General features: G+C 62.5%; 90 protein-coding genes, 1 tRNA gene and 1 pseudogene (1 of these 92 cut by a window edge). 54 read left to right on the plus strand and 38 right to left on the minus strand.

Translation table 11 applies throughout. From position 1 onward, the window contains the following. Positions 1-624, plus strand: the 3' end of a protein-coding gene (locus tag FJW07_RS21510) for a hypothetical protein (protein WP_140858702.1). Its footprint begins 1,464 nt before the window's first position; 624 of the gene's 2,088 nt are visible here — the last part of the coding sequence; its start codon lies beyond the left edge, outside the window; the stop codon is at positions 622-624. Between the two features lie 50 nt (positions 625-674). Here the strand turns inward: FJW07_RS21510 and clpS are convergent, their stop codons facing one another. The 4 genes from clpS to FJW07_RS21530 all read right to left on the minus strand — a co-directional run bounded on the left by clpS (position 675) and on the right by FJW07_RS21530 (position 2,196). Then, complete coding sequence (gene clpS / locus FJW07_RS21515; RefSeq protein WP_140858703.1) at positions 675-980, minus strand: ATP-dependent Clp protease adapter ClpS; 306 nt, start codon at positions 978-980, stop codon at positions 675-677. Positions 981-1,108: 128 nt separating this feature from the next. Continuing rightward, a complete protein-coding gene (locus FJW07_RS21520; protein WP_140645737.1) occupies positions 1,109-1,453 on the minus strand; it encodes a hypothetical protein in 345 nt (114 codons plus the stop codon). Between the two features lie 151 nt (positions 1,454-1,604). Then, entirely contained in the window at positions 1,605-1,856 is a 252-nt protein-coding gene (locus tag FJW07_RS21525) for a hypothetical protein (RefSeq protein ID WP_140645736.1), read from the minus strand. A 37-nt stretch (positions 1,857-1,893) separates the two neighbouring features. Continuing rightward, positions 1,894-2,196 carry a hypothetical protein gene (locus FJW07_RS21530; RefSeq protein WP_140645735.1) on the minus strand — a complete coding sequence of 101 codons (303 nt, stop codon included), beginning with the start codon at positions 2,194-2,196 and terminating at the stop codon, positions 1,894-1,896. Positions 2,197-2,433: 237 nt separating this feature from the next. On the opposite strand from FJW07_RS21530, the gene FJW07_RS21535 reads away from it, so the two are divergent. The 3 genes from FJW07_RS21535 to FJW07_RS21545 all read left to right on the plus strand — a co-directional run bounded on the left by FJW07_RS21535 (position 2,434) and on the right by FJW07_RS21545 (position 5,027). Then, complete coding sequence (locus tag FJW07_RS21535) at positions 2,434-3,150, plus strand: response regulator transcription factor (RefSeq protein ID WP_140645734.1); 717 nt, start codon at positions 2,434-2,436, stop codon at positions 3,148-3,150. Then, a complete protein-coding gene (locus FJW07_RS21540) occupies positions 3,147-4,556 on the plus strand; it encodes an ATP-binding protein (protein WP_140858704.1) in 1,410 nt (469 codons plus the stop codon). Before FJW07_RS21535 ends, FJW07_RS21540 begins: the two co-directional genes overlap by 4 nt. Before the next feature lie 96 nt (positions 4,557-4,652). Then, a complete protein-coding gene (locus FJW07_RS21545) occupies positions 4,653-5,027 on the plus strand; it encodes a YciI family protein (protein WP_140858705.1) in 375 nt (124 codons plus the stop codon). Positions 5,028-5,047: 20 nt separating this feature from the next. Here FJW07_RS21545 and FJW07_RS21550 read toward each other — a convergent pair whose 3' ends face one another. Both FJW07_RS21550 and FJW07_RS21555 read right to left on the minus strand, forming a co-directional pair. Next, on the minus strand, positions 5,048-6,526 hold the full coding sequence (locus tag FJW07_RS21550) for an aspartate aminotransferase family protein (RefSeq protein ID WP_140858706.1): 1,479 nt from the start codon (positions 6,524-6,526) through the stop codon (positions 5,048-5,050). 81 nt (positions 6,527-6,607) lie between these two features. Continuing rightward, positions 6,608-7,693 carry a pyridoxal-phosphate dependent enzyme gene (locus FJW07_RS21555; RefSeq protein WP_140653316.1) on the minus strand — a complete coding sequence of 362 codons (1,086 nt, stop codon included), beginning with the start codon at positions 7,691-7,693 and terminating at the stop codon, positions 6,608-6,610. 170 nt (positions 7,694-7,863) lie between these two features. On the opposite strand from FJW07_RS21555, the gene FJW07_RS21560 reads away from it, so the two are divergent. Next, positions 7,864-9,933, plus strand: a complete 2,070-nt coding sequence (locus FJW07_RS21560) for a transcriptional regulator (RefSeq protein WP_246680837.1) — start codon at positions 7,864-7,866, stop codon at positions 9,931-9,933. Between the two features lie 117 nt (positions 9,934-10,050). Here FJW07_RS21560 and FJW07_RS21565 read toward each other — a convergent pair whose 3' ends face one another. The 5 genes from FJW07_RS21565 to FJW07_RS21585 all read right to left on the minus strand — a co-directional run bounded on the left by FJW07_RS21565 (position 10,051) and on the right by FJW07_RS21585 (position 16,586). Further along, a complete protein-coding gene (locus FJW07_RS21565; RefSeq protein ID WP_140703965.1) occupies positions 10,051-11,088 on the minus strand; it encodes an MBL fold metallo-hydrolase in 1,038 nt (345 codons plus the stop codon). Between the two features lie 182 nt (positions 11,089-11,270). Continuing rightward, entirely contained in the window at positions 11,271-13,304 is a 2,034-nt protein-coding gene (locus FJW07_RS21570; RefSeq protein WP_140858707.1) for an autotransporter outer membrane beta-barrel domain-containing protein, read from the minus strand. A 111-nt stretch (positions 13,305-13,415) separates the two neighbouring features. Beyond that, positions 13,416-14,597, minus strand: coding sequence for a choline ABC transporter ATP-binding protein (gene choV / locus FJW07_RS21575; protein ID WP_140858708.1), 1,182 nt, complete (start codon positions 14,595-14,597; stop codon positions 13,416-13,418). Next, a complete protein-coding gene (gene choW, locus FJW07_RS21580; protein WP_140645726.1) occupies positions 14,594-15,448 on the minus strand; it encodes a choline ABC transporter permease subunit in 855 nt (284 codons plus the stop codon). Before choW ends, choV begins: the two co-directional genes overlap by 4 nt. Before the next feature lie 202 nt (positions 15,449-15,650). Further along, a complete protein-coding gene (locus FJW07_RS21585; protein WP_140645725.1) occupies positions 15,651-16,586 on the minus strand; it encodes a choline ABC transporter substrate-binding protein in 936 nt (311 codons plus the stop codon). Here FJW07_RS21585 and FJW07_RS21590 point away from each other — a divergent pair. The 8 genes from FJW07_RS21590 (at position 16,585) to FJW07_RS21625 (ending at position 26,530) form a co-directional block, all read left to right on the plus strand. Then, positions 16,585-16,827, plus strand: coding sequence for a hypothetical protein (locus FJW07_RS21590; protein ID WP_140645724.1), 243 nt, complete (start codon positions 16,585-16,587; stop codon positions 16,825-16,827). The two genes, FJW07_RS21585 and FJW07_RS21590, sit on opposite strands and share 2 nt — an antisense overlap. An 8-nt stretch (positions 16,828-16,835) precedes the next feature. Then, positions 16,836-17,447 (plus strand): thymidine kinase, encoded by a 612-nt coding sequence (locus tag FJW07_RS21595; protein WP_140858709.1) that lies wholly within the window; start codon positions 16,836-16,838, stop codon positions 17,445-17,447. A gap of 328 nt (positions 17,448-17,775) precedes the next feature. Continuing rightward, positions 17,776-18,864, plus strand: coding sequence for a hypothetical protein (locus tag FJW07_RS21600; protein WP_140858710.1), 1,089 nt, complete (start codon positions 17,776-17,778; stop codon positions 18,862-18,864). Between the two features lie 34 nt (positions 18,865-18,898). Further along, complete coding sequence (locus tag FJW07_RS21605; protein ID WP_140858711.1) at positions 18,899-20,044, plus strand: hypothetical protein; 1,146 nt, start codon at positions 18,899-18,901, stop codon at positions 20,042-20,044. A 23-nt stretch (positions 20,045-20,067) separates the two neighbouring features. Continuing rightward, on the plus strand, positions 20,068-21,978 hold the full coding sequence (locus tag FJW07_RS21610; protein ID WP_140858712.1) for an ATP-binding protein: 1,911 nt from the start codon (positions 20,068-20,070) through the stop codon (positions 21,976-21,978). Continuing rightward, the gene (locus FJW07_RS21615) at positions 21,971-23,305 is read left to right on the plus strand and encodes a DUF6638 family protein (RefSeq protein ID WP_140858713.1); all 1,335 of its coding nucleotides are present in this window, start codon (positions 21,971-21,973) and stop codon (positions 23,303-23,305) included. The genes FJW07_RS21610 and FJW07_RS21615 overlap by 8 nt, the downstream gene beginning before the upstream one ends. 102 nt (positions 23,306-23,407) lie before the next feature. Continuing rightward, positions 23,408-24,532 carry a DUF2333 family protein gene (locus FJW07_RS21620; RefSeq protein WP_140653296.1) on the plus strand — a complete coding sequence of 375 codons (1,125 nt, stop codon included), beginning with the start codon at positions 23,408-23,410 and terminating at the stop codon, positions 24,530-24,532. Positions 24,533-24,850: 318 nt separating this feature from the next. Further along, entirely contained in the window at positions 24,851-26,530 is a 1,680-nt protein-coding gene (locus FJW07_RS21625; protein ID WP_140858714.1) for a formate--tetrahydrofolate ligase, read from the plus strand. A gap of 67 nt (positions 26,531-26,597) precedes the next feature. Here FJW07_RS21625 and FJW07_RS21630 read toward each other — a convergent pair whose 3' ends face one another. From FJW07_RS21630 to FJW07_RS21640, 3 genes are all read right to left on the minus strand, one after another. Continuing rightward, positions 26,598-27,911, minus strand: coding sequence for a hypothetical protein (locus tag FJW07_RS21630; protein WP_140703980.1), 1,314 nt, complete (start codon positions 27,909-27,911; stop codon positions 26,598-26,600). Between the two features lie 15 nt (positions 27,912-27,926). Beyond that, a complete protein-coding gene (locus FJW07_RS21635) occupies positions 27,927-28,118 on the minus strand; it encodes a hypothetical protein (protein ID WP_181175265.1) in 192 nt (63 codons plus the stop codon). A 184-nt stretch (positions 28,119-28,302) separates the two neighbouring features. Next, positions 28,303-28,944, minus strand: a complete 642-nt coding sequence (locus FJW07_RS21640; protein WP_140858715.1) for a cysteine hydrolase family protein — start codon at positions 28,942-28,944, stop codon at positions 28,303-28,305. A 124-nt stretch (positions 28,945-29,068) separates the two neighbouring features. Here FJW07_RS21640 and FJW07_RS21645 point away from each other — a divergent pair, with 124 nt between their 5' ends. Next, complete coding sequence (locus FJW07_RS21645; RefSeq protein ID WP_140858716.1) at positions 29,069-30,058, plus strand: helix-turn-helix domain-containing protein; 990 nt, start codon at positions 29,069-29,071, stop codon at positions 30,056-30,058. A 57-nt stretch (positions 30,059-30,115) separates the two neighbouring features. Here the strand turns inward: FJW07_RS21645 and FJW07_RS21650 are convergent, their stop codons facing one another. Both FJW07_RS21650 and FJW07_RS21655 read right to left on the minus strand, forming a co-directional pair. Next, positions 30,116-30,676 (minus strand): cytochrome b/b6 domain-containing protein, encoded by a 561-nt coding sequence (locus FJW07_RS21650; protein WP_140858717.1) that lies wholly within the window; start codon positions 30,674-30,676, stop codon positions 30,116-30,118. A 5-nt stretch (positions 30,677-30,681) separates the two neighbouring features. Next, positions 30,682-30,948 (minus strand): PepSY domain-containing protein, encoded by a 267-nt coding sequence (locus tag FJW07_RS21655; RefSeq protein WP_140653284.1) that lies wholly within the window; start codon positions 30,946-30,948, stop codon positions 30,682-30,684. 188 nt (positions 30,949-31,136) lie between these two features. Here FJW07_RS21655 and FJW07_RS21660 point away from each other — a divergent pair, with 188 nt between their 5' ends. After that, positions 31,137-31,796 carry a response regulator transcription factor gene (locus FJW07_RS21660; RefSeq protein WP_140858718.1) on the plus strand — a complete coding sequence of 220 codons (660 nt, stop codon included), beginning with the start codon at positions 31,137-31,139 and terminating at the stop codon, positions 31,794-31,796. Positions 31,797-31,852: 56 nt separating this feature from the next. Next, a complete protein-coding gene (locus tag FJW07_RS21665; protein ID WP_246680840.1) occupies positions 31,853-33,172 on the plus strand; it encodes an ATP-binding protein in 1,320 nt (439 codons plus the stop codon). Between the two features lie 34 nt (positions 33,173-33,206). Here FJW07_RS21665 and FJW07_RS21670 read toward each other — a convergent pair whose 3' ends face one another. Then, positions 33,207-33,764, minus strand: coding sequence for a sugar O-acetyltransferase (locus FJW07_RS21670; RefSeq protein WP_140653278.1), 558 nt, complete (start codon positions 33,762-33,764; stop codon positions 33,207-33,209). Positions 33,765-33,909: 145 nt separating this feature from the next. Here FJW07_RS21670 and FJW07_RS21675 point away from each other — a divergent pair, with 145 nt between their 5' ends. The 6 genes from FJW07_RS21675 to FJW07_RS21700 all read left to right on the plus strand — a co-directional run bounded on the left by FJW07_RS21675 (position 33,910) and on the right by FJW07_RS21700 (position 41,922). Continuing rightward, a complete protein-coding gene (locus FJW07_RS21675) occupies positions 33,910-34,371 on the plus strand; it encodes a DUF4126 domain-containing protein (protein WP_140858720.1) in 462 nt (153 codons plus the stop codon). Beyond that, positions 34,368-35,744 (plus strand): FAD-containing oxidoreductase, encoded by a 1,377-nt coding sequence (locus FJW07_RS21680; RefSeq protein WP_140858721.1) that lies wholly within the window; start codon positions 34,368-34,370, stop codon positions 35,742-35,744. The genes FJW07_RS21675 and FJW07_RS21680 overlap by 4 nt, the downstream gene beginning before the upstream one ends. 185 nt (positions 35,745-35,929) lie before the next feature. Then, positions 35,930-37,102: an MFS transporter gene (locus FJW07_RS21685; RefSeq protein WP_140858722.1), complete on the plus strand. Its 1,173-nt coding sequence runs from the start codon at positions 35,930-35,932 to the stop codon at positions 37,100-37,102. Positions 37,103-37,239: 137 nt separating this feature from the next. Further along, positions 37,240-38,295 (plus strand): succinylglutamate desuccinylase/aspartoacylase family protein, encoded by a 1,056-nt coding sequence (locus FJW07_RS21690; protein ID WP_140858723.1) that lies wholly within the window; start codon positions 37,240-37,242, stop codon positions 38,293-38,295. Between the two features lie 484 nt (positions 38,296-38,779). Further along, positions 38,780-40,969: an anthranilate synthase gene (locus FJW07_RS21695; RefSeq protein ID WP_140858724.1), complete on the plus strand. Its 2,190-nt coding sequence runs from the start codon at positions 38,780-38,782 to the stop codon at positions 40,967-40,969. A 5-nt stretch (positions 40,970-40,974) separates the two neighbouring features. Continuing rightward, positions 40,975-41,922, plus strand: coding sequence for a cation diffusion facilitator family transporter (locus tag FJW07_RS21700; RefSeq protein WP_140858725.1), 948 nt, complete (start codon positions 40,975-40,977; stop codon positions 41,920-41,922). A 151-nt stretch (positions 41,923-42,073) separates the two neighbouring features. Here FJW07_RS21700 and FJW07_RS21705 read toward each other — a convergent pair whose 3' ends face one another. Continuing rightward, positions 42,074-43,174, minus strand: coding sequence for a hypothetical protein (locus FJW07_RS21705; protein WP_140858726.1), 1,101 nt, complete (start codon positions 43,172-43,174; stop codon positions 42,074-42,076). 99 nt (positions 43,175-43,273) lie between these two features. Between FJW07_RS21705 and FJW07_RS21710 the strand changes: the two genes are divergently transcribed. The 5 genes from FJW07_RS21710 to FJW07_RS21735 all read left to right on the plus strand — a co-directional run bounded on the left by FJW07_RS21710 (position 43,274) and on the right by FJW07_RS21735 (position 46,320). Then, positions 43,274-43,708: a DsrE family protein gene (locus FJW07_RS21710; protein WP_140858727.1), complete on the plus strand. Its 435-nt coding sequence runs from the start codon at positions 43,274-43,276 to the stop codon at positions 43,706-43,708. 66 nt (positions 43,709-43,774) lie between these two features. Then, positions 43,775-44,548, plus strand: a complete 774-nt coding sequence (locus FJW07_RS21715) for an SDR family oxidoreductase (RefSeq protein ID WP_181166803.1) — start codon at positions 43,775-43,777, stop codon at positions 44,546-44,548. Between the two features lie 52 nt (positions 44,549-44,600). Beyond that, entirely contained in the window at positions 44,601-44,912 is a 312-nt protein-coding gene (locus tag FJW07_RS21720) for a putative quinol monooxygenase (RefSeq protein ID WP_140645698.1), read from the plus strand. Positions 44,913-44,958: 46 nt separating this feature from the next. Next, on the plus strand, positions 44,959-45,189 hold the full coding sequence (locus tag FJW07_RS21725; protein ID WP_140858752.1) for a type II toxin-antitoxin system prevent-host-death family antitoxin: 231 nt from the start codon (positions 44,959-44,961) through the stop codon (positions 45,187-45,189). A gap of 378 nt (positions 45,190-45,567) precedes the next feature. Next, positions 45,568-46,320 (plus strand): SDR family NAD(P)-dependent oxidoreductase, encoded by a 753-nt coding sequence (locus tag FJW07_RS21735; RefSeq protein ID WP_140858753.1) that lies wholly within the window; start codon positions 45,568-45,570, stop codon positions 46,318-46,320. On the opposite strand, the gene FJW07_RS21740 is transcribed toward FJW07_RS21735, so the two are convergent. Next, positions 46,321-47,226 (minus strand): LysR family transcriptional regulator, encoded by a 906-nt coding sequence (locus FJW07_RS21740; RefSeq protein ID WP_140704011.1) that lies wholly within the window; start codon positions 47,224-47,226, stop codon positions 46,321-46,323. A 159-nt stretch (positions 47,227-47,385) separates the two neighbouring features. Between FJW07_RS21740 and FJW07_RS21745 the strand changes: the two genes are divergently transcribed. Continuing rightward, complete coding sequence (locus FJW07_RS21745) at positions 47,386-48,921, plus strand: MFS transporter (protein ID WP_140858729.1); 1,536 nt, start codon at positions 47,386-47,388, stop codon at positions 48,919-48,921. 63 nt (positions 48,922-48,984) lie between these two features. On the opposite strand, the gene FJW07_RS21750 is transcribed toward FJW07_RS21745, so the two are convergent. Genes FJW07_RS21750 through FJW07_RS21760 form a run of 3 tightly spaced genes read right to left on the minus strand, consistent with a single transcriptional unit; the run spans position 48,985 to position 51,246 of the window. Beyond that, positions 48,985-49,299: a nuclear transport factor 2 family protein gene (locus FJW07_RS21750; RefSeq protein WP_140858730.1), complete on the minus strand. Its 315-nt coding sequence runs from the start codon at positions 49,297-49,299 to the stop codon at positions 48,985-48,987. Further along, positions 49,299-50,075 (minus strand): alpha/beta hydrolase-fold protein, encoded by a 777-nt coding sequence (locus tag FJW07_RS21755; protein ID WP_140858731.1) that lies wholly within the window; start codon positions 50,073-50,075, stop codon positions 49,299-49,301. Before FJW07_RS21755 ends, FJW07_RS21750 begins: the two co-directional genes overlap by 1 nt. 4 nt (positions 50,076-50,079) lie before the next feature. Further along, a complete protein-coding gene (locus tag FJW07_RS21760; protein WP_140858732.1) occupies positions 50,080-51,246 on the minus strand; it encodes an ATP-grasp domain-containing protein in 1,167 nt (388 codons plus the stop codon). Between the two features lie 430 nt (positions 51,247-51,676). Here FJW07_RS21760 and leuA point away from each other — a divergent pair, with 430 nt between their 5' ends. The 4 genes from leuA to FJW07_RS21785 all read left to right on the plus strand — a co-directional run bounded on the left by leuA (position 51,677) and on the right by FJW07_RS21785 (position 57,217). Next, positions 51,677-53,416, plus strand: a complete 1,740-nt coding sequence (gene leuA / locus FJW07_RS21770; RefSeq protein WP_140858733.1) for a 2-isopropylmalate synthase — start codon at positions 51,677-51,679, stop codon at positions 53,414-53,416. A gap of 227 nt (positions 53,417-53,643) precedes the next feature. After that, positions 53,644-55,431 carry a hypothetical protein gene (locus tag FJW07_RS21775; protein WP_140858754.1) on the plus strand — a complete coding sequence of 596 codons (1,788 nt, stop codon included), beginning with the start codon at positions 53,644-53,646 and terminating at the stop codon, positions 55,429-55,431. Between the two features lie 202 nt (positions 55,432-55,633). After that, positions 55,634-56,437 (plus strand): alpha/beta fold hydrolase, encoded by an 804-nt coding sequence (locus FJW07_RS21780; protein ID WP_140858734.1) that lies wholly within the window; start codon positions 55,634-55,636, stop codon positions 56,435-56,437. Between the two features lie 159 nt (positions 56,438-56,596). Continuing rightward, positions 56,597-57,217, plus strand: coding sequence for a hypothetical protein (locus FJW07_RS21785; RefSeq protein WP_140653252.1), 621 nt, complete (start codon positions 56,597-56,599; stop codon positions 57,215-57,217). On the opposite strand, the gene FJW07_RS21790 is transcribed toward FJW07_RS21785, so the two are convergent. Continuing rightward, positions 57,207-58,142: a metallophosphoesterase gene (locus FJW07_RS21790; RefSeq protein ID WP_140645687.1), complete on the minus strand. Its 936-nt coding sequence runs from the start codon at positions 58,140-58,142 to the stop codon at positions 57,207-57,209. The two genes, FJW07_RS21785 and FJW07_RS21790, sit on opposite strands and share 11 nt — an antisense overlap. Positions 58,143-58,312: 170 nt before the next feature. Here FJW07_RS21790 and FJW07_RS21795 point away from each other — a divergent pair, with 170 nt between their 5' ends. Further along, on the plus strand, positions 58,313-58,816 hold the full coding sequence (locus tag FJW07_RS21795) for an NUDIX domain-containing protein (protein WP_140782410.1): 504 nt from the start codon (positions 58,313-58,315) through the stop codon (positions 58,814-58,816). Then, positions 58,785-59,369 carry an ABZJ_00895 family protein gene (locus FJW07_RS21800; protein WP_140782411.1) on the plus strand — a complete coding sequence of 195 codons (585 nt, stop codon included), beginning with the start codon at positions 58,785-58,787 and terminating at the stop codon, positions 59,367-59,369. The genes FJW07_RS21795 and FJW07_RS21800 overlap by 32 nt, the downstream gene beginning before the upstream one ends. Before the next feature lie 21 nt (positions 59,370-59,390). Here FJW07_RS21800 and FJW07_RS21805 read toward each other — a convergent pair whose 3' ends face one another. Beyond that, positions 59,391-60,377 carry a glutathione S-transferase family protein gene (locus FJW07_RS21805; protein WP_140782412.1) on the minus strand — a complete coding sequence of 329 codons (987 nt, stop codon included), beginning with the start codon at positions 60,375-60,377 and terminating at the stop codon, positions 59,391-59,393. Positions 60,378-60,684: 307 nt separating this feature from the next. On the opposite strand from FJW07_RS21805, the gene FJW07_RS21810 reads away from it, so the two are divergent. The 6 genes from FJW07_RS21810 (at position 60,685) to FJW07_RS21835 (ending at position 65,440) form a co-directional block, all read left to right on the plus strand. Continuing rightward, positions 60,685-61,290 (plus strand): N-acetyltransferase, encoded by a 606-nt coding sequence (locus FJW07_RS21810; protein ID WP_140858735.1) that lies wholly within the window; start codon positions 60,685-60,687, stop codon positions 61,288-61,290. 27 nt (positions 61,291-61,317) lie between these two features. Then, entirely contained in the window at positions 61,318-62,079 is a 762-nt protein-coding gene (locus FJW07_RS21815; protein WP_140782413.1) for a 3-hydroxyacyl-CoA dehydrogenase, read from the plus strand. 6 nt (positions 62,080-62,085) lie between these two features. After that, positions 62,086-63,273 carry a CaiB/BaiF CoA-transferase family protein gene (locus tag FJW07_RS21820; protein WP_140858736.1) on the plus strand — a complete coding sequence of 396 codons (1,188 nt, stop codon included), beginning with the start codon at positions 62,086-62,088 and terminating at the stop codon, positions 63,271-63,273. A gap of 37 nt (positions 63,274-63,310) precedes the next feature. Beyond that, positions 63,311-64,081, plus strand: a complete 771-nt coding sequence (locus tag FJW07_RS21825) for a HugZ family protein (protein ID WP_140782415.1) — start codon at positions 63,311-63,313, stop codon at positions 64,079-64,081. Positions 64,082-64,239: 158 nt separating this feature from the next. Beyond that, entirely contained in the window at positions 64,240-64,578 is a 339-nt protein-coding gene (locus tag FJW07_RS21830) for a metalloregulator ArsR/SmtB family transcription factor (protein WP_140645679.1), read from the plus strand. A gap of 55 nt (positions 64,579-64,633) precedes the next feature. Then, a complete protein-coding gene (locus FJW07_RS21835) occupies positions 64,634-65,440 on the plus strand; it encodes an RNA methyltransferase (RefSeq protein ID WP_140858737.1) in 807 nt (268 codons plus the stop codon). Between the two features lie 24 nt (positions 65,441-65,464). Here the strand turns inward: FJW07_RS21835 and FJW07_RS21840 are convergent, their stop codons facing one another. Beyond that, a complete protein-coding gene (locus FJW07_RS21840) occupies positions 65,465-66,604 on the minus strand; it encodes a hypothetical protein (RefSeq protein ID WP_140653238.1) in 1,140 nt (379 codons plus the stop codon). A 134-nt stretch (positions 66,605-66,738) separates the two neighbouring features. After that, complete coding sequence (locus tag FJW07_RS21845) at positions 66,739-67,275, minus strand: EipA family protein (RefSeq protein ID WP_226892233.1); 537 nt, start codon at positions 67,273-67,275, stop codon at positions 66,739-66,741. A gap of 382 nt (positions 67,276-67,657) precedes the next feature. Between FJW07_RS21845 and FJW07_RS21850 the strand changes: the two genes are divergently transcribed. Next, positions 67,658-68,287, plus strand: a complete 630-nt coding sequence (locus FJW07_RS21850; protein ID WP_140645675.1) for a histidine phosphotransferase family protein — start codon at positions 67,658-67,660, stop codon at positions 68,285-68,287. 223 nt (positions 68,288-68,510) lie between these two features. Further along, positions 68,511-68,879 (plus strand): response regulator, encoded by a 369-nt coding sequence (locus tag FJW07_RS21855; protein ID WP_140858755.1) that lies wholly within the window; start codon positions 68,511-68,513, stop codon positions 68,877-68,879. Positions 68,880-68,942: 63 nt separating this feature from the next. On the opposite strand, the gene ctrA is transcribed toward FJW07_RS21855, so the two are convergent. Continuing rightward, on the minus strand, positions 68,943-69,638 hold the full coding sequence (gene ctrA / locus FJW07_RS21860) for a cell cycle two-component system response regulator CtrA (protein ID WP_006203583.1): 696 nt from the start codon (positions 69,636-69,638) through the stop codon (positions 68,943-68,945). 448 nt (positions 69,639-70,086) lie between these two features. Here ctrA and FJW07_RS21865 point away from each other — a divergent pair, with 448 nt between their 5' ends. Beyond that, positions 70,087-70,464, plus strand: coding sequence for a flagellar export protein FliJ (locus FJW07_RS21865; protein ID WP_140645772.1), 378 nt, complete (start codon positions 70,087-70,089; stop codon positions 70,462-70,464). An 84-nt stretch (positions 70,465-70,548) separates the two neighbouring features. On the opposite strand, the gene FJW07_RS21870 is transcribed toward FJW07_RS21865, so the two are convergent. After that, positions 70,549-70,950, minus strand: coding sequence for a helix-turn-helix domain-containing protein (locus FJW07_RS21870; RefSeq protein WP_140858738.1), 402 nt, complete (start codon positions 70,948-70,950; stop codon positions 70,549-70,551). A 90-nt stretch (positions 70,951-71,040) separates the two neighbouring features. Here FJW07_RS21870 and FJW07_RS21875 point away from each other — a divergent pair, with 90 nt between their 5' ends. Beyond that, positions 71,041-71,967 (plus strand): NADP-dependent oxidoreductase, encoded by a 927-nt coding sequence (locus FJW07_RS21875; RefSeq protein ID WP_140858739.1) that lies wholly within the window; start codon positions 71,041-71,043, stop codon positions 71,965-71,967. 68 nt (positions 71,968-72,035) lie between these two features. Here the strand turns inward: FJW07_RS21875 and FJW07_RS21880 are convergent, their stop codons facing one another. Further along, the gene (locus FJW07_RS21880) at positions 72,036-72,311 is read right to left on the minus strand and encodes a DUF1153 domain-containing protein (RefSeq protein ID WP_006203587.1); all 276 of its coding nucleotides are present in this window, start codon (positions 72,309-72,311) and stop codon (positions 72,036-72,038) included. 254 nt (positions 72,312-72,565) lie between these two features. Here FJW07_RS21880 and mnmA point away from each other — a divergent pair, with 254 nt between their 5' ends. After that, a complete protein-coding gene (gene mnmA / locus FJW07_RS21885; RefSeq protein ID WP_140782419.1) occupies positions 72,566-73,756 on the plus strand; it encodes a tRNA 2-thiouridine(34) synthase MnmA in 1,191 nt (396 codons plus the stop codon). Between the two features lie 35 nt (positions 73,757-73,791). Here mnmA and FJW07_RS21890 read toward each other — a convergent pair whose 3' ends face one another. Then, complete coding sequence (locus FJW07_RS21890) at positions 73,792-74,757, minus strand: Gfo/Idh/MocA family oxidoreductase (RefSeq protein WP_140645671.1); 966 nt, start codon at positions 74,755-74,757, stop codon at positions 73,792-73,794. Positions 74,758-75,009: 252 nt separating this feature from the next. Here FJW07_RS21890 and FJW07_RS21895 point away from each other — a divergent pair. The 3 genes from FJW07_RS21895 to FJW07_RS21905 all read left to right on the plus strand — a co-directional run bounded on the left by FJW07_RS21895 (position 75,010) and on the right by FJW07_RS21905 (position 78,863). Then, a tRNA-Met gene (locus FJW07_RS21895) sits at positions 75,010-75,086 on the plus strand. A gap of 102 nt (positions 75,087-75,188) precedes the next feature. After that, positions 75,189-77,078, plus strand: a complete 1,890-nt coding sequence (locus FJW07_RS21900; protein WP_181182694.1) for a site-specific integrase — start codon at positions 75,189-75,191, stop codon at positions 77,076-77,078. Positions 77,079-78,182: 1,104 nt separating this feature from the next. Then, a complete protein-coding gene (locus tag FJW07_RS21905; RefSeq protein WP_140858741.1) occupies positions 78,183-78,863 on the plus strand; it encodes a recombinase family protein in 681 nt (226 codons plus the stop codon). 5 nt (positions 78,864-78,868) lie between these two features. On the opposite strand, the gene FJW07_RS21910 is transcribed toward FJW07_RS21905, so the two are convergent. Next, positions 78,869-79,114 carry a helix-turn-helix transcriptional regulator gene (locus FJW07_RS21910; RefSeq protein ID WP_140858742.1) on the minus strand — a complete coding sequence of 82 codons (246 nt, stop codon included), beginning with the start codon at positions 79,112-79,114 and terminating at the stop codon, positions 78,869-78,871. A 130-nt stretch (positions 79,115-79,244) separates the two neighbouring features. Between FJW07_RS21910 and FJW07_RS21915 the strand changes: the two genes are divergently transcribed. After that, positions 79,245-80,201 (plus strand): PH domain-containing protein, encoded by a 957-nt coding sequence (locus tag FJW07_RS21915; protein ID WP_140858743.1) that lies wholly within the window; start codon positions 79,245-79,247, stop codon positions 80,199-80,201. A 77-nt stretch (positions 80,202-80,278) separates the two neighbouring features. On the opposite strand, the gene FJW07_RS21920 is transcribed toward FJW07_RS21915, so the two are convergent. The 6 genes and pseudogenes from FJW07_RS21920 to FJW07_RS21950 all read right to left on the minus strand — a co-directional run bounded on the left by FJW07_RS21920 (position 80,279) and on the right by FJW07_RS21950 (position 86,429). Further along, positions 80,279-81,895, minus strand: a complete 1,617-nt coding sequence (locus FJW07_RS21920) for a recombinase family protein (protein ID WP_140858744.1) — start codon at positions 81,893-81,895, stop codon at positions 80,279-80,281. A gap of 395 nt (positions 81,896-82,290) precedes the next feature. Continuing rightward, the gene (locus FJW07_RS21925; protein ID WP_140858745.1) at positions 82,291-82,620 is read right to left on the minus strand and encodes a hypothetical protein; all 330 of its coding nucleotides are present in this window, start codon (positions 82,618-82,620) and stop codon (positions 82,291-82,293) included. A gap of 216 nt (positions 82,621-82,836) precedes the next feature. Then, positions 82,837-83,160: pseudogene (locus tag FJW07_RS21930) on the minus strand (DUF736 domain-containing protein); the annotation flags it as partial. A gap of 1,070 nt (positions 83,161-84,230) precedes the next feature. Continuing rightward, complete coding sequence (locus FJW07_RS21935; protein ID WP_246680838.1) at positions 84,231-84,698, minus strand: GNAT family N-acetyltransferase; 468 nt, start codon at positions 84,696-84,698, stop codon at positions 84,231-84,233. Positions 84,699-85,162: 464 nt separating this feature from the next. Further along, the gene (locus FJW07_RS31795; RefSeq protein WP_181181649.1) at positions 85,163-85,351 is read right to left on the minus strand and encodes a hypothetical protein; all 189 of its coding nucleotides are present in this window, start codon (positions 85,349-85,351) and stop codon (positions 85,163-85,165) included. Positions 85,352-86,120: 769 nt separating this feature from the next. Next, complete coding sequence (locus FJW07_RS21950; protein WP_140645664.1) at positions 86,121-86,429, minus strand: ATP-binding cassette domain-containing protein; 309 nt, start codon at positions 86,427-86,429, stop codon at positions 86,121-86,123. Positions 86,430-86,572: 143 nt separating this feature from the next. Here FJW07_RS21950 and FJW07_RS32390 point away from each other — a divergent pair, with 143 nt between their 5' ends. The 5 genes from FJW07_RS32390 to FJW07_RS21975 all read left to right on the plus strand — a co-directional run bounded on the left by FJW07_RS32390 (position 86,573) and on the right by FJW07_RS21975 (position 91,313). Beyond that, positions 86,573-86,758 (plus strand): hypothetical protein, encoded by a 186-nt coding sequence (locus tag FJW07_RS32390; protein ID WP_348639917.1) that lies wholly within the window; start codon positions 86,573-86,575, stop codon positions 86,756-86,758. 93 nt (positions 86,759-86,851) lie between these two features. Further along, the gene (locus FJW07_RS21960; RefSeq protein ID WP_140858747.1) at positions 86,852-88,558 is read left to right on the plus strand and encodes a DNA polymerase/3'-5' exonuclease PolX; all 1,707 of its coding nucleotides are present in this window, start codon (positions 86,852-86,854) and stop codon (positions 88,556-88,558) included. 702 nt (positions 88,559-89,260) lie between these two features. Further along, a complete protein-coding gene (locus tag FJW07_RS21965; RefSeq protein WP_140711037.1) occupies positions 89,261-90,115 on the plus strand; it encodes a PRC-barrel domain-containing protein in 855 nt (284 codons plus the stop codon). A 64-nt stretch (positions 90,116-90,179) separates the two neighbouring features. Then, positions 90,180-90,668 carry a hypothetical protein gene (locus tag FJW07_RS21970; RefSeq protein ID WP_181182695.1) on the plus strand — a complete coding sequence of 163 codons (489 nt, stop codon included), beginning with the start codon at positions 90,180-90,182 and terminating at the stop codon, positions 90,666-90,668. Positions 90,669-90,848: 180 nt separating this feature from the next. Further along, positions 90,849-91,313, plus strand: coding sequence for a hypothetical protein (locus tag FJW07_RS21975; protein ID WP_140645662.1), 465 nt, complete (start codon positions 90,849-90,851; stop codon positions 91,311-91,313). A gap of 489 nt (positions 91,314-91,802) precedes the next feature. Here FJW07_RS21975 and FJW07_RS21980 read toward each other — a convergent pair whose 3' ends face one another. Continuing rightward, the gene (locus FJW07_RS21980) at positions 91,803-92,414 is read right to left on the minus strand and encodes a hypothetical protein (RefSeq protein WP_140645661.1); all 612 of its coding nucleotides are present in this window, start codon (positions 92,412-92,414) and stop codon (positions 91,803-91,805) included. Positions 92,415-93,312 lie beyond the last annotated feature (898 nt).

Raw genomic sequence — 93,312 nt, forward strand, 5'->3', positions numbered from 1 at the left:
CGCGGCTTCGAGGGCGGTGGACCGCATGTCCAGCTTTATCGCCGCATCGCCCACTGGCTGATGAAGGAGCCGGAACTGGAAGAGGAGCGGCTGACCGCCGACGGCCGCGGCATGATGCTTGAAATCCGCCGCCAGACGATGAGCGACGACCCGGGTCCCGCCCAGGTCATCACGCCGTCCGGCAAGGCGGTGACGGTCAAGCTCGAGAAAGCCGAGCCCGGCATCTTCACCGGCAGCCTGCAGACCGGCGAGATCGGCCTCTACCAGATCGGCAATGGCGACCTTACCGCGCTTGCCCATGTCGGCCCGATCAACGCGCCGGAATTTTCCGACGTGATCTCGACCGAGGACAGGCTGAAGGCGCCTGCCGAGGCGACCGGCGGCAGCGTCCGGCGGCTGGCTCCGTCGTCGACGCTCGGCAATCTCGCCGGCGGCGTGACGCTGCCGTCGATCATCCCTGTCCGCTCTTCCGCGGCCGCTTCGGGCGACGACTGGATCGGCCTGCGCACCACCGACGACAGCACGCTCAAGGCCGTGTCGCGCGTGCCTCTGTTCGGCGGCTTCCTCGGCCTCGGCCTGCTGCTGCTCGCCATCGGCTCGATGTGGTATCGCGAAGGGCGGTGACACCACTTTCTTCCTTCTCCCCTTGCGGGAGAAGGGAAAACTCCTCCGCCCTACTCTTCGGGCTCGGTCGTGAACAGCAGCGGATAGCCCTTGGCCTTTCCGGCGTCGGTCGCCCGCGTCGCCTTGGTCTCGGCGATATCCTTGGTGAACACCGCGACGACGCAGACACCGCGCGTATGCGCGGTCATCATGACGCGGTGCGCCTGGTCCTCGCTGAGTTTGAACTCGCCCTTGAGCACTGTCACCACGAACTCGCGCGGCGTGAAATCGTCATTGACGAGGATGACCTTGTAGAGTTTGGGCCGCTCGGTCTTCGGCTGCGGCTTGACGCGGGGCTTGATGACGGTTTCTGGCATCGGATCCGGCGGCGAGGAACTGAGTTCTCGCTCTCATTTTGTCACGCTGAAAAACACCCGTCCAACCCTCCGCGTGGATAGCGACGGATTGGACGTTCGATATTATGTGGGGAAGCGCCGCCGATGGGTCAACGGTCCTGGCGTCCGACCGGACGGCGCAACGGGGTGCCCGATCTGCCTGAACCGACGTCGCCATCCATGCCCGAGCCGCGCTCCATGAAGGCAAAGAATATCCAGCCGGCCAGGCCGATCAGCGTTATGCCGGTCAGCACGAGCAGCATCCAGGACTGTGCCGGGGTGATGTAGTCGAAGCTCGAGGAGATCAGTGGAGCGAAAAGCTCGGGTTCGGTCCTGCCGCTGGCGGGATCCGGCACGGGGCTTGCGGTAAAGATGATCAACGATCGTGCCGCCCCGGTGGCGATCAGGCCGCCGAGCGTCAGCGAGCGCATCAGGGACGAAAACCGCTTCCTCATGCGGATTGTCCTACAGCACCGGCATTGCGATCGGGTTAAGGATCGGAAGCGGCGCGGCGAAATCTGCCGATGCCAGCCTTCGGTCGCCGGAAGACCGCTCCAGCCGGAATCGGCCGGAGCGGTCTTGAAGGATCAGGACTGAAAGCCTGGATTAAGACTTCTTCGCCGGAGCCTTCTTGGCCTTCTTGACCGGGCACTTGTGCGTCTTGGTCACCTTGCAGGCCTTCTTGGCAGCGACTTTCTTCATCGGCTTCGCAGCGGTGCTGTCGGCCGGAGCAGCCGTGGTGGTCGCGGTCGAGGCAGCCGGGGCGGCGGTCGTCGTGGCGGCGGCGTTACCGAGAGCCGGCATCGCGAAAGCGAGAGCAACACCGAGGCCGAGGGCGGAGAGGATGGACTTCTTCATGGCTTCATTTCCTTTTTCTTGCAGGTCTGGATGAGCGTCACTGAGCAGGATCGATCGGTGTCACTCCAAGCAGCTTCAAAGCGTTTGCGAGCATCCGGATTCCCTGCGCCTGTTTCTTGTTGGCGCAGAACCGGTTTCCCTTTCTTTGCAGTGCTTTCGCCGCGGTGACCTGCGTTGCCGCGGCATGGGTTTCGAGGGCTTCGTCAACCTGACGGCTCAGATTGGTGCAACGCTCGGTCCGGGTGAGCGGCGCGACCTTAGCGGTGGAGGCGCCGGCCGCTGCTGTGATGAGCGATATGCTGAGCAAAGCACCCGTCACGCTGATCCAGAACCTCTGCATTGGTCTTGTCCGTTACTCCGGAAACTTGCGTCGCAGCCGATGACCTGACCGCCACGGCACCGGTTATGCTCTTGAAATTTTTCACCAGTTTTTCCCGACTGTAGAATTTTGTTTCTGGATTGTTTCTGGGGAATCCGGCCGGCGCTACGATCGAGGCCACTGGCCAAGATGTGGCCCGAATTCTATCGTGTGAGAGACCGGCGAAGGATGCACGGCCAACAGAATCATAGGTTTCGAGTGAAATCGGACGCACACATACTGATCGTCGACGACGACAAGGGCATACGCGACCTGCTGCAGGAGTTCTTCCAGAAGCGCGGGCTGCACACGACGGTGGCTGCCGACGGCATCGAAATGGAAGCGGTCCTGCGCCGCACGCCGGTAGACCTGATCGTTCTCGACGTGATGCTGCCCGGCAAAAGCGGGCTTGAGCTTTGCCGCGAGATCCGCGCCAACTACACCACGCCGATCATCATGCTGACCGCGGTCACCGAAACGACCGACCGCGTTGTGGGCCTTGAAATGGGCGCCGACGACTACGTGCCAAAGCCCTTCGACCCGCGCGAGCTTTTGGCCCGCATCCGCGCCGTGCTGAGACGCAACGGCAGCGCCGAGCCGCGTCGCCCCACGGCCAAGCAGATTTACCGCTTTGCCGGCTGGACCATGGATTGCGCGAGGCGCCGACTGACGGCGCCCGACGACGTCCGGGTGGAACTGACGATGGCGGAGTTCAACCTGCTGCAGACCTTCGTCAAGAGCGCGCAGCGCGTGCTTACCCGCGAACAGCTGATCGAGCTCTCCGGCGGCGACACCGGCTACAGCTTCGACCGCAGCGTCGACATTCTGGTGAGCCGCCTGCGCCGCAAGATGGAAGACGATCCGAAGACGCCGAAACTGATCCTGACCGTGCGCAGCGGCGGCTATCAGTTCCTGCCCGAGACGACGTCCGAATGAGACGCTTCCTGCCGCAGACCCTGCCAGTCTGGGTGCTGCTCATCGTCATTGCCGGCCTCATGCTCAGCCAGGTGACGACGCTCTACATCGTCGCGCGCGACCGAGCCGCCGCCAACGGCGTCGTCGATCTCTACCGGCTGAACGACCGCGCCTATTCGCTGGTGCAGCTGATGCATGACGCCACGCCCGAAGAGCGCAAGGCGACCGCGTCCGGCCTGTTCAACTCGACCTATGCGCTGACGGTTTCGGACACGCCCGCCGTCACCTCTTCGATCGCCGGCGACGACCAGCTTGCCGAGTTGGAGGACATCCTGGTCGGCCGCCTGTCGAAGTTCGGCATCACCGATGCGCGCGTGCGACGCGATCCGGCCACCCAGGAGGCCGATGTCCCGGACGGCCGGGCGGAGAACAAGGATGTTGGCCAGGTCGAGCGCGACCTGCTGGTCCTGGCCGCGGATTTCGCGCAAAGCGACAAGCTGACCGCCTCGCTGCGCTTTTCCGACGGCCAGTGGCTGAATTTCACCGAGCCGATCACGCCGGCGGGACCGATTCTCAGCCTCGACAGCCTGCCGCTCTATTCGCTGATCGCCGGTTTGATCGTGGTCATGTCGATATGGTCGCTGCGCCGGCTGACCGCGCCATACCGGATGATGGAAACGGCGGTGACCCGCATTGGCAACGACCTGAAAAGCCCGCCGATCGCCGAAAGCGGCAGCCGCGAGATCCGCGCCGCCGCAAAGGCGATCAACGCCATGCAGATGCGCCTGCGCGATTATGTCGAAGACCGCGAGCACCTCGCGGCGGCGCTGGCGCATGATCTGCGCACGCCGCTGACCCGGATGCGCCTGCGCCTCGAACTGTTGCGCAGGTCGCCCACGCGCGAGGCGCTGGCGCACGACCTTGCCGACATCGAAAGCATTGCGAGCTCGGTCATCGACTTCGCCAAATTCGAGGTGACCGAGGAAAAGGCCGAGCGGATCGATTTCTGGTCGCTGGTGGAATCGGTCGCGGACTCCTTCGACGGCGCATCCTTCGACGAAGACGTGGTCCCGTCGCGCGGCCTGATCTGCATCGCGCGGCCGGTGGCGCTGCGGCGCTGCATCACCAATCTCATCCAGAACGCGGTGACCTACGGCAAGAAGGCGCATCTCGGCGTGCGGCGATCGGGCGACACGATCACGCTTTCGATCCGCGACGAAGGCCCAGGCATCCCGCAGGAGAAGTTGGGCGCGGTGTTCGGCTCCTTCGTGCGGCTGGAGGAATCGCGCAACCGCACCACCGGCGGCCTCGGCCTCGGCCTCACCATCGCCCGCAACATCGCCCGCGGCGCCGGCGGCGAGGTCGATCTTTCCAACTACCCCGGCGGCGGCCTGCTGACGGAGCTGCGGCTGCCGGTGGCAGCTTGAGTCAGGAGCGGCGTCGGTCCGCCGTCCGCGCCTCTGGATCAGTCGAACCATCCTTGTGATAGTGTGGTCGGCCTGATCACGAGGGAAGACACGCCCATGTTCTACGCCGTCCTCGCCTATCACGTGGAAGACACTGTGCAGTCCTGGACGCCCGACGAGGACGCGGCGCTGATGAAGGACCTGCTGGAGGTCAACGACAAGCTGACTCGCGACGGCAAGCTTGGGCCTGCGGCAAGGCTTGGCCCGACGGCGGGGGCGGTAACTTTGCGCGGCCCGGCCGACGCCATGGTGATCGATGGCCCGTTCGCCGAGACCAAGGAGCAGTTGCTGGGCCTCTATGTGCTTAACTGCGCGAGCCTTGACGAGGCGATCGCCGCCGCGCGCGATCTCAAGCGCGTCAACCCAAGCGCCGTCTACGAGATCCGACCGATCGCGCTTTATCTGCCCGGCGCGCCGCTGACGGTAAGCTGAGACGGGTTCCCGAGCGTGCCTCAGGCCGGTGTCGCGGCCTCGACTTCCCGTCCCAGCCGGAGCATCTCCGCCACCAGCAGGTCGAGATCGCTGCGGCGGGTGCGGTGATTGGCGATCGCCACCCTCAGGCAATGCCGGCCCTGCACCGTGGTATCGGATAAGGCCGCGGTGCCCTCCTCCTGGAGTCTCAGCATGATCTCGGTGTTGAACACCTTGAGCCGTTCCTCGGATGCCCCATCCAGGCGATGGCGGAAGCAGACGATGTTGATGGTGGTCGGCGCCATCAGCTCCAGCGCCGGCTCCGCCTCGATCAACCCGGTGAGGTAGCGGGCCTGGGCGATGTTCTGGTCGATCAGCCGGCCGAACTTTTCGACGCCATGCTCCTTCAGCGCCATCCAGATTTTGAGCGCCCGGAAGCCGCGCGATGTCTGCAAGCCGTAATCGTGCAGCCACTCTCCAGACGCGAGGCCGCGCGGCGTCGATTCCAGATATTCCGGCGTGACGGCAAATGTGTTGCGGTGCGCGGATGCGTCCCGCACCAGCGCGCAGCCGGCTTCGAACGGCGCGTGCAGCCATTTGTGCGGATCGAGCGCGATGGAATCCGCCCGCTCGATGCCTGCGACCAGCGATCGGCTCTCGGGCGCGACCGCGATCAGCGCGCCGATGCACCCGTCGACATGGAACCAGAGGTCCTCTTCGCCCGCCACGCTCGCCAGCGCCTGAAGGTCGTCGACGGCGCCGGTGTTGACGGTGCCGGCGGTGCCGATCACGCAGGCCGGCTTGAATCCCGCCGCGCGGTCCTCCGCGATTGCCGCCTTGAGCGCGGCGATATCGATGCGCAACCCGGCGTCGGTCGGGATCCGCCGCAACGCCCGGTTGCCGAGGCCCAGCAGCTCCATGGCCTTACGGTGGCAGGAATGCACCTGGTCCGAAGCGTAGTAGCGCAGCGGCCTGGGGATGGCGCCGACGCCACGTTCGCGCACGTCGACGCCTGCCTTGACGTTGCGCGCCACGGTCAGGCCGATGATGTTGGCCATCGAGCCGCCGCTGACCAGTGTGCCGCTGGCCGAGGTCGGGAAGCCGACCATCTCCTTCATCCAGTTGACGACCTGGCTGTCCATCAGTCCGGCGGCATGGTTGCCGCCGCCGAGATTGGAACCCTGGATCGCCGCCAGGAAGTCGCCGAGCGCGCCGGTGAAGTTGCTGGACCCCATGTACCAGGACCAGAAACGCGGATGGACGTTACCCATCGGGTAAGGCATCAAATTGCGGGCGACGTCGTCATAGACGTCGGCCGCCGGCGCCGGCGAGCGCGGCAAGGGTGCGCCGAAGAATGCCCGCACCTCGGCCGGCATCCCGCGCCAGACCGGCCGGTCGCGGACATCCTTGAGATAGGCGATGGCATCGTCGAGGATCCGGTGCGACAGCGCTCCCACCTCGGCCCAATCCGGTGGATCGAGCGTTTCTTCCGCGTTCGTCGCTTCCTGAAATGTATCCATCTCGCCTCTCCCGCCGGCGCGGGTCGACCCGCGCGTAAAAGAATGACGCCGCCATGCGGGGCGGCGTCGCGGTCGGCGTTGTCAGGCTTCGAATTGACAGCTCGGCGTCGAGCGCGACAGCGCCGTTTCCTCGGCGTCCATGTCGGCCTCGATGCCGTCGAAAAGCGGCGTCGACATGTAACGCTCGCCTGTGTCGGGCAGCATGCACAGGATCACCGACCCGGCCGGCGCGGTGCCCGCGATCTGCCGCGCCACCGCAAACGTGGCGCCTCCGGAGATGCCGGTGAAAATGCCTTCCTGCTGCGCTAGCGCCTTCGCCCATTTGATGCCTTCGGGACCGGAGATCGGCACCACCTCGTCATAGTAGCGCTGGTCGATCGCCTCCTGCAGCACATTGGGAATGAAGTCCGGCGTCCAGCCCTGGATCGGATGCGGTTCGAAGGCCGGATGGCTGGCGGCCGGCGCGCCGCCGGCACCGCGCTCTTGGCGCTTGCCGCTGCCGATCAGCTGCGCATTCGCCGGTTCGGTCAGCACGATCTTGACCTCCGGCCGCTCTCGGCGCAGCACGCGGCCGACGCCGGCAACCGTGCCACCGGTGCCGTAGCCGGTGACCAGATAGTCGAGGCGCGACCCGGCGAAATCATTGATGATCTCGCGCGCCGTCGTCGCCTCGTGGATGGCAGCATTGGCCTCGGTCTCGAACTGGCGCGCCAGGAACCAGCCATTGGCTTCGGCGAGCTCGACCGCCTTCTTGTACATGCCGAAACCCTTCTGGGCACGCGGCGTCAGCACCACCTTGGCGCCAAGCATGCGCATCAGCTTGCGGCGCTCGATGGAGAAGCTGTCGGCCATCGTCACCACCAGCGGATAGCCCTTCTGCGCGCAGACCATGGCAAGGCCGATGCCGGTGTTGCCGCTCGTCGCTTCGATCACGGTCTGGCCAGGCTTGAGCTTGCCGCTGCGCTCGCCTTCCTCGATGATGTTGAGCGCCAGCCGGTCCTTCACCGAGGCCGCCGGGTTGAAGAACTCGGCCTTCACATAGATCGTCGCGTGACCCGGACCGAGATTGTTGATGCGGATGACCGGCGTGTCGCCGACCGTATCGAGAATGCTGTCGAACAAACGGCCGCGCCCGGACGTGGTTCTGATTTTCAATTGATGCAACATGGCTTTCTCCTCGATGTCCTCACGTGCCGGTTACAAACCGGCAGCTTTGGCGGCGCGGTTTCGACACCTGGCCGCGATAGGTTGCTTGATCTGCCGCAAAAGCGGCAACGGCGGCGTTCCGGCACGGAATGGGGCTGCCGGCTGCCTCCTGTCATCTTTGGTGATAGACTATGGACCAACTGGCCAGCGTTGGAGAAAGCGTGGAAACATACGTGGAATCCACCCGATCGAGCCTGAACGGCCCCGTTGGCCTGTCCGTAAGGCTGCTCGGGCAACTGACGATTGCACGCGATGGAGTGCCCGTTACCTTGCCCTCGTCGCGCAAGCTGCGCGCTCTGCTTGCCTATCTGGCGCTGGCGCCCCACCCTGTCAGCCGCAGCCGCCTTTGCGAACTTTTCTGGGACGTGCCCAACGATCCGCGCGGCGAGCTGCGCTGGTGCCTGAGCAAGCTGCGCGCCGCGCTTGACGACCCGGATCGGCGCCGGGTCGAAACCCATGGCGATACGGTGACGCTTCGCCTCGACGGTGTCCACGTGGACGCGCTGGATGCCGCCGCGGCGGTGGCCGAAGGTGTCGAGACGCTCGATCTCATGCGGTTAGAGGCGCTTTCGCAACATTTCGCCGGCGACTTTCTCGACGGTCTTGAGCTCGATCGCAGCCCGCATTTTGGCAGTTGGCTGACGGCGCAGCGCCGCCGTTTCAGCGCGTGCCATGTCGCCGTCCTGGAGCACATCATCGGTCTTGTCCCGCCCGGAGCCGACGAGGCCGGCGCCTATATCGACAAATGGCTGGAGCTCGCACCCTTCGATGGCCGTGCGCATGTGGCGCTGCTGGAAAATCTGGCCCGGCGCGGACAGATCGGCGCCGGCGAGGACCATCTTGCCACGGCGGCGGAACTGTTCCACTCGGAAGAGCTGGATTTCACGCCATTGCGCGAGGCGTGGCAGGAGATAAAAGCCCGGAACGCCGGCTCAATGCCATGCGCCCGCTCCGGGCCGGCTTTCCCGGTCTCGGAGCCGCCCGTCGCCGCTATCGAATCCGAGCCTGTTGCGACACGCCGGGCGTCGCTTGCGGTGATGCCGTTTGCGGAGAGCGCCGGCGCTGGCGACTTCCGCGGCGGGCTCGCCGACGGCCTCACGCATGACATCATCACGCGGCTTGCCAAGCTTCGCGATTTCTTCGTCATCGCCCGCGGCTCGGTCTTCGCGCTCGCCGAGAAGAATATCGCGCCGGAAGATGCCGGACGCAGGCTGAATGTCGACTATGTCACGACGGGCTCGGTGCGCAGCCTGCCGGGCCGTATCGTCGTTTCCATTGAGCTCGTCGAGGTGCGCACGGCGAGAATCGTCTGGGCCGAGACCTTCGAGCACAATCCCGACGACATCTTCATCGTTATCGAGGATATCGGCAACAGCATCGTCTCCTCGATCGCCGCCGAGATCGCGACGGTGGAGCGCAACCGCGCATTGCTGAAAGCGCCAAACTCGCTCAATGCCTGGGAGGCCTATCATCGTGGCCTCTGGCACATGTATCGCTTCACCCGCCAGGAAAACGAGCTGGCGCAGCATTTCTTCGGCGAGGCGTTGAAGCTCGATCCCACTTTCGCGCGCGCCTATGCCGGCATGTCCTTCACCCATTGGCAGAATGCCTTCCAGCGCTGGGGCGAGCGCGATCGCGAGACCGCGCTTGCCTTCGAAAGCGCCGGCCGGAGCCTTTTGGTCGACGACCGCAACCCTTCCGCCCATTGGGCCATGGGGCGGGCGCTGTGGCTGCGCGGCGAGCAGGACGGTTCATTGCTCGAGCTGGCGAGCGCCGTCGACCTCAGTCCCAATTTCGCGCTCGGCCACTATGCGCTGTCCTTCGTCCATTCGCAGTCGGGCGACCCGCAATCGGCGATCGGTTCGTCCGATCATTCGCGTCATCTCAGCCCCTTCGATCCGCTGCTGTTCGGCATGATGGGCGCCCGCGCCATGGCGCATGCGCGGCTCGGCGAATACAACGAGGCCGCGGAATGGGCGCTGAAGGCAGCCGCGAGGCCAAACGCTCATGTCATCATCCTGGCGATCGCCGCCCATTGCCTGGCGCTGGCCGGCCGGCGGGACGAGGCGCGGAATCACGCCGCCATGATCCGCAACACCTTTCCGAATTATCGCGCCGACGACTTCATCGCGACATTCCGTTTCGACCGGGATGGCGAGGCTCTCTTTCGGAATGGCGCGAAGCTGATCGGGCTGAATTGAATCCAATCGGGCCTGATGCATGTCGCGCAAAAGTGTGCAGCGGTTTTGCGATAACGACATGCATGAAAACAAAGGCTTAAAAGCGCGTCGCCTGAATCCGCTTCAGCGCGAGGCGCTTTAATGCATCAGCGGCCCGCTGGCCTTGCGCCAGGCGTCGATGCCGCCCTGGATGTGGCGGGCACTGGCGATACCGACATCCTGCGCTGCCTGCACCGCCATCGCCGAGCGCTCGCCAAAGGCGCAATAGAACAGGATCTGCTTGCTGGTAGACTTCGCCAGTTCATGCAGCATGCCACCGGCGGCGATGTTTTCCTGCAGCCGCGCATAGGGCAGATGGATCGCGCCGGGAATAACGCCGTGCCGCTCGCGTTCTGTCTGCTCGCGCAGGTCGATCAGCGCCACGTCGGGCCGCCCGATCATCGCCAGCGCCTGCTCCGCGCTCACCGCCCAGCCGCGGCTGGCGATATCGTCCTGGTGCAGCCCGACCCGCATGTTGGCTGGCACGGCCACATCCATCATTTTCGGGTTGGACAGGTTGAGATTGTTCATGATGTTCACATACTCGTCGACCGACTTGACCTGCAGGCGCGGATTGAAGGCCTTTTCCTCGCCGATCGTCGACACGGTCTCACCCTTGTAGTCATGTGCCGGGAAGATCATCGTCTCGTCGGGCAGTTTGAGCAGGCGGCCGAAGATCGATTCATATTGCTGGCGCGGATCGCCGTTCTGGAAGTCGGTGCGGCCGGTGCCGCGGATAAGCAGCGTGTCGCCGGTGAAGACCCGGTCCGGCAGGATGAAGCTGTAGGAATCGTCGGTGTGGCCGGGTGTGTAGATGACGTCGAGCGCCAGTCCCTCGATGCCGAGCTTGTCGCCGTCGGCAAGCCGCATCGACACCACGTCGGCCTTGGTCTGCTCGCCCATCACGGTCACGCAATGCGTCTTGTCGCGCAGCGCGCCGAGGCCGGTGATGTGGTCGGCATGAAGATGCGTGTCGACCGCCTTGACCAGCCTCAGGTCCAGCTCATTGACCAGTTGTAGATAGCGCTCGACCTTCTCCAGCACGGGATCGATGATCAGCGCTTCGCCGCCGCGCCGGCTGGCAAGCAGATAGGAGTAGGTGCCCGAGACGGAATCGAAGAGCTGACGGAAGATCATCGTCGCATACCCCGCTGCATTTACACCGCCGGGCATCGCCCGCGCGGTCATAGCAATATTCTACTGCACGGACTTCTGGAATCGGAATGGATTTCGAAAAATATATATGCCGGTAGACGGCCTTCCCTGCGGCGGCGGGATGCCAGCCTTCAAATGCGGTCCGGGCTGGTCGATCAGCTCCCTCAAAAAGCCTTGCTGAGACGGGCCTGGCCGCGGACGGTGAAGGCATTGTCGGTCCCGTAACCCGCCTCGAAGCCGGCATTGAGCGTCATGCCGGCGCCCACCTCCGCCGCGACGTCCGCGCCGGCAAAGCCGCGCAACACAAATCTTTTGCCGCCGGCGGGAAAAGAGATGTCCTGGCCGAGCAATGTCGCCGAAACGTCATCGCTGCTTTGCGCGATCGCGTCGATCCCCGCTCGAAGCGTGGTTTGCCAGGTCTGGCTTGGCATGCTGACGGGCGCCAAAGCCAGCGCGAGCTGGCCACGCGCCTCGAAGACGTTGACGTTGCGCCGCGCGACCGCGAGATCGACGTCCGAACCGGTCTCGGCGTAATCGTCGAAGAACAGCCCGGCGTAACGCAGCCGCACGCTGGGTATCAGCGTACCGGACGAAACCGGCAGCCGCGTGCCGAGCGTAACCGACGGGCTGAGGAAGACGCCGTTGAAATCCGCCCGCGCCGTCTCGATGCCGTCGAGCAGCAGATTGTTCGCGACACGGCGGCGGCTGCGCTCCTGGAGCACGCCGGCGACGAATGCCGCTTCGGCAAAATTGACGCCTCCGTCATAGCCGAGATAGCCGCCCGCGAACACGCCGCGATGGACGATCTCCTGCGCGTCGTCGTCGACCTCGGTCGATCCGGCGGCGCCTCCGATGAACAAGCCACCGAGGAACCCGTCGCCCGAGCGCGTTTCGGCGCCGGCGACCATGCCGCCAAGCGCCTCGCTGAACCCTGCCGATGCGCCGGAACCGCCCTGGGAGCGTAGCCCGCCGAATGTCGAGATCCAGGCGTCTGGACCTTTATGCGGCGCAGGCAAATCGTCGCTTGGAGCGGACATGCGCGCCTCGGCAACACCGGCTATGCCGTCGACAAGGTCCTCGACCAACGGCCCGCTGCTGGCAAACCCGGTGATGTCCACCACCGCCACGCTGGCGCCGCTCGTCACGAACGGCCTGCCACCGGTCAGCACGGTTTGCGGCAGGCCGCTTCCTGAAAACCTCATGACGGCATTCAGTGCAGGGCCGAAGGTGACGGTGTTGCCGCCGCCGGAAAAGACGATCGGCCCCTGAATGGCCGTCCCGCCCAAAAGATTCAGCACCGCGTCGGGCGCGCCGAAATAGATCGCCACGCTCTGGTCGCTGAAGACGCGGCCGGAATTGGTGACGACAGAGTTGCTGCCCTGGGTGGCGATGGCAACACCGCCCAAACCTTCCACGATGACCGAACCCGAATTGACGATCATGGCGTTGCCGAACAGGGTGCCTATGCCTGTCGAGGCTGTCCCGAAGACATCGACCGTGCCGCTGTTGGCAATTGCGATGTCATTGCCGCTGGCGCCGATGCCGACGGAAGCCAGCCCCGACACAACGATCGACCCGGAATTTTGCAGTTGAAGACCGTTGCTCTGCCAGATGATCCCGGCGGCGGCGGTCCCATGGGCCTCGATCGAGCCGCTGTTGTCTATCTCCAGGTCCGGCCCATCGCCGATTATGCCTGCGGCGGCCGTGCCTGAAACGCCGATAAAGCCACGGTTGTCCACCCGCCCGCCCGGGGCGTCGCTGATGATGCCGTATGTGGCGACCCCAAGCGCTTCGATCGAGCCGTTGTTCACGATGTGCGCATTTCCGCCCTCCGACAAGATGCCGATGGAGGCATCGCCTATCGCCAGGATGGCTCCGTTGTTGAGGATGGTCGCGCTGCTGCCTTGCGAATGCACATTGGCGGCGGCGCCGCCCAAGGTTGCAATCAACCCGTCATTGGTGAGCCGCTGGTTCGAGTTGAGCATCCGCACGGCATCGATGCCGGCGCCGAATGTCTCGATCGCCCCGTTCGGCTGCACGATGCCGGTATCGCCGGCAGCGGCCATCGTCTGCTGGCTGGCGACGACGCCATTGCCGATGACAAAACCTTGGGAAAACGCCGCGCCGCTTGCGAGCGAGATCCCGGCGAACATCGACAGCGCTATCGCGCCTGGAACCCCTGTGCGCGACGTCGGCATCACCCCCTCGGCGCATGGGCATACAACAGATAGATTCTGCGCTGGAAGGAACCGGAAAACAAGCCGCGGGCAGCGCGCCCGGACCGGAGACCCGGGCGCCTTCGAAGAAGCCTATCGCCGCAGCACCGCGCTCAGCACGTCGCGGATGCCGATCGCGCCGACGAAGCGCGAGCCTTCATCGAACAGCGCCACCGGCGCCGTCTGCGAGCGGTGCATGGCGAGCATCACCGTCTTCAGCGGCGTGCCGGGATTGGCCCAGAACACCTGGGCCCCCTCCTCCGGCTGACCCTCGACATCGGCGCAGGAGACCCATATCGCCGGCTTGCCGTCGCGTTCGGCCGCGGCCACCAGGCCGTGGTCGTCGATCTTGAAGCGCGTCGTCTTGCGCCGGTCGAGCCACACCCAGCCGTTCTCGCCCTGTTCGAGATCGCGGCGATCGCGCATCACATTCCATGCCGTCAGCACCGAGAGCGGATTCACATTGGCGATGAAGTCGCGGACATAGTCGTTGGCGGGCCTAAGCACGATGTCCTCCGGCGCGCCGGTCTGGACGATGCGGCCGCCTTCCATGATCGTGATGTGGCTGCCGATCTTCAGCGCCTCCTCGAGGTCGTGGCTGACGAAGATGATGGTCTTCTTCAGCTCGGCCTGCAGTTGCAGCAACTCATCCTGCAGCTTGGTGCGGATCAGCGGGTCGAGCGCCGAGAACGGCTCGTCCATCAACAGGATCGGCGCCTCGGTGGCGAAGGCGCGCGCAAGACCGACGCGCTGCTGCATGCCGCCCGAAAGCTCATGGGCATATTTCTTCGACCATTGGTCGAGATGGACCAGCTGCAGCTGCTTCTGCACGCGCGCCTTGCGTTCCGCCTCCGGCACGCCGGCAAGCTCGAGGCCGAAGCCGACATTTTCCTCGACCGTGCGCCATGGCAGCAGGCCGAACTGCTGGAACACCATGGCCACCTGCTTCTGGCGCAACCGCCGCAAGGTCGCCTCGTCGCATGTGACGACATCGACCGTGCGGTCGCCGTCCTTGACCAGCACCTGGCCTCGCGACACCACATTGAGCCGGTTGACGGCCCGCAGCAGCGTCGACTTGCCGGAGCCGGACAGGCCCATCAGCACCGAGATCTCGCCTTCATGCACGGTGAGGCTAGCGCCGGCACAACCCAGCACGTTACCGGTCTTTTCCAGGATCTCGGCGCGCGTAGCTCCCTTGTCGATCATCGCCAGCGAACCTGCCTGATCGGCGCCGAAGACGATGTCCACATTCTTGAAATCAACCGCGACGGTCATTTCTTGCCTCCAACGCCGATACGGGTCATGCGGTCGAGCACGATGGCGAGCACGACGATGGCGAGGCCCGCCTCAAGCCCGAGATCGATGCGGCGCGAGCCGAGCGCGCGGTTGATTTCGGTGCCGAGGCCGCCGGCGCCGATCAGGGCGGCGAACACCACCATCGACAGCGACAGCATGATCGATTGCGTCAGGCCCGCCATGATGGTCGGCAGCGCCGACGGCAGCTCCACCTTCCACAGAAGCTGGCGCTTGGTGGCGCCGAACGCCTCGCCCGCTTCGACGATCGCCTTGGGCACTGAAACCACGCCGAGATGCGTGAGGCGCACGGCTGTCGGGATGACGAAGATGATGGTGACGATGAGGCCGGGTGCGTTGCCGAGGCCGAACAGCGTCAGCACCGGGATCAGGTAGACGAAGGTCGGCAGCGTCTGCATCAGGTCGAGCACCGGCAGCATGACCCGGTAGACCTTCGGCTTGTGCGCGGCCCAGATGCCGAGCGGCACGCCGATCGCCATGGCCATGGCGGCGGCCGCAACTACCAGCACCAGCGTCTGCACCGTCTGCTTCCACAGGTTCTGGTTGATGATGAAGATCAGACCCAGGAAGACGCCGATGGCGAGCGGCCGCGAACGCTGCAGCAGCCAGGCGATAATCGCGATGACCAGCGCCAGAAGCACGGGCGGGACCACCAGCAGCAGATCCACTGCCCCGTCGAGGATGAAGTTCAGCCCGTTTGAAAACGCCCGGAAGATGGTGTCGAAATTGTCGGTCAGGAAGCCGAAGAAGGCCTTGCCCCACGGCCCGATGGGGATTTTGTAGTCGGTCAGGAATTTCGAAATCGGATCCATCTTTCCCCTCTCGGCTTTGCCGCGCTTGCCGCACGGTCAGCTTCTCGCAGCTTAACGCATGTCACCCAAAAGTGTGCAGCGGTTTTGGGAAAATGGCATGCGTAAAACAGAGACTTAAAGCGCGATGCGCTTTAAGAAAAAAGGGCAGCCTTTTCTACCTGGCTGCCCTCTTCCGGATCATCGTTCCGGATTCAAAGCCGGCTCAGCCTCCGAGCGCGGTCTTGACGGCAGCGGCCGCGTCGCCGCCGTCGAAAGTGGTGACGCCGGCAATCCAGGGCGCGACCGCGTCAGGATGCTTCTTCAGCCAGTCCGTCGCCACCGTCTGGGCGTCGCCGCCCTTCAGGATCGCGTCCATCATCTCGCCTTCCATGTCGAGATTGAACTTCAGGTTGGCGATGAACTTGCCGGCGTTCGGGCATTCGGTGGTGTAGCCCTTGCGCACATTGGTATAGACGGTGGCGGCGCCGAAGCCGCTATCGCCCATGCCGTCGAGATAGGTGATCTTCATGGCGCCCATCACCGGATGCGGCGTCCAGCCGAGGAAGGCGATCCACTCGTTGTTCTTCATCGACTGCTCGGCCTGAGTCAGCATGCCGGCTTCGGACGACTCGACCAGTTCGAAGCCTTCGAGGTTGTCCTTCGGGTTCTTGATCATGTCGAGGATGATGCGGTTGCCGTCATTGCCGGCCTCGATGCCGTAGATCTTGCCGTTGAACTTGTCCTTGAACTTGCCGAGATCGGTCAGTGTCTTGACGCCGGCATCCGCGACATAGGTCGGCACGACGATGCCGTAGCCTGCACCGGTCAAGTTGGTGCTGATCGTCTCGACCGACCCGTCGGCGGTGTAGTCCTTGATGTCGTTGGTCATCGACGGCATCCAGTTGCCGAGGAAGACGTCGAGGTCCTTGTTCTTCAGCGAAGCCATGGTCACCGGCACCGAGAGCTGGATCACCTGCGGCTCATAACCGAGCGCGGTGAGCAGCACCGAGGCCAGCCCCGTCGTGGCCTGGATGTCGGTCCAGCCGACATCGGAGAGCCGAACCGCCTTGCAGCTCGCAGGATCGCCGGCATAAGCGGCGGTCGTGGACAGAAGCGCCGCGAGGCCGAGGCCTGCGACGAAAGATTTCATACGCGACATGAACTTTCTCCCATTGCAATTCTTGAGGCAAAGCGAAGTCACGGTTCTTGCGCCCGCCTTGTTTCGTCAGCCAAACACCATTTTGATGTTGTTTCAAGCGGTTCAACATCACGATGAACGGCGCGCGCTGGTCATTAAGCGACATGACACCCTTTTGAGCGACATGGAGTTTTTGAACGGCAGGGAGTTTTTGGTGGACGGAGCCGGTGCCCTCTCCCCGCGCGGCGGCAAGTCGGCTTAAAAGCACCTATGGCCAAGCTTTATTTCCACTACGCGACGATGAACGCCGGCAAGACGACCATGCTTTTGCAGGCATCCTACAACTATCGCGAACGCGGCATGTCGACGATGCTGTTGGTCGCCGGCCATTACTGCAAGGGCGACACCGGATTGATCTCGTCGCGCATCGGCCTCGAATCCGAGGCCGAGATGTTCCGCGGCGGCGACGACCTCTATGCCAGGGTCGCCGAGCACCACCGGCATGCCCCGGTGCATTGCATCTTCGTCGATGAGGCGCAGTTCCTCGAGGAGGAGCAGGTCTGGCAGCTCGCCCGCATCGCCGACCGGCTGAATATTCCGGTCATGTGCTACGGCCTGCGCACCGATTTCCAGGGCAATCTCTTCTCCGGCTCGCGAGTGCTGCTCGCCATCGCCGACGACCTGCGCGAGGTGCGCACCATCTGCCGTTGCGGGCGCAAGGCGACGATGGTCGTGCGGCTGGGTCCCGAAGGCAAGGTGGCGAAACAGGGCGATCAGGTGGCGATCGGCAAGGATGTCTACGTCTCGCTCTGCCGCCGGCATTGGGAAGAGGAGATGGGCCGCGCCGCGCCCGACGACTTCATCGGCTTTGTGAGCGGCTGAGCCGGAAGGCTGCCTAGAGCCGGATGTCGTCCGAAAACCGCTTCAAGCCTTGACCGGCGCCGGCGAAACGGGCATCGCCGCTGCAAGATATTTGCCGGCGCTGTTTCATGGCCGTTCGCAAAAACAAGACCTTAAGGCATATCAGCCAAAGCTGTTCGATGATGGTGCGCGTTACTAGGCACCATGCGCATGCTTGCCTTGCCTTTCAAGGATCCAACCAATTCTTTTGTTTCGACGCTTCTCCTTGTCTTCCTTCTTTCAATCCCTTGAAGCCCCACATATATTCGCCGCCACGACACGGAAACGGATGCCGAAGCGGGAGGCCCCAATGGCGACATTGCAGAATTTCGATGCCGAAATTGCCAAGACCAAGCAGGTCGTGCAGGACATGCGCACCAAGATCGAGCAGTCCGGCACCGTGCTCGACACGCTCGCCCAGGCCGACAAGAAGATCGGCGACGCCAATTTCGACATCGAGAACGCCCGCATCGAGGACGTGCTCAAGCAACAGAAGGTCATGGAAGGCAACATCGCCGATCTGATCATCGGGCTGGAGGACGCCACCAATGTCTTCGGCGCCGAATTCGAAAGCATGAAGAACTACACCGGCTGGGAAAACTTCGTCGGTGTCTTTTCGGCGCAGCGCAAGCAGCGCATGCGCACCGACCGCGTCCGCAACATGTCGCTCGCCGGCAATCTGCAGGAGCTGCTGGCAAAGTCGGACACCATCGTCGGCATCCTGAAGGCGCAGAAGCAGGTCCTCGACCAGCGCTACAAGACCTCCGAAGCCAGCCTTTCGCAGGTTATCGAGCGCCGCAAGGTGACGATGACCAATCTTGAAGCGGTGCAGAAGCGCATCGAGGAATTGAACCCGATGCTGCTCGACATCGAAAACAAGATCGCCTCCTCCACGACCCAGAAGGAGCGCACCGAGCTTGAGGGCGAGCGCTCGAAAATGGCGACCGAATACAATGAAAAGCAGGCCAAGGAGCAGGAGCTGCTGGCCGAAAGCCAGACGCTGGAGCGCTACACCTCGATGTTCCAGACCTTCGTCGATTCACTCAACAACCAGATCGCCGCGCAGTCGACGCTGATCAACAAGCTGACCATCGACACCGAACAACGCATCGTCCTCTACAAGGCCTTGGAGGATTCGCTGAAGACCGCCGCCCAGCAGGACGTCGCCCACAAGATCAACACGCTGGGCAGCCAGGTCGATAACACCGCCGAGGAGACGATGGCCGGCATCGGCGCCGCCTCGCAGAAGCACATCGGCGACCTCTTGGAGATGCACGAGAAGAACATGGTCGCCAGCGCCGACATCCAGCGCCGCAAGAAGCTCGCCGACGATGCCTTCGCCCGCCGCTTCGACGATGTGATGAAGAAGCACAATTCGGCAAACTACGTGCAGTCGTAGGCGGCGCCGCTGACTTCATTTCCACGGCAGCCACATGACACCTGAAAACGACGCGGCGGCACGCTATTTCTCCGCCATCACGGCGGCGCTGAGCGGGCTGGAAGTATTCATGCGCGACGACCGCTCGCCGCTTTACCGGCACGGCATCGTCGCCAGGATCGTCGCGGAGTATATCGCGCGGCTGGACAAGTCCTTTGCCTGCTGGCGCAACCGGCTGGGCTTCATGGACACGTTCCGCATTTCGCGCGCCGACAGCGGCTATCCCGTTTTCCAGAACCTGCTCGAGCTGGAAAACGACCGCCAGCAGGCCGATGCCCGCCTGGCCAACATCCCGCAGGCTGGCGAACTGCGCGAGGAGATGGCCGACTTCATCCTGCGCCACAAGGAGTTTCCCGAGGCGCTGCAGAAATCGATGGCCGAGCGGCTCTATCTGGAGGACGTCAAGAGCGAGGCGACCTTCGGTCCGTTTACCCTGGCGCAGACGGCCAAGGTCTCGGTCAACCCGAAGACCATGCGGCCTTATTATCTCGTCCACTGGGCGACGTTCGACGGCAGCGCCAACCTGCCGCTGGTCTATATGGTGACGGTGGAGGATTCTTCCGAAAACATGGTGCGCCAGCTGGTCGACAGCAACGGCAAGCTCAACGAGAAGGTCGATATCCCGCTTCCCGTCGACGGCCTGCTCAACCCGGAGCTTGCGCACCGCTTCGACGATTTCACCGAGAAGAACTCGGCCTATACGCTCTCGCCGGCGACGATCGCGGTCAATCTCGACAAGGATTTCGAGCCGCTGCATCCCAAGCAGCTGCGGCGCGTGGTGCTGGGACCCTTCTACTCGGCCGGCATCACCGACAACAATTCGACAGTGACCGAGGTGCTGGCCAAGGTGCGCAAGCCGGAAAACGCCTGGCTGCTTACCTGGACCATCCAGGAGGTCTTCTCCAAGGCCGAGAAACCCGGCCGCAAGGGCCTGTTCTCCAGCGAGAAGACAACGCAGGAATTCTTCATCAACACCGACGACCTCGAAGCGGCGCGCCAGGGCGTGTCGAGCTACGAGAACCACGCGCTGATTCCGCACGAGGCCTACCAGGCGCTCTACGCCGCGGGCGAAGCGCAAAAGATCTTTTCCGGCTACAAGGTCCATATCCTGTCCAACGGACAGGTCATCAGCGATGTATGACGTCAAACCGCGGAGCATCCTTCATGGACACCGGCCTGACAACGATCTCGGAAGCCGCAATCGAAAAGCACCGCGCGACCGCGCAGAGCTTCATCACCCGCATCGTCGTGCTGGAGGACCCCTCGCGCGAATCCGGCACCGCGCTTGCCGGCACCAACCGACGCTTCGTCTCGACCGTGTCGGTCGGTTCGGTGCGCCGCACGCGCGAGGTCGAGCTGTCGAAGACGGTCGCGGCCATCCATCCCGACGACCAGTTGATGAGCATCCCGCAGCACACGCTGCTCTACCGCGCCCGCCGCGGCCTGGCGATTGCGCTCGCCATATCCGACGTCTTCGCCGAAGGCTCCGACCTCGAAAGCCTGCAGGCAAGGAACGTCCGCGCGCCACTCGAAGGCGACGAAGCCGCGAGGTTCAAAAAACTTCTGTCGGCGTCGGCTTACGTATCGGCCTTCAGCTTCGCTTCCTACCTGTTCCAGCTGATCGACAGCGACGGCGAGGCGCCGAACGACAGCCCCGAACCCGACTTCCTGTTCGACACCCCGCAGGACGCGGTGAAGTCGATCGTCGCCGGCCTCGACAAGGCGATCGCCGGCTCGAAGGACGATGCGGACCTGATGACGCGGGCGCGGGCCTTTTCCCGGGTCGCCATCGACGGGCTCTTGGCGCGCAAGAGCCGCTTCGACGGCATCGGCCCATTCGAGAACGCGCATATCCGCATCGATGTCGACGATTTCACCCTCGACGGCTTCGACGTCGCGCCCGGCAAGCGCGCCAAGCCGCTGGTGATGACCTTCAAGAAGCCGGAAGAGGTCGTCGGCAACCACATCGCCAAATACCAGTCGGTCAAACTTGCCAAGATGCTGATGGCCTATGATTTCGAGCGCGAGCTCAATCCCTTCGTCGAGCTTGGCGGCTTCCTCTTCACCTTCATCGGCGACGGCGCGCCGGGCACCGGCAAGACGACGCTGATCCAGATGATCGCCGGCCTCGTCAATGGCTACTGTCAGGTCGCAGGCTATCCTTTTGCTTACGAGAATTTCGGCGTCGACCAGATCTCGTCCTATCAGGGCAAGTCCGGCCAGAACTGCCGCCAGTTCATCAACAACGTGCTCAATCCGCGCGTCATCGGCTTCGGCACCATCGACGACATCGACCAGGTGGCGGCGCGCCGTTCCGACGACCGCGCCTCGGCCGGCCAGCAGGAGATCACCGGCGTGCTGATGGACGCCTTCGCCGGCGCCTCGACGGTCGTGCGCGGCAACTGCTCCTTCGGCATGTTTTCCAACTATCCGGAAAATGTCGACGATGCGCTGCGCCAGCGCGCCGGCGCCCGATGGCTGGTCGACGGCCCGCAGACCCGCGACGACTATATCGACATCTTCGTGCTGCTTGCCGGCAAGAACCACAAGATCCCGCTCGGCGAGCACGAGCTCTATGCCGCGCAGGAGATCCAGCGTGCGGTGAGCGAGGCCTATGAAGAGCATGAGAAGCCGCGGGAAGACGGGCTGATGAAGGTCTATGAGCGCTACATGAAGGAGAACGGCGCGCCCAAGACCATGGCCGATGTCGGCACCTACCTGCATATGATCAAGGACGCCGAGCCGCGCTTCACCGGCCGCGCGATCAAGAACGTCACCGATGCCATCAAGATGCGCGCCATGGATATCGAGCTGCCGGACGACTGGTTCGAGAAGCCGGAAGCCTTCATGCACAAGAGCTACGACGACAAGAAGGCGATGATCGAGGAACTGCGCGGACCATTCTCGATGGACATGGTCATGCAGGAGATCAACCGCTACGCCGATTCCGAGTTCCGTTATTCCGACAAGTCCGACGATGCCGCGGTGGAGAAGCTCCTGCGCGACGCAAGGCTGCGCGAGCGGGCGGCGCGCGAGATGGAGGAATTGAAGAAGAAGGGCTCGTGGAATGCGTAAGCCTTCGCCGGCGGCGGCTGCGCCGCCCGCCGCCAAAAAGCCCGATCTTCTGCGCGACAACGAGCTGATCTACGGCCGCTTGCTCACCATCGACGAGCCGCACCTCATCCAGCGCTACAACAAGGCGCTTGCCGCCTTCGGCCTCGAGCCCACCAAGCTCGCAAGCTTCCAGATCGACCGCACCGGCTTCTCGCCGGAGATCGCCGAGGAATGCGGCGACTATGACTATCTCGACCCCAACGAGGTCAACCGCCGCTTCATCATCCTGACGCCGTCGCAGATCGACCTGCCGGTGGTGCATACCGCCTTCTCCAACACCTCGCAGCTGATGTTCGAGTTCATGTCGAAGAACCAGCGCGCCATCGACGCGTTGACCATCAAGGACGTGATCTACGGCGAGATCGAGGACTCGGTTCCCAAGGTCAACGACATCGAGGACCTGCTGTCGATCAACCAGGTCGAGTTCAAGGTACTCTCGGCCGAGGACGTGCTCGGCAAGGCGGCCGAGCTCGGCAAGCTGGTCGACCGGCTGAAGCAGGAGCCCGACGCCTGGCGCGACAACGCCATGCTCCAGCGCATGGTCGATCTTGCCAAGGTCTGCGGCGACATCCGCGAGAACGCGCTGGTGCCGGACCAGGTTATCTTCCGTCACAACGCCTACTGGACCAGCCATTTCGGCGGGCTCTACGTCTTCGTCGACCCCGATATGACGACGGTGATCAGCGATCCAGCCGCCCCCGGCTTCCGCCGCTCGCGCCCCTGGCAGGTAAGCTATCTGTCGATCAACGACGCCGACAAGGTGTTCCGCTTCCTGGCCGCCACCGGCCGGCTCGACCTGCCGCGCGCCTCATGGATCGAGGCTTCCGGCTATCTCGAGCATCGCGCAGAAATGGTCGTGCGCGCACTGATCCGCGACGCCGAGCCCAACCGCAATCTGACCGATGTCGACAAGGTGTGGCTGCAGACCTGGATCCACGGCCATGCCGATCTGATCGCCCAGGACGGGAACTTTCCCTTCCTCAATGCCGCCAAGCGCGAAATCGCCCAGTTCGGCCATCTCAAGATCGAGGATGTGCCGCCGCGCCAGCGATTCCTGGTCGTGCGCGCCAAGCCCGACCATCCCGATGCCTGGCTGACCAACCAGTTGATCTCGGATTTCGTGCCGCAGGACTTCGTTTCGCGTTACGTCTTCAACAAGCCGGGTTTCTACAAGGACTATGACGGCTTCAGCGACGCCTGGAGAAGCCATGTTGTGGACGTTCTGAAAACCACATATTTGAAGGAAAAGGCGGCGTTCCGCGCGCGCCTTTACGGCCTGACTGACTAGAGCGAAATGAGCCGTCATTTCGTTCTAACTTGTTGTTTTGGCGCATGATGTTATCCAAAAAGTCTGCAACTTTTTGGCATCATGCTAGGGGGTGCCACAGCTATGCTCGACCCGATCGTGAACTTCTTCACCCAGATATTCCAGTGGATCGGCCGCGGCATCGGCTTCGTCATCGGCGTCATCCTGTGGCCATTCATGTGGGTCGGCCGCTGGTACGGGCAACGCGGCTGGATTCTGAAGGCCGTGGTCGGTCTTGCCCTCCTGGTGCTGATCGGCCTCTACGCCAATTTCTTCTACGCTACCCAGTGGTGGAACAATTTCAACCCGAACTATCCCGACACCTACACGTTCGAGAAGCGGAACGTGTCGGCGGGCGAGCAGGTTTCGGCCGGCAGCGGCACCGATACGGCCAAGACCTGCGGCAACTCCGCCATCGCCCAGGTTGCCGCCGATCTGACGGACTTCAACGTCAACCAGAATGCCTGGATCTCGTCGATGATCCTCTACAAGCTCGGCCTATTCGGCATCGATTGGGACAACACGCCCTGGATGGACAACAAGGCGTCCTTCCAGCGCGGCATCAACCAGGCGGTGCGGCGCACCGCGACCGAGCTTGCCGACAATCTCGGCCGCGTGCGCACGACCTCGCAGATCGACGCCGACCTGCAGGACGCGCGCGGCAATCTGCAGTTCGACGAATACACCTGGTATTTCGGCCTGAACCCGTTCGGCCCCAAGACGCCGACGCCGAGCTATTATCGCGACGCTGTGCGCAAGCTGCGCTCCTTCAACGCCCGTCTCGCCACCTGCCAGGCGACCTTCGACGCCCGCGCCGACAATCTGAAGCAATATATCGACCGCATCGCTTCGGACATCGGCTCGACCTCGGCCATCCTGAAGGAACGCGCCGAAAACCACAACAATGGCTGGTTCGATACCCGCGCCGACGACCGCTTCTGGTTCGCTTATGGCCAGCTCTACGCCTATTACGGCCTGATGAGGGGCGCCCAGGCCGACTTCGAGGATGTGATCAAGGAAAAGCACCTGCAGAATCTGTGGGACACGATGGACCAGCAATTCGTCTCGGCGCTGCGCATCCAGCCCTTCATCATCGCCAATGGCCGCGAGGATGGCTGGCTCCTGCCGACGCATCTGACGACGATGGGTTTCTACATCCTGCGGGTGCGCTCCAACATGGTCGAGATCAGCAACGTGCTGACGCAGTAGCAGCCTCTTCGGCCAAGACAGGGATGGTGGATTTGCGCCGTCGCTTCTGTCGCTTTTCGCGTATTCAGCGGCTGTTTTGAGACGGCGGAACGGCCTTCGCTCTGGCTTCTATACGCCGCAAACGACTGGGGTCGAAGACCCGAACAGGGTCGCACCGGGAACAGCAATATTCTTTCTTTACAGGAAACATAGTTGCATGAAAGTTGACGCCCAGGCAGCGACAGGGTTAGAAAACACCCTTGCGCCCGTGCGGCGTTCCAAACATGCACAATTGATCAAAACAGTCCCTTCCAACGCCCAATCCAGAGGAAAGCCGTCATGGCCGAAGTGAAGTCCGACATCGAGATCGCGCGCGCCGCCAAGAAAAAACAAATCCAGGAGATCGGCGCCAAGATCGGCATTCCGACCGAACACCTTCTGCCCTACGGCCACGACAAGGCAAAAATCTCGGCCGAGTTCATCAAGTCGGTCAAGGGCAACAAGGACGGCAAGCTGATCCTGGTCACCGCCATCAACCCGACGCCGGCCGGCGAAGGCAAGACCACCACCACCGTCGGCCTCGGCGACGGCCTGAACCGCATCGGCAAGAAGGCGATCATCTGCATCCGCGAAGCCTCGCTCGGCCCGAATTTCGGCGTCAAGGGCGGCGCCGCCGGCGGCGGCTACGCGCAGGTCGTGCCGATGGAGGACATGAACCTCCATTTCACCGGCGACTTCCACGCCATCACCACCGCGCACAATCTGCTCTCGGCGCTGATCGACAACCACATCTACTGGGGCAACGAACTCGGCATCGACACCCGCCGCGTCGCCTGGCGCCGCGTCATGGACATGAACGACCGGGCGCTGCGCGAGATCATCTGCTCGCTCGGCGGCGTCGCCAACGGCTATCCGCGCGAAGCCGGCTTCGACATCACTGTCGCCTCGGAAGTGATGGCGATCCTGTGCCTGGCCACCGACCTCAAGGACCTTGAGAAGCGCCTCGGCGACATCATCGTCGCCTACCGCCGCGACAAATCGCCGGTCTATGCCCGCGACCTCAAGGCCGACGGCGCCATGGCGGTGCTGTTGAAGGACGCCATGCAGCCCAACCTGGTGCAGACGCTGGAGAACAACCCGGCCTTCGTGCATGGCGGCCCGTTCGCCAACATCGCGCATGGCTGCAACTCCGTCGTCGCCACCACGACGGCGCTCAAGCTCGCCGACTATGTCGTCACCGAAGCCGGCTTCGGCGCGGACCTCGGCGCGGAAAAGTTCTTCGACATCAAATGCCGCAAGGCGGGCCTGAAGCCGTCCGCTGCGGTCATCGTCGCGACCGTGCGCGCCATGAAGATGAATGGCGGCGTCAAGAAGGAAGACCTCGGCAAGGAAGACATCGAGGCGGTCAAGAAGGGCTGCGCCAATCTCGGCCGTCACATCGAGAACATCCGCCAGTTCGGCGTGCCGGCTGTGGTTGCCATCAACCACTTCTATTCCGACACCGAGGCCGAGATCCAGGCGATGAAGGACTATGTCGCCTCGATGGGCGAAGAGGCGATCCTGTGCAAGCACTGGGCCAACGGTTCGGCCGGCATCGAAGACCTTGCTAACAAGGTGGTGGCGCTCGCCGAATCCGGCGCCTCCCAGTTCGCGCCGCTCTATCCCGACGCCATGCCGCTGTTCGAGAAGATCAACACCATCGTCCAGCGTATCTATCGCGGCTCGGAAGCGATCGCCGACAAGTCGGTGCGCGATCAGCTCAAGGCGTGGGAAGAAGCCGGCTACGGCAATCTGCCGGTCTGCATGGCCAAGACTCAGTATTCCTTCTCGACCGACCCGAACCTGCGCGGCGCGCCGACTGGCCACACCGTGCCGGTGCGCGAGGTCAGGCTCTCGGCCGGCGCCGGCTTCGTCGTCATCATCTGCGGCGAGGTCATGACCATGCCCGGCCTGCCCAAGGCGCCGTCTTCGGAAAAGATCTTCTTGAACGAGGCCGGCCAGATCGAGGGCCTGTTCTAAAACTTCGTTCGAATTGAACGACCAAGGGCGCCGCCTCATCGCGGCGCCCTTTTTGTTTCGCCGGCCTTCATGCCACCGTGGGCGAGCCGAACTTCTTGATGCCGGCGACCGACATCGAGACGAACTGGTCGAGGATGGCGAAGAAGATATCGAGGCTGAAGCCGAACAAGAAAGCGAAGGTGAACAGGCTGAATCCTATGCCGGTCACCTCGCCGCCGAGCTTGGTCCCCGGCGCCATGAACCAGGCGAGGATCATGCCGGCAAGCCCGCCGAGCGCGATGCGGTGAATGAGCCGGGACAGCGACGGATTGGGCAAAAGCGGGTTCAGGATCATGCGCATGTGGAACATGATGCCGCCAAGCGCGCCGTAAAGCGCGGGCAGGATCCACAGCGCATAGGGGCTGAGGACCTCGCTGAGCGTCTTGGCCTGCAGTGTCAGCGTCGAAATCGAATTCGGCGTGATGGTGATGACGCCTTCGCACTGCAGATCGCGCGTCGCCTCATCGAAATCGGCGTTCACATCTTCGGCCTGGCCGGCGATGCCGGTGGCGCTTACGGCTTGCGTGCCGCCTTCGGTATTGCCGTTGTTCTTGCAATCGAAATCCGACTGCTTGAGCGGCTGGCTGTTCCCGGCCCCGCTTTGCTGTTGCGCCAGCGCGATTTGCTGACCGCAGAACTGATCTATGGCCATCTGCCGGGGGTTGGAGAAATCGATTGGCGCGCCCGCCTTGGCCGACGAAGCCGAAAGCTTGCAATAGGCCCATTGCATGCCCCAGAGCGGGAATGGCGCTTCCTGTGTCATGAATCCCTGCGCCCGCACCAGCAGCGAGGAAAAACGTTGATCGAGCGAATGCAGGCTGTCGACGGAATTGTAGTAAGCATCCTTGAGAAGCGTCAGATCGGTCGCCGACGCCTGCTGGGCGGCGGCCGAGCTCAATTGCTTCTTCGTCGCCCAGACCTGCCGGATCGACTGTCCGAACCGGGCGCTGAAATCGTTGTTATCGATCTCCTGCAGTTCCGCATTGATCGAAACGCCCCTGTTGTAGACATAGGTCAGCTTGCCGATGATGATCATCATCGTCACCGACAGGGCGATCAGAAAATAGGTTGCCAGCGCGGTCCGCCGCGACATGTCGCCGGGCGACCAGCCGGTGCGGAGCGCGGCCAGCGTGGAAAACGGCACGGTGTTGGAGCAGTCGTTGAACACTGTCTGAAGCTTGACGACCTCGGGCTGGCTTGCGGTCGCGTCATTGAGCTTTTCCGCATCGCCGATGGCGGCGAAGAGGGCGCTGTCCTTGAACACGCCGTAGCGGCCGTAGCCGGCAACCAGCTTTGCGTCGGCGAGCAACCCTGAGACAAGAGGATCGTGGGACGTCGTCATCGCTTCCCCCGACGACTAGCCCAGATAGCCCGGCACGAAGCCATATTGCGACGGGCATCCGCAGGGATAGCCGGGCGGTCCGGGCGGCTGCGCCCAGCACCAGAAGAATTGGGTGAAGCAGATCGTCCCCGGCGCATGCGGCGGGACTTGCGCAAGAGCGGGCCATGGCAGCAGCGCCGCGCCGACGGCGAGGGCCAGGACGACCATGGTTCGTGCAACGCGCGCCTTCAATCCAGCCCCCAAAAAGCCAACCGCGCTTACTCACATGCGCGGTGACTTTCCGAAAATACCGGAGCGACGTCCGTGAAATGGCTCACGCTCTGCTGGATAGTTGGCGCGCCAAGAAGGCGCCGCATCCAGGCGGCGCCTTGCCGTTCGAAAGCGGTTCAAGCTAGGCGGCATTACGCTGCAAGGCACGCTGGTTCGATGCATAGATCGTGTCGCGCTCAGGCAGGGCGCCGGTCTTCAGGCAATCGATCCACTCGGCGGTCTTCAGCACCGCGGCGAAGCGCGACTGCAAGACGACGCTCACCACCCGGTGGATGTCCTCGGCCGATGCATAGCCGGCGCTGTTGGCATAGGGCACCGAGCCGCTGGCATCGGAAAGGAACTCGACGGCAAAGCCCATATGAACAGCGTGGATGATGGTCGACAGATCGCAATTGTGGGTCATGTAACCGACGACCGCGATCGTATCGATGGCGTTGGCGCGCAGCCAGGCTTCGAGATCCGTGCCGGTGAAGGCCGAAGGCAGCGTCTTTTCGACATAGTGGTCGCGGCCGCGCCTGGCGATCTCGGGATGCAGCTCGCCGCCATGGCTGCCCTTGGCGAAGATCGGCGAGGTCTCGGGCGCCATCTGCCTGACGACGACGATCTTGATGCCGGCCGCCGCGGCGGCATCCATGGCGCGCGCAACATTGGCGACCGTCTCGGTGAATGGCGGATGTTGGATGGCGAGATTGCCGCCATTGTAGTCGTTCTGAACATCGACGACGACAAGCGCGCGGCGTGGCTGGGTGGCTGGAGCTGACATGGCGGTTCCTTTCGATCGTGTTGATGGGTCAAAGCTAGTCGGCTGGTTCGGCTCCAGAAAGTGGCCCGATTGACATCATTCGAAAGAATTGGGACATTCGACTCTCAACGGAACGATATTTGTCATGAAGAACCCGATCATCGCCGCCGTCGCCTTCGACGGCATCAGCCCATTTCATCTCTCCGTGCCGTGCCTGGTGTTCGGCGCGGACCGCACCAAGCTCGGGCTGCCGCGCTTCGACTTCCGCGTCTGCGCGATGGAGGAGGGACCCATTCATACCGATGCCGGGCTGAGCATCCTGGTGCCGCATGGACTTTCGGCGCTCGACGAGGCCGACATCGTCATCATTCCGAGCTGGAAGGATCTCGAGGCTCCGCTGGCCGCGCCGTTCAAGGATGCGCTGCGACGCGCGCATCGGCGCGGCGCGCTGATCGTCGGCTTGTGCCTCGGCACCTTCGCCATTGCCGGCGCCGGATTGCTGGCCGGGCGCAAGGCGACCACCCATTGGGCTTATACCGACCGGTTGCAGGCGCTGCATCCCGATCTCGCGATCGACGCGGACGTGCTCTATGTCGACGACGGCGACATCATCACGTCGGCCGGCGTCGCCGCCGGGCTAGACTGTTGCCTGCACATCGTGCGCGCCCGCTATGGCGCGGAGGCCGCCCTTCGGCTTGCCCGCCATGTTGTGCTCTCCCCGCACCGCCAAGGCGGACAGGCACAGTTCATCGAGCGTCCGCTTGCGCCGACGCCGAACGCGGACCGGTTCACGCGCGCTCTCGACCAGGTGCGGGCAACGCTCGGCGAAACGCACTGTCTCGACAGCGTCGCCGATAGGGCTGGCCTCACGCGCCGCACCTTCACCCGCCGCTTCCAGAACTCGATCGGCACCAGTTTCGGCGACTGGCTCGCCGACCAGCGCGTGGCACTTGCGCAAAGGCTGCTGGAGCAGACGGACAAATCGATGGACATGGTGGCCTTCGAAGCGGGCTTCGGCAGCGCCACGTCGCTGCGCCAGCATTTCGCCGCACGGCTCGGAACCTCGCCGATGCGGTACAGGCGCGAGTTTTCGGGTCGGGTCGATCAGGACGAGCACATGAAGCACGCGTCTTGAGAACAGCAAAGGGCACCACGTCGACGCGGCGCCCCTTGCATTCCCCAGTCTCATTCTTCAGGCAACGTCTTGCGGCGATGGCGCGCGCTTCCGGCCGGTGACCATCGCCCGAACCAGGTTCTCGCCATGGCGCAGGCTTGCCAGAACCACGCCGCCGACATGAAGGCCGATCAGCACCAGGATACCATTGCCCAGAACCTTGTGCGTGTCCTCAACCCAGGCAACGCCCCACCAGGCGTCGGCGGTCTGCATCCATCCGGTCAGCGCAATTCCCGCGATGCAAATCACAAGCGCCAGCACCATGGCGCCGCCAGCAGGGTTGTGCCCGAGATATCGCCTCTCACGGCCATGCGCCACGTCGGCGAGATACGATCGCACCATGCGCGGTCCGCGCACGAATTGATCGAAGCGCGTATACCCGGACCCGGCCAGCCCCGCGATCAGGCGCGAGGCGATCAGGACTCCGGCGCAATAGCCGGCCAGTTCGTGCACCTTCATGATTTCCCCGGAAGAAAGCCACGCCACGGCAATGCACAGAACCAGCGACCAGTGGAAGAGGCGAACATAGGAGCTCCAGACCCTGACCGAGGTTTCCCGTGTCGAAACGGTGGCGTTCATGGCGATCAACCGTCGTCGGAATCGGCGCCGACCGACTCCAGCGTCTTGGGATTGAACACGCCTTCCAGCCTCTTGCCGCTGGCGTCGACCGCCTTGGCTTCATAGCAGCCGTTTTCGGTCTTGATGCTGCGGACCTTCCAGCCCTCTCCTTCCAGCTTCTTCTGCAATGCCTCGCGCGGCTGCCACTGGTCGGTCGGCACGTTGCATCGGTCTGCTGCGAAGGCCGGCGCGGCCAGGCCCAGCGCCAGCGCGGTCAGCACGATTGTTCTCATATCGGTTTCTCCATCGGTTGATTCCGATGCCGAAAAACCTGCGACCGAAAGCTGACAGCAGCCTGAACGCCGGCCGGTTCTTGCAAATGCCGCACTTGGAGAGCAGACGCGCCGATTGATGGGACTGGCGTTCAGGCTACTGTCAGTATCGTTCTGCATGGGACGGATGGTTAGGCTGCGGAGGCGGCGTGCGTGTTCTGTTGATCGAGGATGATCGCGTGCTGGGTGAAGCCGTGCGCGACCACGTGGCCGCCGATGGCCATGCCGTCGATTGGAGCGGCACACTTGAGGAAGCCCGTGAGCATTTGCGTGTCGTGACGTATCAGCTGATGCTGCTCGATCTGCATTTGCCGGACGGCAAGGGCCTGGAATTCCTCAAGGTTTTCCGCCGCGACGGCCACCGCACTCCGGTCATAATCCTCACTGCTCGCGATCAGCTCTCGGACAGGATAGACGGGTTGAATTCCGGTGCGGACGATTATCTGGTCAAGCCATTCGATCTGGGCGAATTGTCCGCCCGCCTGGCGGCGGTGGCGCGCCGCTATGTCGGGAACCCCAACCCGCTCATCCGGATCGGGCCGGTCGAGGTCGACACTGCCCATCGCCGCGTGCTGGTCGGCGGCAAGGAGATCCAGTTGACCGCCCGCGAATGGACCGTGCTGGAACAATTTCTCGGCCGGCCAGGCGTCACGGTCAGCAAGGGTCAGGTAGAGGACGCGCTTTACGCTTTTGGCGCCGAGGTGGAGAGCAATACCGTCGAGGTCTATGTGAGCCGCCTGCGCAGAAAACTCGGCCGCGACGTGATCTCGACCGTGAGGGGGCTTGGCTATCGCCTAGTGGCCCGATGAGCTGGCGATTCAGCCTTGTCGGACGGCTGGTCGCCTCGTTGATCATCGTAACCGTCATGTTTGGAGTTGTGGCAGCCGCCACCGGAACCTTCACGCTTCATCGCGAAATCAACGAGGCCATGGACAATTCGATGCAGGAGGCGGCCCGCAGGTTGCTGCCGCTCGTCATTGACGACCTCTTTGGACGCGAAACGCTTCAGCCTCCGCGCGAACTGGCGGAGGCCGTCTCGCAAGAAGATGGCCAACGGCTGATCTACCAGGTGCGGGACAGCCAGGGTCGGATAATGCTCCATTCCCACGGCGCGCCAGCCACTCCGCTGACGACCGGGCTCACGCGAGGCTTCTCGCAAGAGGCGGGATGGCGCGTCTACACCGAGCCGGCGGTAAGCGGCACCTTGTTCGTCCAGGTCGCCGAGAGCGACGAGCGCCGCAACGAAGAGACGTTGGAAGCCGCCGCCGGCTTCCTCGTGCCGATGATTGCCCTGACACCGCTCAGCGCGATACTTGCCTGGCTGACCCTGACACGGTTCATGCGCCCGATCGGAAAGCTGCGTGCCGACATCAGCGCCCGCGATGGCGACAATCTCGCCGCGATCGACACCGAGCATCTCCCCATCGAGCTCGCGGCAATCGCCAAGTCGGTCAACAGGCTGATGCGGCGGCTCCACATGGCAATGGAAGCCGAAAAGGAATTCACCGCCAACGCCGCCCACGAACTGCGCACTCCGATCGCCGGAGCGTTGGCCCAGGCCGAGCGGATGATCGCCGAGGCAACCGACGATGCGGGTATGAAGCGCCCGCGACAGATCAAGGCGGCGCTCGTCAGCCTGTCCAACCTTTCGGAGAAACTCATGCAACTGGCGCGCGCCGATGCCGGAATTGCCGCCGGAAAATCGGCTGATCTGGGCGCAGTGGTTGCGCTTGTGGTCGCGGATTTCGAACAGCATGCCGAGAACAAATCCCGGTTGAGCCTCGAAAGGCCGTCAAAAGGCACGGTGGAGGTGGCCATCGATCCCGACGCGCTGGCGATCGTGACGCGCAACCTGATCGAAAACGCCCTTCGACACGGCGCCCAGGGTCGAACGGTGGTGATACGGGTCGACGACAGCGCGGGGTTGAGCGTGATCAATGAAGGTCCCGTCGTGCCGGCGCCCGACAAGCTGCTGAGACGCTTCGAACGCGGAACGACGCCTTCTGGCGGCTCGGGTCTCGGCCTGGCGATCGTCGGCAAGATCCTACAGCAGATTGGCGCGGCACTGAGCCTGAATTCGCCGGCATCGGGCCGCGAAGACGGTTTCGAAGCGACGATCCGGTTTGCTTGCGCCACAGCAATTCCAGGAACCCTGCGCGACGGTTTTCCGTCAGGAAGCGCATAGAACAGCATACCGGAACGCTCGAACCGCAGTGCGCTCAGCGAGGCGCAACGCCTCGCGCCGGGTTGCCGACGACGGTGGTGTTCGCCGGCACGTCGCGCGTCACCACCGCACCCGCGCCAACGATGGCGCCCTCGCCTATGCTGACGCCGGCGAGGATGACCGCGCTGCCGCCGATCCAGGCATTGTCGCCGATCGTCACGGGCCTGGCGATCTCCAGTCCGGCCAGCCGGCCGGAGGCCTCGCGATGATGCTCGGCGCAGTAGATCTGCACATTGGGCCCAAGCAGCGATCCCTTGCCGATGCGCACCGGCGCGGTGTCCAGGATGGTGCAGGCGGCATTGAGGAAGACGCCATCGCCGAGGAACAGGTTGAAGCCATAGGCGCAATGGAACGGCGCCTCGATGCGAGCCCCCTCGCCCGCGCCGCCGAGCAGCGCCCGCAAGGCCGGAGCGATATTGCCGCGCCGCCGGGGCGGCAGGCCGTTGTGCTCGAACACCGCATCGCGCGCGGCAACGCGCAACGTCTCCAGCTCATCGTCGATGCAGGTGTACCATTCGCCCGCCGCCATCTTCATGCGTTCGCTTGTCGTCATGGTGGCACCTCCAGGTTTCGTCTGCTGCCAAAGCATAATCGCCAAAGCATAATCGATCGTCTGACAAAAGCCCCGTAGCCAAACGCTTGGCTTATGCTAGCCTGCCGTTGCGAGACTGTACGAGGGTCTCTTTGAGGGGGCGATCATGCTTTACATTCTTGCACTGCTGATAGGCGTCATTGCCGGCCTGCGCGCCATGACCGCGCCCGCCGCCGTCGCCTGGGGTTCCTATCTCGGCTGGCTCCCGGTCGCAGGCACCTGGGCGAGCTTCATGGGTCACTGGATTGCCGTCGGCATCTTCACCATCCTGGCAATCGTTGAGCTGGTCACCGATCAGCTGCCGTCGACACCGAGCCGGAAAGTGCCGCAGCAATTCGGCACCCGCATCGTGACCGGCGCCTTCTGCGGCGCAGTCATCGGCGCGACCGCCAGCGCCACCATCGGCGGCCTGGTCGCGGGCGCGATCGGCGCGGTGATCGGCACGCTGGGCGGCGCCGAAGCGCGCGGCCGGCTGGCCGCCGCCTTCGGCAAGGATCCGCCCGCCGCCTTCATCGAGGACGCGGTGGCGATCATCGGCGGGCTGCTCATCGTGGCGGCGGTCGCATGAGCGCAAAAAGCTTCGACGCCATCGTCATCGGCGCCGGCCAGGCCGGCCCGCCGCTTGTCGGCCGGCTCGAGGCCGCCGGCATGAAGGTCGCGCTGGTCGAGCGCAAGTTCATCGGCGGCACCTGCGTCAACACCGGCTGCATGCCGACCAAGACGATGGTGGCGAGCGCCTATGCCGCGCATCTCGCCCGCCGCGCCGCCGACTACGGTGTCGCGCTCTCGGGCCCCGTCGGCGTGGATTACGAGCGGATCAAGGCGCGCAAGGACAAGGTCACCAACGACGCCCGCGGCAATCTCGAAAAATGGATCGCCGGCATGAAGGGCTGCACGCTCTATCGCGGCCATGCGCGTTTCGAATCCGCCGACACCGTGCGCGTCGGCGACCAACTTCTGACCGCGCCAAAGATCTTCCTCAACACCGGCGGCCGCGCCTCGGTGCCCAACCTGCCCGGCGTCAACGACGTACCCTATCTCACCAATGCCTCGATGATGGACCTCGATGTGCTGCCCAGCCATCTGATCGTCGTCGGCGGCAGCTACATCTCGCTCGAATTCGCGCAGATGTTCCGCCGCTTCGGCTCCGAAGTCACGGTGATCGAGAAGGCGCCGCGGCTGACCGGCCGCGAGGACGAGGACACGTCCGCGGCCATCCTGTCCATCCTCGAAAACGAAGGCATCGCCGTTCATGTCGGCGCTGACGATATAAGCTTCGCCAAACAGGGCAGCGACATCGCCGTCACCTTCTCCGCCGATAAGCCGCCGGCCATCGGCTCACATGTGCTGCTGGCACTGGGGCGCGTTCCGAACACCGACGATCTCGGCCTCGACAAGGCCGGCGTCGCGGTCGATCAGCGCGGCTTCGTCGTCGTCGACGACCAGTTGCGCACCAATGTGCCCGGCATCTGGGCGATGGGCGACTGCAACGGCAAGGGCGCCTTCACCCATACCTCCTACAACGACTTCGAGATCGTCGCCGCCAACCTGCTCGACAACGATCCGCGAAAGGTCAGCGACCGCATCGAAGCCTATGCGCTCTATATCGATCCGCCGCTTGGGCGCTGCGGCATGACGGAAGCCGCCGTGAAGAAATCCGGCCGCCGCGCGCTGGTCGGACAGCGGCCGATGACGCGTGTCGGCCGCGCGGTCGAAAAAGGCGAGACGCAAGGCTTCATGAAGATCCTGGCCGATGCCGACACCGGCGAAATCCTCGGCTGCTCGGTGCTCGGACCGGGCGGCGACGAGGCTATCCACTGCGTGCTCGACCTCATGTATGCCAAGGCACCGATCTCGACGCTGGCGCGCGCCATGCACATCCACCCCACCGTCTCGGAGCTGCTGCCGACCATTGCCCAGGAGCTGAAGCCGCTGGCTTAGAGCAAGTCCAGGAAAAGTGCGAAGCGGTCAGGCTCGGCGACTTCGCCGTAGCCGTGAAACAAAGGTCTCTGAGCCCAGCCGGGCGCTCTTCCGTTTCTGCATTGCTGCGTTGCAACAATGGCGCTTGTGCGCCGGGCATATCCAGCGCCAGTCTAAATTTTGAACCGATTCAGTCCGGACATCCCATGCCGCTGCCGATCCTAGCGCTCGCCATTGCATCCTTCTGCATCGGCACCACCGAATTCGTCATCATGGGCCTGCTGCCGGAAGTCGCGGCCGACCTCGGCGTCTCGATCCCGTCCGCTGGCCTTCTGGTAACCGGCTATGCGCTGGGCGTCGTCTTCGGCGCGCCGATCGTCGCCATGGCAACCGCCCGCCTGCCACGCAAGCCGGTGCTTGTCGGCCTCGCCACCCTCTTTGTCATCGGTAACCTCTTCTGCGCCATCGCGCCGAACTACTGGCTGCTGATGGCGGCGCGCGTCTTCACCGCTTTCGGCCACGGCGCCTTCTTCGGCATCGGCTCCGTCGTTGCAGCGAGCCTCGCGCCGCGCAACAAGCGGGCGAGCGCGATTGCGCTGATGTTTGCCGGCCTGACGCTCTCCAACATCCTCGGCGTTCCCGCCGGCACGGCGCTCGGCGAAGCCTTCGGCTGGCGTGCGACTTTCCTCGCCGTCGTCGGCATCGGCCTCATCTCGGTCGCGGCCATCGCCTGGCTGGTGCCGTCGGATGTCGCCGAGCCCAGCGGCGGCGGCCTGGTCGGCGAGTTGCGCGTGCTCGGCAAGCTGCAGGTCTGGCTGGCGATGCTGATCGCCTCGCTCGCCTCCGCCAGCCTGTTCGCCGTCTTCACCTACATCAAGCCTTACCTCACCGACGTCTCCGGCCTGTCGACGGCGACCGTCACCTGGGTGCTGCTCTTGTTCGGTGCCGGCATGACCATCGGCAACATCATCGGCGGCAGGCTGGCGGACTGGAAGCTGATGCCGACGGTGATCGCCACGCTGCTCGCCATGGCCCTGCTCTTCGTCGTCTTTACCGAGCTCGGCGCCATCGCAAGCGTGGCTGTCGCCATCGTCTTCCTGTGGGGCATGCTGATCTTCATCGTCGTGCCGCCTTTGCAGATACGCGTCGTCGAAGCGGCTGCCGAAGGACCGAACCTTGCCGCCACGCTCAACCAGGGCGCCTTCAATGTCGGCAATGCCGGCGGCGCCTGGATCGGCGGCCTCGCCATCTCCTGGGGCGTATCCTACGCCAACCTGCCGCTGGTGGGCGCGGGGCTCGCGCTTCTGGCCGTCGCCGTGGCCGTGCTGTCGCAGGCGCTCGACCGCCGCACGGTCCTGCAGCCACAACCGGCTGAATAAGGCTCGGCGTCTTCGCCGTAGCAAGGCTTGGCGTCTTCGCCGTAGCCACCCTGCCCCGACAGCACGGCCCGGCTGGACCACTCGACAGCCCGATTGCAAAAATGCATGGGTGAAACCTCTTCACGCGGAGGTATCCCATGCAGAAGACGATCGAGCGCATCGCCGGCGACAGCGAGGGTGTCGCTTACGAATTTCCGGTCCTGCGCTTCGAGGGCAAGGACAAGGCGGCTCCTTCCGCCTATCTGCAGGCGGCGCTGCATGCCGGCGAGCTGCCGGGCGTCGTCGCCGTCGACGCGCTGATGCCGATGCTGGCCAAGGCGGAGGCCGAGGGCCGCATCAAGGGTCCGATCACCATCGTGCCCTGGGCCAATCCGATCGGCCGCGCGCAATATCATTTCGGCGAGCATCAGGGCCGCTTCAATCTCGGCACCCGGACCAACTTCAACCGCTCCTTTCCGTTGCTTGCCGCGCCCGACGCCAGGCTGTTGCCCGATGTCAGCCTCGGCGGCGCCGATCGCCGGCTGAAGAACCGGCTCGTCCAGTTCTCCCTCGGCAACGACATCGTCCTTGACCTCCACTGCGACGACGAAGGCCTTGCCTATCTCTACATCCACACCAGCCTGTGGCCGCATATGGCCGACTGCGCGGCCGCCATGGGCGCCGAAGCCGTCCTGCTGTGGAGTGAGGACAACACCGGCACCTTCGAAAGCGCCTCGATCATGCCCTATCAGAACGTGCCAGCGAGCGTCGCGCGCTTCGACCGCCGCGCCGTCACCACGGTCGAATATCGCGGCATACTCGACGTCGATGGCGCCCTGGCCGCGGCCGATGCGACAGGACTCTACCGACTGCTGGTGACGCGGGGCGTCGTTCGGGACCCGTCCGTACCGAAATTCGAGAAATTTTCCGGCCCTGTCGTACCGCTGGAAAACATCGACATGATGCCTTCGCCCAGGGCCGGCGCGATCCTCTACGACGTCAAGCCCGGCGACCGCGTCAAGAAAGGCGACAGGCTGGCGACGATCGTCCATGCGCCCGGCGAGGCTGGCGGCCGCACGGAAGTGTTTGCCCCGCAATCAGGCTTCATCCTGACCCGCCGCGCGCGCCGCATCATCCGCGCCGGCGAGGATCTTCTGAAGCTCGCCGGCGACACCAGGAGCAGCGACGCGCGCTCCGGCACGCTGGAAGACTGAGGGTCTCATCCATCGATGAGCGCCTCGGATCAGAGGCCGCGCAGGCTCTCCAGATGTGCACATGGACATGGTCGCCGGCGGCGACGGGCGCCGTCGCCGGCAGATCAAATTCATAGTTGCTGAGCCTAAGCACGATCCCTCACCGGTCCCGCCGCGCTGAATGGTTGCTCGCCTGTCTCGACCGGACCGCGCGAGATATCGAAACCGGGCTCCCGCTCTCTCGCGCCGCGCACGAAGGTGGCAGGCGATCTGCGTCGTCCGGTGAGTTTCCCGATTCCGCTTGCCGATCCAGTCATTCGCCGCTAAGGGAGTCGCCATGAACATGCGTTCGAACAAGACCGTTTGGTGGTGGGCTCGCTGACAGCGGCCTGTTCGTGCGTGTGCGCGTGAAAGTAGAGGGTGGCCGCAACGGAATGTCCGGGCGGCCATTTGTTTTTTAAAGCCATTCCCGGGTCCGTTGCCCAAAACGCTGATGGAGACGGCAATGACGACTAAAGTTCTGGACAACGGGGCGGAGCGTTTCGTCACCGCGGGCGGCGTGACGATCACCCGCGAACGCCACGACAGGCCCTATGAAGGCGCGATCGATGCCTATGTCGACGGCCTGAATTCTCGCCGCGGCGCAGTGTTTTCCTCCAACTACGAATATCCGGGCCGCTACACGCGCTGGGATACGGCCATCATCGATCCGCCGCTGGTGATCTCGGCGCGGGGGCGCACGATGCGCATAGAAGCGCTGAACAAGCGCGGCGAAGCGCTGTTGCCCGTGATCGGCAAGGCGCTTGCCAGCTTGAGCGAAGTGACGATCTCCGAGACCTCGAAGACGCTCATTCGCCTCGATGTGGCGAAACCCGGCCGCGTCTTCACCGAAGAGGAGCGCAGCCGCGTTCCGTCGGTGTTTACGGTGCTGCGCGCCATCACCGCGCTGTTCAAGACCGCCGAAGACGCCAATCTCGGCCTCTACGGCGCCTTCGGCTACGACCTGGCCTTCCAGTTCGACCCGGTCGACTACAAGCTCGAGCGCAAGGAAAGCCAGCGCGACCTCGTGCTGTTCCTGCCCGACGAGATCCTGGTCGTCGACCATTATTCGACCAAGGCCTGGACCGACCGCTACGACTATTCGGGCGAAGGCTTCTCGACCGACGGCTTGCCGCGCGACGCCACCGCCGAGCCGTTCAAGACCGCCGACCGCATCCCGCCGCGCGGCGACCACGAGCCGGGCGAATACGCCAACCTGGTGCGGCGCGCCATGGAGAGCTTCAAGCGCGGCGACCTGTTCGAGGTCGTGCCTGGACAGATGTTCTACGAGCGCTGCGAGACCCAGCCTTCCGACATCTCGCGCAAGCTGAAGTCGATCAACCCCTCGCCCTATTCCTTCTTCATCAATCTCGGCGAAAACGAATATCTGATCGGCGCCTCGCCGGAGATGTTCGTGCGCGTCAACGGCCGCCGCGTCGAGACCTGCCCGATCTCGGGCACGATCAAGCGCGGCGACGACGCCATTTCCGACAGCGAGCAGATCCTGAAACTGCTCAACTCGAAGAAGGATGAATCCGAGCTCACCATGTGCTCGGACGTCGACCGCAACGACAAGTCGCGCGTCTGCGAGCCGGGCTCGGTGCGCGTCATCGGCCGCCGCCAGATCGAGATGTATTCGCGCCTGATCCACACCGTCGACCACATCGAGGGGCGGCTGCGCGAAGGCATGGACGCCTTCGACGCGTTTCTCTCACACGCCTGGGCCGTCACCGTCACCGGCGCGCCGAAGCTGTGGGCCATGCGCTTCATCGAGCAGAACGAGAAGAGCCCGCGCGCCTGGTATGGCGGCGCCGTCGGCATGGTCAACTTCAACGGCGACATGAACACCGGACTGACCTTGCGCACCATCCGCATCAAGGACGGCATCGCCGAGGTGCGCGCCGGCGCCACGCTGCTTTTCGACAGCGTGCCCGAGGAAGAAGAAGCCGAAACCGAACTGAAGGCATCCGCCATGCTCTCCGCCATCCGCGACGCCAAGACCGGCAACGCCACCGGAACCGAGCGCACCACCGCGCGCGTCGGCGACGGTGTCAACATCCTGCTGGTCGACCATGAGGACAGTTTCGTCCACACCTTGGCCAACTACTTTCGGCAGACCGGCGCCAATGTTTCCACGGTGCGCTCGCCGGTGCCGGAAGAGGTTTTCGAGCGGCTCAAGCCGGATCTCGTCGTGCTGTCGCCCGGACCGGGCACGCCGAAGGATTTCGACTGCGCCGCCACCATCAAGAAGGCGCGCGCCCGGGACCTGCCGATCTTCGGCGTCTGTCTCGGCCTGCAGGCACTGGCCGAGGCCTATGGCGGCGAGTTGCGGCAGTTGCACATCCCCATGCATGGCAAGCCGTCGCGCATCCGCGTCTCGAAGCCGGGCATCATCTTCTCCGGACTGCCAAAGGAAGTGACCGTCGGCCGCTACCACTCGATCTTCGCCGACCCCGTGCGCCTGCCCGACGGTTTCGTGGTCACCGCCGAGACCGAGGACGGCGTCATCATGGCCTTCGAGCACCGCAAGGAGCCGATCGCGGCGGTGCAGTTCCATCCGGAATCGATCATGACGCTCGGTCACAATGCCGGCATGCGCATCATCGAGAACATCGTCGCGCATCTGCCGCGCAAGGCCAAGGAAAAGGCCGCTTAGAAAAGATGGCGCAAACGCTGGACACGACAGCGGCCGCAGCGAAAGCCGCGACCCGGGAGAAGGTCGCCAGGCTTGCCTTCTGGTCGATCGTCGTCGCCTGTGTCGTGCTCGTCTTGAAGCTTGCCGCCTGGTACATCACCGGCTCCGTCGCGCTCTATTCCGACGCGTTGGAATCGATCGTCAACGTGATTGCCTCGGCCGCCGCCTTCTGGGCGATCCAGGTCAGCTACAAGCCCGCCGATCAGGACCATCCCTTCGGCCACCACAAGGCCGAGTATCTTTCAGCGGTGCTGGAAGGCGTGCTGATCGTCGTCGCGGCGCTGCTGATCCTCAACGAGGTCTGGCAGTCCTGGCAGCATCCGGCTCCGCTCGAACAGCCCTGGGAAGGCCTTGCGGTCAACGGCGTCGCGACGGTCATCAATGCGATCTGGGCCTGGGCGCTGATCCGCACCGGCCGGAACGCGAAGTCGCCCGCGCTTGTCGCCGACGGCCAGCACATCATGACCGATGTGGTGACATCCGTCGGCGTGTTCGGCGGTCTTGTCGGCGCCGTGCTCACCGGCTGGCAGATCCTCGATCCGGCGCTGGCCGTCATCGTCGCGCTCAACATCCTGTGGCAGGGCTGGCATGTCATCGGCTCGTCGATGAACGGGCTGATGGACCGCGCCGTCGACAACCACGAGCACATGCAGATCCGCGACATCATCTCGGCCAATTCGAAGGGCGCGCTCGAAGTGCACGACCTGAAGACGCGCATAGCCGGGCGCGCCACCTTCATCGAGTTCCACCTCGTCGTCGACGCCGACATGACGGTCGGCGCCAGCCATGTCATCTGCGACCGCATCGAGGATGCGCTGAAAGCCGAAAACCCCTCGGTGCGCGTCACCATCCATGTCGAGCCGGACGACGAGGCCAAGCTGCCGAAAGGCACCACGGCGGTGCCTTTCGCTTAGCGCCAACCAGGGCCTGTCGAGATTCAGGTCAGGCCGAGTCGAGAACGATGGCTTCCGAGAACCGGCGCGGAGCGTACTTAAAAGTACGTGAGCACCGGAAGCGCAGGAAGCCACCGTTCGCAGGCCGGCCTCACCTGAATATCGGCAGGCCTTACGGCGCGCAGGCCGACTGTGGCAGTGGCTGCAGCCGATAGACCTTGTCGTCGGACCTGGTCTTGCCATTCGCCGCCTTCGAGCAGAGATCGAGGACCGCCACCGCATTGTTGGGGTTCGCGACCATCATCGTGCCGTTGGCGCCGCGCTTGAGGAAAATTTCCTTCTGCGAGATGTCGCAGGAAAAGTCGCTCATCTTCGAGCTGGCCGAACAGCGCCACTGGTCGGCCTCGCCCTGGCAGGAATAGGTCTGCGTGACCTTTCCCCCTTTCTGCCTCGTCGTCACCGAAACGGCGATGTCCGCCCCGTCGGGCCAGTTCGCGGCATCGCCGCCGGCGGCGAAGGAGGCGAGCTCGACAGGTCCGCGGAAAACACGGATCGATTGCGTCAGTTGGTTGAGATGCGACTTCAGATGCGCATCGTCGTAGTCACGCCCGAAGCAGAAGGGCTGATCGGGCTTGAGCCGCACGCGCAGCGGATCGCCAAGCGCCGGGTCGATCGGATCGATGCGCGCGAACTCCGCCTTGCAGCTGTCGGCCGGCATCGGATCCAGCTTGAAATTATCGTCCTCGCTGCCCAGCACCTGCTTGTTGTATTCCGCTTTGCCGAGCTGTTCTTCCGAATCCGGGTCGAGATAGACGTCTTGCGACAGACCGGATAGAAGCAGCTTTCCCTTGTCGTCGACTTTCAGCGAAGCCAGCGTGCGGTCGCAATCCATGCCGCAGCGGACGCCGCTCGCCTTGTCGCTTGGATCCTCCTTGTTGCACCAGCTGCTTGCCCATTCCGGCTTCTTGGCGCCGCGCACCGTGGTGGTGAGGAAGCCGTTATAGGAAGTATCCTGGTTGGCGGCGGGTTCTTCGTTCGGCCGGCTCACCGGGTCATGGCCGTAGAGGAAGAAGATGCGCGCCACCTTCTGATGCGGATGCGCCTTGAGATGGGCGGCGTCGTAGACGCGGCCGAAGCAGGCGTCGGCGCCAGTCGGGCTGAGCTCGGGAAGTTTGGGCGGCTGTTCGGCGCGCGCCGCGCCGACTAAAGCGGCAAGGGCGGCGCAAAGCGCCACGCCCGCCATGGTCCTCGCCACCATGGTCCTCGATGTCATGTGATCCTCCTCCCACCGACAGGGCCGGGATATGCTAGTCTAGGAGTGCCGCCTGGACCACGCAAAATCGCGCGAGCGGGCGAGGCGAGGGAGGATAGGATGCTGCGCCGTGACATTTTTCGTGCCGGTCTCGCAGGCGCCACGGGCCTGTTCGGCCTGGGCCGGGCAAATGCGGCAACACCTGAGGGGCGGCTGAAAGTCGCCTACCACCTCAGCGACGCGGACAAGGTCAACTTCGTCCTCGGCAACATCAAGAACCACTATGAAGGCACCGGCGGCAATGTCGATATCGTGCTTGTGGTGCACGGTCCGGCTCTGGCCGCCTTCAAGTCCAAGGGCGCTTCCGGCGCTGTTTCCAGCCGCTTCGCGGGCCTCGTCCAGCAGGGACTTGTCCCGCAAGCCTGCGGCAACACCTTGCACGGCATGGATATCGCACTGACCGACCTGCTGGCGGGCTTCGAGCTTGCCGAGAAGGGCGGCGTCGTGAGGCTCGCCGAGCTGCAGCACCAGGGCTATGTCTATCTCAGGCCCTGAATGCGCGGACTTGAAGGCCAGGCCGACAATGGCCTACGAAGGATGGCAGCCCGGAGGCCAGCCGACATGACGACACTTGCCATCCCCGATCTTGCCGGCAAGGCGGTGCTGGTCACCGGCGCTTCGACCGGCATCGGCGCGGCCCTTGCCCGTGCTTACGCGGCGCAGAAATGCCGCGTGGCGCTGCATTACAACGCGAGCCTAGCGCCCGCCGAAATCGTGGCCGGATCCATCCGCGACGATGGCGGCGAGGTGTTTCTGGTCCAGGGCGACTTTTCGAAACCTGCCGACGTCGAACGTGTCGTCGAGGAGAGCGCAAACCATTTCGGCCGGCTCGACGGCCTGGTCAACAATGCCGGTGGCATGCTCGGCCGCGTCGCTTATGCCGATCAGGACGAGGCGCAGTACGACGCGGTCATGGACCTCAATGCGCGCTCTGTCCTGACCGCCTCGCGCAAGGCGATACCGTGGCTGAAGCGCCAGGGCGGCTTCATCATCAACACCACTTCGATCGCCGCCCGCAACGGCGCCGGCGGCGGCGCAGGCCTCTATGGTTCGTCCAAAGCCTTCGTCTCCAACGTGACGCGCGGCATGGCCAAGGAGTTGATCGGCTTTGGCATCCGCGTCAACGCCGTGGCGCCGGGCACGATCCTGACGCCCTTCCACGAACGCTATTCGAACGCCGAGCAGATCAAGGCGATGGTCGCCACCATACCGCAGGGCCGCGCCGGAACGCCTGAGGATTGCGTCGGCGCCTATCTGTTCCTGTCGTCCGACCTGTTGAGCGGCTACATCATCGGCCAGGTGATCGAGGTCAATGGTGGCCAGTTGATGCCGTGAGCGGTCGATTGCATACTCGGTGCAGCGCGCAACCTGGAGGGAGAGCAAAGGCATGTACGGACTGATCGGCAAGATGCGGGCGGCGCGCGGCCAGCGCGATGCGGTCATGGACGTGCTGCGCGAAAGCACCGGCGCCCTCCCCGGTTGCCTGAGCTACATCATCGCCATCGATCCGGTCGACGCCGACGCGATCTGGGTCACCGAAGTATGGACCGACCAAGCGAGCCACAAGGCCTCGCTGCAATTGCCGGAAGTCCAGGCCGCGATCGCCAAGGCGCGTCCCTTCATCGCCGGCTTCGAGTTCCAGGTCGAGACCAACCCGGTCGGCGGCTTTGGCCTTCCCGCGCCCGAAAAGGCCGGCTGACTGGGGAACAGCTCTATCGTTTGTTGGAGCACCTAATGCGGACCGTATCCACCATGCAAAGACTAATTTATCACGTCTGGTAGACCAGGCCGCCGGAGGTGAGCCGTTTATCATCACCAAGGCAGGCAAGCCGTTGGTCAAGGTCGTGCCTATCGGTCAACCTACCGCTGCACAGATACGGCGTGTGGACTTTATGGCTGGCCAGTTTTCCAGCCCCGAAAGTTTCGATCGCATGGGTGGCGAAGAGATCGAAGCGTTGTTTGGCATGGACAAGTGAGGGTGTTGCGGCCCTGCCAACAAGGCGCCACGAGGGTTCGCATTCCCGGCTCCGGGTCTAAGACCAAAAGGTGGACTCCTCACCAGAGCGCCCTCGGACGCGGCGCTTCTGGAGCGCATGGCGCGGAATCTCCTTCGTCATGGCCTTGCAGTCGGCGCGCTTCCTGGTCGTGCTGCTCATTGGGCCAAGCGTAGCCAGACTGGTGGCGCGAAACGTCAGGGGCTGATCCGGGCTATCCAATGCCAAAGCATTCCAGGAAAGTGCTCGGCGGTTTTCCGTCCGGAATTGCGTAAAAACAGAAAATTGGAGCAGGTCGGCAATCCTGTCGGGATGCTGAATTGCTCTAAAGAAGCAGGGGAATTGCCGATGAACCGCCGTTTGAACGCCGTCGATCTTTCCGGCCGCATCGCCGTGGTGACGGGCGGCGCGCAAGGCATCGGCCTTGCGGTCGCGCGACGCCTGCTGTCGTCGGGCGCCGGTGTCGCTATCTGGGACGTCGACCAAGCCGCGATGGCCAAGGCCGCCGCCGAGTTCGCTTCGCTCGGCCGCGTCGAGGCCATCCTTTGCGACCAGTCGCAGATCGAGGCCGTCGACCGCGCCGCCACTGAGACCGAGCGGACGCTCGGCCCCGTCGATCTCCTGGTCAACAATGCCGGCATTGCCGGGCCGGCGGCGACGGTGGTGGACTACGATCCCGCCGCATGGCGCCAGATCGTCGATATCGATCTCAACGGCGTCTTCTATTGCTGCAAGCGCCTCGTGCCCGGCATGATCGCGCGCAATTACGGCCGCATCGTCAACATCTCCTCGGTGGCCGGCAAGGAAGGCAATCCCAATGCCGCCGCCTATTCCGCTGCAAAAGCCGGCGTGCTGGCGCTGACCAAGTCGCTCGGCAAGGAGCTCGCCGGCCACGACATCGCCGTCAACGCGCTGACCCCCTCGCCCGCTCGCACCCGCATTCTGGAGCAACTCACCGAGGCCCAGGTCGCTTATATGCTCGGCAAAGTGCCGCGCGGCCGTTTCGTCGAGGTCGAAGAGGCGGCCGCTATGATCGTCTTCATGCTGTCGGACGAGAACTCCTTCACCACCGGCGCGACCTTCGACCTCTCCGGCGGACGCACGACCTACTGATCATCGCCGCGGGCTCTCGTCCCGCCCTGCCGCAAGCCGTTCGGGCAGGAAATCGACGAAGACGCGGACCTTCGGCGAGAGGTGGCGATTGGACGGCCACAGCATGCGGAACTGGCCGCGGCCGTCGACATCGTCTTCAAGCACGGTGCGCAGCTTTCCCTCATGCAGCGCCTCCCGCACCAGGAAATCGGGCATGCAGGCGATGCCGAGACCGGCAAGCGTCGCGCCTTTCAACGCCTCCATGTTGTTGCAGGTCAGCATCGAACGGATCTGCGGCGCGGCGCTCCCGGTGATGAACGGCCAGTCGAGCAGCCTGCCGCTGTTGAGAAAGCGGAAATGTATGCCGAAATGCGCCGTGAGATCCGCGGGCGTGCGGGGCGTGCCATGCCGGTCAAGATAGGAAGCGGCCGCATACAGAAGCATGCGAAAGGGCGCGACCGGCCTCGACACCAATCGTGAGTCGGGCAACTCGCCGCTGCGGATCGCGACGTCGATACCCTCGTCGATGACGTCGACGATGCGATCGTTGAAATCGATGTCGAGTTCGATTTCGGGATAGCGGGCCATGAACTCCGACAGCACCGGCAACAGCAGGTGATAGGTGACGATCGGCGTCGAGATGCGTAGCCGGCCATGCGGCGTCTCGCGTGTGCGCGACAGCATCGCCTCCGCGTCTTCCATGTCGTCGAGGATGCGGCGCACCCGCTCGTTGAACAGCTTGCCCTCCTCGGTCAGGCCGATGCGCCGCGTACTGCGCTGCAGCAGCCGCACGCCAAGCTCCTGCTCGAGCCGGGCGACGCTCTTGCCGACGGCGGAGGCGGAGATGCCGAGCGCCCGTCCGGCGGTGACGAAACTGCCTAGCTCGGCAGTGCGGGTGAAAGCCAGAAGGCCGTTGAGACGATCCACGGTACAAACCTATTTCGAGCCCTATTCGAGCGTTTCATTCCGGGATGACTGGAGATCTAATACTATTTTGCCGGAAATGTCACCGCCCTATCTTGTCGTTACGATCGGCGCCGCCAGTCAGGGGCACGCCGGCAAGCCCGCCACAGATAGGAAAAAGCCATGACTTTGATGACCAGAACCGGCCCGGCCGGCAGATGGCTCGTGTTGCTATCGGTTTGCCTCGCAGCCATGACGATGCCGTTGAGCTTCACCGGCCCTGCCGTGGCGCTGTCCCGCATTGCCGCCGATCTCGGCGGCAGTCCAATCGAGCTCAACTGGGTGACCAATGCCTTCATGCTGACCTTCGGCGCCGGCCTGATGGCGGCCGGGGCGCTGGCCGACAACCATGGCCGCAAGCGGATCTTCCTCGTCGGCCTCGCGAGCTATGTGCTTGCCGCGCTGAGCTGCATGCTGGCGCCGGACATCGTCTGGTTCGACATGTTCAGAGCCCTGCAAGGCATTGGCGGCGCTGCCGCCTTCGCCGGCGGCGCCTCTGCGCTTGCCCAGGAATTCGATGGGCAATTGCGGCTGCGCGCCTTCAGTTTCCTCGGCACCAGCTTCGGCATCGGGCTCGCCTTCGGCCCAGTCGCCTCCGGCCTGCTCATCGATACATTCGGCTGGCGCGCGATCTTTCTTCTCGTGGCGGCGCTTGCGATTGCTGCCGCCGCACTTGGCCTGCGCACCGTCGCCGAATCGCGCGACCCTGACGCAACCGGACTCGACTGGGCGGGAGCCGGCACCTTTACCGTCGCGCTTGCCGCGCTGACCTATGGCGTGCTGCAGGCGCCGCAGAGCGGCTGGGCCAATCCCTTCGTTGTCGCGCTTCTCGGCGTGGCCGCCATCTTCTTTGCCGCCTTCGTCATTGTCGAGCGGCGCGTGCGCCGGCCGATGCTGGACCTGACGCTGTTTCGCTTCCCGCGTTTCGTCGGCGTCCAGTTCCTGGCCGCGGCACCCGCCTATGCCTTCGTCGTCCTGCTCGTGCTCCTGCCGATCCGCTTCATCGGCGTCGAGGGGATGAGCGAGATCAGGGCGGGGCAATTGATGATCTGCCTCTCCGGGCCGCTGCTGATCTTGCCGCTGCTGGCCGGCCAGGCGGCGCGCTGGATCGCTCCGGCGACGATCTGCGGTGCTGGCCTGCTCGTCGCCGCGGCCGGCCTTGTCTGGCTCAGCCGGGTGCCCGCGGCGGACAGCGCGCTGGTGGCTCCGCTGATCCTGATCGGCATCGGCATCGCCTTGCCCTGGGGGCTGATGGACGGACTTGCCGTCAGCGTCGTGCCGAAGGAGCGCGCCGGCATGGCGGTCGGCATCTTCAACACCACCCGCGTCGCCTGCGAGGGCGTGGCGCTGGCGATCGTCATGGCGACCTTGTCCGGTTTCACGGCCGCGCGGCTCGGCGCTCAAGGGCTGGCCTCGCCCGCCGAAGCGGCCGCGGCGGCGCAACTTCTGGTTACCGGCAACATCGTGGGAACGGTGCAACATCTGCACTTGGCCGACGCCAGTGCCCTGGTTCAAGCCTACGAGACGGCCTTCGACCGGTTGCTCGTCGTGCTGGCGACCATCACCGCGCTGACCGCCATCGTCGTCTTTCTCGGCCTGCGTCGCGGATCGGCGCCGGAACAAGACGTCGCTCCTATCCCGGCCTGCCAGGAAGGCTGAGGTCACCAAGCCGGGCGCGCTCTTCCGGCCTTCTCCGCCGACCGCCCCACGGCCTGTCCGGCCTCAGCTGATGATCAGGCTTGCGATCCGGTCGCCGTCCAGCGTGAAGGCCATGTCGCCCTCACCGTTGAAGCCGTTGCCCATCACGGCGACGCGGGCGTGGTAGACGCCGTCGCGCTGCGCGACGCGCACGATGCGAAGGTTGGACTGGACGCCGATATTGTCCGACTGGTTCCACCGCGCGATCCCGTCGCGGCCACGGAAATCGCGACCCCAGTCGCTGAGGAAAGCATCGTCGGTAAATGCGGCCAGAAAGGCTTCGGTATCGCCGGCATTGGTGGCTTCGACAAAGCGGCGGATCGCGTCGGGCGTGGTCATCAGTCCAACCTGTGCATGAGGTCGTCATCCAGCCAGCGCCCGAAGAAATAGACAAGCTGCTTGTGCCACCACGGCCAGTCGTGGCTGACGTCCCCGCCCCAATAGTCGACCCAGGCCGGGATGGATTTATCGCGCAGCACCTGTTCCAGCTCGCGCGTCTCGACCAGCATGCGCTCTTCCCAGGCGCCCTGCCCGCAGCAGAAGATGAGCCGCAGCGCCTTGAGCCGCCCGAGCAGCTTCTGGTCGACGATGCCGGGAAGATAGTCGAGCGGCGAGTTGAAATAGATGTTGCCTTCAAGCGTCCGGCCGAAGAAATCGCGGGCCGAATAGACGCCGGACAGCGAGATCACGCCGCTCGCCAGCTCCGGGAAGCGGAACACGAAGTTCGACGAGTGGTAGCCGCCCATCGAGCAGCCGCAAAGCAGCGGCTTCAAGGCGCGGCCGCCATTGGACTTGGCGGCGACCGCCTGCAACTCCGGCAGCGCTTCCTCGCGCACATAGCGGAAATAGGCCTCATGGCGGGCGATGCGATGCGCCGCGTCGGCATGCTTGTTGAAGAAGGATTCCGAATCGATGCCGTCGAGCGTGAACAGCTGGATGCGGCCGGTGTCGATGAACTCGGCGAGCGCGCCGACGCCGCCGGAATCCTCGAACTGGTAGAACCGCCCCTGCGAGGTCGGGAACACCACCACCGGGCGCCCGGCATGGCCGTAGCGCTTGTATTCCATGTCGCGGCCGAGATTGCGGGCATGGCCCTTGTGATAGGAGACGTCCATCGGCTCAGGCCTTTTCCGCGTGGATATAGTCGACCGCCTGGCGCAGCGCCTTCGGATCCTTCGAACGCATCTGGTAGGCGTAGTTGCCCATGGCGCGGCTGAAGACCTCTTCGATGGCCTGGTGGTGGACGATCTTGTCGCCGTGGGCGGCTAGCACGTCCGCATGGCTGTGCAAATAGTCGATATGGCGTTTGCGGCTGGCATAGGCGGTGAAATACTTGCCCTTGTAAGGGCCGCCGGCGGCATCCTTGACCACCATGTCGGCCCAGGCGGCATAGACGTCGATGTCGAACGTGTAGTTGATGGCGTCCGTCATCCAGGCGCCGGGCGGGCGCATGTTGACCTCGAGCGCGATGATGCGCTTGTCCCTGGTTTCGAACAGCTCGATATGGAAGAAGCGCTCGCGCACGTCGAACGCTTTCAGGATCTTGCGCCCCGCCTCCTCGACCGCCGGGGTGATTTCGGGGAAGCAGGTGTAGCTCATGTGGCGGTCCTTGTTGACCGCATCCATGATGCTCTGGTCGTAGCGGTGACTGGCCGCCAGCACCACCTCGCCGTCGCGGTTGACCAGCCCGTCGAAGGTCACCACCAACCCTTCGATGAACTGCTCCATGACGAAAGTGACGCCCTCCGGCTTGTCCCTGAAGAACTGGTCGAGCTCCTTGGCGTTGGAGATCTTGAAGGTGTTGGAAGCGCCGGAGCCCGAATCCGGCTTGACCACCACCGGGTAGCCGACACGGCGGATGAAGGTCATGGCGCCGGCGCGGTCGGAGCATTTGCGCTGCGGAATGGTCTCGACGCCGCTCTTGCGGAAGAAGGCGCGCATGCGGCTCTTCCGCTTCAAATTCTTCACGAAATCGACCTTGGTGCCGAAGATGTTGAAGTCGGTTCGGATGTTGGCTTCGAGTTCGAGCCAATGCTCGTTGAGCGACTCGAAGCGGTCGATGCGGCCCCATTTGTGGATGAAATGCCCCATCGCCCGGAACACGGCATCGTAATTTTCCATGTCGGCGATGCGGTAATATTCCGAAAGCGCCGCCTTCAGCTTGCCGTTCAAGGTCTCGTAAGGCGCATCGCCGATGCCGAGCACGGTGGCGCCGGCTTTTTTCAGCCGGTCGCAGAACTCGACGCCGTTGGCCGGGAAATGCGGCGAGAAGAACACGAAATTCATGGGCGACCCCTCCCCGAAGCTTCGCTCGGTAGCGAAGCCTTCGAAGCCAAGTCTGGCGCATTTGCGAGGCGCGGGGAAGAGCACCCGCAGCGGCAGCGTTATCAGTCAAGGCGCACTCGGCCATGCGTCCCGCTTGCCTCCGCCGGGCCGCTCCTGTAAGAGAGCCGCCATGACCATGCGCGCCCGCTCCGTCGCTTCTTCTCGCACCGGCTTCGCCGGCGAGACCGCGCGCGCGCTCGCTTCGACCCTGCTTCTTCTCGGCCTTATCGGCGATCGCCGGGTTCGCTGAAGGAGCGCCCGGCGGTCGGTACCCGCCGCCTCAGGCGCATGCTCCTTGGCAAAGTCACAATCAAGCGAATGAAATTCTGGTAGAGGCGTCGCTCGCCATCAATCCGCCCAAGGCGAACGCGAGCCGCCCGGAGAAGAGACGATGAACGCACGAGAAGAAATCCGCGCCGGCGAGGCTGAAGCCGGGAAGCGCGCGGCCGGCCACATGCCGGATGCAGCACGCAAATACCAATCTTACCCGACGGTCGGCCTGACCGACCGCACCTGGCCGAACAAGGTGATCGACAAGGCGCCGATCTGGTGCTCGGTCGACCTGCGCGACGGCAACCAGGCGCTGATCGATCCGATGGGCCACGAACGCAAGGCGCGCATGTTCGCCATGCTGCTCGACATGGGCTTCAAGGAAATCGAGATCGGTTTCCCCTCGGCCTCGCAGACCGACTTCGACTTCGCCCGCTGGTGCATCGAGGAAGGCGGCGTGCCGCGCGATGTATCGCTCCAAGTGCTGGTGCAGTGCCGGCCCGAGCTGATCACGCGAACCTTCGAGGCGCTCAAAGGCGCGCACCGCCCGATCGTGCATTTCTACAATTCGACCAGCGAGCTGCAGCGCCGCGTCGTCTTCGAGAAGGACGTCGCCGGCATCAAGCGCATCGCCACCGACGCCGCCAAGATGATCACCGACATGGCGGCCAAGGCCGGCGGCGGCTACCGCTTCGAATATTCGCCCGAAAGCTTCACCGGCACCGAGCTCGAGGTCGCGCTGGAAATCTGCAACGCCGTCACCGAGATCGTGAAGCCGACGGCCGACAACAAGCTCATCATCAACCTGCCCTCGACGGTCGAGATGTCGACGCCCAACGTCTATGCCGACCGCATCGAGTGGATGTGCCGCAATCTCGACAACCGCGAGAACCTGATCGTCTCGCTGCACCCGCATAATGACCGCGGCACCGGCATCGCCACCACCGAGCTCGGCCTGATGGCTGGCGCCGACCGCGTCGAAGGCACGCTGTTCGGCAATGGCGAGCGCACCGGCAATGTCGACATCGTCACGCTGGCGCTCAACATGTTCACCCAGGGCGTCGACCCGGAGCTCGACTGCTCCGACATCAACCGGATGAAGGATGTCTACGAGTATTCGAACCAGCTGAAGATCCCGGAGCGCCACCCTTATGTCGGCGAACTGGTCTACACGGCTTTCTCCGGCTCGCACCAGGATGCCATCAACAAGGGCATGAAGGCGCTGAAGAAGGCCAACACGCCGATCTGGGAAGTGCCCTATCTGCCGATCGATCCGGCCGATGTCGGCCGTACCTACGAGGCGATCATCCGCATCAATTCGCAGTCGGGCAAGGGCGGCATCGCCTATGTGCTGCAGGCCGATTACGGCCTCAATTTGCCGCGCAATCTGCAAATCGAGTTCAGCCAGGCGATCCAGGCGATCACCGATGCGGAAGGCAAGGAAGTTCCGGCCAAGCGCATCCATGAACGCTTCCTCGAAACCTATGTCGACCAGCCCGGCGCGCGCCTGAAGTTCCTCGACCATCGCACCTATCCCGACACCGAGGTGAAGGGCCGGCGCATGGTCGAAGCGGATATCCTCGACAACGGCAAGGAAGTCACCATCACCGGCTCGGGCACGGGCCCGATCGACGGCTTTGTCGATGCGCTCTCGCGCCATGTCGGCGTGGAGATGTCGGTGCTCGACTATTCCGAGCATTCCTTGCAGCGCGGCTCCAACGCCTCGGCGATCTCCTATGTCGAGATGGAGTATCCGGGCGGCAAGCTGTTCGGCGCCGGCATCAACACCAACATCGTGGCCGCGTCGCTGGAGGCCGTTGTTTCGGCCGCCAACCGGATCATCGGCGGCTCGAGCAGATGATGCGAAACGATCAGGCTCGGCGGCAGGCTTGACCGGGTAGATCTGTCCAAGCGTGGCGCATTCCAATTGCGCCACGCTTCAGACACAGACGCGAAAGCTGCCATTCGTTAACCTGCGGGGGAATTTCCGGTGGCTTACGCGAAAGCATAATAGAAGCATCCTTGTGCGCCGGCGCGAGCGCTATATTATCGCGCCCTAACCTGTGCCGACTTCGAAAGGTTCGACACTTGGAGCATGCCCCGCCTGCCGCCCCCGCAGTGCGCGAGACATTGGAGCGACTGCTAGCCAGCGAAACGTTCGGACGATCCGAGCGTGCCCGCAGGCTATTACGCTATCTGGTCGAACGCGAGCAGGCCGGCGAGGCGGACAGGCTGAAAGGCGTTTCGATCGCCATGGACGTCTTCGGCAAGGACGGCGATTTCGATGCCTCCACCGATGCCGTGGTCAGGGTCCAGGCCGGCCGCCTGCGCGAGCTCCTGGAGCAGTACTTCGCCAATGAAGGTGTCGCCGAGCCCGTGCGCATCGCGATTCCGCGTGGCGGCTATGTCCCGTCCTATGAGCTGAATGCAATCCGTCTGCCTGGCGACGCCAGGTCCGCCTCCGGCGCCATCGCACGATCAGGCGCATCTGCCAACGCTGCTCCGGCCGCGGCCGAATATCTCCATGGCCCGACGCTCGGCGAGCCTGTAGCGCCCATGGCGCCCGCGGCACCTGCCCAGTCGCTCACGCGGCAGCTGCGGTTCTTCTGGGCTGCCATGGTCCTGGTCATTGTCATGCTCGGCGTGCTCATCGCGCGTCAAAGCAGTGCCTTCCTCAACGGCGGCGACACGACCGTGACAGTCGAAACGGCGCGCCTGGCTGGCACCGCCGCCCAGCCGGCATTCGACTCGCTGCCGCTGATCTACATTGCGATGAAGGCGGATGGAGCGGAAGCAGCTCGCGTCGCGTCATCGCTGCGCGCCGGGCTTGCCGGTTTCGACACCATCGATTTCATCGGGCGTGACCCGGATTCGACGCGCGATCGGTCCGCCGATCCAATCAGTTTCGTTTTCGAAATTGTCCCCGGGCCTGCTGCCGGCGACGTCACGGTGGAATTGCAGAGCGTCGCGACCGGCCGGGTTCTCCTGTCGCGCAACCTGACATCGGCCGAGAGCGCCTCCGGTGCGGTTGAAAGCAACATCGCCAGCCTTCTCACCTCGACCGTTCCCGCGTCGGGCGCGATCTACAGCTACATTGACCAGAGCGACATCCGGACCAGCCAGATCGGATGCCTGGTGCTCGACGACCGCTATTATCTCGACATGAGCGCCGCGACCCACGAGGCTGCGTATCGCTGCCTGGAGAAGCTGGTCAGCGAGGGCACCAAATCGTCGCTTGTCTACGCGGAACTGGCCTCGCTTCATACGGAAGCTGTCACCAACCACTACGCGTATCCCGCCGGCGCTTCGCTGGAAAAGGCCATGTCCCTTGCCCACCGCGCCGTTCAGATGGGGCCGATGAGCCCGCATGCACATCTCGCCTTCGGCTACCTCAACTCGCGTCTCGGCAACACCGACGAAGCGATCCGGTGGATGCGAAAGGCCTACGAACTCAACCCGTACGATCTCGGCATGGCCGCCGGCTATGGTTACGGTCTGATCTTCGCCGGCAAATATGATGAGGGAACGCCAATCCTGGGCCACGCGGTCGAGGCCTTCAGCGGCCATCCCACCTGGTGGGACTATGGCCTGTTCATCGGAGCCTTCATGCAGGGCGATATGAGAAAGGCGGCGGTCACCAGCGAATCTTTACGCACGACCGCATCCAAGCCGCACTACCTGGCCGCGCGCCTGATCGGCGCCAGGATTTCAGGCCGCGACAAGCTGGCGGGCGAGCTTGCCAACAAGCTCACCGCCGAATTCCCGAAATTCGCCGCCGACCCGCGCGCGACATTCGTCGACCGCAAATACCCCGCCGATCTCACCGACCGGCTGGTGCAGTCCCTGCGGGCCGCCGGGATCGGCAACCCGAGCTAATCCACTCCGCGCCTGTGTTTAGGCCACACGATCGCCGGAGCGGAAGTATGATGCTGTGGTCCAGCAAGTATTAGGACATGCTTGCGCGTCGAACGCCTGACGGCGCCGCGGTCGCGAAAATTTTACTGGCCATGGGTCTGGATCGGGAGCAATTCAGCCACAATTTGAAATTGCTGCCTGTCTTCTTCACCGCTCCATTTTCATGCTTCCATTCCCTTATGCCGCCGTGGGCGGCGCTGGTCCGAAGACGATCGTCCTTCTGCACGGCTTCGGAGCCTGTAGTGAGATCTGGCGTGACGTCGCGACCTCGCTGGCGGCGGAGGCGAGAGTGCTGGCCTATGATCTGCCGGGCCATGGACAATCACTCGAATGCGAAGGCATGGGCGGCGCCAAGCCGGCCGCGCGGGCCATCCTGGCCGATCTTGCCGCGCGCCAGTTAGGCAAGGTCCACCTCGTCGGTCACTCCATGGGCGGCGCGATCGCGACACTGATGGCGCTTGCCGACCCCGGCAGGGTTGCCTCGCTCACTCTGTTGGCGCCCGGCGGCTTCGGCCCGGAGGTCAACGCAGCCTTGCTGCGCCGCTATGCCGCTGCGGCCGGCAGGAAGCAGGTCCGCGCCAGCCTTGCGGCCATGTCGGGTCCGCGCAGCGCGCCGCCCGACCACGTGGTGGATGCGTTGTGCCGGATGCGCACCCGGCCGGGCCAGTTGCAGACCCTGATCGATATGGCGGCCGCGATGACAAGGGATGACCGGCAAGGAGTGATCCCCCGCGCACAGATGGATACGCTTGACATGCCGGTGATGGTTGTCTGGGGAGCGGAGGATCCGCTGCTGCCGGTCGAGCAGGCCGAGGCGCTGCCGTCGCATTTCCGCCTGCACCATGTCCTTGACGCGGGTCATATGCTGGTCGAGGAGGCTCCGGACCTGATTGCCGAAATCGTGCGTCGCAACACGCGCCGGCACGGCAGACGGTTGCGTCCGCCTCTGGGCGCGGCGGCGAGCTGATCGCTGATTGTCCTGCGGGATTGGCTCTTCCGGACCGACCTCGAAAAATATCCGTAACCCGCTTCCGCCGGACCGCAGCAGTCGCACGGCTCGTCGTCGGCAGTGCATTTTGCCCGCGATTGTGTTAACTCGCTGTTAACCAACAACGAGGCAGCCGCCATGAAGGATGCAGGCGACAAAATCACCCCGATCGAGCCCTCGCGGAAGCTCGCCGATGCGGTACGCGACATCAAGAACGCCTTCGCCGACCGCGACGATGTGATTGTGGAGATGCGCGATGCGCACCGCATGCGCCTCGATCTTCTGGCAACCGAGCTCGCCCCGGTCTTTGCCGATGTTCCGGCCGACATGGACAGCTTCGACTTCGCCGTCTCGTCCGGCCTGCAGCCGCGGCTATGGATCGACGCGGTGAGCCACGTCGCCATGGGACGCGACCGCCGCACCTATCGATTCCTCAAGGATACGCGCGTCGGCCGCGTGGTGCTGGCCGAATCGACCGAGCTGAAAGCCGTCGCCGATGCGGTGACGCGCTACGTGGCGGAACGTGTCGTCGAGCGGCAGCGCATGATGGAAGGGAGCATGGAGAGCGCCGTTCCGGGCCTGCATCGCCCCATGGTCAAGGAAGCGGAGCCGCCGATCCGATCCGAAACCCGCCGCGGCAATGGTTGGACGACGTTCTTCGCCGGCCTCGGCCTGATCGCCGCCGGCGCCCTTGTCGGCCTGGCGGTTTCGCTGGCGTTGTTCTGGGATCGCATCGTGCACATGAAGATCAGCTTCTGACGAGTTCACGGTCCTTCACGACCGGCACGTCGAGATCCATCGTTTGCAGATCCGAAGGCGGCAGCGCCGGCCCCGTCAGGCCGCGCCGGATCAGGCGGAGACGCCAGTCGCCTTTTTCGCCGTCGATTTCGAACAGATTGTACTGAGCGGCCGGATGCTTGCCGCCCGGTGCCTGGCCTGCGGCGGCAACCCCGACCACGGGCACTTTGGCGCCACGTGCGCCGATGGTGAACAGCGACGGCAGATGCGAATGGCCGTGCAGGACGAGTTCCGCGCCATGCCGGCGAATGACCTTGTGAAAGCGAGCGATGCCGAACAGCCGCTTATGCTGCGGTACGGCGCCGCGCACCGGCGGGTGGTGGATCATGATGGCGCGGAAAAGCCCTTGTTTCGCCGCATCGTCGAGGATCTTGCCGAGCCGCTCGGCCTGCCCCTCCATGAAGAAGCCGTTGGCCATGAAGGGCGCGGTGGCGCGCGCCGTGGTGACGCCGATCAGCGCGACATTGGCGCGCACGCGCAGATACGGAAAGGAATTGCGGTCGACCGGACTGTTGACGCCGTCGCCCGTCATCCAGGGAGCCCACGCCCGGCAAACCTTGTCGAAGGCGCCCGGCACATAGGCGTCGTGATTGCCAGGGACCACGGAGACGTCATGCGGCGATCCGAGCGTCTCCAGCCAGTGCTTGGCCATCTCGATCTCGCCGTCGAGCGCCAGGTTGACGAGATCGCCGGTGACGGCGAGGTGATCGGGCGCGCCGGCCTTGATGTCGGCGACGATGGTGTCGATCACCGCGTCATGCATATGGCGGCGGCGATTGCGCTGCCAGTTGACATAGCCCAGCACGCGCTTGGACGCGAGGTCGCGATAGGTTACATCGGGCAGCGGTCCCAGATGAGCATCGGAAATATGCGCGAGCCTGAACATGGCCCCTTCTTAAGCGACGCCGGCAAGGCTTTCCACTCACCGTTTGCTGTTCGCCCAAGCAGGTTCCGCAAAAGTGTCCCACGGTTTTGCGGTCAGAACCTGCGAAAAACAAGGAAAGCCAAGCAGATGTTCGTGGGGCAACCCACGAACGTCTGCTTGGGGATCGTTGGATGAATCGCCGAACCGATTCGGAAGAGGCATTCCGCCAGACCGGCTGGCCGGGGTTGCGGGCAAGGCTGTTCCATTTTTACTTCCTGTTGCGCCGCCCGATGACGCTTGGCGTGCGCGGGCTGGTCTATGACCGCGCCTCCAACTCCGTCTTCCTGATCCGCCACACCTATGTTCCCGGTTGGCAATTGCCGGGCGGCGGCGTCGAGGTCGGCGAAACCCTCGAGGAAGCGCTGGCGCGCGAACTGGCCGAGGAAGGCAATATCGCTCTGACCGCGCCGCCGGTGCTGAAATCGATGCATTTCAACCGCCGCCCCAGCAAGCGCGATCATGTCGGCCTTTATCTGATCGAAGCTTTCCGCCAGACGGCGCCGAAACTGCCCGACCATGAGATCGCCGAGGCGGCTTTCTTTCCGCTCGATCGTTTGCCGGAGCACACGACGCCGGCGACACTTCGACGGATCGCTGAAACTCTTGGAGCCGAACTACCATCCCACTACTGGTGACTTGATCGCGGCGATTTTTCTTGCGTTTGAAATTCAAGACTCTATCATTTCTGAAACGTGGGGAAATATGATGCTCATAGACAACATGGAAACGGTGAATATTTGGCGCTACGTTGGAATTTACATTACTATTACAATCGTACTGTATCTCGCGTGGATCGCCTTTGTGTATATGGTTCCATCCATGGAGTCAGCCACGGCAACACCCGTTAATCTAGCCATAGTATTCGCATCCACCTCTTTCTCTTACTGGGCATTCATAAAGCGACACGGAAGGCTTTTTGAGCGAAACGAGTACTGGAAAATAGTCATATTTTCGACAGTCGCATCGCTGCTGTTTTCAATGGTTTGCCTGCTGTTTTCAATGGCGGTAGGCATCGCGCCGGCGAGCTTGGAACACGTCTCCGCCGGAGCCTGGGTAATGGTTCTGGCAATACTTGCGCTGTTTGGTTTTTGCATCAACGCCATCGGCTTCAACAAACGGTTCGGCAAAAGGTTTTTGAAGGCCAACCGCGGCAGACGGGCTCAACTCGATGCGGAGCCCTTTCAATAACCTGCTCGCGGTCGATGGATTTCAAGCCGCCTTCCTGAACCTGTTACGGTCATGCGGCGCGGCATAATCAAGCTCAGGCCCTGCCGGAACGATTCCCGTCGGATTGATCGACCCGTGGCTGCCGTAATAATGCGCCTTGATGTGATGCAGGTCGACCGTGCCCGCGACGCCGGGCACCTGATAGAGATCGCGCAGATAGTTCGACAGGTTCGGATAGTCGGCGATGCGGCGCAGGTTGCATTTGAAGTGGCCGACATAGACCGGATCGAAACGAACCAGCGTCGTGAACAGCCGCCAATCGGCCTCGGTGATGCGTTCGCCGGCCAGATAGCGCTGGTTCGAAAGCCGCTCCTCGATCGTATCGAGCGCCGAGAACAATTCGCCGAACGCTTCCTCATAGGCTTTCTGCGCGGTGGCGAAGCCGGCGCGATAGACGCCGTTGTTGATCGCCGGATAGACCAGCGCGTTGATCTTGTCGATCTCCGCCCGCAGCGCCGCCGGATAGAAGTCGAGACCGGCATCGCCCCATTCGTCGAAGGCGGAATTGAGCATGCGGATGATCTCGGAGGACTCGTTGTTCACGATGGTCTGCTGCCTTTTGTCCCACAGCACCGGCACCGTCACACGGCCTGAATAGGCCGGATCGGCCTTGGCATAGATCTGGTGCAGGAAATCGAGACCGTAGAGCGTGTCGCCGGTGGCGCCGTCCTCGGCTTTGAAGGTCCAGCCGTTCTCGCCCATGAAATGATGCACCACGGAGACCGAAATGATGTCCTCGAGCTTCTTCAGGGCACGGAAGATCAGTGTGCGATGCGCCCATGGGCAGGCGAGCGAGACATAGAGGTGATAGCGGCCGGGTTCCGCCTTGAAGCCGCGTGCGCGCCCTTCGGCCGGCCTGCCATCGCGCGTAATCCAGTCGCGCCATTGCGACTCCGTCCGCACGAACCGCCCACCGCTGTCGGTGTTCGGCGCGCGATCCTGCCATTTGCCTTCGATCAGCAATCCCATGCGAAAATCTCCCTTGCGGTTGGAGATTATCTAGGTTGATGACCGGGCCGGCGAAGCCCTCAGGCGCTGAACAGTTCGTCAAATGACGAAACCGGTCGGAGACGGACAAGTTCGGCGCGCGAGGCAAAGAAAGCCGGAAAGCACCGATTGCAGCGGCGCAGAATTGGTGCTAGCGGAGGCGCCCATGTTCGACTTTGCCTCGATCCGGTTCGACCGACGACGAAAGGGCGCCCGCGCTTAAGTAGCGCTGACTGGCGAACGCTGCCGCTTGCAGCAAACCTTCCTCGTATACCGGAACGCAAAGACCATGAGCCTTGCCGACGTGAAATACCTGCCGGAAACCCCGGCGCATGACCCTGAAATCGAAGCCATCAACGACGAGGCCTTCGGCCCGGGTCGTTTCGTGCTTGCCGCCTACAAGATCCGCGAGGCCGGCGGACATGACCGCTCGATGTCCTTCGTCGCCGTCAAGGACGGCACGGTCATCGCTTCCGTGCGCATGACGCGCGTGGCCGCTGGCGCCGGTCGCGCCATGATGCTCGGCCCGCTTGCGGTGCGCCCCGCCTACAAGAATCTCGGCATCGGCCGCAAGCTGGTGGCGATCGCGCTGGAGGCGGCCAGGAAAGCCGGCGCGCCGGCCGTGATCCTGGTCGGCGACGAGCCATATTATGGGCCGCTGGGCTTCAAGCGCTTTCCGCGCGGGCAGATCACCATGCCGCGCCCGGTCGATCTCGACCGCCTGCTGCATCACGAAATCAAGCCCGGGGCCGTCGCTCGCTTTGCCGGCGATGTCTGTCACGCCAATACGGCGAGGGTTGCCGAACTTACGCCGGCCTTGGCGCGGTCGGCTGCCACGGCGCAGTCGTCGATCGATCCGGCTATGGCGGTTGCGCCTCCCTTGCGCGCCTCGTAGCATAATTCGAAATCCTGGGAGGCTTGCATGAACCCGAACGGCCAGATCGCGATCGTCACCGGCGGCGGATCGGGCCTTGGCGAGGCGACGGCGCGCGCGTTGGCGGCCAAGGGCGCCCGTGTCGCCATCCTCGACGTGGGCATCGAGCGCGCGGCGAAAGTCGCGGCCGACATCGGCGGCATTGCCGTCCAATGCGATGTCGGCGGCGGCGACGGCGCTGCCGCCGCGATCGCCGAAGTGGCTGAAAGGCTTGGGCCGCCGCGCATCCTGGTCAATTGCGCCGGCATCGCCATCGGCGTGAAGACGATCGGCAAGGACGGACCGCATCCGCTCGACCAGTACCGCAAGGTGATCGAGATCAACCTGATCGGCACCTTCAACATGATCCGCCTCGTCGCCGACCGGGCGGCGAAACTCGATCCGCTCGCCGGCGGCGAGCGCGGCGTCATCGTCAACACCGCCTCCGTCGCCGCCTATGACGGCCAGATCGGCCAGGCCGCCTACGCGGCTTCCAAGGGCGGCGTCGTCGGCATGACGCTGCCTGTGGCGCGCGATCTCGCCCGCTCCGGCATTCGCGTCTGCACCATCGCGCCCGGTATCTTCAAGACGCCGATGATGGCAGGCATGCCGCAGGAAGTGCAGGATTCGCTCGGCGCTTCCGTGCCCTTCCCGCCGCGGCTCGGCGAGCCGTCGGAATATGCAGCACTTGCCCTCCACATCGTCGAGAACCAGATGCTGAACGGCGAGACCATCCGCCTCGACGGCGCCATCCGCATGGCGCCGAAATAAGCGAGGATGAATGGCTCGCCGACAGGCGCCGGTGCTGCCGCCGGAAAGACCGGCCCGCTCGCTGGCCTCAAAGTGATCGAGATGGCCGGGCTCGGTCCGGTGCCGCTTGCCGCCCTGATGCTGTCCGAGATGGGCGCCGAGGTGCTGCGCATCGAACGTGCCGACGCTGGCCAGCCGCTCCTGAGCCTACCGCAAGAATACGATCTCGACCGCCACGGCCGTTCCATCCTCAAGCTCGACCTCAAACGCCCGGCGGGCGCGGAACTGGTGCTGCGCCTTGCGGCACAGGCCGACTTGCTCGTCGAAGGCTTCCGCCCCGGCGTGATGGAGCGGCTCGGGCTGGGACCGGATGTCGTTCTCCAGCGCAATCCGGCGCTGATCTATGGTCGCCTGACCGGCTTCGGCCAGGACGGGCCGCTGTCCGGGCGAGCCGGGCACGACATCACCTATCTCGCCTATGCGGGCCTCCTGCACGCGGTCGGCAGGCAGGACGCGCCGCCGGTGCCGCCGCTCAACCTCGTCGCGGATCAAGGCGGCGGCGCCATGATGCTGATCGCGGGCGTGCTCGCCGCTCTCTTCCAGCGCTCACGCAGCGGAAAGGGCCAGGTGGTCGATGCCTCGATAATCGAGGGAGCCTCGATGCTCGCCGCACCCATTCACGCCTATATGGCGGCGGGTCTGTGGAGCGACAGGCGCGGCGAGAACCTGCTCGATTCCGGGGCGCCTTTCTACGATACCTATGAGACGGCGGACGCAAGGCACGTTGCCGTCGGCTGTCTCGAACCGCGCTTCTTCGACGAATTCGCCAGGCTGCTGCCGCTCGACGGGCATTTTGTCGGCAGCCAGTACGACAAGTCGTCATGGCCCGCGATGCGCGCCGCCATTGCCGGCCGGATCAAGGCAAAGACGCGCGACGAATGGGCCGAGCTTTTCGCCGCGACGGACGCCTGCGTGGCGCCCGTCCTGTCCCTGGTCGAAGCCAGGAACCATCCGCACAATCGCGCCAGGCAAGGCTTCGTGAAGTCCGGCGAACTCGATCGCCCGGCGCCGGCGCCGCGTTTCTCGCAAGGCGCACAAGCGCTTGCCGCAGCTCCGGCCGTCGCCGATCGCGAGCCCTCGGGCATATTGACCCGTTTCGGCTTGAGCGAAGAGGAGATCGGAGCGCTTGCAAAGGCGGGTGTATTCGGTCGATAAACCGGAGAACGAAAATCAGCTTATCTCGGGTGCGCTTGTGACCGAACCGAAGAAGGACGTCATCCGCGAGACCGACGCAGAGGCGATCAGGCTGGCGAAAACCCTGATCCGCGCGGCGCGTTTCGGCGCGCTCGCGGCGATCGAGCCTGGCACCGGCGCGCCGCTGGCAAGCCGGGTTGGCGTCGCCACCGACGTCGACGGCGCGCCGCTGATCCTGATCTCGATGCTGTCCACGCACACCGGTGCGTTGCTCGCCGATCCGCGCTGTTCGCTGCTGCTTGGCGAGCCCGGCAAGGGCGACCCGCTGGCGCATCCGCGCATCAGCCTGGCGTGCCGCGCCTTGCGGCTGGAGCGGGGATCGGCCGATCAGATCCGCGCCGAACGGCGCTACCTCAACCGCAATCCGAAGGCGAGGCTCTATGCCGGGCTCGGCGACTTCTCGTTCTTCCGGCTCGAGCCCGAACGCGCCGGCCTGAACGGCGGCTTCGGCAAGGCCTTTCTTCTCGACCGCGACGATTTCATCAACGGCGCCGCCCTTGTCGAGGAGTTCGCCGGCAGCGAACAGGCGGCACTCGATCACATGAATGCCGACCATCGCGACGCGCTTGCCCTTTATGCCCGTCATTTCGGTCGCGCCGAAGGCGACGGCTGGATCGCCACCGGTTTCGATCCCGATGGCATGGATCTCGCCGCCGCCGATGCGACCTGCAGGATTTTCTTTCCCCGGTCTCTGCAAAGCGCGCGCGAATTGCGTTCGGCGTTTGTCGAGATGGCAAAGGCGGGACGCGCCGCGGAACAAGAGCGATAGTTGATCGCACTGCGGCGAAAGCAACGCTTGAGATTTGGACGAAATGATCTACCCTTGTAGTGACGCTGATTCAGCAGCGCCCATCGACATCTGAACATCGCGGAATCAGGCACCATTGCCCCCTGGCGCCTGGATGAGCCAAGACCCTTGGGGGATCTATGATCTCAAATAAGCTAATCGCCAATGCGGAATCGGCGGCCGCCTTTCTCACCCTCATGGGCAACGAAAAGCGCTTGCTGATCGTGGCCCATCTGATCGACGATGAAATGTCGGTCGGCGCCATCGCCGAGAAGGTGCAACTCAGCCAATCCGCGCTGTCGCAGCATCTCGCCAAGCTGAGGGCGCTCGATCTTGTCGAAACCCGGCGCGACCGCCAGATGATTTACTATTCCTGCAAATCCGAGGCGGTGCGCGAATTGCTGCGCATGCTGGAAGGCATTTTCGGCGACGGCGACCTCTCCCAGATGGCCTATCGGCTGCGCCGCGCCGGGGCTTGACCCGCGCCATCCAAAGCCGCTTACCTCGCTGGCATTTTTTGCCGGCGAGATTTGCATGAACCTCATCCCCATCGACGATCCTCAGGACCCGCGCGTCGCTGCCTATCTCGATATCCGCGAGCGCGATCTCGCCGGCCGGCATGGCCGCTTCGTCGCCGAAGGCAAGGTGGTGCTGGACCTCCTGTTGTCGACTGGGCGCTTCGCCGCCGAATCGGCCCTGATCCTCGAAAACAGGCTGGCGGGCGTGCAGGAGATCTTGCGCAAGGCGCCTCCCGAGTTTCCGGTCTATGTCGCCGCGGGTGAGGTCATGGACCGGATCGCCGGTTTCCACATGCATCGCGGCATCCTGGCAATCGGCATGCGTGGCGATCCGGCGCCCGCCGAGACTCTGGTGGAGACCTTGCCCGGTCGCGCATTGGCCGTCGTCCTGGTCGGCATATCCAATCACGACAATATGGGGGCGATCTTCCGCAATGCGGCCGCCTTCGGCGCGGGCGCGGTACTGCTCGACCGGACGTGCTGCGATCCACTGTACCGCAAGGCAATCCGTGTTTCGGTCGGCGCGGCGCTGAAGGTTCCCTTCGCCACCTTCGGCGATACCGGAACCTTCACCGCGACGCTCGATCGGCTCGGCTTCAGCCAGTTCGCGCTCTCGCCACGCGGAAATATCGACATCCGCGCCGCGGAGCGCTCGGCGCGCCTGGCGCTCTATCTCGGCACCGAAGGCGAAGGCCTGCCCCGGCATCTGCTTGCCCGGCTGCAAACGGTGAGGATCGCAATGGCGGAAGGTTTCGACAGCCTGAACGTCGCCGCCGCGTCGGCAATAGCCCTGCATCGCTTTTCGAAAGCCGGCGACGCATAGGCTGAATAACGGCGGTCGTGTCGTTCAGTTGGCCGAGCCGGCCTTCTGCAAAGCCCTCACCCGGTCGGCCAGGCTGACGCCGCGCCCATTTTGCTGCCCCTCACCCGCCAGGGCCTTGGCGATAGGCGAGTCCGGCCCGTCCAGCTTCATCGTCAGATTGACCACCTCGGCGGCCAGCTCGTTCATTTGTTCGCGAAGGCCGGCGCCGGAGCGCGCGTCGCCCGCCGCTTCGGGCATTGCCGTCCCGGAGGCTGCAAGATCGGTTTTCAGCCGCTTGTTCTCGCGCGCCAGCGCCGTCAGCCTTGCCTCCAGCCGTTCCCGGTCGCCCTCGAGCCTGGCGATCGCCTTGTCGACATTGTCGCCTTTCGTATCCGTGCCGGCAGCCAGCTGCGCGACGCCGTTCGCGGCGCTCTCCTTCGAACGTTCGCGCATTCGAGCGAGGTCCTTCTCGCGCCGGTCGAGCTTTTCCTCGCGGTCGGCAAGCGTGGCAAGCAGCCGCTCGACCTTCTTGTCGAGCTCGGCCGTTTTCTTCTTCTCCGCCTTCAACGCTTCGCGCGCGGCCTTGCTTTCCAACGCGATCTCCTGATTGCGCCGGTCCGCCTCCTTGCGCTGGCCCTTGAGCAACGCAATGTCGCTGGCGAGCTTTTCCAGCTCCGATTCGCGGGCAACCAGTTCGATCTGGCGGTTCGAGGACGAGAAGCTGGCGTCGTCATACATCTGCTCGAGCTTCTGCAACTCCAGCGCGCGTTTTTCCAGCGCCCGCTCCGTCTGTACGTGCTTTTCCGACAGCCGGTGCAGATCCTCCTCGCGCTGCCTGAGCTCCGCATTCTTTGCCTGCAGATCGGAGAGCGCCTGGTTCTTGTCCTTCCTTTCGACCGCCAGTCCCTTCAAGGCCTCGCGCCCGCGACCGATCTCCACCAGTTGTTCGGCCGCCTTCTCCTGAAGGTTCTTGACGGTTATCTCCAGCCGGCGCGTCGTCATGGCATATTCCGCACGGACCCGGTCCTTGTCCGCCTGGATTTCGGCTGGCGTCAGCGGCAGCGAAGCCTCGAGGCGCCTGCGCGTCAGGACGACGGCCCGCCGCCAGACCGCCGGCGCGACCAGCGACACCAGAAAAACGGCGCAAAGGAAACCGAGTACGAAGAACAGAACCGACTGGACCAAGGCGTGCTATCCACTTTACGGAGCGGCAATCGCTGGATTATGCCACCTTGGCATGGCGGAAATTCAACGCCGCGGCAAGAGTTTGCCGCAGCGCGATCAGCACTGTCCGAGCGATTGCAGCGAGCGCAATCCGATCAGAACGGGTTCCAGGTCGGCCTTTCGGTGAGCTTCAGATAACCGAGATTGACCCCGAGACGGGCACCTACGCCGGTACGGATCGGCACAATCAGCACCCGGTTGCTCTGCAATACGTTGAAACCGACGCCCGCAATGACATAGGCGGAGCCGGCAACGCCGCCGAAGCGGTTATAGAGGCTGCTGATGTCGTCGAGGTTGTAGACCAGCATCATCACCCGCGATCCCTCGCCGCCGAAATCCCAGCCGAGCGACGGACCTTGCCAGAACACCTTATGGTCGCCGGCGTTCTTGGTGTAGAGCGTCCCCTCGCCATAGGTCAGGCCGCCGATCAGGGCGCCGGATCCTTCCTCGCCCAGCAGGTAGCCGTTGGGCAGGCCGTAGGAGGCAAAGATCTTCTCGACGACGGTGGCCAGGCCGCCGGACGTCTCGCCGAAGAATTTATGACCGGAATCGACGATCTCCTGAGCGGTGTACTGTTGGGCCCGTGACGCAGCGGTCGAAAGGACAAGAGCCCCCAGGAGCGTGATGGTCATGGCGAGGACACGGACGAACGTCCGGTCGTAGTATCGGGAAAACATGCTTCCAATCTCCGTCAGGGAGCACTTTCGCCGACGCCTCGCACCCCTGCGGCTCTTGCCGGCCGTTCGGGGTGGCTATCACGGGCAAACTATGCCGTAATCCTTTTTCAACCATTAAGCTCCCACACGAAGATGGCGGTTCGAAGGCTGCGCTTGCGCCCCGGCGGCGGGTTTCCCCCGCGAACACACCATTTTCGCTGTCGGCAATTTTGGATTTGTTGATGCGCGCTCAGGCCCTGTGTATTCAGAAAGCCTTGGAAAAGAGCGTGATTCGTGTGGGCAGGCGCGAAAACGGTCGCTCGGCCATGAACAAATGACTTAAGCAGGGATTTCGCCGATGGCCGAGCTTTTCACTCTTTCCGCGCCAGATCTCGCTGCGCTGCTTTGCAGCCGTGTCTGCCACGACATCATTTCGCCGGTGGGCGCAATCAACAACGGCCTTGAGCTGCTCGACGAAGGCGGGGCCGACGAAGACGCCATGAAGCTCATTCGCCAGAGCGCCAAGAACGCCTCGGCGCGATTGCAGTTTGCCCGCATCGCCTTCGGCGCCGCGGGTTCCGCCGGCATGATGATCGACACCGGCGATGCCGAGGCCGTGGCCATCGCTTTCCTGAAGAACGAAAAGCCGGAACTGGTGTGGAACGGCCCCCGAGCGCTCTTGCCCAAGAACAAGGTCAAGCTGCTGCTTAACCTCATTCTCGTCGCCAACGCCGCCATACCGCGCGGCGGCAAGCTGGTGGTCACGCTGGAAAGTCTCGAAACCGAGCCGCGTTTTTCGCTGGCGGCCGGTGGCCCGATGCTGCGCGTGCCGCCGAAATTCCTCGAACTGCATTCCGGCCACAAGCCGGAGGAGCCGATCGACGCCCATTCGGTCCAGCCTTACTATACGCTGCTTCTGGCGCGCGAGGCCAATATGACGATCTCGATCCACGCGACCGCCGACGAGATCGTGTTGACGGCTGCATAAGAAGAGCCGAAGTATATTGCATTGCTAATATTTGTGCTGGCAGTGCAGGTCGAGCAATGCCGGCCGCAATGCATGTAACGGCGCTGCGCGTCAAAACGGCGCGAGACGCTCGTTTGGAAAAACTTTACCTAACGGCTTTTCGGCTTCTTTACCAGATTGGCCTATGGTGCTTTCCGGTTGCCGGAAGTTGCCGGTTCGGCAGATGGCAAAGAGGACCCCGGATATGAAGCGCTGCCTGTTCGTCGATGATTCGAGCGTCATCAGGAAGGTCGCAAAACGCATTCTTGGCGGCTCGGACATGATTGTCGTCGAGGCCTCGACCGGGGTCGAGGCTGCCGAGATTTGCGCCGGCGAGATGCCCGATGTCATCGTCATCGACGGTGGTCTTGCCGACATCCAGGCGGTCGACCTCATTCGCCGTATCCGCGCCATCGAAAGCCCTGCCCGGCCGCAGATCCTGATCTCGCTGGTTGAAGTCGATGTGGCTGCGATCATGCGCGCCAAGCGCGCCGGCGCCCAGGGCTATCTGCTGAAGCCCTTCAACCGTGCGCAACTGCTCGAAAGCTTCCGCGTCCTGAAGATAGCCGCCTGATTCGCCGTTTTCAAACAAAAAACCCGGCCTGAGCCGGGTTTTCGTTCGAATCACTTGGATCGTTTACGCGCTGACGCGGATGTCTTCGGGCTCGCGCAGCACATAGCCGCGGCCCCACACCGTCTCGATGTAGTTCTGGCCGCCGGACGCCGCGTCGAGTTTCTTGCGCAGCTTGCAGATGAAGACGTCGATGATCTTCAGCTCCGGCTCGTCCATGCCGCCATAGAGATGGTTGAGGAACATTTCCTTGGTGAGCGTGGTGCCCTTGCGCAGCGAGAGCAGCTCCAGCATCTGGTATTCCTTGCCGGTCAGGTGCACGCGCTGGCCGCCGACCTCGACCGTCTTGGCGTCGAGATTGACCACCAGGTCGCCCGTGGTGATGACCGACTGGGCATGGCCCTTGGAGCGGCGCACGATCGCATGGATGCGCGCCACCAGCTCGTCCTTGTGGAAGGGCTTGGTCATATAGTCGTCGGCGCCAAAGCCCAGGCCGCGCACCTTGTCCTCGATACCGGCCATGCCGGAGAGGATCAGGATCGGTGTCTTGACCTTGGAGAGGCGCAGCGTCCGCAGGACTTCATAGCCCGACATGTCGGGGAGATTGAGATCCAGAAGGATGATGTCGTAATCGTAGAGCTTGCCGAGATCGACACCTTCTTCACCGAGATCGGTCGTATAGACGTTGAAGCTTTCCGATTTCAGCATCAGTTCGATGCTCTGTGCGGTTGCACTGTCATCTTCAATCAGCAGAACACGCATTTCATTCCCCTTTTCTGCTGCCGGACCGTGTCACGACCCGTCCGGGACCGGAGCAGTGATTGCCTGAACAGAAGGTGCCACCGACTGGTTAACAAATCCTAATTTCGTGTCATCCACGATACCAGATTTTTTAACCCCTTTCTACACCCACTTGAATCTAATAACGAATCACAGACCAAAATCGCTAATGCACCACATTAATAAGTCAGCCTAAGTGACTCCAGAGACTCGCTGGCCCGGGCTTCCCGCCGCAGCCGGAATTTTTACCCGGCCTTAAGTCCTCGCTCGTATGATTAACAATGCCCGTAAACGAATGGTTACCGTCGGCAAAAATCTTTAGGGCTTTGTTTCCCATAGCCCAGGGAAAGCCGGGGGAAACGGGCGGCGCTTGGGTCGTTCCGGGCGGACTGGGCGGTATTGCAGGTGTGCGTTTGCGGAGTATCGAATCATGAAGTCACGTGAAAACCTCGTTCGACTGAAGCAGTTTCAGGTGAATGAGAAGCGGCGCCAGCTCTTGCAGCTGGACATGATGATCGCCGAGTTCGAGCGCATGGCCGTCGAGCTGGAAGCGCAGATCATCGCCGAAGAGAAAAAAGCCGGCATCACCGACATCAACCATTTCGCCTATCCGACCTTCGCCAAGGCGGCTCGCCTGCGCCGCGACAACCTCAGGAACTCACAAAGCGACCTCGCCCAGCAGCGAAGCACCGCCGAATCATTACTCGGCGAAGCTGAAGCGGAGCTGTCCAAGGCTGAGATGCTGGAATCGCGAGACACCAAGATCCGCGAAACCGAAATTGGCGGCCGCAGCGCCATGATCGGCTGATCGCCTGGCCATATTTGCAATCATGCCGGAGATATCTCCGGCATCTTCAGAACCGGCAATCGGCAGAAATCGGACTCGCCGTCTTCACGGCACAGCGCCCATCTCGCCATGATCGGCCGATGCCCGGGTCCGGGCATCCTTGATTTCCGGCGCATGCTCTTCCGCCCAGGAGCGTATCTGGCTAAGCAGCCCCGCCAGATTCTGGCCAAGTTCCGTCAGTTCATATTCCACGCGCGGCGGGATGACCGCAAACACCTCGCGCCGCACGAGGCCGTCGCGCTCCAGCACGCGCAGCGTCTGCGTCAGCATCTTGGGCGTGATGCCTTCCAGCTTGCGCGCCAACTCGCCATTGCGCAGCCGCCCGCGCCGCAACGCGCAGACCGTGAGATAAACCCATTTGCTGGCCAGCATCTCCAGCACCGTATGCGACGGGCAGGTGCGTCGGAACGCGTCATAGCCGAATGGCGATCTGTCTTCACTATCCATGAGGTACCTATATATAGAAAAGGTACATACTCGACAATCGAATATTACTATCCAAATGATAGCGGCACATTCATCGAACAGGAGACGTTCATGCGTGCCGTTATCCAGACTTCCGTCGGCGGACCCGAGGTCCTTTTCGTGGCCGAGCAGCCCGACCCGGCGCCCAGACCCGGTGGAGTGCTCGTCCGCGTCAAGGCGGCGGGCATCAATCCGGTCGACGGCGCCGTGCGCGGCGGTTTCTATCCGTTGCTTGACGAACCGCCTTTCATCCTGGGCTGGGACATTTCGGGGACCGTCGCGGCGCTCGGTCCCGGCGTGACCGCCTTCAAGGTCGGCGACGAGGTGTTCGGCATGCCGCATTTCCCCAAACAGGCTGGAGCCTATGCCGAGCTCGCCGCGGCGCCGGCGGACGAGATCACCGCGAAGCCCGCCGCCATCGACCATGCGCAGGCTGCGGCCTTGCCGCTGGCCGGACTGACGGCCTGGCAAGGCCTCGTGCGCCATGGCGGCCTGCAGGCCGGACAACGCGTGCTGGTTCACGCCGGTGCCGGCGGTGTCGGCCATCTGGCGGTCCAGATCGCCAAGGCGCACGGCGCTTATGTCATCGCTACAGCCAGCCCGAACAAGCTCGACTTCGTCCGTTCGCTCGGCGCCGATGACGTCGTCGACTACACCAAAGGCAACTTCGTCGAACAGGTCGGCAACGTCGATCTTGTGCTGGACCCCATCGGCGGCGACCATGTCGACGAGTCGCTGAAGGTGGTGCGTGATGGTGGCGTGCTGGTGTCGCTGCTCAACGTTCACGACGCCACCAGGGCGAAGGCCAAGGCGCGCGGTGTCCGCGTCGAGCGCATGTCCGTGGTGCCCGATCGCGAGGGCCTTGTCGAACTCGCCAGGCTGGTCGACGCCAAAAAGCTGATGCCGCACGTGGCCAAAGCTTTCCCGCTCGATCAGGCGGCGGCCGCCCATGCCTTCCTTGCGACCCGACCCATCGGCAAGGTCGTGCTGACTGTTTGAGTGGAAGGCCGCTTCAAAAAGCGAAAGGGCGCGGTGTTCCGCGCCCTTACGTTTAATAGCTGTCTGGCCTAGTGGCGGTATTGCTGGATCCGCGTGGTGCGCAGCCCGGCAAGGCCGTATTCGTCGATCGATGCCTGCCAGGAGAGAAATTCTTCGGTTGTGAGCTTGTAGCGCTGGCAGGCTTCCTCAAGGCTGAGCAGGCCGCCGCGTACCGCGGCGACCACTTCCGCCTTGCGCCGGATAACCCAGCGCCGAGTGTTCGTCGGCGGCAGATCTGCAATCGTAAGAGGGCTGCCGTCAGGCCCAATAACATACTTGACTCTAGGTCTAACCAGATCGGTCATCGTACTCTCTACTAAAAACTCAAAGACCCAATCCCCGCCACAGTACCGCCACAGCTTTAAAAATTGCCTAAGCGAACCCTAATCACTAGGTAAGGATCATGAACGCCTGGTTAGGATTTCGTTTAGAATTTGAAACACCGGCCCCCAGGCCTTGGTTTTGCCGGTAGGCTCGTCTTGCGCCGCAAGCTGGCGCACACGTGGGGCTTGACCTATATTCCGGTCATTGGCATTGAGCGCCGCACAGTGAAAGCACCATGAACAGCCTCGATCTTCCCCGCCGCCCCGAAGAAACCCGCGTCGTCGTCGCGATGTCGGGCGGCGTCGATTCGTCTGTCGTCGCGGGCATTCTGAAGCGCGAAGGCTATGACGTCGTCGGCGTGACGCTGCAGCTTTACGACCACGGCGCGGCCACGCACCGTGCCGGTTCGTGCTGCGCCGGCCAGGACATCGACGATGCCCGCCGCGTTTCCGAGACGCTCGGCATCCCGCATTACGTGCTCGACTATGAGGAGCGTTTCCGCAAGGCGGTCATCGATCCGTTTGCCGAGAGCTATGTCGCCGGCGAGACGCCGATCCCTTGCGTGTCCTGCAACCAGACGGTGAAGTTCGCCGATCTTCTGGCCACCGCCCAGGATCTCGGCGCCGACGCCTTGGCCACCGGCCACTATATCCGTTCGCGCGCCAACGGCGCGCATCGAGCGCTCTACCGTCCGGTCGACGCCGACCGCGACCAGAGTTATTTCCTGTTCGCCACCACGCAGGCGCAGATCGATTATCTGCGCTTCCCGCTCGGCGGCCTGTCGAAGCCGCAGGTCCGCGCCATTGCCGAGGAGATGGGCCTAACTGTCGCCGCCAAGCAGGACAGCCAGGACATCTGCTTCGTGCCGCAGGGCAAGTATTCCGACATCATCGCCAAGCTGAAGCCGGCCGCCGCCAATCCGGGCGACATCGTGCATATCGACGGCCGCGTGCTCGGCCGCCACGAAGGCATTCTGCGCTACACGATCGGACAGCGTCGCGGCATCGGCATCGCGTCCGGCGAGCCGCTTTATGTCGTCCATCTCGACGCCGACCGGGCGCGCGTCATCGTCGGCCCGCGCGAGGCGCTGGAGACGCACAAGATCTATCTGCGCAACATGAACTGGCTGGGCGATGGACCGCTGTCGGACGTTCCGGCCGGCGGGATCGAGCTTTTCGCCAAAGTCCGCTCGACCAGGCCGCCGCGTCCGGCCGTGCTGCATCACCGCGACAGCGTGACCTCCGTCGAACTGACCGACGGCGAGTCGGGCATCGCGCCGGGCCAGGCCTGCGTGCTTTATTCCGACGACGGCAACGAGGCGCGGGTGCTCGGCGGCGGCTTCATCGAGCGCTCGGAACGAGGCGCGGAAGCCGAGGCTATGTTGTCCAGGCTTGCCGCAAGGCCGGCGCAGATCCCAGCCGAATAAGTTTCTCAGTCTTATCGCCGCCGTTTCCAGACGCCTCAGGCGGACGAACCGGTGTGGATCACCGTGCCGGCGGTCAGGATGCGCAGCACTCTGATCGCTTCCTCGCCATCGGTGCGCGGCTCGGCGCGAGTCTCGATGCACTGCATGAAATGGGCAAGCTCGCGCGTCAGCGGCATGCCCTCGCCAACCGGCACGTAGGCAGGCTCATTGGCGGTGAAGGCCCACTGGCCGCTGTCCTGCCAGACCGCGTGGCGGTAGACGGCAAGTTTGCGCTCCCAGGGCTCGACGTCGTCGAACACCGCCATCGCCTTGGTGCCGACGACCGTCAGCCGCCGCTCGCGATAGGGATTGAGGCGCGAGGCGAAGAGATGGCTGCGCAGGCCGTTCGGGAAGCGCATGTGCAAATGGGCGAAGTCGCTGAGGTTGTCGAGCAGCGCCGCTCCCTCGCCCCTCACTTCGATCGGCTCGGTACCGGTGATGGCGAGGATCATCGACAAATCGTGCGGCGCAAGGTCCCACAACGCATCGTTTTCGGTATGGAACTTGCCGAGGCCGAGCCGGTGCGAGTGGATGTAGCGCACTTCGCCGAGCTCGCCATTGTCGATCAGCGCCTTCAGTGTCTCGAAAGCCGGATGAAAGCGCAGCACATGGCCGACCATGAACACGCGGCCATTGTCTTTAGCCGCCTTCACCGCGCGCTCTGCATCCGTGACCGTCAGCGCGATCGGCTTTTCCACCAGCACGTCCTTGCCGCTTTCGACCGCGCGCACCGCGGTGTCGGCATGGAATTGCGGCGGTAGCGCCATGACGATGGCGTCGATATCGGTTCGCTCGAACAGCCTGTCCGGCTCGATCGCCAGGCAGTCCTGCTCGCTGGCGAAACCTTCGGCGCGGGCGCGGTTGACGTCGGAAACGGCATGGAGCGCGCCAAGCGCCTTGAGGGTGCGGATATGGTTGCTGCCCCAGTATCCGCAACCGAGGACGGCGATGCGCGGCTTCATTCGCTCAAACTCTAGAATTTCATGGCCGAGACATAGCGACGTGCCCCGCCGAACTCAACCCCGGGACATGCCTTGAGTGTCTGTCCGGCAAAGCTTTTCTGGGATGAGATTATGCCGGCCGGATTATGCCGGCATGTCGGCCGCTTCGAAGCTTGACACGCTCACCCTCGCAACCTTATATCCGCGCGACCTTGGCGAACGCCTTGAAACACCCATCCATCCAGGACGGTTTTTCGGGCCATTTGCCACCCTGGCGGGGTAGCTCAGTTGGTTAGAGCACGGGAATCATAATCCTGGGGTCGGGGGTTCAAGTCCCTCTCCCGCTACCAATCCCCACCTAAGGGATTGATCTGATTATAAGCATTTGATTTCAAAAAGATTCCGTTCTCGCCCCCGGTACCTTTTGCCGGTACATTACGAGAATGGAAGACATGGCGAAACCCCTATACCTCGTCGGCACCGGCTCCGAACTGAAGCTCAAACGCAACGTGCCGAAACACCTTGTCGGACTTGCAGGGAAGACGGCTTGGATTGAGCGCATATCTCACTCCAACGCAAAGACAGCTAAGGATCGTGCCGGCCTCTTTGCGGTTAGAACCAATACCGAATTGCGGAAGTTGGAAGACCTTTACGCGCACCGCGACTGTGCCACTATCAACGAACCATCGGCCCTCAATCTCGACACGACGCGGGCACAGCAAATCGCCCTCTGGTATTTCAACAAGCGCGATCAGGAGAACCAGCAAACGGGCGCCTATTTGCTCGACCCCGACGACCCCGATTACAACGAACTGTTGGACGCAGCGGCAGAAGATTGCCAGCAAGCAATGAGAGAAGCGTCCGGGACAATGCGCACCACGGACCCTCGCGCGCTTGAATTGCTGGTTGAACACGGCGTGCTATCGCGGTCGAAGGCAGATCAACTGAATGCGTCTGGATGGCCGGATGAGCTAACGAAACATCCCGGCTTTCAGTGTTTTTGCCGATTGATTGAGCGGGCTGATTTGGCGCTCACCAATCGTCGCTATCGATCATGGGCAACCGGCTCCCCGCCTAGAATCGATTATTGCGTGTTGGACGCAGCAAGCGCCCACATCGCGCAGCCGAGACACTTGCCTTCTGCAGTCACCGGCAAGACTCTCACCGATCTGAAATCTGCATTCATGGCGCAGCGGGAAGGGATGGTCACGAAGTCACGTGCCGCCCAATATCGACTTCCCTTCCGTGTTCTGGAAGAGCAGTTGGGAACGAACGTCGAGTTGGGCGTGATTACCCGCGACGACGCCAGAAAGGTCGCCGATTTTCTGCCTCGCATTCCATCGCATGCCACACAGCATCATAAAGGGTGTAGCTTGACCGACGCAGCCGCTCAACACGAGGAGGCTACCGGCGCACCAGCCAACAGATGGACTGAAGCCCAAAAGCATCTGCAGGTCATCAAATTCGTATTCGATTTTGCCTTGAATGAGCAGTGGCTAACCAGCAATCCGTGGCTGGGGATAGCCATATCCATCCCGCGCGAGCAACGTAAGAAGCATCTTTCGAAAGAAGCCACCTACCAGACGTTTTCAATCGTCGAACTCAATCGACTTTTTGCGCTACCGCTATTCAACGGTTGCGTTGACGACCAACACGGTTGCCACAAGCCAGGACCAAATATCATCAAGCGTCATCGATATTGGGCACCAATTATCTCGCTCTGGACGGGAATGCGCATGAACGAAATCCTGCAGCTTGAGAAGGCAGATTTCGGCATAACGGAAACCGGCGTGAGATATTTGCATGTCACTGACGAGGAGCACGGCGACTACTCGGAAGGCGTCAGAAAGCGTGTCAAAAGCAAAAGCGCTATTCGGAACATTCCGCTTCATCCGATCTTCGAACAAAGCGGTTTTTTTGAATGGCTCGATAAGCGACCGGGAGGCAGATTGTTTCCTGAGGCGACGGCCGGCGCGGGCGAGAAACCTTCCGATGTCTACTCGAAGCGGTTTCGGACCAATCTTAAGGCCGCCGGTATCTGGGAATCGCGGCGCCAAGTGTTCCATAGCTTGCGGAACAACTTCAACGACGCCTTGCGCGCTGCGGATGTGCCCGTCGAGTTTCGTGAAGCGATCAACGGATGGCAGAAACGAAAATCGATGGACCAGCGCTACGGAAACGGCCCGAGTATCGATGTCCTTTTCAAGCATATTTCAAAGGTCAAGTATCCCGGACTCTCGCTTGAATTCCTCAACAAGGGGAAAACCAGCACCCACGACCATTTCAGAAGCCGCCAACGGGCACGAACGGTGCGCAGGGCCCTTCGTACTACCGAACCCTGAAACGCGCGTCTACGGCGCTCCAAATGCCCATATTTGCGGACTGTCGTTTCATCTACCGCGATCAATATGCCATCAAGTCAAGCTAAATGGTGAAGTCAAAACTTTCACCGAAAATCGCGGCCCCACCCCCCTATCCCGCTATTGTCAGAAAATTTCTCCAAAAATTTTAAAGGAAGAACATAACGTATCGTCAAAGCGAAGCGACAGCGGAGCAATGACCCAGCACAAAATATACTACATTCACTCGCTTCGCTCGTTCATTGCGTATATTTTGCAGCCGGAATCTGTGATATACAAATATTTAAACTTCTACTATTCTTACAATCGCTTACAATCAATTTCTCGCCATAGCAAGAATCGCGCGCGCGAGAAGCCATTCAAAGAAATGAATATCACAGATTGTCTCAAGAGGACTGCCCCCTGATCCTCAACTTCCTCACTCTCTGACGAGGGGGCTCTGCATAGCGAATCCGGAAGCGGTGCGGTTTTCCCTGCACCCCCTGCTCTTCCAACAGCCGGCGCTCCACTACTAGGCTTTTCAACGCTTTCAAAACTGTGCCACTTTTGCGGCCGATGCGCCTACCTATGTCGTCGTACTTCATACGAACAAATCCATCGGCGGCCTTGGGCTCGAAATGGATCAGTAAAAGTATCGCGACCTCAGCAAACTCCAACTGGCATTCAGTCTGACCGGCATCCGACAATTGCCAAATCCGTTTGAGCAATCGCTCATCGTCCGAAGAGGGTGACATGTGCTAATCTATTATGTTCCGAGCTACGCAGATGAACTTCTATACCTGATGGGAGCTATACCGCAAAATTGCATAACAGATTCGCCATTTAGTTGTTAAAAATCAGTATCTTAAGCCATAAAGCCCTTTTTCTTTCGATACGTCGCGCTCTAAGCAGCAGCATAAAAACGAGATTTCATTTTAATATCATACACTTAGAACGGTTTTGAGGAGGCTTATCGAGCCGCAAGCCGACACATCGAATAAATACCTCTCAAACCTATACATACTCAAAAAAATGACTATCTGTACACAAGCAAACGTTCGTTTGCGTGATACGGCTGCTAATAATCGATTCCAACAGGAGCATCGGATGGAAATCGCCGCTAGCCAGCAACATAACAAATTTGCAGCTTACTTTCGCGTATCGACCGCGAAGCAAGGAGAAAGCGGTTTGGGATTGGACGCCCAACGTGCCGCCGTCCATGACTTTTGCTCCCGACAGGGAGTTGAGATTGCAGGGGAGTTTGTCGAAATCGAAAGCGGGCGAAAGGCCGACCGCCCGGAACTGGAACGCGCCCTCTCGTATTGCCGGAAGCACAAGGCAACCCTCCTTATCGCGAAGCTAGATCGGCTCGCGAGAAACGTTTTCTTCGTTTCCGGGATGATGGAATCCGGCGTGGCGTTCATCGCTCTGGACATGCCGCAGGCGGACAGGTTCATGCTGCACGTCTACGCAGCGATGGCCGAGGAGGAAGCACGACGGATCAGTCAGCGGACGAAAGTCGCTCTAGCCGCTGCCAAAGCTCGCGGTACGCGGTTGGGTGCGAACGGTGCCGCACTAGCGGAAGTTCATGCCGTCAACGCGGACGCCTTCGCTTTGCAGATCGGCCCGGACTTAGCTCGGCTTCAGGAGGAAGGTGCCTCGATCAGATCGGTCAGTTATTATCTCAATGACCACGACATTAAAGCTTTCGGCGGGGGACGATGGCACCCAACATCAGTTGCCCGGACGCTCAAGCGGTATCAGGTACTCCATTCAATTGCTGTATAGCAGCCTTACTCAGAATTGCCCTGCTTGCCGGGAAGGTAAGCGTCCTTCGTGAGCAGCATAGCGCTGGTGGTTTTCAGCGCCGCCGCGAATCTGGCAACGACCGTGATTGTCGGATTTCTCACGCCACGTTCGATTCCGGAAACGTAAGTGCGATCTGATGCGGCCAAGTCCGCCAAGTCCTCCTGCGAAATCCCCACCCGCTGGCGAGCCAGTCGCAGATTGGTTGCCAAGATGTCCCGCACGTTTTCCATAACGCGCGACGAAGCTTCGGCGACGACGATAAGCCCACGGACTAAGAGTCACATTCATCGATTGCGCATTCTCGAATGTAGATTATGGTCATCGTAGCGAAAGTAGCAGCCACACGCCGGGGGGTGCACTATGGCAACTACCACGAAGTACGACCCACAAAATGATACACCGAACGAATTGCGCGAACATATCCAAGCAATTGCCATTGCCTCTGGTGATTGGCGGCTCTCCTCGCGCAGAGAGTTGCCTTTTTTGGCCACGCAATTACTCCCAGGTGAGGGCTTGCTTCAAATGTGCTTAGGCGTGGCCGGTAGCGGAACCTGGCTCGTAAGCCTAACAGACCGACGCGTTATTATGATAACGTCAAGCGGCGGGAACTCCTCGCAAACAGTGGTCGCGTCCTTTGACCGGATACGAGGTATCTTCGGCTCGAAAGGAATATTTTTGGGAGAAATCTGGATCAAATGCGAGACACCTCACGGTATCTTTGAGAGAACATTCAAGAATATCATGCCGAAGCAGGCGGCCCTAAAATTCGCCGGGGCCGTACGAACAGCAACTGAAAGCCATGCGACGAAGGATGGAACTGAAGTTCCTTTGCACAAATTGGCAGCAAACATAACGCATGCTAGGCGCGATAACGGTATCGATATGAGCCACGCGTCAACAGCAATGAAGCAAACTAATTTGGGGGGGAATATCGCTGCATGGGTCATTGCATGTGGGCTGACCGTAGGCGGTGCATATTTGCTTTTGTTTTTCATCATTCCATTCGCTTTCGACATTCTAACGGGTTCGCTTTCTGAACGCTGGCAGGTCAAGAGCCAATACGCAGAAACTTGGACTGCTCTTGATGATGAGGGTCAGAGAGCATTCTTGAGAATGGACGACTCAATGCGGGCAAAGGTAGCCAGCCTCCCTATCGCCGAACAGGGAGAGAAGGTCCTGGACTGGTGGCTTGTGGAGAAAAAATCCTGCCCATATGGAGAGAACCCTCGGGTAGACGGCTACAAGGTATGTCGCTCGAAAAGGGAAAATGACCTTGGAAATTGGGCGCTTGATCAGTTCCTTGAGCAAAAGAAGTAAGTAAATGCGATTGCGTAGGCCGGTACCTTCATGGTACCTCTCCGGTCAGAACGGGACAACGAAATCAATAGCTTAGATCACAGCGGAGCTTTTCCCTCTCCCGCTACCACCATTCCCCCCACTCCTTTGACACCGTGGGGGAAAGCACCCTCGCCCAAGAGGGCCGTTAGCCGCCCAGCGATTTCGACTTCAACCCCGCCGATCTTCGACGGATCTCGAAACACCGTGACGGTCTCGATCAGGTCCCGCATCGCCTCTGCAGATTCGGAATCACCGCTAGCAATACCCTTGGCAAGCCCTGCCTGAAGCTGGTTCAGTTGTTCCTCGTAGCGTGCCAGCACCGCAGGATGCAGCGCGACCACTCCGGCCGCGGTGGGCACCTGATCCAACTCTGCCAAAATGGACTTACACTCTTCATGCAGCGTTGTTGATTGCGGTCCCAGTACGGCTGGGTCGCCGTGGCCCTTGGCAATAGCGTTGACCAGCCGCTCGATCTCCCGAGATAGTTCTCCAAGCCGTCGCTCCAAACGAGTGCGCCTGGCATCGGTGTCGGCTGCCAAGCGCTTCCGTTCTTCGTGGTACGTCTGGACGTACTGGGCAATCACTTCAGGGTGGCGCAGCTCGGTGGTAAGCCCGTTCAGAACTGCAGCTTCGACGGTATCCAAATAAAAGGTCTTAGGATCAGCGCATGTTCCGCTTTCTGTCGCAGCGGAACAGCGGATACGAACGCGCTTGGAATTGTCCATGCCTTTTGACGACATTCCCGCACCACAGGCACCGCACCTCAGAAGCCCCGCCAACATATGCCGTGGTCGGCGCTGATGGCTTGGATGGGTGATTGCGCGCGCCTTCTTCCGCGCGTGTGCTGCGTCGAACAGGTCGGGCGAAACAATGGCAAGATCGGGAACTTCAACTATCCGCCATTCACCTTTGGGATTCGGACGCGAGACACGTTTCCCTGTATCAGGATCCTTGATCATCCTGACCCTGTTCCAGATCAAGCGGCCTGCATAAAGCTCATTGTGAAGGAGCCCCGTCCCTCTCTGCCCATTTCCATTGATAGTAGAGGCATTCCAGGCTCGCCCACGAGGCGGCGGTATGCGGTCTCTATTTAGATTGTGGGCGATATCACGCGGTGTCTGTCCGTCGACGTACTCCTTGAAAACACGACGCACGATATCCGCTTCCTCCTCCATGATAAGGCGCTTTCCAGGGTCGCCCAGCACGTACGAGTAGCCGTAAGTCAATCCATCGGCATGGAGTCCCTTGCTGATTCGGCCCGCTTGGCCTCTCCGAACCTTGTGAGCGATGTCCTCTCGATAGAGTTGCCCAACGAGACCGCGAAGCCCGACCAAGACCGTGTTCACCACGCCCTCGTGGACAGCACGAATTTCGATGCCAAGAAATGAAAGGCGCTTGTGAATGCCCGCAAGGTCTTCCATGTCGCGAGAAAGGCGATCAAGTGCCTCCACGACGAGCACATCAAATTCGTGCTCACGAGCTTTGTCCATCAGTTGTAACAAACCGTCACGGCCCATGACGGAGCCGCCGGAGCGAGCTCGGTCTTCGAACGTTGCGACAACGTTCAACCCCTCACGCTCGGCATACGTCCGGCATAGCGCGAGTTGGTCGTCTATCGATCGCTCATTCTGAAGATCGGTTGAGAAGCGTGCGTAGATCGCGGTTCGATTCATGATGTATCTTGTCGGCCTGTTCACCCTCGTGATCTTCGCGGGCCGCTTGGCGCGCGAGAGCGCTTGCAAGGCGCAGAATCGCTCTGTCAGGCACTTGGCGCAAGACCCGTTTGTGCGATTTCACAACCACTGCGGGTAGCGCTCGCTATGGGTCAGGAATAGCGCCAGTTGTGCTCCTGCGGAAAATAGCAGTCCGGAGGATGCGTGGCCTTCTTCAATCCTGCCGAGATCATGATCTTGGTCCATGCCTCGCAAGATATGCTCGTGCTGGAGCCGGGATAGACGTCAGATCGATCGGTCGCAGAAAGGGATAGTAAGGCGTGTTATTCGGAAATCCGCTAGCCTGATCGATTGCTCTCCGTTTTCAGGCTTGTTGGCAAAATCGTAGGTTCAAATCACGGACCTGCAGCCCCTTTTGTCATAAGATCGACAGGCTTTTGATTTTGGTCAGGATTAGCGAATTCGAGGATGCCGAACAGCTCGCGGCGTAGCTCGGCATGGACCTCCCCGCGCTTGTCGCCGGGAGTGAGGACGATCTCTCCGATCAACGAGCGCAGTGCCTCGGCGGCTGGACGTCCGTCCTCGTGGTCGGCGAGCGCTTGCGTAAACTGCTCTACCCGCCTGCGGTAGAGAGTGGCGGTGCTGGGATGCAGGTCAGGCACGTCAGTGGGCGCCACCGCCAGACGCTCGGCGGTCTCCGCCTTCTGCCTCTCCAGGTCTTCCATTCTCGCTTTCATCGAAGGTTGGTAAGCCCGTCCTCGATCGCGGCCATGATCCCCGCAATGGCGCGCTCGATCTTGTCGAATGCCTTACGGTCTTGTTCACGTTGCGCGCGACGCTCTTGGTTGAGGCGGTTGGCCGTGTTCGCCGCGAAGTGGTTCGCCATGCCGAATGCAGGAAGCATCCGCCAGGACCAGCCGGGCGGGAAAGTGAAAACCTGAGTCGCCGTTGCGGCGGGTCGGGCGGGACCAGATAAGGCTGTAGCTCTCCCCGTCCTCGCCCTCTACAAGGTTGGCGTAGATGGGGCCCGTGAACGAGGGATCGTCGAGCCTGAAGCCCAGGTACGGACGTCCCTCGTTGGACTGCTTGTTCCAGGCTGCGCCGATCTCGGCTCGGCCAACGAAGAGCCGGTGGGTCGGAGCATTCTCGCCGCTGGCGCGGCTGTCGGGGACGACGCGAACGTTCTTGGCCTGGACCGAAAGAGTGACGATTACACCGGTGAACTCGTTGGTGCCAGTCTTCTTGAAGGTGCCGACGGTGGCCATGGTAGTTCTCCTTGGTTCTGCTCGAGCCCGCACCATGCGGCTTCGATGGCGATCGTCCGGCCGAAGGCGATCGACGGCGCACCCGAAGGGGGCTGACGGCAAAGGAGGAACTATCTTGCTGCGCGAGGAATCCCGGCTTCTTGGCCGGGAGGGGAAGATGGTTTCGACGACGCTGTTGCGCTGTTGCGCTCATCCGACTCATGAGCGCGCTGGATGACGTGGCGCGTGCCAAGCTGATTGAGCCACCTTCGCTCCAACCCAACGACGCGGCGTTGCTGGCTGCTGATTTCTACCGATCCCTTCTGGTCGAAAAGACAGTCCACGTATTTTCCGCGGCCATAGCCGGCGCATAGTCGTTGGCCAAGTGCGTCGCCCAGCGACTCGCGCGATCTGTTTGAGGCGCGGAAATGCCGATCCGCGGGGAAGACGGAGCGGATTCGGGTGGTTGCGGGATGTCATTTCAGTACCGGCGCTGCTTAGCTAGGAACTAGCGCCACCGCGAAGGGTCTTGAGTACGCGATCGGCCTTCGCTTCGGGGACGGCTATACCTCGGAAAACCGCACGGTCTCGGTTCCCTAACGCGATAAGCCCCGCGCCTAGACTAGACGCGTTAAACTGCTCGATCATCCTGCACTGTCGTCCCGACGGCCTTCCAGTCGCCGCGCTGTGTGCCCGGCTGAAGCAGGACCCGACGACCCGCCCTATTCTGCTTGTCGCCCTGATCGCACCGGGCGCCGAAGACCAGCATATCGCACTAGCCGACCGACCTCGGACACCACAGCGTCTGAAGGGCTCGCGAGCCCGGCGGAATCTTCGCCCCGCTCACGCCCTGTCCGGCTTACCACTACCACCCTCTATCCTCGGCCACCCTGACCAGACCAGCTCAGACATCGCGGCCGGGTGGGAGCACCGCGCGGCCGCTGGTAAAATGCGGATCAAGCGTTTTAAAGCTACACAGCTCTCGTGCTTAGCTGTTGTCTTGACGACATTTCGGGCGGACACCATTTCACGTTTCCTGGAATTGCTTGTCGCCGCCATGAGGGTGCGGTCCGGGCGCTTGCGCACCGCGCTCAAGCCAAATGCCTGTGCAGGAAGATGCGGACGTGTCCGCCGACCCCGAAATCAACCCTGCCGAACTCCTGGTAGCCATGTCTGGTGTAGAAACCCGGCGCTTGGAAGCTGCTCGTCTCCACCACCGCCCCGCTGCAGCCACGGCGCTTTGCCTCCGCTTCGACCAAGGCGAGGAGCCGCGTGCCGTGGGATTGCCCCCGCAAATGCTCGGGCAGGAAAAACATGTCGAGGAAGAGAAGGCCCATTTCCGTCCGCCCCCACAGGCCGCCTAACACCTTTCCGGCGTCGTCGCACAGCTCGGCTCCAATGGCGGCACGGTCGTCCACGGCCGTTGCCGCAACGTTGTAGCGATAGAGCGCATCCGCCGCCTGCGCCTTTGCATCGGCTTGCGCCGACAGCCTTATGTTTAATCCTTGAATGGAACCGCTCCGCTTGGTGCAATCCCAATGAACCTTGGCGAGGCTCAAGCGTTCCCCGGGTATGGATGAAAACCTGTTCGTCTTCGGTACGCTGAAGAGGGGATTTCCGCTGCACGAGGGCTTTGCGGCGCCTCCTACCCGGCAACCGGGTTGAAATGGCGGTGCTCCAATCAATCATGCAAGTAGCAAACTCGTCAATGCCGAGCTTTGTTTGCAATCCAAACATCATCGCCGTTTGAATTTATGAGTTCACGGCCTAGCACGCGCCCGTGAAGCGCCGCGGACTTCTGCCAGTGGCGCCTGTCGTCGCGTCATTTCCTTTTGGCCGGTATCGCCGGCCTTTGTCTTGCCGGTTGTTCACAAAAGGAGGCCGGGGCGCCGGCGGCGCCACGAACGGCCCGCGTGGTGGTGGTCACGCCGCCCTACAAGTTCGTGCTGGTGACGTAAGGCGCCGGCCGCCTCCAATCGCGCTATGTTAGCCAGGTTGGCTTCGAGGTTGGGGGCGGCTCGTCTCATGCGATGCCGACGCCGGCGCAACGGTCAAGAAGGGCCAGAAGCTCGCGGAACTCAGCGCCGTCGATTACCAGAACAAGGTCACCGCCACCGCGGCGGACCTCGACGCGGCCAAGGCCGCGCTTGCTCAGGCTGCTGCCCAGGAAGAAAGGTTTCGGCTCCTCCTCGGCAAGGGCTTCGCCACGCATTCGCAGTATGATGACGCACTGAAGTCACTGCGGAGCGCGCAAGCTCAGGTTCAGGCGACTGAGGCCATCTGCGCGCATCGCACAGCACCAACTCGCCTATACGGAGCTCAAAGCGCTGGACGACGGCATTGTGACCGCGACCAGGGCAGACCCCGGCCAGATGGTGGCCCGGGCGATTTGTCGATGGACCAAACCGCTCCGGCATCGGCAAGGGCGGCTTGGCGGTGCCGAAGAACGAAGGCGGCGTCCAGCAGGCGCAACTGCGCTATCCGTTGAATTTTCAGGCAATGTCGCCAACCAGCGGCGGCTCACCCAGACCGACCTAAAGGATGAACACTCGGCCACGCTGCCAGCAGTTCTCGGGTATAGGCATCGCGCGGCGACTGGAACAGAGACGCGGCCTCGCCGATGTCCACCACCCTGCCGGCCCGCATCACGACGGCGTTCTCGGCGATCAGCCGTACCACTGCCAGATTTGTGGCTGATGACGACAAGCGTGATGTTCTGCACGCGCCTGATGTCCTGCAAGAGGTTGAGCAGGTCGCCCTGGACGGAAACGTCAAGGCCGGCGGTCGGCTCGTCCGCGATCAGGATGGAGGGCTTCATCAAAAGGGCGCGCGCTATCGCCACCCGCCTCGCCTGCCCGCCGCTGATTTCATGCGGATATTGTCGATGATACTGTCCGGCAGGCCGAGTCGCTTCAGGATGACAAGCAGACGCTCATGCGTCGCCGCATGCGGTTCTTTCAACACAGTGCCGACCTCGTTCATCAGTGTGCGGATGCGGCTGCGTGGCGACAACGAGGCGGCTGGATCCTGGCAGATCGGTTGGACAATGAGGGCGCGCTGCTTGAGCGCGGCACGCCCCTGCTGCAACGGCGTGTGTCAAGGATGCGGATTTCGCCAGCGTCCAGTCGCTGCAGGCCGAGCACGGCACGCGTCAGCGTCGTCTTGCCGGATCCGGATTCGCCGACGATGCCGAAGCATGTACCCCGCGGGATCGAAATCGAGACGCCGTCCAACGCCACCGTCTGGCCGAAGCGCAACCGTGCATCATGAACCGCGATCGCATCGGTCATGGCGTCACCAGCCGAAAGCAGCGGGCGCCATGCGCCGCGTTTCCGAGCGATCCCTCTCACTTTACGGCCGCGTTGCCGAAGGCGCGCCGCAAGGGGCGCATCTTTGTGGACTATTTGCGTAACCAGCGTGGGCGACCGCGATCATGCCGTACAGCGCAAGGTCCCGACCGGGCGCTCCGATCGCGGCGCCGATCACCTGGGCGGAGATGAAGACGATAGATGCGCCCTCGCATTTCCATGTCGGCGACGCTGCTGAATTAAAGAAACGCGCAGCCAGCAAATCCCTGGCGGGGTGGGACCGAGCTGACCAATCGTTGCCAGATCTGTAGCCCCATTCCGCGAAAGACAGCAAGACTGGATTAGGGGCGTCGCTGCCTTGGCCTGAATGGAACCTGCGAAGATTGGCCCCGTTTGCCTCGACCATGGCAAAAACCGATCCGCGGACAGTCGCCAGCCTCTTAAGGGAATATGCACATCGCACGTCACTGCGCGGGGACAATCCCTATCGCACCAAGGCTTACTTACGCGCGGCCGATAGTCTGGCTGCGTTGTCGCAGCCGCTCGATCGGCTCATCGCCGCAGGCGCCCTCACCAGGATCCCGGGAATCGGTGACGCAATCGCAGACATTGTGCGCAAGCTCCATGAAACGGGCACGCATCCACGCCTTGAGAAGCTGCGCGAGGAGGTGCCAGCAGGTGTGATGGAGCTTTTTGCCGTGCCTGGGCTTCGGCCCGACAAGATCCTGAAACTTCATCGGGCGCTCGGCGTGAACTCGTTGGCTGAGCTCGAAGCCGCAGCAAAGGCAGATCGCATCCGGCCACTTAAAGGCCTCGGTGCTTCGCTTCAGACAAAGATTCTGCAGAACCTGGCTATAGCGCGAAGCGGCGAAACACAGCTTCACCTGCATAAGGCCGCCGCTCTCCTCGAGCATGCAGTTGTATCCGTGAAGCAAGAGCATCCGGAGTTTTCGCGCGTGAAAATCGCCGGTGATTTCCGGCGCGGTTGCGAACTTGTTGCCGACCTCGCGCTGGTAGCGCTGGGAAAGCAGCCGATCGAAATCGAGCAGTCCACCCTCAGGCTTGTCGTCACGGACAAGAAGCACTTTGGCGCGAGCTTACTCGAAGCAACCGGTTCGGCGGCCCATCTTGAGCAGTTGAAGATGTATGCGACCGAGAGGGGGTTCGCCCTCAGACCCGATGGGCTCTACCGCGGGAAAAAGCTGATCGCATCAGCGACAGAGGAGGAAATCTACGAAGCGTTGGACCTGCAGTTCATTGAACCCGAACTACGCGAAGGCAGGGACGAGATTGAGGAGGCAGCGAGGCGGCACCTCCCTACTCTCGTCCGGGATGAAGATCTGCATGGCATCCTGCATTCTCACACGACCGCATCCGATGGCACCGAAACGCTTGAGGCAATGGCTGAAGCGACCCGCAAGCGTGGGTTCGAGTACTATGGTGTCGCCGACCATTCACAGTCGGCCCACTACGCGGGTGGGCTCTCATCGCAGGAGGTTGCCGAACAGCACCGCGAAGCCGATCGGTTGAACACGAACTACGGTGGAGAATTCCATATCCTGAAGGGCATCGAGGCAGACATCCTAGCCGACGGCTCGCTTGACTATCCGGATCACGTCTTGAAGCAGTTTGATTTTGTTGTGGCGAGCGTGCACAGCCGCTTCAAGTTGCCTAAGCAAGAGCAAACGGATCGTATCATCCAGGCAATCGCGAACCCTCTGACGACAATCATCGGGCACATGACCGGTCGCCAGTTGTTGCGTCGCCCCGGCTATGAGCTTGACATCGACAAGGTCCTCAGAGCGTGCGCGAGATATGGCGTCGCTGTCGAAATCAACGCGCATCCGTGGCGGCTCGATCTCGACTGGCGGTGGCATCAAAAGGCACTCGACTACGGCTGCATCTTCAGCATCAATCCGGACGCTCATTCAATCCGCGAACTCGACCACATGCATTGGGGTGTCGAGATGGCCCGCAAGGGAGGTGTCCCCAGGACGCGCGTTCTCAATGCGATGGGTTTGGCGGCTCTGCTTGCGCACCTTTCAAAGCGCAAGTGCACGTCCAAGACCGGCGGCAAGCGCCGCTCGCCTGCGCGGAAAGCTATCGCATGAGGCTCGAGTTCCTGTCGGCAGAACAGGCAACGGGTCTCGGACGGGCCGCCGCCGGTATGGTTCCCTAGCGCGCCGTCAACGCCAGCAAGGAACCTCATAACGCACTCTTTCCTGTGGCGGTCAACATGCCCTTCGCAGGTCAAGTGAGAACATGCAGAGACCCTCTGCCTCTCAGCGTTTAGACCGGCGTTTTACGTTTTGGATGCCGAGGAACTTTCCCCGTGGACCAAGTTCGGGATTGTCTTCGTTGGGGGAGGTAAACCCGTGCAAGGTCGAAAGCTCGTAAACGGCCGCGCTTGTCAATCAGATCGATGCGGTTCGGTGCATCGGCTCCAAGCCGAACTGGAAATCCTGGCGTTCTGGAATGAGTGAACGCTAATAAAGGCGCGTCTTGTCCGGCTGGGACCGTGCTGGCGAACTATCCATCAGGGCAAGGTCAGAGTGGCGCTCGGATGTCAATTGAGAGCCAGCTCGCGGAAGGCCACCGCTTGAAAAACCCTCAAGAAGACTATGCTGCCGGCGGGCCATGGGATTGCACCGGCCGCAGGAATAGCCGCGCGCCTATTTCTGCGTGAGCCTTCGGTCTGGGGCCGGTTGCGACCATTGGCCCCTCCCGGAACGTAAGGCGGTTCCTTTCGTTGGATGAACTGACGTTGGCAGATCCCGACGTCAATCGACCAGGCAACAGGAGGAATTTCACCAATGATCCGCAAGATACTAGTTACGGCCGCGACGGCTGCTCTCATGTCGACGGCGCTCTGCACGGCGGGTGCCCACGCCGCAAATACCAGCAAGCCCGCTATCCAGACGGAGGTTGTTGCCCCGGTCACTGATGGCAAGCTCGTCTCCAAGATCATGGGAGCCGCGGTCTATGACAGCACCGCTGATGACGCTGCGAAAATCGGCGATGTTAATGACATCGTCCTCGACAAAGACGGGAACGCCAAACTTGTCGTCATTGGCGTCGGCGGGTTCCTTGGCGTGGGGGAAAAGAATGTGGCCTATGATTTCAGCAAGCTTGAATGGGTCAACAAGAAGGGCGATCGCTGGTTAGTCGCGAAGACGACGAAGGATGAGCTCAAAGCTCAACCTAATTTCGATACGAAGGCTTATGATACCGCGGCAGCGTCGACGTCCCCACCCACCAACAGCACGGCCGACAGCCAGGCGGCCAATGGCAAAACCGATACCACTGCGACGGCCTCGATTGACAAGTCGACCTTGACCGAAATGCCGTCAGACAAAATCAGTGCGGCAAATCTGATCGGAACCAACGTCTATGGCGCAGATGATGCGAAGGTCGGCGAGATTGGCGACGTCATCCTGACTGGTGACAAGAAGGTCGACACAATAATCGTTGATGTAGGGGGCTTTCTGGGCATTGGCGAAAAGAAGGTCGCCGTCGGTATGGAGAACCTCAAGTTCATGACCGACAAGAACGGCAACCGTTACCTCTATACGAACTTCACCAAGGACCAGCTGGAGGCGCAGACTGCCTACGACAAGGCCACTTACGCCCAAAACCGGGACAAGCAGCGCATCATCGTCAACAAATAAAAAAATCATCGCTAAGCGCTCGCCCGTGTGGCGGGCGCTTAGACTGGAAAACGCGGGAGCGGACTTGAAATTAGCCGACGAGGTCCGTCATAGCTCTGAAGATATTAGCGACCTCGTTCTGTCTGATGTCGTTTCTGCGCTTCATCGACGAGTTAGGATCAGCCACGAGTTCGATATTCGCTACATTGCTGGGTACAGCAGGGATGCAACGACGATTTACATCGACCGACATCTGCCGCGCACCATCAGGTGGAGAGGCAGGGACGTGCGGCTCGAACCATTTCTGGTGTGCCACGAAATTGTTGAAAAAGCTCTCTTGGACGAGTTGCGGCTTCATTATCTGCACGCCCATCAAATTGCCTCGCGCATCGAAAGAGATGCGGTGAGAGGGGCTGGCCTGACCTGGCGGCACTACCAAAGCGTCATCAAGGGGCACGAGAAAGCGATCGATGAGGAACAGCTTCGCTGCGTGCCATGGGAGTTAGATCTCACGCCTTACAAGGACCTGAAGGATTACCCATTGCTCCAACGGCTGGTCGAAGCATCGCAGTAGCTCGTTGCACGGGATGGTCCAAGGCACAGAGACAGCGGGAAATTGAAGCAGGCACACTGTCAAATTTCCTGGCCAATGGAACTTCCCGACGGACTGCTGGTTCGCCTGCATAGGGACGACCGAGGCCCATTCCGCCCTGTGCATTCTGCAGGCAGAGCGCCTCGCCAACAGGAGACGGCCATGAAACATCAGACACTTGAAGAACTGCATGAGGTCGCGGAAGTCGAAGTATCCTTTCCGACTATGGCGCGGCGTCAGCGTTTGGAACATTGGGCCATGCTGCTCGAGCGAAATCCCGAGCGGTGCCTCGCCGCCTTCCCCGGGACGGAATACATGACCCTGGACGTGCGTGACAAGGCGCGGTCCCTGGACTCCGCGCTCAGCATCGCTTTCGCCGATCCAATATTGCGCGCGCAAGGACTGAAGAACGATACCTATGGCGAATCGAAACGCTTCTTCGAGCTAACGGATTGGCAACTGCACGCGATTGTTTGCCACTGCCACGTCGGCGGGACCATGAAGGCCGGATGGGCTGCCGTTCAGGTCCGATCTGCCGGCGACAAGGAAGGCAAGCTTTTCAGCAGATTGCGTGAAGCGATTGCCCATTGGCCGGTATTTCGCATTTTAACTCATGCGAGGGAGTAAGAGACGCCTCAAGAAGCTGAAAAAGGCGGCGAGCGAAAGTCCAAGCACATGCATTTGGCCTGAGATCGCTAACTGTGAGAATACGGGCGAGCGCCGCCCGTATTCCTTTTGCCTCGTCAGGCTAGTCGAAGATCACTCTCCTCGAAAGCAACCTCCTCAGATCCGCAGCATAGCGGTGATTACTATGTACCTCGTCCAAATGCTGTTACACCAAGGTCAACTCTTCCCCGGAAGGGATTTCGATCGTCTGAAAGAAGGACTAGCGACCCGCTTCGATGGCGTGACGGCCTATCTCCAGGCGCCGGCGAGGGTCTTTGGAAGGACGTCGGAGAAACAGACCGGGATGATATCGTCGGCTCCGGGACCGTTTTCAGCCCGTCCGGTATTGGCCAAGTTTGGCGACAAGTAGACACTCTCCAACGGATGATCTCTATGACCTTGGAACAGCTGCGGTTGGCTTTGCCGGCCGGGCGAGTGCATTGTTTTGCACTAACGCTTGCGCAAGAAAACCGGTACGACGTGGTGAAAAGCGATCCCCTCATCGCGGTGTTCACCCCCGGCAATCGCTGCAAACCATGCTGCCGCAGCGCCAAGCGCGGAGCCTGCAGCAGTCGCAAAGCTAAAAATGGCAGTTATGTGGGCTGAAAGGCGCACCGTGCTTTCGTTGAGTTGCGCGTCGGGGCGATTGACCACGGCGGCTGCGCCGTGCCCACCAATCATTGCCAAGAAAAACGCTGCTCCAAGTGTCGCTAGGGCCCAGACTGCGATGCCGTGTATGCCGTCGCGGAATTCGCTTTCACTTTGGTTGCTATCTTCCCAGCGCGTGCGCATCCGTCCAGCTACATAACCGCCGGCTGCGGAACTTGCTATAGCAACGATAACTACCCACAGCCCGGCCACCAGCACATTCCAGGAGGCGCCACCGTTGGGAAGAGTCGGAGAACCCAGCGCCAAACCAGCGCTCGACCCGAATTGCAGAAGAACCACCGAAATGGCGCAAGCGATGACACCCCCGCCAAATATGCCTCCCCACTCAAGATAGGACGATGTAGCCACTTTTGGGGTCACTGCAGCGCTTTCCGTGGGGGCTATTTTGGCCATGATCTTACCGAAGTCCAAAAAATGATAGAATGAACAAAACGATCACGACGAGGCCAACAAGATAGATTATTCCGTTCACGGCATCCTCCTCCTGATTGCGGACCGAAACACAACGTGCCCGTGAGGTTTTGGTTGCAAAGGAGCCCGGCCCGGAATTGGACATTGACGATAAGGGGAAATTCCGCCTGAGATCCGCATCCCCAAATGATGTGCGCGTTTAAGCAGCGGCAAAGCTGATTCAATGCATCGGTTTCCCTGCTTCGACCGGAATGGGGCCGACAACTGACTGTCCGTTTGGGGAACGTGCTGAAGAGCGGACCGATGCGTCCAACGCAGTACGGTCCGGGTCGCGCCATAAGCAGCCATTTTGGGGTGCATTTCGAAACGGCGGGAACTGCCAAGAACGAGCATGAGCACAAGGTGGTGTTCGGCTAAGTGTCAGAGCCGAGACCGACCAATAGCAGCTCCGGGCGCCTTATCGGCGCCGGACTCCGCCGCGTCTGCCAAGTCCTGCAAGCACAGATCGTCTCCGCGACGCTGTTTTGCCATTGAACTCGCATCCGGATATTCAATGATCGGGGCATTCGCTCGGTGTTCGAAGGTTTATGTCCCGTACCGGCACTCCAGCGCGTCAGCAATCCGCTCGCAAAGCAGTTCACCTCTGATGATGCTGACATGAAGGCGAACACGTCTCCCTCCTACGTCGACTATGGTAACTACAGCTCCATACTCGGAATAATCGGTGAGTTCCAGAACATCCTCAACAACGAAGTCTTGCACTTCAGGCGGGTCATTCATTTTATCTTCTTTCAACTTATCAATAACATCAGAGAGTAGTCTTCATTTAGGTTATCGAAACTTTCTCATATGGTGTACCCCAAATATTTGCCCTGCACGG

Origin of the sequence: Mesorhizobium sp. B3-1-9 (genome assembly GCF_006439595.1) — a bacterium.
Lineage (GTDB): Bacteria > Pseudomonadota > Alphaproteobacteria > Rhizobiales > Rhizobiaceae > Mesorhizobium.

Bases quoted from the DNA above. Each gene is read 5' to 3' on its own strand.
- clpS (WP_140858703.1), bottom strand. From the start codon at position 980: ATGCCAGAAACCGTCATCAAGCCCCGCGTCAAGCCGCAGCCGAAGACC.
- FJW07_RS21520 (WP_140645737.1), bottom strand. From the start codon at position 1,453: ATGAGGAAGCGGTTTTCGTCCCTGATGCGCTCGCTGACGCTCGGCGGC.
- FJW07_RS21525 (WP_140645736.1), bottom strand. From the start codon at position 1,856: ATGAAGAAGTCCATCCTCTCCGCCCTCGGCCTCGGTGTTGCTCTCGCT.
- FJW07_RS21530 (WP_140645735.1), bottom strand. From the start codon at position 2,196: ATGCAGAGGTTCTGGATCAGCGTGACGGGTGCTTTGCTCAGCATATCG.
- FJW07_RS21540 (WP_140858704.1), top strand. From the start codon at position 3,147: ATGAGACGCTTCCTGCCGCAGACCCTGCCAGTCTGGGTGCTGCTCATC.
- FJW07_RS21545 (WP_140858705.1), top strand. From the start codon at position 4,653: ATGTTCTACGCCGTCCTCGCCTATCACGTGGAAGACACTGTGCAGTCC.
- FJW07_RS21550 (WP_140858706.1), bottom strand. From the start codon at position 6,526: ATGGATACATTTCAGGAAGCGACGAACGCGGAAGAAACGCTCGATCCA.
- FJW07_RS21555 (WP_140653316.1), bottom strand. From the start codon at position 7,693: ATGTTGCATCAATTGAAAATCAGAACCACGTCCGGGCGCGGCCGTTTG.
- FJW07_RS21560 (WP_246680837.1), top strand. From the start codon at position 7,864: ATGGACCAACTGGCCAGCGTTGGAGAAAGCGTGGAAACATACGTGGAA.
- FJW07_RS21565 (WP_140703965.1), bottom strand. From the start codon at position 11,088: ATGATCTTCCGTCAGCTCTTCGATTCCGTCTCGGGCACCTACTCCTAT.
- FJW07_RS21570 (WP_140858707.1), bottom strand. From the start codon at position 13,304: ATGCCGACGTCGCGCACAGGGGTTCCAGGCGCGATAGCGCTGTCGATG.
- choV (WP_140858708.1), bottom strand. From the start codon at position 14,597: ATGACCGTCGCGGTTGATTTCAAGAATGTGGACATCGTCTTCGGCGCC.
- choW (WP_140645726.1), bottom strand. From the start codon at position 15,448: ATGGATCCGATTTCGAAATTCCTGACCGACTACAAAATCCCCATCGGG.
- FJW07_RS21590 (WP_140645724.1), top strand. From the start codon at position 16,585: ATGAACTTTCTCCCATTGCAATTCTTGAGGCAAAGCGAAGTCACGGTT.
- FJW07_RS21585 (WP_140645725.1), bottom strand. From the start codon at position 16,586: ATGTCGCGTATGAAATCTTTCGTCGCAGGCCTCGGCCTCGCGGCGCTT.
- FJW07_RS21595 (WP_140858709.1), top strand. From the start codon at position 16,836: ATGGCCAAGCTTTATTTCCACTACGCGACGATGAACGCCGGCAAGACG.
- FJW07_RS21600 (WP_140858710.1), top strand. From the start codon at position 17,776: ATGGCGACATTGCAGAATTTCGATGCCGAAATTGCCAAGACCAAGCAG.
- FJW07_RS21605 (WP_140858711.1), top strand. From the start codon at position 18,899: ATGACACCTGAAAACGACGCGGCGGCACGCTATTTCTCCGCCATCACG.
- FJW07_RS21610 (WP_140858712.1), top strand. From the start codon at position 20,068: ATGGACACCGGCCTGACAACGATCTCGGAAGCCGCAATCGAAAAGCAC.
- FJW07_RS21615 (WP_140858713.1), top strand. From the start codon at position 21,971: ATGCGTAAGCCTTCGCCGGCGGCGGCTGCGCCGCCCGCCGCCAAAAAG.
- FJW07_RS21620 (WP_140653296.1), top strand. From the start codon at position 23,408: ATGCTCGACCCGATCGTGAACTTCTTCACCCAGATATTCCAGTGGATC.
- FJW07_RS21625 (WP_140858714.1), top strand. From the start codon at position 24,851: ATGGCCGAAGTGAAGTCCGACATCGAGATCGCGCGCGCCGCCAAGAAA.
- FJW07_RS21630 (WP_140703980.1), bottom strand. From the start codon at position 27,911: ATGACGACGTCCCACGATCCTCTTGTCTCAGGGTTGCTCGCCGACGCA.
- FJW07_RS21635 (WP_181175265.1), bottom strand. From the start codon at position 28,118: ATGGTCGTCCTGGCCCTCGCCGTCGGCGCGGCGCTGCTGCCATGGCCC.
- FJW07_RS21640 (WP_140858715.1), bottom strand. From the start codon at position 28,944: ATGTCAGCTCCAGCCACCCAGCCACGCCGCGCGCTTGTCGTCGTCGAT.
- FJW07_RS21645 (WP_140858716.1), top strand. From the start codon at position 29,069: ATGAAGAACCCGATCATCGCCGCCGTCGCCTTCGACGGCATCAGCCCA.
- FJW07_RS21650 (WP_140858717.1), bottom strand. From the start codon at position 30,676: ATGAACGCCACCGTTTCGACACGGGAAACCTCGGTCAGGGTCTGGAGC.
- FJW07_RS21655 (WP_140653284.1), bottom strand. From the start codon at position 30,948: ATGAGAACAATCGTGCTGACCGCGCTGGCGCTGGGCCTGGCCGCGCCG.
- FJW07_RS21665 (WP_246680840.1), top strand. From the start codon at position 31,853: ATGTTTGGAGTTGTGGCAGCCGCCACCGGAACCTTCACGCTTCATCGC.
- FJW07_RS21670 (WP_140653278.1), bottom strand. From the start codon at position 33,764: ATGACGACAAGCGAACGCATGAAGATGGCGGCGGGCGAATGGTACACC.
- FJW07_RS21675 (WP_140858720.1), top strand. From the start codon at position 33,910: ATGCTTTACATTCTTGCACTGCTGATAGGCGTCATTGCCGGCCTGCGC.
- FJW07_RS21680 (WP_140858721.1), top strand. From the start codon at position 34,368: ATGAGCGCAAAAAGCTTCGACGCCATCGTCATCGGCGCCGGCCAGGCC.
- FJW07_RS21685 (WP_140858722.1), top strand. From the start codon at position 35,930: ATGCCGCTGCCGATCCTAGCGCTCGCCATTGCATCCTTCTGCATCGGC.
- FJW07_RS21690 (WP_140858723.1), top strand. From the start codon at position 37,240: ATGCAGAAGACGATCGAGCGCATCGCCGGCGACAGCGAGGGTGTCGCT.
- FJW07_RS21695 (WP_140858724.1), top strand. From the start codon at position 38,780: ATGACGACTAAAGTTCTGGACAACGGGGCGGAGCGTTTCGTCACCGCG.
- FJW07_RS21700 (WP_140858725.1), top strand. From the start codon at position 40,975: ATGGCGCAAACGCTGGACACGACAGCGGCCGCAGCGAAAGCCGCGACC.
- FJW07_RS21705 (WP_140858726.1), bottom strand. From the start codon at position 43,174: ATGACATCGAGGACCATGGTGGCGAGGACCATGGCGGGCGTGGCGCTT.
- FJW07_RS21710 (WP_140858727.1), top strand. From the start codon at position 43,274: ATGCTGCGCCGTGACATTTTTCGTGCCGGTCTCGCAGGCGCCACGGGC.
- FJW07_RS21715 (WP_181166803.1), top strand. From the start codon at position 43,775: ATGACGACACTTGCCATCCCCGATCTTGCCGGCAAGGCGGTGCTGGTC.
- FJW07_RS21720 (WP_140645698.1), top strand. From the start codon at position 44,601: ATGTACGGACTGATCGGCAAGATGCGGGCGGCGCGCGGCCAGCGCGAT.
- FJW07_RS21745 (WP_140858729.1), top strand. From the start codon at position 47,386: ATGACTTTGATGACCAGAACCGGCCCGGCCGGCAGATGGCTCGTGTTG.
- FJW07_RS21750 (WP_140858730.1), bottom strand. From the start codon at position 49,299: ATGACCACGCCCGACGCGATCCGCCGCTTTGTCGAAGCCACCAATGCC.
- FJW07_RS21755 (WP_140858731.1), bottom strand. From the start codon at position 50,075: ATGGACGTCTCCTATCACAAGGGCCATGCCCGCAATCTCGGCCGCGAC.
- FJW07_RS21760 (WP_140858732.1), bottom strand. From the start codon at position 51,246: ATGAATTTCGTGTTCTTCTCGCCGCATTTCCCGGCCAACGGCGTCGAG.
- leuA (WP_140858733.1), top strand. From the start codon at position 51,677: ATGAACGCACGAGAAGAAATCCGCGCCGGCGAGGCTGAAGCCGGGAAG.
- FJW07_RS21780 (WP_140858734.1), top strand. From the start codon at position 55,634: ATGCTTCCATTCCCTTATGCCGCCGTGGGCGGCGCTGGTCCGAAGACG.
- FJW07_RS21785 (WP_140653252.1), top strand. From the start codon at position 56,597: ATGAAGGATGCAGGCGACAAAATCACCCCGATCGAGCCCTCGCGGAAG.
- FJW07_RS21790 (WP_140645687.1), bottom strand. From the start codon at position 58,142: ATGTTCAGGCTCGCGCATATTTCCGATGCTCATCTGGGACCGCTGCCC.
- FJW07_RS21795 (WP_140782410.1), top strand. From the start codon at position 58,313: ATGAATCGCCGAACCGATTCGGAAGAGGCATTCCGCCAGACCGGCTGG.
- FJW07_RS21805 (WP_140782412.1), bottom strand. From the start codon at position 60,377: ATGGGATTGCTGATCGAAGGCAAATGGCAGGATCGCGCGCCGAACACC.
- FJW07_RS21810 (WP_140858735.1), top strand. From the start codon at position 60,685: ATGAGCCTTGCCGACGTGAAATACCTGCCGGAAACCCCGGCGCATGAC.
- FJW07_RS21815 (WP_140782413.1), top strand. From the start codon at position 61,318: ATGAACCCGAACGGCCAGATCGCGATCGTCACCGGCGGCGGATCGGGC.
- FJW07_RS21820 (WP_140858736.1), top strand. From the start codon at position 62,086: ATGAATGGCTCGCCGACAGGCGCCGGTGCTGCCGCCGGAAAGACCGGC.
- FJW07_RS21830 (WP_140645679.1), top strand. From the start codon at position 64,240: ATGATCTCAAATAAGCTAATCGCCAATGCGGAATCGGCGGCCGCCTTT.
- FJW07_RS21835 (WP_140858737.1), top strand. From the start codon at position 64,634: ATGAACCTCATCCCCATCGACGATCCTCAGGACCCGCGCGTCGCTGCC.
- FJW07_RS21845 (WP_226892233.1), bottom strand. From the start codon at position 67,275: ATGACCATCACGCTCCTGGGGGCTCTTGTCCTTTCGACCGCTGCGTCA.
- FJW07_RS21850 (WP_140645675.1), top strand. From the start codon at position 67,658: ATGGCCGAGCTTTTCACTCTTTCCGCGCCAGATCTCGCTGCGCTGCTT.
- FJW07_RS21855 (WP_140858755.1), top strand. From the start codon at position 68,511: ATGAAGCGCTGCCTGTTCGTCGATGATTCGAGCGTCATCAGGAAGGTC.
- ctrA (WP_006203583.1), bottom strand. From the start codon at position 69,638: ATGCGTGTTCTGCTGATTGAAGATGACAGTGCAACCGCACAGAGCATC.
- FJW07_RS21865 (WP_140645772.1), top strand. From the start codon at position 70,087: ATGAAGTCACGTGAAAACCTCGTTCGACTGAAGCAGTTTCAGGTGAAT.
- FJW07_RS21870 (WP_140858738.1), bottom strand. From the start codon at position 70,950: ATGGATAGTGAAGACAGATCGCCATTCGGCTATGACGCGTTCCGACGC.
- FJW07_RS21875 (WP_140858739.1), top strand. From the start codon at position 71,041: ATGCGTGCCGTTATCCAGACTTCCGTCGGCGGACCCGAGGTCCTTTTC.
- FJW07_RS21880 (WP_006203587.1), bottom strand. From the start codon at position 72,311: ATGACCGATCTGGTTAGACCTAGAGTCAAGTATGTTATTGGGCCTGAC.
- mnmA (WP_140782419.1), top strand. From the start codon at position 72,566: ATGAACAGCCTCGATCTTCCCCGCCGCCCCGAAGAAACCCGCGTCGTC.
- FJW07_RS21890 (WP_140645671.1), bottom strand. From the start codon at position 74,757: ATGAAGCCGCGCATCGCCGTCCTCGGTTGCGGATACTGGGGCAGCAAC.
- FJW07_RS21900 (WP_181182694.1), top strand. From the start codon at position 75,189: ATGGCGAAACCCCTATACCTCGTCGGCACCGGCTCCGAACTGAAGCTC.
- FJW07_RS21905 (WP_140858741.1), top strand. From the start codon at position 78,183: ATGGAAATCGCCGCTAGCCAGCAACATAACAAATTTGCAGCTTACTTT.
- FJW07_RS21910 (WP_140858742.1), bottom strand. From the start codon at position 79,114: ATGGAAAACGTGCGGGACATCTTGGCAACCAATCTGCGACTGGCTCGC.
- FJW07_RS21915 (WP_140858743.1), top strand. From the start codon at position 79,245: ATGGCAACTACCACGAAGTACGACCCACAAAATGATACACCGAACGAA.
- FJW07_RS21920 (WP_140858744.1), bottom strand. From the start codon at position 81,895: ATGAATCGAACCGCGATCTACGCACGCTTCTCAACCGATCTTCAGAAT.
- FJW07_RS21925 (WP_140858745.1), bottom strand. From the start codon at position 82,620: ATGGAAGACCTGGAGAGGCAGAAGGCGGAGACCGCCGAGCGTCTGGCG.
- FJW07_RS31795 (WP_181181649.1), bottom strand. From the start codon at position 85,351: ATGCGTGGCGAAGCCCTTGCCGAGGAGGAGCCGAAACCTTTCTTCCTG.
- FJW07_RS21950 (WP_140645664.1), bottom strand. From the start codon at position 86,429: ATGACCGATGCGATCGCGGTTCATGATGCACGGTTGCGCTTCGGCCAG.
- FJW07_RS32390 (WP_348639917.1), top strand. From the start codon at position 86,573: ATGCCGTACAGCGCAAGGTCCCGACCGGGCGCTCCGATCGCGGCGCCG.
- FJW07_RS21960 (WP_140858747.1), top strand. From the start codon at position 86,852: ATGGCAAAAACCGATCCGCGGACAGTCGCCAGCCTCTTAAGGGAATAT.
- FJW07_RS21965 (WP_140711037.1), top strand. From the start codon at position 89,261: ATGATCCGCAAGATACTAGTTACGGCCGCGACGGCTGCTCTCATGTCG.
- FJW07_RS21975 (WP_140645662.1), top strand. From the start codon at position 90,849: ATGAAACATCAGACACTTGAAGAACTGCATGAGGTCGCGGAAGTCGAA.
- FJW07_RS21980 (WP_140645661.1), bottom strand. From the start codon at position 92,414: ATGGCCAAAATAGCCCCCACGGAAAGCGCTGCAGTGACCCCAAAAGTG.